At 69.0% G+C, this 111,582-nt stretch carries 114 protein-coding genes (2 of these 114 running past the window's edge); 69 read left to right on the top strand and 45 right to left on the bottom strand.

Annotated elements, in window-relative coordinates; translation table 11 throughout:
* From ACYVJH_RS01615 to prmB, 11 genes are all read right to left on the bottom strand, one after another.
* Positions 1-643: the 5' portion of an isopenicillin N synthase family dioxygenase gene (locus ACYVJH_RS01615; protein ID WP_460452918.1), read on the bottom strand. Its footprint begins 296 nt before the window's first position; only the first 643 of its 939 coding nucleotides appear in the window; the start codon lies at positions 641-643; its stop codon lies beyond the left edge, outside the window.
* An 82-nt stretch (positions 644-725) separates the two neighbouring features.
* Positions 726-2,069 carry a phosphoglucosamine mutase gene (glmM, locus tag ACYVJH_RS01610; RefSeq protein ID WP_460452917.1) on the bottom strand — a complete coding sequence of 448 codons (1,344 nt, stop codon included), beginning with the start codon at positions 2,067-2,069 and terminating at the stop codon, positions 726-728.
* Between the two features lie 7 nt (positions 2,070-2,076).
* On the bottom strand, positions 2,077-2,970 hold the full coding sequence (gene accD / locus ACYVJH_RS01605) for an acetyl-CoA carboxylase, carboxyltransferase subunit beta (RefSeq protein ID WP_460452916.1): 894 nt from the start codon (positions 2,968-2,970) through the stop codon (positions 2,077-2,079).
* 77 nt (positions 2,971-3,047) lie between these two features.
* Positions 3,048-3,854 (bottom strand): tryptophan synthase subunit alpha, encoded by an 807-nt coding sequence (trpA, locus tag ACYVJH_RS01600; protein ID WP_460452915.1) that lies wholly within the window; start codon positions 3,852-3,854, stop codon positions 3,048-3,050.
* Entirely contained in the window at positions 3,851-5,071 is a 1,221-nt protein-coding gene (trpB, locus tag ACYVJH_RS01595; RefSeq protein ID WP_460454248.1) for a tryptophan synthase subunit beta, read from the bottom strand. Before trpB ends, trpA begins: the two co-directional genes overlap by 4 nt.
* A gap of 1 nt (position 5,072) precedes the next feature.
* Entirely contained in the window at positions 5,073-5,708 is a 636-nt protein-coding gene (locus tag ACYVJH_RS01590) for a phosphoribosylanthranilate isomerase (RefSeq protein ID WP_460452914.1), read from the bottom strand.
* 44 nt (positions 5,709-5,752) lie between these two features.
* Positions 5,753-6,529: a tRNA pseudouridine(38-40) synthase TruA gene (gene truA / locus ACYVJH_RS01585; protein ID WP_460452913.1), complete on the bottom strand. Its 777-nt coding sequence runs from the start codon at positions 6,527-6,529 to the stop codon at positions 5,753-5,755.
* 5 nt (positions 6,530-6,534) lie between these two features.
* Positions 6,535-9,033, bottom strand: a complete 2,499-nt coding sequence (locus ACYVJH_RS01580; protein WP_460452912.1) for a FimV/HubP family polar landmark protein — start codon at positions 9,031-9,033, stop codon at positions 6,535-6,537.
* 79 nt (positions 9,034-9,112) lie between these two features.
* Positions 9,113-10,135: an aspartate-semialdehyde dehydrogenase gene (locus tag ACYVJH_RS01575; protein WP_460452911.1), complete on the bottom strand. Its 1,023-nt coding sequence runs from the start codon at positions 10,133-10,135 to the stop codon at positions 9,113-9,115.
* A gap of 29 nt (positions 10,136-10,164) precedes the next feature.
* Positions 10,165-11,259 carry a chorismate synthase gene (gene aroC / locus ACYVJH_RS01570; RefSeq protein WP_460452910.1) on the bottom strand — a complete coding sequence of 365 codons (1,095 nt, stop codon included), beginning with the start codon at positions 11,257-11,259 and terminating at the stop codon, positions 10,165-10,167.
* 6 nt (positions 11,260-11,265) lie between these two features.
* A complete protein-coding gene (gene prmB, locus ACYVJH_RS01565; RefSeq protein WP_460452909.1) occupies positions 11,266-12,186 on the bottom strand; it encodes a 50S ribosomal protein L3 N(5)-glutamine methyltransferase in 921 nt (306 codons plus the stop codon).
* Positions 12,187-12,267: 81 nt separating this feature from the next.
* On the opposite strand from prmB, the gene ACYVJH_RS01560 reads away from it, so the two are divergent.
* From ACYVJH_RS01560 to ACYVJH_RS01545, 4 genes are read left to right on the top strand one after another with little or no spacing between them, the layout of a single operon-like run.
* Positions 12,268-12,933 (top strand): SCO family protein, encoded by a 666-nt coding sequence (locus tag ACYVJH_RS01560; RefSeq protein WP_460452908.1) that lies wholly within the window; start codon positions 12,268-12,270, stop codon positions 12,931-12,933.
* Positions 12,930-13,772 carry an archaetidylserine decarboxylase gene (asd, locus tag ACYVJH_RS01555; RefSeq protein ID WP_460452907.1) on the top strand — a complete coding sequence of 281 codons (843 nt, stop codon included), beginning with the start codon at positions 12,930-12,932 and terminating at the stop codon, positions 13,770-13,772. The genes ACYVJH_RS01560 and asd overlap by 4 nt, the downstream gene beginning before the upstream one ends.
* Before the next feature lie 22 nt (positions 13,773-13,794).
* The gene (locus tag ACYVJH_RS01550) at positions 13,795-14,517 is read left to right on the top strand and encodes an arginyltransferase (protein ID WP_460452906.1); all 723 of its coding nucleotides are present in this window, start codon (positions 13,795-13,797) and stop codon (positions 14,515-14,517) included.
* Between the two features lie 37 nt (positions 14,518-14,554).
* Entirely contained in the window at positions 14,555-15,781 is a 1,227-nt protein-coding gene (locus tag ACYVJH_RS01545) for an endonuclease/exonuclease/phosphatase family protein (RefSeq protein ID WP_460452905.1), read from the top strand.
* On the opposite strand, the gene purT is transcribed toward ACYVJH_RS01545, so the two are convergent.
* The gene (gene purT / locus ACYVJH_RS01540) at positions 15,765-16,973 is read right to left on the bottom strand and encodes a formate-dependent phosphoribosylglycinamide formyltransferase (protein WP_460452904.1); all 1,209 of its coding nucleotides are present in this window, start codon (positions 16,971-16,973) and stop codon (positions 15,765-15,767) included. The two genes, ACYVJH_RS01545 and purT, sit on opposite strands and share 17 nt — an antisense overlap.
* A 105-nt stretch (positions 16,974-17,078) precedes the next feature.
* On the opposite strand from purT, the gene ACYVJH_RS01535 reads away from it, so the two are divergent.
* The 6 genes from ACYVJH_RS01535 (at position 17,079) to ACYVJH_RS01510 (ending at position 20,686) form a co-directional block, all read left to right on the top strand.
* On the top strand, positions 17,079-18,008 hold the full coding sequence (locus ACYVJH_RS01535; protein WP_460452903.1) for a hypothetical protein: 930 nt from the start codon (positions 17,079-17,081) through the stop codon (positions 18,006-18,008).
* Between the two features lie 98 nt (positions 18,009-18,106).
* Entirely contained in the window at positions 18,107-18,979 is an 873-nt protein-coding gene (locus ACYVJH_RS01530) for an SPFH domain-containing protein (RefSeq protein WP_460452902.1), read from the top strand.
* Between the two features lie 10 nt (positions 18,980-18,989).
* Complete coding sequence (locus ACYVJH_RS01525; RefSeq protein WP_460452901.1) at positions 18,990-19,172, top strand: type II toxin-antitoxin system antitoxin; 183 nt, start codon at positions 18,990-18,992, stop codon at positions 19,170-19,172.
* A 14-nt stretch (positions 19,173-19,186) separates the two neighbouring features.
* The gene (locus tag ACYVJH_RS01520; RefSeq protein WP_460452900.1) at positions 19,187-19,312 is read left to right on the top strand and encodes a hypothetical protein; all 126 of its coding nucleotides are present in this window, start codon (positions 19,187-19,189) and stop codon (positions 19,310-19,312) included.
* Between the two features lies 1 nt (position 19,313).
* A complete protein-coding gene (locus ACYVJH_RS01515; RefSeq protein WP_460452899.1) occupies positions 19,314-19,844 on the top strand; it encodes a PH domain-containing protein in 531 nt (176 codons plus the stop codon).
* A gap of 17 nt (positions 19,845-19,861) precedes the next feature.
* Entirely contained in the window at positions 19,862-20,686 is an 825-nt protein-coding gene (locus ACYVJH_RS01510; protein ID WP_460452898.1) for a M15 family metallopeptidase, read from the top strand.
* On the opposite strand, the gene ACYVJH_RS01505 is transcribed toward ACYVJH_RS01510, so the two are convergent.
* From ACYVJH_RS01505 to ACYVJH_RS01465, 9 genes are all read right to left on the bottom strand, one after another.
* Complete coding sequence (locus ACYVJH_RS01505; protein ID WP_460452897.1) at positions 20,667-21,341, bottom strand: DNA-3-methyladenine glycosylase family protein; 675 nt, start codon at positions 21,339-21,341, stop codon at positions 20,667-20,669. The genes ACYVJH_RS01510 and ACYVJH_RS01505 overlap by 20 nt on opposite strands.
* An 11-nt stretch (positions 21,342-21,352) precedes the next feature.
* Positions 21,353-21,712: a DUF423 domain-containing protein gene (locus ACYVJH_RS01500; protein ID WP_460452896.1), complete on the bottom strand. Its 360-nt coding sequence runs from the start codon at positions 21,710-21,712 to the stop codon at positions 21,353-21,355.
* Positions 21,712-22,752 (bottom strand): DUF4340 domain-containing protein, encoded by a 1,041-nt coding sequence (locus ACYVJH_RS01495; protein WP_460452895.1) that lies wholly within the window; start codon positions 22,750-22,752, stop codon positions 21,712-21,714. The genes ACYVJH_RS01500 and ACYVJH_RS01495 overlap by 1 nt, the downstream gene beginning before the upstream one ends.
* Before the next feature lie 3 nt (positions 22,753-22,755).
* Positions 22,756-24,621 (bottom strand): GldG family protein, encoded by a 1,866-nt coding sequence (locus ACYVJH_RS01490; RefSeq protein WP_460452894.1) that lies wholly within the window; start codon positions 24,619-24,621, stop codon positions 22,756-22,758.
* A gap of 5 nt (positions 24,622-24,626) precedes the next feature.
* Positions 24,627-25,361: an ABC transporter permease gene (locus tag ACYVJH_RS01485; RefSeq protein ID WP_460452893.1), complete on the bottom strand. Its 735-nt coding sequence runs from the start codon at positions 25,359-25,361 to the stop codon at positions 24,627-24,629.
* On the bottom strand, positions 25,358-26,287 hold the full coding sequence (locus ACYVJH_RS01480; protein ID WP_460452892.1) for an ABC transporter ATP-binding protein: 930 nt from the start codon (positions 26,285-26,287) through the stop codon (positions 25,358-25,360). The genes ACYVJH_RS01485 and ACYVJH_RS01480 overlap by 4 nt, the downstream gene beginning before the upstream one ends.
* A 67-nt stretch (positions 26,288-26,354) precedes the next feature.
* Positions 26,355-27,749 (bottom strand): polyketide cyclase, encoded by a 1,395-nt coding sequence (locus ACYVJH_RS01475; protein WP_460452891.1) that lies wholly within the window; start codon positions 27,747-27,749, stop codon positions 26,355-26,357.
* Between the two features lie 140 nt (positions 27,750-27,889).
* Positions 27,890-28,531, bottom strand: a complete 642-nt coding sequence (locus ACYVJH_RS01470; RefSeq protein ID WP_460452890.1) for a response regulator — start codon at positions 28,529-28,531, stop codon at positions 27,890-27,892.
* Positions 28,528-29,697 carry a sensor histidine kinase gene (locus ACYVJH_RS01465; protein WP_460452889.1) on the bottom strand — a complete coding sequence of 390 codons (1,170 nt, stop codon included), beginning with the start codon at positions 29,695-29,697 and terminating at the stop codon, positions 28,528-28,530. Before ACYVJH_RS01465 ends, ACYVJH_RS01470 begins: the two co-directional genes overlap by 4 nt.
* A gap of 148 nt (positions 29,698-29,845) precedes the next feature.
* Between ACYVJH_RS01465 and ACYVJH_RS01460 the strand changes: the two genes are divergently transcribed.
* The 6 genes from ACYVJH_RS01460 to ACYVJH_RS01435 all read left to right on the top strand — a co-directional run bounded on the left by ACYVJH_RS01460 (position 29,846) and on the right by ACYVJH_RS01435 (position 34,952).
* Positions 29,846-30,442: a GNAT family N-acetyltransferase gene (locus ACYVJH_RS01460; RefSeq protein ID WP_460452888.1), complete on the top strand. Its 597-nt coding sequence runs from the start codon at positions 29,846-29,848 to the stop codon at positions 30,440-30,442.
* 1 nt (position 30,443) lies between these two features.
* Entirely contained in the window at positions 30,444-31,220 is a 777-nt protein-coding gene (gene minC / locus ACYVJH_RS01455) for a septum site-determining protein MinC (RefSeq protein WP_460452887.1), read from the top strand.
* A 51-nt stretch (positions 31,221-31,271) separates the two neighbouring features.
* A complete protein-coding gene (minD, locus tag ACYVJH_RS01450; RefSeq protein WP_339826991.1) occupies positions 31,272-32,081 on the top strand; it encodes a septum site-determining protein MinD in 810 nt (269 codons plus the stop codon).
* Positions 32,082-32,084: 3 nt separating this feature from the next.
* Positions 32,085-32,354 carry a cell division topological specificity factor MinE gene (minE, locus tag ACYVJH_RS01445; RefSeq protein WP_188662658.1) on the top strand — a complete coding sequence of 90 codons (270 nt, stop codon included), beginning with the start codon at positions 32,085-32,087 and terminating at the stop codon, positions 32,352-32,354.
* 85 nt (positions 32,355-32,439) lie between these two features.
* On the top strand, positions 32,440-32,886 hold the full coding sequence (locus ACYVJH_RS01440) for a hypothetical protein (protein WP_460454247.1): 447 nt from the start codon (positions 32,440-32,442) through the stop codon (positions 32,884-32,886).
* Positions 32,887-32,990: 104 nt separating this feature from the next.
* Positions 32,991-34,952, top strand: coding sequence for a M2 family metallopeptidase (locus tag ACYVJH_RS01435; protein ID WP_460452886.1), 1,962 nt, complete (start codon positions 32,991-32,993; stop codon positions 34,950-34,952).
* Positions 34,953-35,024: 72 nt separating this feature from the next.
* Here ACYVJH_RS01435 and ACYVJH_RS01430 read toward each other — a convergent pair whose 3' ends face one another.
* Positions 35,025-36,272 carry a multidrug effflux MFS transporter gene (locus ACYVJH_RS01430; protein WP_460452885.1) on the bottom strand — a complete coding sequence of 416 codons (1,248 nt, stop codon included), beginning with the start codon at positions 36,270-36,272 and terminating at the stop codon, positions 35,025-35,027.
* Positions 36,273-36,383: 111 nt separating this feature from the next.
* On the opposite strand from ACYVJH_RS01430, the gene ACYVJH_RS01425 reads away from it, so the two are divergent.
* Positions 36,384-37,535, top strand: coding sequence for a GGDEF domain-containing protein (locus ACYVJH_RS01425; protein WP_460452884.1), 1,152 nt, complete (start codon positions 36,384-36,386; stop codon positions 37,533-37,535).
* Here the strand turns inward: ACYVJH_RS01425 and ACYVJH_RS01420 are convergent.
* Positions 37,532-37,675 (bottom strand): hypothetical protein, encoded by a 144-nt coding sequence (locus ACYVJH_RS01420; RefSeq protein ID WP_460452883.1) that lies wholly within the window; start codon positions 37,673-37,675, stop codon positions 37,532-37,534. The two genes, ACYVJH_RS01425 and ACYVJH_RS01420, sit on opposite strands and share 4 nt — an antisense overlap.
* A gap of 90 nt (positions 37,676-37,765) precedes the next feature.
* Here ACYVJH_RS01420 and parC point away from each other — a divergent pair, with 90 nt between their 5' ends.
* The 14 genes from parC to ACYVJH_RS01350 all read left to right on the top strand — a co-directional run bounded on the left by parC (position 37,766) and on the right by ACYVJH_RS01350 (position 46,657).
* On the top strand, positions 37,766-40,015 hold the full coding sequence (gene parC / locus ACYVJH_RS01415; protein WP_460452882.1) for a DNA topoisomerase IV subunit A: 2,250 nt from the start codon (positions 37,766-37,768) through the stop codon (positions 40,013-40,015).
* Positions 40,012-40,359, top strand: coding sequence for a zinc ribbon domain-containing protein YjdM (locus ACYVJH_RS01410; RefSeq protein ID WP_460452881.1), 348 nt, complete (start codon positions 40,012-40,014; stop codon positions 40,357-40,359). Before parC ends, ACYVJH_RS01410 begins: the two co-directional genes overlap by 4 nt.
* Positions 40,360-40,405: 46 nt before the next feature.
* Positions 40,406-40,798 carry a hypothetical protein gene (locus ACYVJH_RS01405; protein ID WP_460452880.1) on the top strand — a complete coding sequence of 131 codons (393 nt, stop codon included), beginning with the start codon at positions 40,406-40,408 and terminating at the stop codon, positions 40,796-40,798.
* 776 nt (positions 40,799-41,574) lie between these two features.
* Positions 41,575-41,886, top strand: a complete 312-nt coding sequence (locus tag ACYVJH_RS01400; protein ID WP_460452879.1) for a hypothetical protein — start codon at positions 41,575-41,577, stop codon at positions 41,884-41,886.
* A 149-nt stretch (positions 41,887-42,035) separates the two neighbouring features.
* Entirely contained in the window at positions 42,036-42,842 is an 807-nt protein-coding gene (locus ACYVJH_RS01395; protein WP_460452878.1) for an NMCC_0638 family (lipo)protein, read from the top strand.
* Between the two features lie 60 nt (positions 42,843-42,902).
* Positions 42,903-43,373: a hypothetical protein gene (locus ACYVJH_RS01390; RefSeq protein WP_460452877.1), complete on the top strand. Its 471-nt coding sequence runs from the start codon at positions 42,903-42,905 to the stop codon at positions 43,371-43,373.
* 54 nt (positions 43,374-43,427) lie between these two features.
* On the top strand, positions 43,428-43,715 hold the full coding sequence (locus ACYVJH_RS01385) for a hypothetical protein (protein WP_460452876.1): 288 nt from the start codon (positions 43,428-43,430) through the stop codon (positions 43,713-43,715).
* Positions 43,716-43,780: 65 nt separating this feature from the next.
* A complete protein-coding gene (locus ACYVJH_RS01380; RefSeq protein WP_460452875.1) occupies positions 43,781-44,059 on the top strand; it encodes a hypothetical protein in 279 nt (92 codons plus the stop codon).
* 80 nt (positions 44,060-44,139) lie between these two features.
* Positions 44,140-44,433 (top strand): hypothetical protein, encoded by a 294-nt coding sequence (locus ACYVJH_RS01375; protein ID WP_460452874.1) that lies wholly within the window; start codon positions 44,140-44,142, stop codon positions 44,431-44,433.
* A gap of 76 nt (positions 44,434-44,509) precedes the next feature.
* Entirely contained in the window at positions 44,510-44,860 is a 351-nt protein-coding gene (locus ACYVJH_RS01370; RefSeq protein ID WP_460452873.1) for a hypothetical protein, read from the top strand.
* Between the two features lie 356 nt (positions 44,861-45,216).
* Positions 45,217-45,435, top strand: a complete 219-nt coding sequence (locus tag ACYVJH_RS01365) for a hypothetical protein (protein WP_460452872.1) — start codon at positions 45,217-45,219, stop codon at positions 45,433-45,435.
* Between the two features lie 55 nt (positions 45,436-45,490).
* Positions 45,491-45,895, top strand: a complete 405-nt coding sequence (locus tag ACYVJH_RS01360; protein WP_460452871.1) for a hypothetical protein — start codon at positions 45,491-45,493, stop codon at positions 45,893-45,895.
* A gap of 35 nt (positions 45,896-45,930) precedes the next feature.
* Positions 45,931-46,239 (top strand): DUF3817 domain-containing protein, encoded by a 309-nt coding sequence (locus tag ACYVJH_RS01355; RefSeq protein ID WP_460452870.1) that lies wholly within the window; start codon positions 45,931-45,933, stop codon positions 46,237-46,239.
* Positions 46,229-46,657, top strand: coding sequence for a GNAT family N-acetyltransferase (locus ACYVJH_RS01350; protein ID WP_460452869.1), 429 nt, complete (start codon positions 46,229-46,231; stop codon positions 46,655-46,657). Before ACYVJH_RS01355 ends, ACYVJH_RS01350 begins: the two co-directional genes overlap by 11 nt.
* A gap of 9 nt (positions 46,658-46,666) precedes the next feature.
* Here ACYVJH_RS01350 and ACYVJH_RS01345 read toward each other — a convergent pair whose 3' ends face one another.
* Complete coding sequence (locus ACYVJH_RS01345; protein ID WP_460452868.1) at positions 46,667-47,224, bottom strand: hypothetical protein; 558 nt, start codon at positions 47,222-47,224, stop codon at positions 46,667-46,669.
* Positions 47,225-47,353: 129 nt separating this feature from the next.
* On the opposite strand from ACYVJH_RS01345, the gene creB reads away from it, so the two are divergent.
* Genes creB through ACYVJH_RS01305 form a run of 8 tightly spaced genes read left to right on the top strand, consistent with a single transcriptional unit; the run spans position 47,354 to position 53,714 of the window.
* Positions 47,354-48,016, top strand: a complete 663-nt coding sequence (gene creB, locus ACYVJH_RS01340; RefSeq protein ID WP_460452867.1) for a two-component system response regulator CreB — start codon at positions 47,354-47,356, stop codon at positions 48,014-48,016.
* 3 nt (positions 48,017-48,019) lie between these two features.
* Positions 48,020-49,477, top strand: coding sequence for a two-component system sensor histidine kinase CreC (gene creC / locus ACYVJH_RS01335; protein WP_460452866.1), 1,458 nt, complete (start codon positions 48,020-48,022; stop codon positions 49,475-49,477).
* 34 nt (positions 49,478-49,511) lie between these two features.
* Complete coding sequence (locus ACYVJH_RS01330) at positions 49,512-50,069, top strand: nuclear transport factor 2 family protein (RefSeq protein WP_460452865.1); 558 nt, start codon at positions 49,512-49,514, stop codon at positions 50,067-50,069.
* Positions 50,066-50,491 (top strand): hypothetical protein, encoded by a 426-nt coding sequence (locus ACYVJH_RS01325; protein ID WP_460452864.1) that lies wholly within the window; start codon positions 50,066-50,068, stop codon positions 50,489-50,491. The genes ACYVJH_RS01330 and ACYVJH_RS01325 overlap by 4 nt, the downstream gene beginning before the upstream one ends.
* 3 nt (positions 50,492-50,494) lie before the next feature.
* Complete coding sequence (locus tag ACYVJH_RS01320; protein WP_460454246.1) at positions 50,495-51,034, top strand: DUF924 family protein; 540 nt, start codon at positions 50,495-50,497, stop codon at positions 51,032-51,034.
* 16 nt (positions 51,035-51,050) lie between these two features.
* Positions 51,051-51,212, top strand: coding sequence for a hypothetical protein (locus ACYVJH_RS01315; RefSeq protein WP_460452863.1), 162 nt, complete (start codon positions 51,051-51,053; stop codon positions 51,210-51,212).
* The gene (locus tag ACYVJH_RS01310; RefSeq protein ID WP_460452862.1) at positions 51,194-53,290 is read left to right on the top strand and encodes a TIR domain-containing protein; all 2,097 of its coding nucleotides are present in this window, start codon (positions 51,194-51,196) and stop codon (positions 53,288-53,290) included. The genes ACYVJH_RS01315 and ACYVJH_RS01310 overlap by 19 nt, the downstream gene beginning before the upstream one ends.
* 22 nt (positions 53,291-53,312) lie before the next feature.
* Positions 53,313-53,714 carry a hypothetical protein gene (locus tag ACYVJH_RS01305; protein WP_460452861.1) on the top strand — a complete coding sequence of 134 codons (402 nt, stop codon included), beginning with the start codon at positions 53,313-53,315 and terminating at the stop codon, positions 53,712-53,714.
* Here the strand turns inward: ACYVJH_RS01305 and asnB are convergent.
* The gene (asnB, locus tag ACYVJH_RS01300; RefSeq protein WP_460452860.1) at positions 53,704-55,401 is read right to left on the bottom strand and encodes an asparagine synthase B; all 1,698 of its coding nucleotides are present in this window, start codon (positions 55,399-55,401) and stop codon (positions 53,704-53,706) included. The two genes, ACYVJH_RS01305 and asnB, sit on opposite strands and share 11 nt — an antisense overlap.
* Positions 55,402-55,672: 271 nt before the next feature.
* Between asnB and ACYVJH_RS01295 the strand changes: the two genes are divergently transcribed.
* Together ACYVJH_RS01295 and ACYVJH_RS01290 are read left to right on the top strand one after the other, a co-directional pair.
* Positions 55,673-58,051, top strand: a complete 2,379-nt coding sequence (locus tag ACYVJH_RS01295; protein WP_460452859.1) for a penicillin acylase family protein — start codon at positions 55,673-55,675, stop codon at positions 58,049-58,051.
* A gap of 177 nt (positions 58,052-58,228) precedes the next feature.
* Positions 58,229-58,651: a hypothetical protein gene (locus ACYVJH_RS01290; protein WP_460452858.1), complete on the top strand. Its 423-nt coding sequence runs from the start codon at positions 58,229-58,231 to the stop codon at positions 58,649-58,651.
* A gap of 46 nt (positions 58,652-58,697) precedes the next feature.
* Here the strand turns inward: ACYVJH_RS01290 and dapE are convergent, their stop codons facing one another.
* Genes dapE through map form a run of 6 tightly spaced genes read right to left on the bottom strand, consistent with a single transcriptional unit; the run spans position 58,698 to position 66,460 of the window.
* Positions 58,698-59,828, bottom strand: coding sequence for a succinyl-diaminopimelate desuccinylase (gene dapE / locus ACYVJH_RS01285; protein WP_460452857.1), 1,131 nt, complete (start codon positions 59,826-59,828; stop codon positions 58,698-58,700).
* The gene (locus ACYVJH_RS01280) at positions 59,825-60,184 is read right to left on the bottom strand and encodes a Spx/MgsR family RNA polymerase-binding regulatory protein (RefSeq protein ID WP_460452856.1); all 360 of its coding nucleotides are present in this window, start codon (positions 60,182-60,184) and stop codon (positions 59,825-59,827) included. The genes dapE and ACYVJH_RS01280 overlap by 4 nt, the downstream gene beginning before the upstream one ends.
* 18 nt (positions 60,185-60,202) lie before the next feature.
* Positions 60,203-62,167: an alpha/beta hydrolase family protein gene (locus ACYVJH_RS01275; protein ID WP_460452855.1), complete on the bottom strand. Its 1,965-nt coding sequence runs from the start codon at positions 62,165-62,167 to the stop codon at positions 60,203-60,205.
* 25 nt (positions 62,168-62,192) lie between these two features.
* Positions 62,193-63,089: a 2,3,4,5-tetrahydropyridine-2,6-dicarboxylate N-succinyltransferase gene (dapD, locus tag ACYVJH_RS01270; protein WP_460454245.1), complete on the bottom strand. Its 897-nt coding sequence runs from the start codon at positions 63,087-63,089 to the stop codon at positions 62,193-62,195.
* Positions 63,016-65,637: a [protein-PII] uridylyltransferase gene (glnD, locus tag ACYVJH_RS01265; RefSeq protein WP_460454244.1), complete on the bottom strand. Its 2,622-nt coding sequence runs from the start codon at positions 65,635-65,637 to the stop codon at positions 63,016-63,018. The genes dapD and glnD overlap by 74 nt, the downstream gene beginning before the upstream one ends.
* 46 nt (positions 65,638-65,683) lie before the next feature.
* The gene (map, locus tag ACYVJH_RS01260; RefSeq protein WP_460452854.1) at positions 65,684-66,460 is read right to left on the bottom strand and encodes a type I methionyl aminopeptidase; all 777 of its coding nucleotides are present in this window, start codon (positions 66,458-66,460) and stop codon (positions 65,684-65,686) included.
* A 254-nt stretch (positions 66,461-66,714) separates the two neighbouring features.
* Between map and rpsB the strand changes: the two genes are divergently transcribed.
* From rpsB to ACYVJH_RS01150, 22 genes are all read left to right on the top strand, one after another.
* Positions 66,715-67,527 (top strand): 30S ribosomal protein S2, encoded by an 813-nt coding sequence (gene rpsB / locus ACYVJH_RS01255; protein ID WP_460452853.1) that lies wholly within the window; start codon positions 66,715-66,717, stop codon positions 67,525-67,527.
* 99 nt (positions 67,528-67,626) lie between these two features.
* On the top strand, positions 67,627-68,505 hold the full coding sequence (gene tsf, locus ACYVJH_RS01250) for a translation elongation factor Ts (RefSeq protein ID WP_460452852.1): 879 nt from the start codon (positions 67,627-67,629) through the stop codon (positions 68,503-68,505).
* A gap of 147 nt (positions 68,506-68,652) precedes the next feature.
* Entirely contained in the window at positions 68,653-68,964 is a 312-nt protein-coding gene (locus ACYVJH_RS01245) for an EF-hand domain-containing protein (protein WP_460452851.1), read from the top strand.
* Positions 68,965-69,038: 74 nt separating this feature from the next.
* Entirely contained in the window at positions 69,039-69,764 is a 726-nt protein-coding gene (gene pyrH / locus ACYVJH_RS01240; protein ID WP_460452850.1) for a UMP kinase, read from the top strand.
* Positions 69,765-69,833: 69 nt separating this feature from the next.
* Positions 69,834-70,391 (top strand): ribosome recycling factor, encoded by a 558-nt coding sequence (frr, locus tag ACYVJH_RS01235; protein ID WP_460452849.1) that lies wholly within the window; start codon positions 69,834-69,836, stop codon positions 70,389-70,391.
* A gap of 14 nt (positions 70,392-70,405) precedes the next feature.
* A complete protein-coding gene (gene uppS / locus ACYVJH_RS01230; RefSeq protein WP_460452848.1) occupies positions 70,406-71,149 on the top strand; it encodes a polyprenyl diphosphate synthase in 744 nt (247 codons plus the stop codon).
* Positions 71,146-71,973, top strand: a complete 828-nt coding sequence (locus ACYVJH_RS01225; RefSeq protein WP_460452847.1) for a phosphatidate cytidylyltransferase — start codon at positions 71,146-71,148, stop codon at positions 71,971-71,973. Before uppS ends, ACYVJH_RS01225 begins: the two co-directional genes overlap by 4 nt.
* On the top strand, positions 71,958-73,142 hold the full coding sequence (locus tag ACYVJH_RS01220) for a 1-deoxy-D-xylulose-5-phosphate reductoisomerase (protein ID WP_460452846.1): 1,185 nt from the start codon (positions 71,958-71,960) through the stop codon (positions 73,140-73,142). Before ACYVJH_RS01225 ends, ACYVJH_RS01220 begins: the two co-directional genes overlap by 16 nt.
* Positions 73,139-74,476, top strand: a complete 1,338-nt coding sequence (rseP, locus tag ACYVJH_RS01215) for an RIP metalloprotease RseP (RefSeq protein ID WP_460452845.1) — start codon at positions 73,139-73,141, stop codon at positions 74,474-74,476. Before ACYVJH_RS01220 ends, rseP begins: the two co-directional genes overlap by 4 nt.
* A 47-nt stretch (positions 74,477-74,523) precedes the next feature.
* Positions 74,524-77,025, top strand: a complete 2,502-nt coding sequence (gene bamA, locus ACYVJH_RS01210; protein ID WP_460452844.1) for an outer membrane protein assembly factor BamA — start codon at positions 74,524-74,526, stop codon at positions 77,023-77,025.
* Between the two features lie 10 nt (positions 77,026-77,035).
* Positions 77,036-78,052: a UDP-3-O-(3-hydroxymyristoyl)glucosamine N-acyltransferase gene (gene lpxD / locus ACYVJH_RS01205; RefSeq protein ID WP_460452843.1), complete on the top strand. Its 1,017-nt coding sequence runs from the start codon at positions 77,036-77,038 to the stop codon at positions 78,050-78,052.
* Between the two features lie 20 nt (positions 78,053-78,072).
* Positions 78,073-78,537 (top strand): 3-hydroxyacyl-ACP dehydratase FabZ, encoded by a 465-nt coding sequence (gene fabZ / locus ACYVJH_RS01200; protein WP_460452842.1) that lies wholly within the window; start codon positions 78,073-78,075, stop codon positions 78,535-78,537.
* A gap of 1 nt (position 78,538) precedes the next feature.
* On the top strand, positions 78,539-79,309 hold the full coding sequence (gene lpxA / locus ACYVJH_RS01195) for an acyl-ACP--UDP-N-acetylglucosamine O-acyltransferase (RefSeq protein ID WP_460452841.1): 771 nt from the start codon (positions 78,539-78,541) through the stop codon (positions 79,307-79,309).
* Positions 79,272-80,480: a lipid-A-disaccharide synthase gene (gene lpxB / locus ACYVJH_RS01190; protein WP_460454243.1), complete on the top strand. Its 1,209-nt coding sequence runs from the start codon at positions 79,272-79,274 to the stop codon at positions 80,478-80,480. Before lpxA ends, lpxB begins: the two co-directional genes overlap by 38 nt.
* Complete coding sequence (gene rnhB, locus ACYVJH_RS01185) at positions 80,477-81,064, top strand: ribonuclease HII (protein ID WP_460452840.1); 588 nt, start codon at positions 80,477-80,479, stop codon at positions 81,062-81,064. The genes lpxB and rnhB overlap by 4 nt, the downstream gene beginning before the upstream one ends.
* 131 nt (positions 81,065-81,195) lie before the next feature.
* A complete protein-coding gene (locus ACYVJH_RS01180) occupies positions 81,196-81,825 on the top strand; it encodes a YkvA family protein (RefSeq protein ID WP_460452839.1) in 630 nt (209 codons plus the stop codon).
* 157 nt (positions 81,826-81,982) lie between these two features.
* Positions 81,983-82,606, top strand: coding sequence for a hypothetical protein (locus tag ACYVJH_RS01175; protein ID WP_460452838.1), 624 nt, complete (start codon positions 81,983-81,985; stop codon positions 82,604-82,606).
* Between the two features lie 70 nt (positions 82,607-82,676).
* Complete coding sequence (dnaE, locus tag ACYVJH_RS01170) at positions 82,677-86,192, top strand: DNA polymerase III subunit alpha (protein WP_460452837.1); 3,516 nt, start codon at positions 82,677-82,679, stop codon at positions 86,190-86,192.
* A gap of 64 nt (positions 86,193-86,256) precedes the next feature.
* Positions 86,257-87,216 carry an acetyl-CoA carboxylase carboxyltransferase subunit alpha gene (locus ACYVJH_RS01165; RefSeq protein WP_460452836.1) on the top strand — a complete coding sequence of 320 codons (960 nt, stop codon included), beginning with the start codon at positions 86,257-86,259 and terminating at the stop codon, positions 87,214-87,216.
* Positions 87,217-87,244: 28 nt separating this feature from the next.
* Entirely contained in the window at positions 87,245-88,558 is a 1,314-nt protein-coding gene (tilS, locus tag ACYVJH_RS01160; protein WP_460452835.1) for a tRNA lysidine(34) synthetase TilS, read from the top strand.
* A gap of 32 nt (positions 88,559-88,590) precedes the next feature.
* Positions 88,591-88,848 carry an exodeoxyribonuclease VII small subunit gene (locus ACYVJH_RS01155; protein ID WP_460452834.1) on the top strand — a complete coding sequence of 86 codons (258 nt, stop codon included), beginning with the start codon at positions 88,591-88,593 and terminating at the stop codon, positions 88,846-88,848.
* Positions 88,838-89,719: a polyprenyl synthetase family protein gene (locus tag ACYVJH_RS01150; protein WP_460452833.1), complete on the top strand. Its 882-nt coding sequence runs from the start codon at positions 88,838-88,840 to the stop codon at positions 89,717-89,719. Before ACYVJH_RS01155 ends, ACYVJH_RS01150 begins: the two co-directional genes overlap by 11 nt.
* A 63-nt stretch (positions 89,720-89,782) precedes the next feature.
* Here ACYVJH_RS01150 and ACYVJH_RS01145 read toward each other — a convergent pair whose 3' ends face one another.
* Positions 89,783-90,133 (bottom strand): DUF4870 domain-containing protein, encoded by a 351-nt coding sequence (locus ACYVJH_RS01145; RefSeq protein ID WP_460452832.1) that lies wholly within the window; start codon positions 90,131-90,133, stop codon positions 89,783-89,785.
* 76 nt (positions 90,134-90,209) lie between these two features.
* Entirely contained in the window at positions 90,210-91,580 is a 1,371-nt protein-coding gene (pmbA, locus tag ACYVJH_RS01140) for a metalloprotease PmbA (protein WP_460452831.1), read from the bottom strand.
* Between the two features lie 35 nt (positions 91,581-91,615).
* On the opposite strand from pmbA, the gene yjgA reads away from it, so the two are divergent.
* A complete protein-coding gene (gene yjgA / locus ACYVJH_RS01135; protein ID WP_460452830.1) occupies positions 91,616-92,155 on the top strand; it encodes a ribosome biogenesis factor YjgA in 540 nt (179 codons plus the stop codon).
* A 5-nt stretch (positions 92,156-92,160) separates the two neighbouring features.
* Here the strand turns inward: yjgA and tldD are convergent, their stop codons facing one another.
* Genes tldD through leuS form a run of 10 tightly spaced genes read right to left on the bottom strand, consistent with a single transcriptional unit; the run spans position 92,161 to position 105,380 of the window.
* Positions 92,161-93,603, bottom strand: a complete 1,443-nt coding sequence (tldD, locus tag ACYVJH_RS01130; protein ID WP_460452829.1) for a metalloprotease TldD — start codon at positions 93,601-93,603, stop codon at positions 92,161-92,163.
* Between the two features lie 58 nt (positions 93,604-93,661).
* Positions 93,662-97,576: a YhdP family protein gene (locus ACYVJH_RS01125; RefSeq protein ID WP_460452828.1), complete on the bottom strand. Its 3,915-nt coding sequence runs from the start codon at positions 97,574-97,576 to the stop codon at positions 93,662-93,664.
* A 6-nt stretch (positions 97,577-97,582) separates the two neighbouring features.
* Entirely contained in the window at positions 97,583-99,067 is a 1,485-nt protein-coding gene (gene rng, locus ACYVJH_RS01120; protein ID WP_460452827.1) for a ribonuclease G, read from the bottom strand.
* A gap of 10 nt (positions 99,068-99,077) precedes the next feature.
* A complete protein-coding gene (locus ACYVJH_RS01115; protein ID WP_460452826.1) occupies positions 99,078-99,647 on the bottom strand; it encodes a Maf family protein in 570 nt (189 codons plus the stop codon).
* 17 nt (positions 99,648-99,664) lie between these two features.
* Entirely contained in the window at positions 99,665-100,135 is a 471-nt protein-coding gene (gene rlmH / locus ACYVJH_RS01110) for a 23S rRNA (pseudouridine(1915)-N(3))-methyltransferase RlmH (protein WP_460452825.1), read from the bottom strand.
* Positions 100,135-100,548 (bottom strand): ribosome silencing factor, encoded by a 414-nt coding sequence (rsfS, locus tag ACYVJH_RS01105; protein WP_460452824.1) that lies wholly within the window; start codon positions 100,546-100,548, stop codon positions 100,135-100,137. Before rsfS ends, rlmH begins: the two co-directional genes overlap by 1 nt.
* 48 nt (positions 100,549-100,596) lie before the next feature.
* Positions 100,597-101,238, bottom strand: coding sequence for a nicotinate-nucleotide adenylyltransferase (nadD, locus tag ACYVJH_RS01100; protein ID WP_460452823.1), 642 nt, complete (start codon positions 101,236-101,238; stop codon positions 100,597-100,599).
* Positions 101,235-102,266 (bottom strand): DNA polymerase III subunit delta, encoded by a 1,032-nt coding sequence (gene holA / locus ACYVJH_RS01095; RefSeq protein WP_460452822.1) that lies wholly within the window; start codon positions 102,264-102,266, stop codon positions 101,235-101,237. Before holA ends, nadD begins: the two co-directional genes overlap by 4 nt.
* On the bottom strand, positions 102,266-102,757 hold the full coding sequence (locus ACYVJH_RS01090; RefSeq protein ID WP_460452821.1) for an LPS-assembly lipoprotein LptE: 492 nt from the start codon (positions 102,755-102,757) through the stop codon (positions 102,266-102,268). Before ACYVJH_RS01090 ends, holA begins: the two co-directional genes overlap by 1 nt.
* Positions 102,758-102,761: 4 nt before the next feature.
* Entirely contained in the window at positions 102,762-105,380 is a 2,619-nt protein-coding gene (gene leuS, locus ACYVJH_RS01085; protein ID WP_460452820.1) for a leucine--tRNA ligase, read from the bottom strand.
* Between the two features lie 106 nt (positions 105,381-105,486).
* On the opposite strand from leuS, the gene ACYVJH_RS01080 reads away from it, so the two are divergent.
* Positions 105,487-106,776 carry a metal-dependent hydrolase family protein gene (locus ACYVJH_RS01080; protein ID WP_460452819.1) on the top strand — a complete coding sequence of 430 codons (1,290 nt, stop codon included), beginning with the start codon at positions 105,487-105,489 and terminating at the stop codon, positions 106,774-106,776.
* A 43-nt stretch (positions 106,777-106,819) separates the two neighbouring features.
* On the opposite strand, the gene ACYVJH_RS01075 is transcribed toward ACYVJH_RS01080, so the two are convergent.
* Complete coding sequence (locus ACYVJH_RS01075) at positions 106,820-107,029, bottom strand: helix-turn-helix transcriptional regulator (protein ID WP_460452818.1); 210 nt, start codon at positions 107,027-107,029, stop codon at positions 106,820-106,822.
* Complete coding sequence (locus ACYVJH_RS01070) at positions 107,026-107,652, bottom strand: hypothetical protein (RefSeq protein WP_460452817.1); 627 nt, start codon at positions 107,650-107,652, stop codon at positions 107,026-107,028. The genes ACYVJH_RS01075 and ACYVJH_RS01070 overlap by 4 nt, the downstream gene beginning before the upstream one ends.
* Before the next feature lie 134 nt (positions 107,653-107,786).
* Between ACYVJH_RS01070 and trxA the strand changes: the two genes are divergently transcribed.
* From trxA to ACYVJH_RS01050, 4 genes are all read left to right on the top strand, one after another.
* Entirely contained in the window at positions 107,787-108,650 is an 864-nt protein-coding gene (gene trxA, locus ACYVJH_RS01065) for a thioredoxin (protein WP_460452816.1), read from the top strand.
* A 1-nt stretch (position 108,651) separates the two neighbouring features.
* Positions 108,652-109,128, top strand: a complete 477-nt coding sequence (locus tag ACYVJH_RS01060; protein WP_460452815.1) for a DUF4442 domain-containing protein — start codon at positions 108,652-108,654, stop codon at positions 109,126-109,128.
* An 87-nt stretch (positions 109,129-109,215) separates the two neighbouring features.
* On the top strand, positions 109,216-111,525 hold the full coding sequence (locus ACYVJH_RS01055) for a bifunctional serine/threonine-protein kinase/formylglycine-generating enzyme family protein (protein WP_460452814.1): 2,310 nt from the start codon (positions 109,216-109,218) through the stop codon (positions 111,523-111,525).
* A 33-nt stretch (positions 111,526-111,558) separates the two neighbouring features.
* Positions 111,559-111,582: the 5' end (the start) of a DUF502 domain-containing protein gene (locus ACYVJH_RS01050; protein WP_460452813.1), read on the top strand. The gene runs 633 nt beyond the window's last position; only the first 24 of its 657 coding nucleotides appear in the window; it begins with the start codon at positions 111,559-111,561; its stop codon lies off the right edge, out of view.

Raw genomic sequence — 111,582 nt, 5'->3', positions numbered from 1 at the left:
CCTTGCGCGAAAGCACTTCCAGGCCCGCGGCGCTGGCGCCCACCAGCAGGGTGATGAAGTTGATGTCCTCGTGCGCACCGGCGCGCACGTTGGGCACGTCGGGCGCGGTGATCGGCGGGTAGTGGATCGGGCGCAGGATCGAGTTGCCGAAGTTGGTCTTGTCGGCGAACCAGTCCTGCGGCAGGCCGATGTGCAGCGCCAACGCGCTGAGCACGCGCGATCCGAGCTGGTCGAGCGAGGTGAACAGGCCGTAGGCCACTTCCCTGAACTCCGGGATCTCGTCCGGCCACAGGTTCGGCGGCATCACGTCGGCGTACTTCGAGTCACGCGGGATCTCGCGGCCGACGTGCCAGAACTCCTTGAGGTCGAAGTGCTGCGCGCCCTTGGCGGTTTCGATGCCGAACGGCGTGTAGCCACGCGCGCCGCCGCCTCCGGGCACGTGGTACTTGCGCTTGGTTTCTTCTGGCAGCGCGAAAAAACGCTGGAAGACGTCGTAGGCCCGGTCGATCTGCGCCTGCGAAATGCCGTGGTTGCGAATGCCGGCGAACCCCCATTCGCGGTAGGCGGCGCCAAGTTCGGCCACGAAGGCTTCGCGGTCGGTGTCAAAACGCTGGATGTCGAGGGTCGGGATACGGGCGGTCACGTCGGGGTCCAGTGGCGAATCGTGGGGAAAGTCTAGGCCAGGCGGGGGGCAAGCTTCCTTGACGCCGCTCAAGGCCGGCGGATCACGTGGCGGCGCGCACCACCTCGGCCAGGCGGTCGAGCACCTGGCGCATCAGTCCGGCATCGTCGGCTTCGACCGTGACGCGCACCACCGGTTCGGTGCCCGAGGCACGCAGCACCAGTCGGCCGCGGCCCGACAGCGCCTGCTCCGCCTCGTCGCGCGCCGCCTGCACGGCCGGCTGGTCCAGCGGCCTGGCGCCGGCGGCGATGCGCACGTTGACCGTCTGCTGGGGCAGCGGCGTGTAGTCGGAAAGGGCCTGCTCCAGCGAAAGCCCCTGCCGGCGCAGGGATTCGAGCACCTGCAGGGCACTGACGAGGGCGTCGCCGGTGCTGGCCCGGTCCAGGCACAGCAGGTGGCCCGAGGCCTCACCGCCGAGAACGCCGCCGTTCTCGACCAGGCCCCGGTGCACGAAGCGGTCGCCGACCCGGGCCCGGATGAAACCAATGCCGTGGCCGGCCAGGCCACGCTCCATGGCGTAGTTGGTCATCAGCGTGCCAACCACGGGGCCCGCCAGGCGGCCACTGGCCCGCCAGTCGCGCGCCAGCAGATAGATGAGGCCATCGCCGTCGACCAGTTGGCCGCGCCCGTCCACCATCAGCACCCGGTCGCCGTCGCCGTCGAAGGCGATGCCCAGGTCGGCGCCGGTTTCGCGCACGCGCGCCATCAGCGCCTCCGGGTGGGTGGAGCCGACTCCGTTGTTGATGTTCAGGCCGTCGGGCTCGACGCCCAGGGCGTCCACCACCGCGCCCAGTTCCTCGAGCACGCGCGGCGCCACCTGGTAGGTCGCCCCGTGGGCACAGTCGACCACCAGGCGCATGCCGCCGAGACTGAAGTCCTCGGGCACGGTGGTCTTGCAGAACTCGGCGTAACGCGCCAGGGCGTCGTCCACGCGCTGGGCCTTGCCCAGGCGTTCGGAGGGCACGGTCCGGAAGGGCTTGTCGATCTCGGCCTCGATCGCCGCCTCGACCGCATCGGGCAGCTTCTCGCCCTGGGCAGAGAAGAACTTGATGCCGTTGTCGTGGTGCGGGTTGTGCGAGGCGCTGATGACGATGCCGGCATCGGCGCGCAGCGAGCGTGTCAGGTAGGCCACCGCCGGGGTCGGCATCGGGCCGACCATCCGCACGTCGGCACCCGCGGCGACCAGGCCGGCCTCGAGCGCCGATTCGAACATGTAGCCGGAGATGCGGGTGTCCTTGCCGATGACCACCACCGCGTGCTCCCGGCCTTCGCCGGCCAGCACGCGGCCGGCGGCGGCGCCCAGGCGCAGCATGAAGTCGGCGGAAATCGGGAATTCGCCCACCCGCCCGCGGATGCCGTCGGTGCCGAAATACTTGCGCTCGCCCATGCCGACCTCAGGCCGTCTCGGCGGTGGACGCCGGGTCCGGGGTCGGCGCCGGCTGGCGCATCATCAATGCCAGCAACGCCGAGAGCTTTTCGCGCATCTGCCGGCGGTCGACGATCAGGTCGATGGCGCCGTGCTCGACCAGGAACTCCGAACGCTGGAAGCCCTCGGGCAGGGTTTCGCGCACGGTCTGCTCGATGACGCGCGGGCCGGCGAAGCCGATCAGCGCGTGCGGCTCGGCGGCGTTGATGTCACCCAGCATGCCCAGCGAAGCCGACACGCCGCCGGTGGTCGGGTGCGTGAGCACCGACACGAAGGGCAGGCCCCGGGCGCGCAGGCGGCCCAGCGCCGCCGAGGTCTTGGCCATCTGCATCAGCGAGAACAGGCCTTCCTGCATGCGGGCGCCGCCGGTGGCGGAAAAACACACCAGCGGGCAGCCAATGTCCGCCGCACGTTCGGCCGCCAGGGCGAAACGTTCACCAACCACCGAGCCCATCGAGCCGCCCATGAAGCGGAACTCGAAGGCCGCCACGCACACCGGCCGGCCCTTGAGCTTGCCCTGGACGGCAACCAGGGCGTCGCGTTCGCCGACGTTCTTCTGCGCCGCCTTGATGCGGTCCGCGTATTTCTTCTGGTCCTTGAAGTGCAACGCGTCCACCGGGCCAAGGGCGGCTCCGATTTCCTCACCGCTGTCGTCGTCGAGCAGGGCGACCAGGCGCTCACGGGCGCCGATCGCCATGTGGTGCGAGCACTTCGGGCAGACGCGCAGGTTCTTCTCGAGCTCGGGGCCGTACAGGGCGGCGCCGCACTTGTCGCATTTTTCCCACAAGCCCTCGGGCACGCCGCGCTTGCCGTTGCCCTGGGTGCGGATGCGCGAGGGCATGAGTTTGGTCAGCCAGCTCATTGGTCCACCGGTGTGTTTCTGGGCCGGGCAGTTTATCGCGAAAGGCCGGAGGAGGGCCCCTGCCCCGCCCCGGGGGCTCAGGCGGCGTCCAGCGCCTGGCGCAGCGGGGCGAGAAAGGCCTCGGCGCGGGCCGCGGCATCTTCCGGCCCGCCCGCGTCCGCCAGCGCGTCGACCAGTGCACTGCCGACCACGACGCCGTCCGCGGCGGGGGCCAGCGCGGCGGCCGAGGCCGCGTCGCGGATGCCAAAACCAACCAGCACCGGCACCTTGGCGCGTGCGCGCAGGTCGCCGGCCCGCCGCTGCACGTCGGCGACGTCGAGCTGGCTGCCGCCGGTGACCCCGGCGAAGGATACGTAGTACAGGTAACCCTGCGATTCCGACGCCAGGCGCGCCAGGCGCGCTTCGGTGGTGGTCGGTGCGGCCAGGGAAATCAGGTCCAGCCCGGCGACGTTGAAGGCGGCGCGGTTGGGGCCGGCCTCTTCGGGCGGCAGGTCCACCAGCAGCACGCCGTCCACGCCGGCGGCGGCGGCGTCACGGGCGAACGCTTCGGCGCCCAGGATTTCGATGGGATTGAGGTAGCCCATCAGCACCACGGGCGTGTTGGCGTCGCTTTCCCGGAAACCAGCCACGCAGCGCAGCACGTAACGCAGGCCGGCGCCGCGCTCGATCGCACGTTCGGAGCTGCGCTGGATCGACGGGCCATCGGCCATGGGGTCGGAAAACGGCACGCCCAGCTCGATCACGTCCGCCCCGGCCCGCACCAGCGCGTGCATCACTGGCACCGTGGCATCGAGCGAAGGGTCGCCGGCGGTGATGAAGGGAACCAGGGCCTTGCGCCCGGACGTCGCGAGCTCGTCGAACCTGGCCCGGATGCGCCCGCTCACAGTTCGATGCCCTCGCGCTTGGCGATCGTGAAGATGTCCTTGTCACCCCGTCCGGACAGGTTGCACAGGACCAGGGAATCCCGGGGCAACTCGCGGGCGAGCTTCATGGCCTGGGCGATGGCATGGCTGGATTCGAGCGCCGCCAGGATGCCTTCCTTGCGCGCCAGCAGGTGGAAGGCCTCCATCGCCTCGTCGTCGGTGACGCCCACGTAGTCGGCGCGGCCGCTGTCCTTGAGGAAGGCGTGTTCGGGCCCGACGCCCGGGTAGTCCAGGCCGGCGGAAATGGAATGGGTTTCGATGATCTGGCCGTCGTCGTCGCAGATGACGTAGGTCCGGTTGCCGTGCAGCACGCCCGGCCGGCCGGCCACCAGCGACGCCGCGTGGCGGCCGGAGGCGACGCCGTCGCCTGCGGCCTCCGCACCGACCAGGCGTACGCCCCGGTCGTTGAGGAAGGCATGGAAGATGCCGATGGCGTTGCTGCCGCCGCCCACGCAGGCGGTGACGGCGTCGGGCAGGCGACCATAGTCGGCCAGCATCTGTCCCCTCGCCTCGTGGCCGACCACGGCGTTGAAGTCGCGCACGAGTTTCGGATAAGGGTGCGGGCCGGCGACGGTGCCGATGATGTAGAAGGTGTCACGCACGTTGGTGACCCAGTCGCGCATGGCTTCGTTGAGCGCGTCCTTGAGCGTCTTGCTGCCCGAATGCACCGGCACCACGGTCGCGCCCAGGAGCTTCATGCGGAAGACGTTGGGCGCCTGGCGCTCGACGTCGGTGGCGCCCATGTAGACCACGCATTCCAGGCCGAGGCGTGCGGCCACCGTCGCGCTGGCGACGCCATGCTGACCTGCCCCGGTCTCGGCGATGATCCGGGTCTTGCCCATCCGGCGGGCCAGCATGGCCTGGCCGATGGTGTTGTTGATCTTGTGCGCGCCCGTGTGGTTCAGGTCCTCGCGCTTGAGCAGGATGCGCGCGCCGCCCACGAAGTCGGACAGCCGGCGGGCTTCGTAGATCGGGCTGGGCCGGCCCACGTAGTGCTTGTACTCATGCTCGAGTTCGGCCTTGAAGGCCGCGTCGGCCCGGGCGGCGTCGTAGGCGGCTTCCAGTTCGCGCAGCGGCTCGACCAGGGTTTCGGACACGAACACGCCACCGTAGCGACCGAAGTGGCCGGCGGCATCGGGGAACACATTGAAATCGGCGATCTCCGACGCCTGCGGGATGTCATCCTTGGACACTGCGGTCTGCACGTTTCACCTCTTCCACGAATTGCTGCATGCGCCCGCCATCCTTGACGCCGGGCGCGCTTTCGATGCCACTGGATACATCCACCGCGAACGGCCGGGCCGTGCGCACCGCTTCGCCGACGTTGGCCGGCCGAAGCCCGCCGGCCAGGAAGACCGGCTTGCCAAGCGGGGGCACGCGCGACCAGTCGAAGCGCTCGCCGCTGCCACCGGGCTGGCCCGGGGCGTGGCCGTCGAGCAGGAAGGCACTGGCCGAAGGGTAGCGTTTCCGCAGGACCGCCGCATCGCCCTGTTGCCCGCCCATGGCCAGCACCTTGACGAAAGGCAGGCCGAAGGCGCGGCAGAAGGCGTCACTTTCGCTGCCGTGGAACTGCAGCAGGTCGGGTTTGAGCTGGCGTACCAGGGCCTCGACTTCACTGCCCGGGTTGTCCATGAACAGGGCCACGGCGTGCACCAGCGGCGGGATCGCCTCACGCAGCGGCTCTGCGCGCGCCGCGTCCAGGCAGCGCGGGCTGCCCGGCGCGAACACCAGGCCGATGGCGTCCACGCCCAGCTCGACGGCCAGGCGGACGTCACCGGGGCGGGTCATGCCGCAGAACTTGATCCGGGTGTGCATCCCCACATTGTAGGCGGTACGCGTGTGCATACCGTGCAGGTGGCTCAGTCGCCGTCGAAGGCCACTTCCTCGGGCAAGGCCCAGCGCCGCGGATAACGTGGCCCCAGGAACACCAGCCCGTTGGACGGGGCCGTCGGGCCGGCGACCGTCCGGTCGCGGCCGGCCAGCAGCTGCGCGACCCAGGCCTCGGGCTGTTCGCCCCGCCCCACCAGCAGCAGGCTGCCGACGAAGTTGCGCACCATGTGGTGCAGGAAGGCATTGGCCTGCACGTCGATGACGACGTGTTCCCCATCGCGCTGAACGGTGATCTCGTGCACGCTCCGGCGCGCGTGTTTGGCCTGGCAGTGCACGGTGCGGAAGGCGCTGAAGTCATGCTCGCCGACCAGCGCCTGGGCGGCGCGGTGCATGGCAGCTGCGTCCAGCGGATGCCGCTCCCAGGTGAGGTAGTGGCGAAGCATGGCCGGTCGCACGCGGCGGTTGAGCACGGTGTAGCGGTAGCGCCGCGCACGCGCGGCGTAGCGGGCGTGGAAGTCGGGATCCACCGGCTGGCACCACAGGATGCTCACGCCCGGCGGCAGCCGGCTGTTGCCGCCCTGGCGCAGCGCGTAGGGCGTGCGTTCGGCGTCCGTGTCGAAATGCACCACCTGGCAGCGGGCGTGCACGCCGCTGTCGGTGCGGCCGGCGCAGACCACGTCCAGGGGATGGTCGACGACGAACGCCAGGGCCTTCTCGACGGCCGCTTGCACGGTCTCGCCCTCGGCCAGACGCTGCCAGCCGAGAAATCCCGAGCCGTCGTACTCAATGCCCGCGGCGTAGCGCACCAGCGTCAGCCGATCTCCCGCAGCAGGCGCTCGGCCTCGGCGCGCGCGGCCGCACTGCCCTCGGCCGCCACTTCCTCGAGCATGCCGCGGGCCCCGTCCACGTCGCCTATGTCGAGGTAGGCCTTGGCCAGCTCGATCTTGGTGGCGCTGGCATCTTCGTCGGCGCTGGCGGCGGCTTCGTCCATCAACACGTCGGCGCCGGCGTCGTCGGCTTGGGCATCGGCATCAACGAGGTCGAGCCCCTCCCCGTCGTCGGTTCCGCCATCGGACTCGAGCCCGGACCCGGCTTCGAACGCCAGCTCCTGCGAGTCGTCGGCAGGCGCGGGTGCCGGGGAATCGACGTCCGGCAGGTCCCCGTGCGGCAGGCTTTCCCAATCCGCCTCGGCGGTGTCCGGCGCGGGCGCCGCCGCCAGCGCGGCCAGGTCGGCCAGGTCCTCGTCGGAGGACGGCGCCGGCGGCGAAGGCTGGGCGGCCGCTGCCGGGCTCGACGCCATGACGCCGGTATCGCCGAAACGCGGCGTGTTCCAGCCGGCCTGGCTGAACAGCGCATTGCCCGGGGCAATGGCGACGCCCATCACCACCGCCTCGCGCCAGCGCGGGTCCAGGGTGCTGCGCACATGCAGGCGCATGGCCTGGGCGGCGACTTCGAAGGCCATCCGGTCACCCTGCTTGTGCAGGTGGCGAAGCAGGCTGACGTGGGCCTCCAGGTCGCCCGGCTGGTCGTCGATGGCGGCCTGCAGGCGGTCGCGCTCGGCATCGGCCGGCGTCGCGTCGGCGCTCGCCTCGGCGTCTTGCTCGCTGCTCGCTGCCGCGGAACGCGCGCCCGGCAGGCTGGCCTTGAGGGCGTCGTCGTCGGAGATCCGACGCGGCGGCACGGGCAGCGGCGAGGGCTTGCGCTTGCCGCGCAAGGCCAGCACCAGGCCACCGAGCAGCACCAGGCCGGCGCCGATCAGGACCATCGGGTTGAGGTACCAGGGCGCGGGCGCGGCGGGTTCGCTGGCGGCGGGTTCCGCAACCGCTTCGCTTTCCACGGATGCCGCCGGGTCGGCGGCCGCCGGCGCGGGCGTCGTCGCCACGGCTGGTGCCGGGCTTTCACCCTGGGCCGCGGCCAGGCGTTCCTGCAGGGCCTTGAGCTGGCTGGACTGCATCTCGATCAGGCGCTGGCTGTCGCCCTGCTGGGCTTCGAGCTCCGCGATGTGCGAACGCAGCTCCTGGATCTCCACTTCGCGCGCGGCGAGGTCTTCCTTGGCCTGGGTGAGTTCGGCGCGCAACTCGGCGCCGCTTTCACCAGCGGCGGCGCCGGACTGCACGCCTCGCGCGGCCTGGGCATCGCCGGCGGGCGGAACGATCTCAAGGCGCCCTTCCGTCGCCGGGGCGCGTGACGGCCGCTCGGCGGGCGTGGTCGCGCGGCTGTCGGCCACGGACTCGGCCGGCTGCGGCACGGGACGGCGCCGGCCCTGCCAGGCCTCGGCCTGCGCACGCACCAGCTGCGCGGCCTCGGCGGCCCCGAGCTGGCGAACCTCCTCGGTGGTCGGGATGCGCAGCACGGCGCCCCGCTTGAGCTGGTTGATGTTGTCGTCGATGAAGGCTTCGGGATTGGCCCGCTGAAGCGCCAGCATCATCTGGTTCACGGTGACCGCCGGGTCGGGCCGCGTGCTGCTGGCGATAGACCACAGGGTCTGGCCACTGGCGACCGGGCCGTATTCGCCCGGGGCCGGGGTCGGGGCCGGAGCGGGCGGCGGCGGCGCAGGCGGCGGCGCAGGCGCCGGCTCGGGCTCAGGCTCAGGCTGGGCGGCAATCTCGGGTTCCGGCTCTGGCTCGGGCACCGGCTCGGGCTCGGGCTCGGGCTCGGGCACCGGGGCCGGCAGCGGCTCGGGTTCGGGTGCAGCGGCCACGGGTTCCGACTCCGGCTCCGGCTCCGGCATCGGCAAGGGCTCGGGCTCAGGCAATGGCCTGGGTTCTTCCGGGATCTGGGCGACGTCGGTGGCGGGTTCTTCCGGCAGGGCGACCGGCTCGGCCGAGGCGGCAGGCGCAGGCGAGGCACTGACCACCGGCGGCGCGGCAACCACCGGGGTTTCCAGCGGGCGGATGACGGCCGGCGCGATGTGCGGCGGATCAACGAGGGCGCTGTACTCGCGCACCACGCTGCCGCGGCCCCAGTTGGCCTCGATCAGGAAAGTCAGGAACGGTTCGTTGAATCGGTTGGAGGTCGTGACGCGGATGACGGGCTGGCCCTGGGCATTGCGACCGACCTCCATCTGCAGGTTGGCGGTCAGGCCAACCGGGCGCTCCAGGCCAACCCGGGCAAACGCCTCGGGCGAAGCCAGGCGGACCTCAAGCTCCTCGAGTTCACCCGGGGCCGCCGACAGGATGGGGATTTCAGCGACCAGTGGCTGGTTCAGGCCGGATTTGACCTCGAGCGCGCCCAGGCCCAGGGCATGGGCCGGCGCGGCTCCCAGCGCCAGTGCCAGGGCCAACGGAAGCTGCAGATGCCTGATTTTCACGCGCGGTTTCTCCCCGACTGTGGATGGCGCGACCACTCCCCTGCGGCGGCCCCGACGTCATGTCTGGCGAATATACCGGTCAGGAACGGCTTTTGACCACGAGTTCAGCCAGCTGCACGGCATTGAGGGCAGCACCCTTGCGGATATTGTCGGCGACGATCCACAGGTTCAGGCCGCGCGGATGCGAGATGTCCTCGCGAATGCGGCCGACGTAAACAGGATCGGTACCGGCGGCATGGGTCACCGGCGTCGGGTAGCCACCGGCCTCGCGATCGTCCACCACTTCCACGCCCGGCGCGGCTTCAAGCAGCTCGCGGGCCTCGGCGGCGCTCAGCTTGCGCCGGGTTTCGAGATGAACCGCTTCGGCGTGGCCGAAGAACACCGGCACGCGCACGGCCGTCGGGTTCACCTGGATCGTTTCGTCGCCCAGGATCTTGCGGGTTTCCCAGACCATCTTCATTTCTTCCTTGGTGAAACCGTTGTCCAGGAAGTCGTCGATGTGCGGTATCAGGTTGAAGGCGATCTGGACCGGGAACTTCGCCGGCTCATGCGGCTGGAAGTTGAGCATGGCCGCGGTCTGCCGCCCGAGTTCTTCCATGGCGCTGCGACCGGCGCCCGAGACCGACTGGTAGGTGGCGACGTTGATGCGCTCGATGCCGGCGGCGCGGTGGATCGGCGCCAGGGCCACCAGCATCTGCATGGTTGAACAATTGGGGTTGGCGATGATGCCGCGCGGGCGGTTCTCCACCTGTTCGGGATTCACCTCGGACACGACCAGGGGCACGTCGTCGTCGTAGCGGAAGGCCGAACTGTTGTCGATGACCACGGCGCCGGCGGCGGCGAACCTGGGCGCGAATTCCCTGGACACGGACCCGCCGGCCGAAAACAGCGCGACGTCGATGCCGCTGGGATCGAAGCTGGCCAGGTCCTCGACCACCAGCTTCTGCGCGCCGAAGCCGATCTTTTCGCCGGCCGAGCGCGCGCTGGCCAGCAGGTGCAGCTTGCCGACCGGGAACTTCCGCTCGGCCAGGATCGCCAGCATCGCTTCGCCGACCGCGCCGGTGGCGCCAACTACCGCAACGTTATAGGTCTTGTCGCTCATGGATCATCCGTAACAAACAATCGGGGGTGTCAGCCGCCGGGCACCCTGGGCGAGACCGGCGGGACATCGGCGTTCTGGGCGCGCTGGCGCAGGGCCTGGTCCATCAGCACCAGGGCCAGCATGGCTTCGCAGATCGGCGGCGCGCGCAGGCCGACGCAGGGGTCGTGGCGGCCGGTGGTGACCACCTCCACCGCGGCGCCGCTGCGGTCGACCGTGGCGCCGGGCAGACGCAGGCTGGACGTGGGCTTGAAGGCCACCGACACCTCGATCGGCTGGCCGCTGGAAATGCCGCCCAGGATGCCGCCGGCGTGGTTGCTGGCGAATCCTTCCGGCGACATCAGGTCGCGGTGCTCGCTGCCCTTCTGGGTCACGCTGGCGAAGCCGGCGCCGATCTCCACGCCCTTGACGGCGTTGATGGACATCATGGCGGCGGCGATTTCGGCGTCGAGCTTGCCGTAGACCGGCTCGCCCCAACCCGGCGGCACGCCCAGGGCCTGCACGTGCACGCGGGCGCCGGCGGAGTCGCCCGACTTTCGCAGCGCGTCCATGAAGGCTTCGAGCTCGCCCACCTGGCCGGCATCGGGCCAGAAGAAGGGATTGCCTTCCACCGCGTCCCAGTCGAAGCGGCCCGGCACCAGGCCGGCCACCTGCGACACGCAGGCGCGAACCTGCACGCCGTGGCGTTCGGCCAGCCACTTGCGGGCGATCACGCCCGCGGCCACCCGCATCGTGGTTTCCCGGGCCGAACTGCGGCCGCCACCGCGCGGGTCGCGGATGCCGTACTTGTGCAGGTAGGTGTAGTCGGCGTGGCCCGGACGGAACTGGTTGGCGATGTTGGCGTAGTCCTTGCTGCGCGCATCGGTGTTGCGCACCAGCAGGGCGATCGGCGTGCCGGTGGTCTGGCCTTCGAAAACGCCGCTGAGGATCTCGACCTCGTCGTCTTCGTGGCGCTGCGAGGTGTGGCGGGTCTTGCCGGTGGCGCGACGCGCCAGGTCGTGGCTGAAGTCTTCCGGCGCCAGCCTTATGCCAGGCGGACAGCCGTCCACGACGCAGCCGATCGCCGGACCGTGGCTTTCGCCAAACGTGGTGACCCGTAGCAGGCGGCCGAAGCTGTTGTCGCTCACGTGCGGTCAGGCCCTGCGCGCATCGGCCAGCGCCTTGATGCTGGCGTGGTGCGCCAGCAGGTCCTCGCGCTCGACCACGAAGATGCCCATCTGGCCGACCTTGAACTCGACCCAGTTGAAGGGCACCTCGGGCAGCAGGTTGACCAACGCGCGTTCGCTTTCGCCGACCTCGCAGATCAGCAGGCCGTGTTCGGAAAGATGGCGGGGCGCGTCGCGCAGGATTTCCAGCGCCAGGTCCAGGCCATCGTCGCCGGCGCGCAGGCCCAGCTCGGGCTCGTGCTTGTATTCCGGCGGCAGCGCGTCGGTTTCGGCGTGGGTGACGTAGGGCGGGTTGGTGACGATCAGGTCGTACACCTCGCCGTCGAGGTTGTGGAACAGGTCCGAATGCACCAGGCGCACGTTGTCCGCGTGCAGGCGCTCGACGTTCTCGCGCGCCAGCGACAGCGCGTCCTCGCTCAGGTCGACGCCATCCACCTGCCAGTGCGGGTGGTAGTGCGCGGTGGCGATGGCGATACAGCCCGAGCCGGTGCACATGTCCAGCGCGCGCGTGACCTCGCGGCCGCCGAGCCAGGGCTCGAAGCCGGCTTCGATCAGTTCGGCGATGGGCGAACGCGGCACCAGCGCGCGCGTGTCGGACTTGAAGCTCAGGCCCGCGAACCAGGCCTCGCCGGTGAGGTAACACGCCGGGATGCGCTCATTGATGCGGCGGGTGAACAGGGACAGCACGTCCTGCCGCTCTTCGGTGGTCAGCCGCGCCTGGCCGTAGGCCGGACCCAGGTCGTGCGGCAGGTGCAGGGCGTGCAGCACCAGCTGGGTCGCCTCGTCCAGGGCGTTGTCCATGCTGTGGCCAAAGCTGAGGCCGGCGGCATTAAAACGGCTGGCGCCGTAGCGGATGAAATCGATGATGGTGGCAAGTTCCGCCGGCATGTTCTTGAAATCCCTTGCAATGGCGGGAGTATAGCCGCGCCCGGCCTATAATTGCCGGCATCCACAGTCCCGGGGTTCCACGTGTTCAATCGCCAGACGCTGCTCATCCTTGTCGCCGCCATCGCCGCCGGGCTTGGCCTCTGGGCCGCCCAGGTCCTGATGTCGCCGGGAACGGCCACGCCGTCGGCAAACACCGCCTCCCTGCCGGCGGTGGACCCGGACCGGCTCAAGGCGGTGCGCCTGTTCCCGGCGCCGCGCGAGGTGCCGACCTTCGCGCTGCAACAGTCGGACGACACGCCGCTGGAACCGGCCGAACTGCGGGGTCGCTGGACGGTCGTCTTCCTGGGCTTCACCCACTGCCCCGACGTCTGCCCGACCACCCTGACCGACCTGTCCCGCGCGCAGGCGCAGTGGGACCACCTGCCGGAGGGTCGCCGGCCACGGGTGCTGTTCGTCTCGGTCGACCCGGACCGTGACACGCCGGCCAAGACCGGCGAATACGCCCGCTACTTCCACGCCGACACCCTGGCCGCCACGGCGCCCGAGCCGGCGCTGGAAAAATTCGCCACCAGCCTGGGCCTGGTCTATATGAAAGTGCCGCTCGAAGACGGCGACTACAGCATGGACCACTCCAGCGCCCTGGTGGTGCTGGACGCCCAGGGCCGCCAGGTGGGCCTGATCCGCCCGCCCTTCGTGCCCGATGACATCGCCGCCGACCTGGCCCTGCTGGCCGAGGTGGCGCCGTGAGCCCGAAGGTCGCGCTGCAGTACCTGCTGCCGCACCGGCTTCTCTCGCGGCTGGCCTACGGCGTGGCCCGGTCCACCAACGGACGATTCAAGGACTGGCTGATCGCACTGGTGATCCGCAAGTTCGGCGTCGACATGTCCGAAGCCGCCGACCCGGAGCCGCGCAATTACCCGCACTTCAACGCCTTCTTCACCCGAGAACTGCGCCCGGGCGCGCGGGTGGCCGATGCCGACCCCGGCACCCTGCTGATGCCCGCCGACGGCAAGGTCAGCCAGGCCGGACGCATCGAGGCCGGCCGCATCTTCCAGGCCAAGGGCCAGTCCTTCACCGCCGCCGAACTGCTCGGCGACGAGGCCATGGCGGCGCATTACGCCGACGGCTGGTTCGCCAACGTCTACCTGTCGCCGCGCGACTACCACCGCGTGCACATGCCCTGGGCGGGCACCCTGGTCGAAACCCTGCACGTGCCGGGCCGCCTGTTCACGGTCGCACCCTGGGGCGTGCAGGCCATCCCGCGGCTGTTCGCGCGCAACGAACGCCTGGTTTGCCACTTCGAAACCGACTTCGGGCCGATGTGTTCGGTGATGGTTGGCGCGATGCTGGTCTCGGGCGTGGAAACGGTGTGGAACGGCGTCGAGATCCCCGCCTATGCCAACACGCCGATCCGCCGCGATTGGCGCGGCAAGGGCGTGACCCTGGCCCGCTTCGCGGAAATGGCGCGCTTCAACTACGGCTCGACGGTGATCCTGCTGTTCCCGCGCGACGCCGTCGAGCTCGACAGCTTCGCCACCGAAACCCAAACCCGCGTCGGCCAGCGCCTGGGCCGCGTGCTGGGCTGAAAAAGGGGGATAAACTTCGGGCATGCGCAGCAGTGGCCAGCACGCGATCCGACTTTTCCAGAGCCTGGAGCATCCCTGCGGCTACTGGCAGGACCGGCTTGCGCGCGACCTGATCATCGACCCGACCGACCCGCACCTGCCGTCGGTTTACGGCCAGGCGCTGGCGATGGGCTTCCGGCGCAGCGGCGGCCACGTCTACCGACCCCACTGCGCCGGCTGCCGGGCCTGCATCTCGGTGCGCATCCCGGCCGAGCGCTTCGAACCCAACCGCGCCCAGAAACGATGCCTGGCGCGGAACGCCGACCTGGCGGTGAGCACCGCGCCGCCCGAGCGCACCGAGGAGAACTTCGCGCTCTACCGGCTCTACCTCGATACCCGCCACGCCGGCGGCGGCATGGACGACCCGGCGCCGGAAAACTTCGATGCCTTCCTGGCCTGCCGCTGGAGCCCGACCGACTTCATGGAGTTCCGGCTCGACGGACGGCTGGTTGCCCTGGCGGTCACCGACGTACTGCCCGACGGGCTGTCGGCGGTCTACACCTTCTTCGACCCCGCGCTGGCGGCGCGCAGCCTGGGCACCTACGCGATCCTGGCCCAGGTCGAACGCGCACGGCGCGAAGCCCGTGGTTATGTCTACCTGGGTTTCTGGATAGACGGCCACCGCAAGATGGCCTACAAGCGCGCGTACCGGCCGCTGGAATACCTCGACGGTCCCCGCTGGCGGACCCTGCCGGATCCGGAATGAGCGACGGCGTCACGTCCATCGGGCACAATCGCGCCCCATGCGCCCTACCTTCCGTTCTGCCCTGCTGGTCCTGTTCGTGCTCGTCCTCGCGGCCTGCCGGGCAAACGCCCCCGTCGCCACGCCCCCTGGCCCGGTGAGCCTGCGGATCGCCACCTTCAATACCTCGCTCTACACCGAAGAAGCCGGCGGCCTGCTGGCGCGCCTGCAGGCCGGCGACGCCGACGCACGCAAGATCGCCGCGGTGATCCAGCACAAGCGCCCCGACGTCCTGCTGATTAACGAATTCGACTTCGACCCCGATGGCGCGGCCGCCGGCGTCTTCATGCGCGACTACCTGGGCGTCGGGCAGCATGGCCAGGACGCCATTGCCTATCCCTACCACTACCTGGCCCCGGTCAATACCGGCGAGCCCAGCGGCCTGGACCTGGACCGCAATGGCCGCGTCGCCACCCGCGGCCGCGAGCGCGGCGACGACGCCTGGGGTTATGGCCTGCACGCGGGCCAGTACGGCATGCTGGTGCTGTCCCGCTACCCGATCGACATCGACGCGGCGCGCAGCTTCCGCCTGCTGCGCTGGGCACAAATGCCGGGCGCGCTGGCGCCGAAGGACCCGGCCACGGGCGAGGCCTGGTATCCGGAAGACATCTGGCGGCAGCTGCGACTGAGCTCCAAGTCTCACTGGGACCTGCCCATTCAAACCCCGCTGGGCAAAGTGCACCTGCTGGCCGCGCATCCGACGCCGCCGGTGTTCGACGGCCCGGAGCGGCGCAACGTCGCCCGCAACCACGACGAGATCCGGCTGTGGGCGGAATATGTTGCCCCGGGCGAAAAACCCTGGCTGTGCGACGACCAGCAGCGCTGCGGAGGCCTGCCGGAGGGCGAACGCTTCGTGATCGTGGGCGACTACAACGCCGACCCGGCCGACGGCAGCAGCCTGCCCGGCACCATCCAGCAGCTGCTTGAGCACCCGCGCGTGCTTCATTACGCCGCGCCGCGCAGCGAAGGCGCGGTGCATGCGGCCGGCAACAGCGCCGCCAACGACGGGCACCGCGCTTCACCCGCGCACGACACCGCCAATTTCGGCCCGCGCAACGGCAATTTCCGGGTGGACTACGTGCTGCCGTCGGTCGGCTTCGAGGTCAGGGACAGCGGCGTCTTCTGGCCGCTACCCGGCCAGCCTGGCTCCGAGTGGCTGGACGCCACGGACCACCGGATGGTCTGGTTGGACCTGGCCAATCCCGACGCGCCTACGCGCCGGGATTGAGCGAGACCCTGAGCGCCCCGGCGGCACGCCGCGCCTTGGCGCGCGCGGCATCCACGCTGCTGTCGCGAGCCAGGGTGACGGCAACGCGCCGGTGGCCTTCCACGCGGGGTTTTCCGAACAGCCGCAGCTGGGTATCGGGCTCGGCCAGCGCGGCGTCGACGTTGCCGAATTCCGGAACACCGTGGCCAGTGGCCAGCACCGCGCAGGACGCCGATGGTCCCAGGCCGCGGATGACGGGAATGGGCAGGCCCAGGATGGCGCGGGCGTGCAGCGCGAATTCGCTCAGCTCCTGCGAGACCAGGGTCACCAGGCCGGTGTCGTGCGGGCGCGGCGAGACTTCGCTGAACCAGACTTCGTCGCCCTTCACGAACAACTCGACGCCGAACAGCCCCCAGCCGCCCAGGTCGTCCGTGATCGCCCTGGCGATGTCGCGCGAGCGCGCCAGCGCCGCGTCCGACATCGGTTGCGGCATCCAGCTTTCGCGGTAGTCGCCGTCCACCTGCAGGTGGCCGATGGGATCGCAGTAGGAAGTGCCGTCGCGATGGCGCACCGTCAGCAGCGTGATTTCATAGTCGAAATCCACGAAACCCTCGACGATGCAGCGCCCCTGCCCGGCCCGCCCTCCGGATTGGGCGTAAGCCCAGGCCCCGGCGACGTCGGCCTCGCTGCGCACCGTGCTCTGGCCCTTGCCCGAGGACGACATCACCGGCTTGACCACGCAGGGCAGCCCGATCGCGCGCACGGCATCGAGGTACTCGGCCTCGGTATCGACGAACCGGTAAGGCGAAGTCGGCAAGCCCAGGGTTTCGGCAGCGAGCCGGCGGATGCCTTCGCGATCCATGGTCAGGCGGGCGGCACGCGCGGTCGGCACCACGCGCTGGCCCCGGTCGGCTTCCAGTTCGACCAGGGTCGGCGTGTGGATGGCTTCGATCTCGGGCACCACCAGGTCGGGCCGTTCGTGTGCGATCAGGTCGCGCAGCGCCGCCGGATCGAGCATGTTCAGCGTGTGCGACCGATGCGCGACCTGCATGGCCGGCGCGTCCGCATAGCGGTCGGCGGCGATCACCTCGCAGCCAAACCGCTGCAGTTCGATGGCGACCTCCTTGCCCAACTCGCCTGAACCGAGCAGCAGCACGCGGCGGGCGGATGCGGACAGCGGCGTGCCCAGGGTGACGGACGACTGGTCGGACATGGCGGCGATTCAAGGTGCGGGGAAGGCGCCATTGTAGCGGCGCCGGGCGCGTCGCCGGCCCACGGGGCTTTCTGTCATGCTCGGGCCCTAGCCTGACGAGCCGATATGACCCGTTTTTTCCTCCGCCACCCGCTTGCGACCGCGCTGCTGTCCGCCCTGCTGCTCGCCTCCCCGGCCCAGGCCGCGCGCTGGAGCGAGCCCGAGATTCGTGGCCTGGTGACACATCCTGCCATCGGCGAGATCAGCGGCCTGGCCGCGGCAACCCATTTCCCCGGCCACTACTGGGCCATCAACGACAGCGGCAGCCCGGCACAGCTGCACCTGGTCGATGGCGAGGGCGGGTTTCGCGGCAGCGTGGAAACCCCTGGCGTGCCCAACCGCGACTGGGAAGACCTGGCCAGCTTCCGCTTCGAGGGCGGCGACTACCTGCTGATCGCCGACGTCGGCGACAACGGCGGCCTGCGCCGGGAACTGCAGCTGTACGTTCTCGAACAGCCACGCGAACTGGGCAAGCCTGCGCTTCTGGCCTGGACGATCCGCTTTACCTGGCCCGATGGTGCCAGGGACTGCGAGGCCGCCGCGGTGGACCCGGTAGCCGGCGACGTGCTGCTGGTATCGAAAAAGCGGGTGCCGGCGGAGCTGTTCCGCGTGCCCCTGCGCCCGGGCCGCGAGCCCGTGGTGGCCGAACGCCTGGGCACCCTGCCCGGCATTGAACAGCCCGACGCCCGCACCCTGGCCGACAACCCGGTTTTCGGCCGCTACCGCTCGCAGGTGACCGCTGCCGACCTGAGCCCGAACGGACGGGTGCTGGCGGTGCTGAACTACCAGTCTGTGCACTTCCTGGTCCGTCCACGCGGCGGCGACTGGAGCGAGCTGCTCGGCCAGAACGGCAAGATGCCGCACCTGCAGCTGCCCTGGCTGCCCCAGGCCGAGGCCCTGGCCTTCGACCCGGCGAGCACGGAAATGGTCATCGGCAGCGAACAACTGCCCTCGCCGTTCCTGCGCTACCGACTGATTGATGAGCCAAATCATTGATTTTAATGGGCTTTTATTAAATACCCGGGTCATGACTTCCGGGGGATGACTTTTGATATCACTTTGATATCATTCCTGCATTCTCCAGGAGACCCGTCATGAAAGAACAGACCATCCGCTCCTTCCCCGGCATCCCGGCGCTTCTCGTGCTGCTGCTCGCCGCCGGCCTCGCCTTGTTCCTGTTCATCCAGAACCTCCCGGGCAGCGCCGACGCGAGCGGCATGGCCCTGCTCTCGAGTTTCCTGATCGCACTGGCCACCTGCGTTTCGCTGGCCGGCTTCTACATGGTCGAACCCAACCAGGCGGCCGTGCTGAGCCTGTTCGGCAAATACGTTGGCACCGCAAAGGACCAGGGCCTGCGCTGGAACAACCCCTTCTTCTCGGCCAAGAAGGTGAGCCTGCGCGTGCGCAACTTCGAGTCGGGCAAGCTCAAGGTCAACGAACTCGACGGCAGCCCGATCGAGATCGCTTCGGTGATCGTCTGGCAGGTGGTGGATTCGGCTGAAGCCGTCTACAACGTCGACGATTACGAAAGTTTCGTGCACATCCAGTCCGAAGCCGCGCTGCGCGCCATGGCGACCGTCTACCCATACGACCAGCACGAGGACGGCACCATCGCCCTGCGCAGCCACGCCGCCGAGATTTCCAAGCACCTTACCGACGAGATCCAGGACCGCCTGGCCCAGGCCGGCGTGAACGTCATCGAAGCCCGCATCAGCCACCTGGCCTACGCGCCGGAAATCGCCCAGGCGATGCTGCAGCGCCAGCAGGCCAGCGCGATCATCGCCGCCCGCACCCGCATCGTCGAAGGCGCGGTGAGCATGGTCGAGATGGCGCTTGAACAGCTCTCGGCCCGCAACGTGGTCGAGCTCGACCCCGAGCGCCGCGCGCAGATGGTGTCCAACCTGCTGGTGGTGCTGTGCGCCGAACGCGGCACGCAGCCGGTGGTGAACGCCGGCAGCGTGTACTGAGGCCGGGCTCTTGGCGGAAAAAAAAGCCTACCCGCTGCGCATCAACGCCAAGGTGCTGGACGCCGTCCAGCGCTGGGCCGACGACGAGCTGCGGTCGGTCAACGCCCAGATCGAATACGTCCTGCGGGAAGCCCTGCGCAAGCAGGGCCGCCTGAAGAAGCCCGACGACGCCGACGAAACCGGCGAGTCCTGAGCAAGGAGAACACCATGCTGCACATCATCCACATGATCCCGCGTCGTCGCGATGGCCGCCCGCTGCCCTATGCCATGCCTGTCGCGATCGCCCTCGCCGCCGCGCTGATGGTTGGCGTCGGTCTGCTGATGGTTCGCTGACATGTTCCGCAACTTCGCGCTGCCGCCCATCGGCAAGGCGGCAATCTGGTTCGCCGTGGTGCTGGGCACCCTGGTGCCGGCGACCACGGCGGTCATCGCCATCGCCTTCGCCCGCGCCGAAGGGGAAAAGGCCGTGTTGATCCTGGCGATGCAGGCCCTGATCGCGCTGGTGATCCTGGCGGTGCTGCTGCCGATGTGGCGGCGCGAGGTCGCCTTCGACGGCAAACAGCTTCGGGTCAAGGCCACCTACTACAGCCGGCAGGCGCCACTGTCGGATTTCCGGCTCGACCAGGCCCGGGTCGTGGATACGCGGGAACACACCGAATTCAAACCTTTGCTCAAGACCAACGGTTTCGGCCTGCCGGGTTTCTGGGCCGGCCACTTCATGCTGCGCGACAAGCGCAAGGCCTTCTGCCTGGTCACCGACGTTTCGAAGGTGCTGGCCCTGCCGCACGCCGACGGCCGGGTCTGGCTGCTGAGCTTCGAACACCCGCAGGCGGTGCTGGACATCCTGCGCCGCGCGGCCGCCTGACGCGCTAAGCTCCACGCATGCACGCCCTGGACTGGCACCTGGTCAACAGCCCCCACGTCGAGGCCCTGCCCGCCCGGCTGCTGCGGCCGCGTGCGCGCGCCAACGCCGATGCCCGGGCCCTGGCCCAGGCGCCGTGGGGCCTGCGCCGCAAATCCGACGGGCGCTTCCTGGCCACCTATGACGGCTGCCGCCTGCACGCGCTCTGGCACGGGCTGGCGCGCGAACCCGGCCTCGCCGAGGCCATTGCTGCCATCGATGCCTCCTGCACCCACGGTGGCCCGCCCTGGCCGCTGCCGCTTGCCGGCCTGCAAGAACGCCTGGATACGCTGGGCCTGGATGCGAGCTACGGCGAAACAAGCGGCCTGGCCCTGGTGCCGGAGCCGTCTCGGCTGGAATTCGCCGGCTACGACCGCTACCGGCGTCCACTGTGGCTGCTTGAGCCCGCCGCGCGCGCCTGGCGCCGGATGCAGCGTGCGGCCCGGGCCGACGACATCGTGCTCGACGCCATTTCCGGCTACCGCAGCCACGACTACCAGCTGGGTATCTTCGAGAGGAAGCTCGCGCGCGGGCAAAGCGTGCAGGAGATCCTGGCCGTGAACGCCGCCCCCGGCTACAGCGAACACCACGGCGGCCTGGCGATGGACATCGGGACGCCGGGCGAGGCGCCAGCCGAGGAAAGTTTCGAGGCGACGCCGGCCTTCCACTGGCTGCGTGACCAGGCCGGGCGGTTCGGCTTCCGCATGAGTTACCCGCGCGACAACCCGCACGGCATCACCTACGAGCCCTGGCACTGGTGCTGGCATCCGGCCGCGCCGGCTGCCGCTAGTCCTGCGAGCGTTTGACCGGCGCCTTGTCGGGCGCGGCGAAGTCGGCGATGCGCCAAAGGTACAGCGCCGCAAGCGTGCGGTAAGGCCCCCAGGCTTCGCCCCGCCCGGCCAGGACCTTGGGCCGGGGCATTTCCTCGAGTTTGTCGAGCAGCTGCGCACCCTTGCGCACGCCCAGGTCGTCGACCGGCAGTACGTCCGGCCGGCCCAGCTGGAACATCAGCATCATCTCCACCGTCCAGCGGCCGATGCCACGCACCGCGGTCAGGCGCTCGATGATCTGGTCCTCGGTCAGGCGGGCCATTTCAGCGGTCGTCGGCACTTCCCCGGTGGCCGAGCGCGCGGCCAGGTCGCGCAGGGCCAGGGTCTTGTTGCCCGAAACCCCGCAGGCGCGCAGGCCGGCGTCGTCGATGCGCGCCAGCGTGTCTGCGTGCAGTTTGCTGGCGCCGATCGCCGCCTCGACGCGGCCGACGATGGTCGCCGCCGCCTTGCCCGAGAGCTGCTGGTAGAGGATGGCGCGGGCCAGCGCGTCGGTCGGGTCGAAGCGCCGGCGCCAGCGTTCGCCGACGTCCAGCGGTCCGATGCGGTCAATCCAGCGCGCCAGCTTGCGGTCACGCCGGCGCAGGTGCATCGCGGCCAGCTCAAGGTCGAATCCACGGCGGTAACGCGGCATGGCGACGGGGCTCAGCGGCGGAAGGTGTCGACGGCGATCATCAGCCAGCCGGCGATGAGCAGCAAACCACCAGCGGGCGCCAGCGGCGTCGGCCAGTCCAGGAAGACCGCGCCACACAGGCTGCCGGCGAACAGCAGCAGCCCCGCCAGCAGGGTGGCGCCGGCCGTCGTGCGCAGGCGACCGCCGGCGTCGCGCATCAGCAGCTGCAGCGCCAGGCCATGGCCGAAGGTGAACAGGGCCGCCAGGCCGGCCCGGCGGGCGGCCTCGCCGTCCAGGCCATGGCTGGCATACGCGCCCAGCGCGACGGCCAGGCCGCAGGCCAGGGCACCGCAGCCGGCAAAGAGCCGCGACAGGCGCGGGGAGCCCGGCATCAGCCCGGAGCCAGGTAGTCGGCGCGCGACTTGAGCAGGTTGGCCGCCTTGTGCGAGGGCAGCAGGAACTTCCGCCCCTGGAAGCGGCCCTGCCATTCGCGCACCTGCTCGCGTAGCCGGGCCAGGCGCTCGGCCGCGGGCTCGGCGTCTTCGCCGGCCTGGCCGTACCAGGCGGCGGCCACGTCTTCATCCAGGTCCAGCGACAGGCGCGCCCAGGTGCCGGCCTCGTCCTGCCAGCTGGCGATTTCCAGGCGCAGGCCATCCACGGTTTCGTAGACGTGGCGCCGGCTGGCTGGCTCGCCCTCGTCCTTCGCCAGGCCGTCCAGGGCCAGTTGTTCGGGTACGGCCGCGGTGGCCGTGGCTTCCGCGTCGAGCGTGCCGCCCTCGCGCGCCCCCCTTACGACGAAGGCTTCACCGTCGCGCTCCAGGCTGAAAGCGCGGCCCGATGCCGGCTCGATTCGCACGCGTTCGGTGCGCGCCAGCGGCAGGTCCAGCAGGCGCCGGTCGAGCCAGGCCACCGGGTCACGCGCCGGGCTGAGGTCGGCGTCGATCAGCCAGGAGGCGTTTTCGCCGATGACGCGAACGTAGCTGCCGCCAAGGCCGGGATGGTTTCGGCCCACGACCAGGCCCAGGGTGTCGCCGCCGCCTTCGAAACGCAGCTCGGCGCCCTTGGCGTCGGCCTGGCCGATGTCTTCGACGCCCAGGCGGGCGTGCAGCGCGGGATTATCGGTCTTGGCCTCGACGCGGCGGGCTTCGCCCAAACGGAACAGCGCCCGGCTGATTTCACGCTGGTTGGCCGGCCAGCCTGGATGCTGTTCGACTTCCCAGGCCTGGCCCCGCCGCACCAGCGACACCAGCAGGCTGTCGCCGGCGCCGCGCACTTCGACCCGCTCGAGCGTCTGTATGCGATCGGCAAAACCCGGCAGCGCCTCGCCGCTGGTGGCGGGCGCCTCGCCGGCGCGCTGCAGCAACCCCCAGCCGGCCAGCGCCGCCAGCCCGAGGGCCACCACCGCCAATACCGCCAGGGAGCGCGTGCGCATGGCTCAGGACTCCGCCGCCCGCCGGCGCGACCAGCGTCGCCAGGCGATCAGGAGGGCCACCAGCACCACCAGCGCCGGCATGCCAAGGATGTTGATCAGCTTGAGCCGGTCGCCCAGGGCGTCGATGTCGGCGTTGAGCCGGTGCTGCACTTCGCGCAGTTCCTTGCGCATGCGCAGGCGTTCTTCCTGGTAGCGCAGGATCTCGGCTTGCTGGGCGGGGCTGATCGCCTGCGCCTGCCCTTCCGCACCCGGCTGCTGCAGGGCGCCGAGCCGCAGCTCAAGCTCATCGATCTGCTGCTGCAGGCGCTGTTCGGTGGCCCGGTAACGCTCCTCGGCGCCACGGCGGATGCGCTCGACCCGGGTGAAGGGCCGCGCCGACGGGGCACGCGTGCGTACGGCGATCAGATCGGCGTTGCCGACCAGGTTGTCGACGGCGTTGAAGACGAAGTCACCGTTGTTGGCGAAGGCGTTGTACACCGGCTGGCCGAGGAAGTCGCTTGCCTGCACCCAGAGCCGGTCGGTCAGCACGTCGGTGTCGGCGACCACGATCATGTTGACCGGGCCGTCGCTTGCCGCGAGGTGGCCTTCTTCGCCGGCACGGTCAGGGAAGGCCGTCTTGAGCTCGCCAGTGAATCGCGCCGCCAGCACCAGGGGTTCGGCGCCGGGCTTGAATCCCTCGCGCAGTGAATCGGGATCGGACACGGCGTCGCGCACGGCCACCACGTCGGCAAGGGCGGCCCGCCGCGAGGACTGGGCCAGCGGCTCCATCCGCAGGTCCGAATCACGCGCCAGGCCCAGGGCACCGACGGTGGAGAAGTGCAGGGTCTCGAGCTCGGCGGAAACGACGTCGTCCTGGTTCAGCACCTCGGCACCCAGGCCCAGGACGGCCAGGTGGCGCACCGGCGGGCCGTTCGGGTCGGGCTGCACCTGCAGCGCGTGGCGTTCGTCGAGCACCACGCGTTCGGGATCGAAGTTGATGCCCCAGGCCTGGAACAGGGGCCCCAGGTGCGAGGCCTGCGGAACCGCCCGGGACAGCGGGTCGAGCGGGTTGACGCCGCTCTGGTCGGCTTCGGCATCCGGGTCGAGGAAGGCCAGCAGGCGGCCACCGCGCAATACGAACTGGTCGATCGCGACCAGGGTGTGTTCGGGCACGTCCTTGGGATGCACCAGCAGCAGCAGGTCGACGTCGTCGGCGATCTGCGTGGGCATGCCCTGCAGGCGGCGCAGCTCGAACAGTTCGCGCAGCTGGCGGTCGATCACCCAGCCCGGCTCACTGCGCCCGCTGGGATCCATGCGCGGGCCGGTCGGCAGGCCGCTGATCATCGCGACCACCGGGCGATCGGCGCTGCCCAGCGAGCTGACCAGCTTGGCCACGTCGTATTCGAGGAAGGCTTCCTTGTCCGGCTGGATGAAGGGCATCAGCGACTCGCCGTCGGTGCTGTTGCTGCCGACCAGTCCGAAATAGAGCTTTTCGCCGGTGCTGCCCAAGGGGATGGCCTGCAGCCCGTAGGCGGCAGCCTGGTCCTCGGCTTCGGAAAAGGGTTCGGGGTCGATCACCTCCAGGGTGACCCGGCCGTCCGAGCGCGCGGCGATTTCCTCGAGCAGTTCGCGCACGCGGGTGGCATAGCTGCGGAACTGCTGCAGTTCGCCGGTGGCGTGCTCGGAGTAATACAGCTTCAGGGTGACCGGATCCTGCACGCCTTCGAGGATGCGCAGGGTGCCCTCGGACAGGGTGTACAGGCCCTGTTCGGTCAGGTCGACGCGGGCACCGCGCAGGACCAGCGTCGACAGCGACGCCAGCGCGACGAAGGCCAGCGCCAGAAGCGCCAGGGCAAGAATGGGGGCGGAACGTCGGTTGAACATCTTCATGGCGTTCAGTCGGCCTTCTTCATGTCGATCACCAGCACCGTCGCCCACAGCCACGCGGCGATGCACAGCACGAAGAACACCACGTCGCGCAGGTCGAGCACGCCGCGGGTAATGGCCTGGAAATGGGTGAGGAAACTCAGGCCTGCAAACGTGTCCACCAGCGGCTGCGGCGCCCAGCCGCGAACCATGTCGAGCGCCATCGGAAAGCCCGCGAGCAGGAACAGCAGGCACACCACCACGGTGAGGATGAAAGCCACCACCTGGCTGCGCGTGGCCGCCGACAGCGCCCCGCCCACGGCCAGGAAGGCGCCGGCCATGAGCCAGCTGCCCAGGTAGCTGGCGATGATCACGCCATGGTCGGGTTCACCCAGCCAGGCCACGGTGACCCACATCGGGAACGTCAGCGCCAGCGCCAGGCCCAGGAAAGCCCAGGCCGCCAGGAACTTGCCCAGCACCGCCTGCCAGGCGGTCAGCGGCAGGGTGAGCAACAGCTCCAGGGTGCCAGCCTTGCGTTCCTCCGCCCACAGGCGCATGGCCACCGACGGTGCAAGCAGCAGGTACAGCCAGGGATGGAAGCTGAAGAAAGCCTGCAGGTCGGCCTGCCCGGCCTGGTAGAAGTTGCCCAGGTAAAAGCTGAAGGCACCCGACAGCACCAGGAAGATCACCAGGAAAACCGCCGCCAGCGGCGTGGCGAAGTAGGCGCCGAACTCGCGTCGCAGCACCGCCCAGATCCCGCTCATGCCTGCTCCTCCGGGGTGGTGATGCGGCGGAAGACTTCGTCCAGGCGGCCACGTTCGGGCTGCAGGCCGCTGTGGTCGACGCCGCGCTGGCGCAGTCGTTCGGCCACCGCCTCGGTGGACACCGGCCGCCCCTGCGGGAAGACGTAGAGCCGGCCGTCGCTGCTTTCCTGGTGGAATCCGCTGACGCCCGGCATGCCGTCGAGCGCCGCGCGCGCGGCGATGCTGTCGGCCGCCAGCAGCGACACCGCGCCCTGGTAGCGGGACCGCGCGAGCAGTTCGGCCGGCGTGGCATCGGCCAACACCTTGCCGCGGGCAACGATCATGGCGCGACTGCACACGGCCTCGACTTCCTCGAGGATGTGGGTGGACAGCAGCACCGTGCGGTCGCGGGCGAGTTCGCGGATGAGGCTGCGCACCTCGTGCTTCTGGTTGGGATCCAGGCCATCGGTGGGTTCGTCCAGCACGAGGGCCGGCGGGTCATGCAGGATCGCGGCGGCCAGGCCGACGCGGCGCTTGAAGCCTTTGGACAGCGTATCGATGGGCTGGTGCAGCACGCCATGCAGCGACAGCCGGCCGATGACGGCATCCAGGCGGCTCCGGCGGACGTCACCGCGAAGGCCACGCACGTCCGCGATGAAACCCAGGAAGGCCAGCGGGCTCATCTCGCCGTAGCCGGGAGCGCCTTCGGGCAGGTAACCCAGTGCCCGACGCGCGGCCATCGGGTCCGACTGCACGTCGTGGCCACACACGCGGGCGGTGCCGGCGCTGGGCGCCAGGAAACCCGCGATCATCTTCATGGTGGTGGACTTGCCGGCCCCGTTGGGGCCCAGGAATCCCAGCACTTCGCCGGGTTCGACCTTGAAACTGATGCCGTCCACGGCCAAGAGGCGGCCGTAGCGTTTGTGCAGGGCATTGGCTTCGATCATCGGGTCTGGATTCTCGCTGTCTCCATAAACGACAGGGCGGGCTCACTGGCCCGCCCTGCGTGTTTCATTACTCGGCGGACTCGGTTTCTTCCGCGTCGGCCGGGGCGTCTTCGTCCCCGGCTTCGCCTTCTTCGCCCGGCGGCGGGCTGCCTTGGCCTTCCGCGACCGGCTCGGGCACCAGCTGCACCGCGGCACCCGGCATCTCACCGGCGACCTTCACCGGCCAGTAGGCCTGGAACTCGGCGGTGTCGGACAGCATGTCCTTGATCTCGATGCGGTAGTCCTCGTAAGGACGGTCGGCGGTTTCGGCGCCGCGCACCATGGCCCAGGCGCGGATCAGGTCGCGCACGCGCGGCAGCGCCGGCGCCGGACCCACGTAGGTGGTGGTGACCGCACGGTGGGCCGGGACCTGCAGGTAGACCACCGGGTTGGCGGTGTTGTTGCGGCCGGGCTTGATCTCGATGTCCAGCACTTCGGGCATGACCGACGCGTCCAGCGGCGCATCAAGCTGCACGCGCTCCTGGGCGATTTCGGCAATCAGTTCCTCGGTGGCTTCGCCTTCCGCGGCGTCTTCGCCCTCGGTGGCGGCTTCATCGTCCGCGGCAGCCACGTCTTCGCCCTCGGCGGCGTCGGTGGCTTCTTCCTCGCCCTCGGGACCCGTGCCTTCCGGGCGGACCGGCATCACCACGTCGAAGCCATAGGCTTCGGCACCAAACTCGTTGGTGACGATGCGCAGCGGACCGGCGGGCTCGAGCTCGTTCTCTTCCATGACCTGCTCGATCCACTTGAGCTGGTTGGTCATGGCCAGGGCGATGTCGTCGTTGGCGCGCTTGGCCGTGGCGGTGGCCGACAGCACGTTGGCGGCCGGCAGGTCGACGAAGGCGAACTCGGCGTCGTGCTGGCTGTAGTCAAAGCGCGGAATGGTGGCGATCAGGTTGCTGAACTTGCCCAGGCCGAGCTTCATGTCCTCGCCGATGTTGTCGGTGACGTACAGGCCGGCGTAACGACCCAGCAGGTCGAAACCGTAGTCCACGGTGTAGGTCTGGGTGACCTTGACGTTCTGCTTGCGCTGGCCGGTTCGCTCGAAGTCGAAGGTCATGCGCTTGTTCTTGCCGCGGCCCGGGGTGTCGAGCGCGTAGACGATCTTGTCGCCCGGCACGAATTCGACCAGTTCCCAGGTGCCTTCGCCGACGGTGGCGTCATCGGAGTAGAAGGACAGCTTGGCGCCGACGCCGGATTCAGGCCCGGAAATGTCGATCTTCATGCGCGGGTCGTGGTTGACCAGCGCGTTCCAGTCACCAAAACGGGTGTAGCTGGACAGGATGTCGTTCACGGTCGACATCGGACGGTTGGTCTCCACGGAGTGGGACACCGTGCGCGTAGCCGGCAGGAACAATGCGATCACGACGAACAGCGCGGCGACGATCAGCAGGGAAATAAGCCACTCGATAACTCGGGTCATTCGGGAATTCTCCAGGAACGGCCCCCAGCCGGAAGACGTGCCCGGCCGCAGGAACGGGAGAGGATATCAGGTCAGGACGGCCCCCGGCAGGGGGTTTTCGTTACGGCCGCGGCAAGGCCGCCGCGGCGGCCCGTGCCGGCCTAGACCAGCTTGAGTTCAAAGGCCTTGAGCACCGCGCGGGTACGGTCGCGCACGCCCAGTTTGGACAGGATGTTCGAGACGTGGTTTTTCACGGTGCCTTCGGCCACGCCCAGCGAATTGGCGATTTCCTTGTTGGAAAAGCCGCCGGCCATCAGCCGGAGGATTTCGGTCTCCCGATCGGTCAGCGGGTCGGGCTGGTCGAGGCTGACGAATTCATTCTGCAGGCCTTCGAGGCCCGACAACAGGCGCTGGGTGACCGCCGGCTGAACCAGCGAGCCGCCATCCGCCACCGTCTGGATGGCCGACACCAGCTGGTCGAGCGACACGTCCTTGAGCAGATAGCCGCGGGCGCCGGCGCGGATGCCGGCCAGCACCAGCTGGTCGTCGTCGAAGGTCGTCAGGATGATCGTCGGCGGCAGTTCGCCCTTGGCACCCAGGGCCTGCAGGGCCTCGAGCCCCGACATCACCGGCATGCGCATGTCCATGAGCACGACGTCGGGCTTTATCTGGGGAATCAGCTCGACCGCCTGGCGGCCGTCGCCGGCCTCGGCGATGACTTCGATGTCGTCGGCGAGCTCAAGCAGGGACTTCACGCCCTGGCGCACCAGGGTCTGGTCGTCGACTAGGCACACGCGGATCATGCGGGTTTCTCCAGGGGAAGTCGTATGTCGAGCGCGAAGCCCTTGCCGCGCCCGGTGATGATATCCAACTGGCCGCCACAGCTGGCCAGGCGCTCGCGCATGCCCTGCAGGCCGTTGCCCGGGGCCAGGGTCTCGGCGCCGGCCCCGTCGTCCCGGGCCCGGATGCGCAGCTCTTTGGCGTCGCGGCTCAGGCTGAGCCAGAGCGTGGAGGCGCCGGCGTGGCGAACGGCGTTGGTGATGATCTCCTGGGCGCAGCGCAGCATCACGTGCGCGTATTCAGGATCCTCGACCAGCAGCGGGTCGGGCATGTCCAGCCGGATATCCAGCGCCGGCACGCCTTCGGCCAGGGTGCGCACGGCGCCACTGAGGTCGACGGCGCCGTCGTGGCGCATCTCGCTCACCGCCTCGCGCACGTCGGTCAGCAGCAGCTTGGCCAGGGTGTGGCTCTGGCGCACGTGCTCCTGGGCCTTGCCCTCGGTCAGGTGGCCGGCGACCTCCAGGTTCAGGCTCAGGGCCGTCAGGTGGTGCCCCAGCAGGTCGTGCAGTTCACGGGAGATGCGCACGCGTTCGCTCATCCGCGAGCTCTCGGCCAGCAGGGCCCGGGTCGCGCGCAGCTCGGCGTTCAGCCGGCGCTGCTCCTCCCGGGCCTGCGCCTGCTGCATGGCGATCAGGCCGATCACCATGGCGAAGCTGGAGTAACCGATATAAGTAAGCGCCTGCATCACTGCCAGCCCGGGCGTATAGCCCTCCATGCGGCTGAACACGGGGATCAGCGCCGCGTGCTGGAGCATCAGCCAGACCACGCCCACCTTGATGTTCACCAGCCAGGGAATGACCCCGGCGATGATCATCATCAGGATCGCGCCCATGCCGGTGCCGGTTTCGGCGCTGACCAGGATCGCCGAGAGCGTCAGCGCCGCCAGCAGCAGCAGGTCGCCCAGGCGCTGCTGGCGGAACCCCAGGGAATGGGTGACTCTCCAGTAGATAAGGCCGAAGGCGAGGTAGGCCGAGACCGCCACCGCGGCCCGGGGGGCCGGCCCATAGGCGCTGTCGCCGTCGTCGGCGCCCAGGTACCAGGTGAACACCACCAGCGGGATGCCCAGCACGAACCAGGTGAACAGGCCGGCGTAGCGAAGAAGCTGGGTATGGGTGAGTCGGTTCAGCATCGCCGCATCTTACGGCGGTATCGGCCCCGTGCACGCCCCCGGAAGTCATGTCGCCGGCGGCGCCCCGCCGGCGGGGCACCCGTGCGATAATCCCGTCCCGATCGTCCGCCCCCCTGGCGGCCCCAACGCCATCGGAGTTCGTAGTCCAATGCCGATCACCATCCGCGACGTGCGCGAGCACGAGCTGGATTCCGTCGTAGCCGTGAACAACGCCGCCGGCCCGTCCATCCTGCCGATGGACCTGGCCAAGGCTCGCTTCTTCTGGGAACACGCCGAATATTTCCGCGTCGTCGAGCAGGACGGCCTGGTGTCGGGCTTCCTGGTCGCCCTGGGCCCGGATGCGCCGTACGACAGTCCCAACTTCCTTTGGTTCCGGGAGCGCAACCCGGACTTCCTGTACATCGACCGGATCGTCATCGCCCGCCCCCGCCGCGGCGGCGGCCGCGGCCGCGCCTTTTATGCCGACGTGCAGAGTTTTGCCGAAGTGCGCCGGCCGCTGCTGGCCTGCGAGGTCTTCCTGCAGTCGGGCAACGACCCGGCGCTGCTCTTCCACGGCCATTTCGGCTTCCGCGAGGTCGGCCAGAACGTCATGCCCGGCCAGGGCATCCGCGCCTCGATGCTGCTCAAGGAAATGTGCAGCTATCCCTTCGTCGCCGAAACCTACGGCGGGCGCCTGCCCGACCTGGACTGGCTGCGCGCCCGCCCCCTGCCCGGCCGCCGGCCGGTCCTGGCGACGGGAACCTGAGATGGCGGCCAGTCCCGATTACGAACAGGCCGGTGAACTGAAGTTCGGCCAGGTGGGCATCGCGAACCTGCGCGTGCGCACCCTCGACCCGCAGCGCCTGGCCGAAGAAATGGCCGACCGGGTCCGCCGCGCGCCCAAGCTTTTCGCACGCGCCGCCGTGGTGGTCGACTTCGGTGGACTCAGCCAGTGCCCCGATGCCGGCCAGACCCGCGCCCTGCTCGACGCCCTGCGCGGCGCCGGCGTGCTGCCGGTGGCCCTGGCCTACGGCACCAGCGCCGTGGAGGCGCTGAGCCAGGACGTGGGCCTGCCCCTGCTGGCCAAGTTCCGCGCCGCCTACGAGCGCGACGGCGAACTGCCGGCGGCGCCTTCGCCGGCCCCGGCACCGGCCGCCCCTGCCCCGGAGGCCGCGGCGACGCCGGCCGCCGCACAGGCCCCGGCGGCCCGGGCCGAACCTGGCCTGGTGCACCTGCACCCGGTGCGTTCAGGCCAGCAGGTTTATGCCCAGGACCGCGACCTCACCCTGTGCGCCACGGTCGGTGCCGGCGCCGAGGTGATCGCCGATGGCTCGATCCACGTTTATGGCGCACTGCGCGGGCGCGCCCTCGCGGGCGCCTCGGGCGTGACCTCCGCGCGCATCTTCTGCCGTGAATTCCATGCCGAACTGGTGGCCATCGCCGGCCACTACAAGGTGCTCGAGGAAATACCCAAGGAACTGCTCGGCAAGCCCGTGCAGATATGGCTCGAGCATGACAAGCTTCGGATCGAGCAGCTCGGCTGACCCCCCAACAACAGACGCCCCCAGGGCGCAAACGCGTTACGGAGAACATTAGTGGCTGAAATCATCGTGGTGACCTCGGGCAAGGGCGGCGTCGGCAAGACGACCTCCAGCGCCAGCCTGGCCTGTGGCCTGGCCCGGGCCGGCAAGAAGACCGCCGTCATCGACTTCGACGTCGGTCTGCGCAACCTCGACCTGATCATGGGCTGCGAGCGGCGCGTGGTTTACGACTTCGTCAACGTGGTCAACGGCGAGGCCAGCCTCCGCCAGGCCCTGATCAAGGACAAGCGCTTCGAGAACCTGTTCGTGCTGGCTGCCTCGCAGACCCGCGACAAGGACGCGCTGACCAAGGAAGGCGTCGAAAAGGTCCTCAAGGACCTGGGCGACGAGGGCTTCGACTTCATCGTCTGCGACAGCCCGGCCGGCATCGAGAAGGGCGCGTTCCTGGCCATGTACTTCGCCGACCGCGCGGTGGTGGTGGTCAATCCGGAAGTGAGTTCCGTGCGCGACTCCGACCGCATCCTGGGCCTGCTTTCGAGCAAGACCAAGAAGGCCGAGGACGGTGGCCGCGTGCAGGAGCACCTGCTGCTCACCCGCTACAGCCCGCGCCGCGTCGAGGCCGGCGACATGCTTTCGATCAAGGACGTGCAGGAAATCCTGGGTCTGGAAGTGGTCGGCGTCATCCCCGAGTCGCCCGAGGTGCTGCAAAGCTCCAACGCCGGCGTGCCGGTGATCCTGGACGAGGCCTCCCCGGCCGGCCAGGCCTACACCGACGCCGTCGCCCGCATCCTGGGCGAAGAGCGCCCGATGCGATTCACCACCGTCGAGAAGAAGGGCTTCTTCTCCAAGATGTTCGGAGCTTGAGCCATGGGCCTTTTTGACTTCCTCACCCAGCGCAACAAGAACACCGCCAGCACGGCCAAGAACAGGCTGCAGATCCTGATCCAGCAGGAACGCAGCCTGCGCAATGCCCCTGACTACCTGCCGGTGCTGCAGCGTGAATTGCTCGAAGTGATCCGCAAGTACATCAACGTCGACGCCGACGCGGTGAAGGTGGACCTGCACAAGGACGGCGACAGCGAGCTGCTGGACATCTCCGTGGCCCTGCCGGAAAAACCGGCCGCCGCGAACGGCTGACCTTGCCATGACGGGCGAGTCCATGACGGCACCGGCACCCGCCGGTGCCGTTGTCGCTTCCGGGGGCGACGTGCTGCGGCTGGACGTGCTGCGGCTGGACGACATCGGCCTGCAGGCCCCCGCCCGCCTGCTGGGGGAATTCGGACTGGTGCTTGCGCCGGTGCCGGACGGCGAGCCCATCCCCGGCAGTTACTGGGGCGAATGCGAGGCCGGCCTGATCGGCACCACTGTCTATGCCCGCGGCGATACCCCCGTGCATTCCCTGCTGCACGAAGCCTGCCACCTGATCGTGATGCCGCCCGGGCGGCGCGCCCTGGTCCACACCGACGCCACCGATTCGGTCGCCGAGGAAGACGCCACCTGCTGCCTGCAGATCCTGCTGGCCGACCGCCTGCCCGGCGTCGGCCGCGACCGCCTGATGGCCGACATGGACGCCTGGGGTTACACCTTCCGCCTGGGTTCGGCCCGGGCCTGGTTCGAGAACGACGCCGAGGACGCCCGGGCCTTCCTCGCCGCCCGCGACCTCCTGTAGGTCCGACCGGGGGCGCTGCTGCGCGTTCCCGGCCGCTTGCGAAGGACTTTCGGGGGGGCTAGCCTGATCGGTGAACACCCCATCTGCTTCCTGGAGCCACCCCCGTGAAATCCCACCGCGCCCTGCTGGCGCTTGCCGTTTCCGCCGGCCTGCTCGCCCTTGCCGCCTGCAGCAAGTCCGATGACAAGTCCGCCGACACCGCCGCCGCGCCGGCCGACGCCGCCCAGTCCGAGTCGCCCGACGCTTTCGTCGGCCGCGTCAACACCACGATCGAAGACATGACGCCCGAGCTCACCTCGGCGGCGTGGCTTGGCGCCACCTTCATCAACCCCGACAGCCAGCGGGTCGAGTCGGCCGCCAACGAGCGCTGGCTGACCAAGAACAATGAATTCATCGCCCAGGCCAAGGCCTACGACACCGAAGGTCTGGACGGCGCCACCGCGCGCGCCCTGCACCTGCTCAAGACCAGCTCGTCCATGCCGGCGCCGCGCGACCCGACCAAGCTCAGGGAACTGACCGAAATCGCCAGCCGCATGGGCGCGACCTACGGGTCGGGCAAATGGTGCGTCGGCGAAGACTGCAAGGACATCGGCCAGGTCAGCGAAATCCTCGCCGACACCGACGGCAGCAGCTACGACCAGATGCGCGCCGCCTGGGAAGGCTGGCACTCGATCGCCGTGCCGATGCGCAAGGACTACCAGCGCTTCGTCGAGCTGACCAACGAAGGCGCCGTCGAGATGGGCTTCGAGAACACCGGTGACGTCTGGCGCGCCGGCTACGACATGCCTGCCGCCGACTTCCAGGCCGAGGCCGACCGCCTCTGGGGCCAGGTGCAGCCGCTGTACGAGCAGCTGCAGTGTTACGCCCGCGGCAAGCTCGAGGAAAAGTACGGCGAAAAGGGTTCGATCAACGGCATGATCCCGGCCCACCTCACCGGCAACCTGTGGCAGCAGGACTGGAGCAACCTCTGGCCCCTGCTGCAGCCCTATGACGGCGTCGGCAGCCTGGACATCAACGGTGCGCTCGAACAGCAGCGCCAGGACATCCTGTCCGGCCTCGTGGCCAAGGCCGGCGGCATGCGCAACCTGACCGCCTCCCAGCAGGTGGAGATCGAGCGCCAGGCCGACCTGGAAATCGCCACCCGCATGACCCGCCTGGCCGAGGGTTTCTACACCGGCCTGGGCATGCCGGCGCTGCCGGAATCGTTCTATGAACATTCGATGCTCATCCAGCCGCGTGACCGCGACGTGGTCTGCCACGCCAGCGCGTGGCCGATGAACACCGAAGGCACCGACGTGCGCATCAAGATGTGCATCAAGCCCACCGAGGAAGAGCTGACCACGATCTACCACGAGCTCGGCCACATCTACTATTACCTGGCCTACAAGGACCAGGCGCCGATCTTCCAGGGCGGCGCGCACGACGGCTTCCACGAGGCCATCGGCGACACCATCGTGCTGTCGATGACCCCGGAGTACATGGCCTCGATCGGCCTGGTCGACAAGCCGTCGGTCAGCGAAGAGGCGGTGATCAACAACCAGATGCGCATGGCCCTGTCCAAGGTCGCCTTCATGCCCTTCGGCCTGTTGATCGACCGCTGGCGCTGGGGAGTGTTCGACGGTTCGATCGCGCCGGACAACTACAACCAGGCGTGGTGGGAGCTCAAGGCCAAGTACCAGGGCGTCGCCCCGGCCGGCGACCCGCGCGGCGAAGACTTCTTCGATCCGGGCGCCAAGTACCACGTGCCCGGCAATACGCCGTACACGCGCTACTTCCTCTCGCACGTGCTGCAGTTCCAGTTCTACAAGTCGCTGTGCGATGCGTCGGGCCACGAAGGCCCGCTGTACACCTGCAACTTCGCCGACAACCCGGAAGCGGGCCAGCGTTACTGGGCGATGATGCAGCGCGGTTCCAGCCAGCCGTGGCAGCAGACGCTGAAGGAACTCACCGGCGGCGAGCAGATGGACGCGTCGGCGGTGCTGGAATACTTCCAGCCCCTGCAGACCTGGCTGACCGAACGCAACCAGGGCAAGACCTGCGGCTGGGAGCCGGCCTCGGAAGGCTGAGCCAGCGAAGGAAGCAACCCCCGGCGGCCGGCGAAGAAATTCGCCGGCCGTTTTTCTTGCCGGCCCGTGGGCTTACATCCTGTCGGTCGGTTCGTGGCGGGCGATGGCCGGATCGGGGTTCGGGCAACGGGCGCTGTGCGCCAGGTACCAGCGCCACAGGCCGAAGGCCGCCAGCGTGAACATCGCCGCCGTGATCGCCAGGGCCAGGCCGCTGTGGCTGACCATCGGGGACAAAACGCCGGCGATCAGCGCATTCGAGAGCAGGCCGATGAAAGCCTGCATGGACGAGGCGCCGCCGCGCTGGCGCGGGTACATGTCCAGCAACCCCAGCGTCACGATCGGGAATACCAGGGCGATGCCGAACGCCCCCATGGCCGTCGGCAGGATGGCCCAGGGCAGGCTGGGCGAATCGGTGAGCGCGTTGTAGCCGATGTTGTAGGCGGCGGCGATGCCGCAGAAGAAAAAGCCCCAGCCCACCAGCCGCCGTCCGGTCATGCGGCCCGCGGCCCGGCCACTGCACCAGGCGCCCAGCATCATTCCGCCGATGGTGGGCGCGAAGAACCAGACGAAGTCCTGCTCACCCAGGCCCAGCAGGTCCATGACGAAGGCCGGGGCCGACGCGATGTACAGGAACAGCGCACCAAAATTGAAGATGCCGGCCAGCGCCAGCAGCCGGAACGAGCGATTGCCCAGCATCGCGCCGTAGTCCCGGGCCAGCGACACCGGGTGAAGCGGCGTGCGGTCCTGCGGCGGGTGCGTTTCCGGCAACCCCCAGACCGTGGCCACGAGCAGCAGCGCGCCGAAGGCGGCCAGGAACCAGAAGATGCCGTGCCAGTCGGTGAGGCCCAGGATCCAGCCGCCGATCACCGGGGCGATGGCCGGGGCGATGCCGAAGATCATCGAGATGTGGCTCATCAGCCGCTGGGCGTCGTCGCCCTGCAGGCAGTCCCGAATGACCGCGCGTCCCACGATCATGCCGACACCCGCCGACAGGCCCTGGACGAAGCGATATGCCAGCATGGTGGGCATGTCGTCCGCCAGCGCAGCGCCCACCGAGGCGAGGGTGAAAACGAAGATGCCGGCCAGCATCACCTTCTTGCGCCCCACGGCATCGGAAACGGGCCCGTGGAACAGCGACATCGCCGCGTAACCGATCAGGTAGACGCTGATCGTCTGCTGCATCGCCACCTTGCCCACGCCCAGGTCCTCGGCCATCACCAGGAAAGCCGGGAACACGGTGTCGATGGAGAACGGGCCAAACATGGCCAGCCCGCCAAGGATCAGGGCCAGCCGGGCGCGGGAAACGGTGGAAGCGGTCATCAGGAAACCGGCCAGGGGATACGGGAAGCATAACAACTCCGCCATCGCGCCCTGCAGCCACCCAGGTGCCCCGTGCTACCCTGCGGCGTGTCCCGATCCTGCGGTTTTGGCATGCGTCCAGGCTGGTTTTCATGGCGATCCATCCTGGCGCTGGCGCTGGTCTCGCTGGCCACGGCGGGCCTCGCCCAGGAACCTGCCCCCCGCCCGCCGCCCGGGACGTCCCCGCCGCCGCATCACCGGCCGCCGCCGCCGCATCACCCGCCGCCGCCACCGCGCGAAGGACGGCCGCCGCCGCATCGCCCGCCGCCGCCTCCGCCGCCTCCGCCGCAGCTGCAGCCGCCGCCCGCCACCGCGCAATTGCAGGACATCCAGGCGGCCCCCGCGCTGGCCGAACCGGAAGCCGCTCCCGTGCCGCCGATGACTCCCGAACCGGCCAGGGCCGAACCGGACGTCGCGCCTGCCGCCGGCGATGACGCCCTTGCCGTGGCGCAAGGCTCCGCCGGCAGCGCGGACCCGCCCCCGGCGGAAGGTTCGCGGTGGCTGCTCTTCCTGCTGCCGGCGCTTGCGCTGATCGCCTGGGCCTGGTGGCGCAGCCATCGCCGGGCCGAGACGCTTGAGGCCCGCGCCGAACGCCTGGACCGGCACCAGCGCCACCTGCGCACGGCCCACCAGGCGCTGCAGGTGCAGGCCGAACACCTGCGCCAGGCCGTCGTCACCGACAGCCTGACCGGGTGCCTGACCCGATCGGCCTTCGCCAACCAGCTACAGGGTGAACTGGACCACGCCAGCCACTACGGCACGCCCTTTGCCCTGATCGTCTTCGACCTGGACCATTTCAAGCAGATCAACGACAAACACGGCCACCTCAACGGCGACGCCGCGCTGAAGTTCGTCGCCGGCGTGGTCCGGGAGCAACTGCGCAGCGAGGACCTGTTCGGCCGCTTCGGCGGCGACGAATTCCTGATCGGCAGTTCGGGCCTGGACCGCGAGGGCGCCTTCGCCCTGGCCGAGAACATCCGCAAGGCCGTGCGCGAACGCGCGGCGCGCCAGGACCCGGCCCTGTCCGCGCTCAGCCTCAGCCTGGGCATCGCCCACGCCGACGCGGAACGCGGCTTCGACCGCAACCGGCTGTTCGCCCGCGCGGACGCGGCGCTCTACGAAGCCAAGCGGCGCGGCCGCAACACCACGGAGCTGGAAGCCGAGGGAATGCCCTCGTCACCGCGGCACGTACACCCCTTCCGCAGCCTCACGCCGCAGGACTAGCCGAGGCCCAGCATGGGGCCGAGCAGCAGGTAAAGCCCGAACAGGATGATGCCGACGAATACGAGCCTAAGCACGAAGCCCGTGATCTTTATCGCCAGCACCACGCCCAACACCACCAGCAGGATTCCGAACCAGCTCATGCACTTGCTCCTTGCGACCGGGGAAGCCACCGGGGCCCGCGGCGACCGGTAGAATGGGGCCATCGTTAGCAATCCCCGCCTGAGTACAGCATGACCGAGCCCGCCCGCCCCACCTTCCATGGCTTCGAACAGATCCCGCTGCGCGAGTACGCCGAACGCGCCTACCTGGATTATTCGATGTACGTGGTGCTGGACCGCGCCCTGCCCTTCCTGGGCGACGGCCTCAAGCCGGTGCAGCGCCGCATCATCTACGCGATGAGCGAACTGGGCCTGGGCGCGACCGCCAAACCCAAGAAGAGCGCGCGCACCGTCGGCGACGTCATCGGCAAGTTCCACCCCCACGGCGACAGCGCCTGTTACGAAGCGCTGGTGCTGATGGCCCAGCCGTTTTCGTACCGCTACCCGCTGATCGAAGGCCAGGGCAACTTCGGCTCCACCGACGACCCCAAGTCCTTCGCGGCCATGCGCTACACCGAGTCCAAGCTCACGCCGATCGCCGAAGTGCTGCTGGGCGAGCTGGGCCAGGGCACGGCCGACTGGGTGCCCAATTTCGACGGCACCCTGCAGGAGCCCAGCTGGCTGCCGGCGCGCCTGCCGCACCTGCTGCTCAACGGCACCACCGGCATCGCCGTGGGCATGGCCACCGACATCCCGCCGCACAACCTCAATGAAGTGGTCAGCGCGGCGGTGCGCCTGCTCGATGATCCCGACGCCAGCGTGCGCGACCTGTGCGAGCACGTGCGCGGCCCCGACTACCCCACCGGCGCCGAAATCATCACCCCGGCCGCCGACCTGCGCGCCATCTACGAAACCGGCCACGGCAGCGTGCGCGCCCGCGCGAAGTGGCTGCGCGAAGGCAGCAACCTGGTCATCACCCACCTGCCCTTCCAGGTTTCGCCGTCGAAGATCATGGAACAGGTGGCGATGCAGATGCGCGCCAAGAAGCTGCCCTGGCTCGAGGACCTGCGCGACGAGTCCGACCACGAGAACCCGGTGCGCCTGGTGCTGGTGCCACGCAGCAACCGCGTCGACTTCGAAGGCCTGATGGGCCACCTGTTCGCCACCACGGACCTCGAGAAGAGCTTCCGGGTGAACTTCAACATCATCGGCCTCGACGGCCGGCCGCAGGTGAAGAACCTGCGTGACTTCCTGGCCGAGTGGCTGCTGTTCCGCACCGACACCGTGGCGCGCCGCCTGAAGCACCGCCTGGACAAGGTCGAACGCCGCCTGCACCTGCTCGAGGGCCTGCTGGTCGCGTTCCTCAACCTTGACGAAGTGATCCGCATCATCCGCAGCGAGGACGAGCCAAAGCCGGTGCTGATGGCGCGTTTCGGGCTCAGCGAAGACCAGGCCGACTACATCCTCGACACCAAGCTCAAGCAGCTGGCCCGCCTGGAAGAAATGAAGATCCGCGGCGAGCAGGACGAACTGGCCAAGGAGCGCGAAAAGATCACCGCCATCCTGGGCAGCAAGGCCAAGCTCAAGAAGCAGGTCAAGGACGAATTGCTGGCCGATGCGAAGAAGTTCGGCGACGAGCGCCGCTCGCCGCTGGTCGAGCGCGAGGCCGCGCAGGCCATCAGCGAAACCGACCTGGTGCCCAGCGAGCCGGTCACGATCGTGCTGTCCAAAAAGGGCTGGATCCGCGCCGCCAAGGGCCACGACGTCGACGCCGCCAGCCTGAGCTACCGCGAAGGCGACGGGCTGCTGCAGGCCGCGCGCGGGCGCAGCAACCAGCAGGTGGCCTTCCTCGATTCCACCGGCCGCAGCTATTCCACCCTGGCCCATTCCCTGCCCAGCGCCCGTGGCAATGGCGAGCCGCTGAGCGGGCGGTTCAGCCCACCGGCGGGCGCCGGCTTCGTGGCCCTGGCCGCGGGCGAAAACGACGCCCGCTACGTGCTGGCGTCATCGCACGGCTACGGCTTCGTCACCCGCTTCGAGAACTTCACCGGACGCAACAAGGCCGGCAAGGCGCTGCTCAACCCCGGCGACGGCGAGGTGCTGGCGCCCGCCCTTGTGTCCGACATCAAGACCGACTGGGTGGTGTCGATCACCAGTGCCGGGCACCTGCTGGCCTTCCCGCTGGCCGAGCTGCCGGAACTGGACAAGGGCAAGGGCAACAAGCTGGTGCAGATCCCGCCGGCCAAGCTCAAGTCCGGCCAGGAGAAGGTGGTCGCCATCGCCAGCGTGCGCCAGGGCGGCGAGCTCACGGTCTACAGCGGCAAGCAGAAGCTGGTGCTGAGCTGGCGCGACCTGCAGGCCTACGAAGGCAGCCGCGCCAGCCGCGGCAACCTGCTGCCGCGTGGCTTCACCAAGGTCGACCGGGTGGAAACAGGCGCGTGAGCGCGCCGCCCCCCTGCCCGGCCTGCGCCTCGGAATACGCCTACCGGGACGGCCTGATGCTGGTCTGCCCGGAATGCGGCCACGAATGGGCCCCCGGCGAAACCGCCGAGACCGGCGAGGAAACCAAGGTCGTTCGCGACGCCAACGGAAACGCGCTGGCCGACGGCGACACCGTGATCGTGGTCAAGGACCTCAAGATCAAGGGCTCGTCGTCGGTGGTGAAGATCGGCACCAAGGTGCGCAACATCCGCCTGGTGGACGGCGACCACGACATCGACTGCCGCATCGAGGGCATCGGCCCGATGAAGCTCAAGTCGGGTTTCGTGAAGAAAGATGCCGGCTGAGGCCCCGCTTCGGTCCAGGCCCAACCCCTTCCTGCTGGCGGGCGCCATGTCCAGCGCGCTTGCCGCGGTCGCCCACCTCGGCTGCATCGTATTCGGCGCGCCCTGGTACCGGTTCCTGGGGGCCGGCGAGCAAATGACGCAGATGCACCTGGCAGGCCACTGGTATCCCACGGCCGCCACCTTGGTGATTGCCGGCATGTTGTTCACCTGGTCGGCCTACGCACTTTCCGGCGCGGTTCTCATCCGCAGGCTGCCCTTGCTTCGGTTCGTGCTTTGCATCATCACCGGCATCTACCTGGCGCGGGGCCTCGGTTTCTATTTCCTGCTGCCCTATTTCCCGGGCAACAGTCCGGTTTTCTGGGCGGTCAGTTCGGGCATCTGCCTCATCATCGGCCTGGTCCACCTGGTCGGGCTAAGGCAAACCTGGTCGCGCTACTGACGAGAGGGGACGAACATCGCCGGCATGGTGCTGTTCAAGGAACGGGTGTCGACGCTGCGAATCGCCAGCATCGTGCTGGTGGTGGCCGGGATCGCCGGACGCAAGCTGTCCCCAGCCAGCTGAGTCCGTACCGCGCCCAAACCGGCGCCCGACACTAGCAAGCCGAGAAAAAGTCTCAGGGTTTATGCCCCGAACACGCTCCAGTTCCGTCTTATAGATCGTTCCACAGGCATAAACCCGGATGGCCAGTTACTCCCCAGGACTTGGGCCCAGGCGATCGCCCAGCCAAGCCTCGTTCCCGACGCTTGACGGCCGCCCACGCCTCCGGGAGCATCAGTGCATCGCCTCATTATTGAGGTCTAATTGGCGTTAGGCCCCACAGCAGAATGGCTTCGAAGCAGACGAAGTTTGGTTACTCCCTCATGGTTGCCGCAGCGCTGCTGTGTGCGTTCACTTACTTCGCTAGCTGGCAAGCCGGTTGTTACTTCGACTCCAAGCAAGGTATTGGCGATATGGCCAGCTCAACGCCTTGGTCCATTGCCGGCCTGATAGCCGTTCCTCTTTATTGGATGGCTGCGTCGCTCGGAGCAACTATTTTCGCCGGCCCAACCGTTCCACGCGCAATAGGTTCATTGCTATTCTTCGGAGTGCTGCTTCTGCCATTAGGCGTGCTTCTTCTTTTGGCCGGAGAGACCTCCGGGGTCCAAGCGTGTGGGCCCTAACTAATCATTCAAGCCGACGCCTTCGGCGCGGCTTAACTCAGGCGTTAGGCCGGCATGACACTTCGTATCGTTGCGCGTGGTACTTGGCTCTATGGCGGACTAGTCGAGACCCCCGTGGACATCGTTGCGCTTGATTACGATTGGGGCTACGAGTTCGATCGGGCCGACGGACGGCTCGAGCCGGGTCAGGAGCCGGAGCCATTGGGCGACGAAGGCGTTCTCTACTACGGCAGGTTTAGGGAGGCACTCAATCCCGCCGAGCCAACTTCGCCCGACACACCAGGCTACAGAACGGTTGAGGAAGCAATGCGGCATGCTGAGGGTAAAGTCGTGGGCGGCATCAAGTGGTCGGAACTGCCGGCCTAACTAATCATTCAAGCCGACGTCGCTCCGCGACGCGGCTTAACTCAAGGCGTTAGGCCCCTCATGAGCACCACGACCGAGCCCACTGCCAGGTACACAACAACCATCGGGTCCGACTTGGATCGGGACGGCTTCTTTGCTGAGCTTTGTTCATGCTCCGATGGGGCTCCAACGCTGGTTGCGGAAGCCTTCTGGTCGGACTCAACCGGAGAGTTCACGGTTTGCTTCGGGCAAAGCCCTGTTCCATTCTCCGTGCTGGAGGAGTTCGTGGCGGAGGCTCGGCTACGTGTCCCACCGACTGCTCACTCGCGAGAGTCAAACGTATTCGTCAATGGGCTCCCGAGCAACGGGGCCTAACTAATCATTCAAGCCGACGCCTTCGGCGCGGCTTACCTCAAGGCGTTAGCCCTCCGAGACACATCATGCGCAACTTTGTAGCAGCCGCTGCACTTCTCCCGGTTCTCGCGGTGGCTTCGCCGCCGCCACCCGATAGCATCGGCGACCTTTTTGCTGGGACTTGCATGAAGCACTTCCATTCGCAGGACCACCTGCGGGCATTTATGGGTGAAGTTGGTGCCCCGGAGGCTCCGCCTGAGAAGGCAGAGTTCTTTCTTGGCGGCAAACCTGGCAAGGCTTGGTTCGTGATCGCTCGATCCACGGCATATGTGGTCGCGCTCCGGGATGACACTGTTTGTACCGTGTTCGCGCAGCGCGCCGACCCCGATGACGTCCGGACTGCGTTCTCGGCCTTGGTAGGCACGACACCGGAACCACTCGTGGCGACTGCACAGGACGCAGCTGAGTTGGGACCCAACGACGCCCATACCCGAACCATGGCGTACTCTTGGTCACGGCCGGAGGACAAAGACGAGCTGCTATTTGTCCTTACCACTTCCGACAGTAGCGAAGCGACTGCCCAAGCCATGATTTCGATGTCACTGGTCGGCAAGGCTAACTAATCTTTCAAGCCGACGCCTTCGGCGCGGCTTAACTCAAGGCGTTAGGCCCCTCGGAGCAACATGCGAAAGGTTTTTGACTTCCTGAAAGAACTCGTATCCGCGCCAACAGACGCGGCAGTTATCGCTCGCCGCCAGGATTCTGGATCGCCGCCGCCAAACCCCGGCAAGACCGCAAGTCCTGTAAGAGGTGTCTTGCTCGCATACCTGCACGAGCGGCGCGATTTGATCGAGAACTCAACTCGGCCACCATCAAAGGCATCGGATGAGTTCAGGAGCTTGCTACTGGCCGAGAGGTCGCTATTGGATGAGCTGGAGATGCAGGGCAACGAGAAGTTGCTTGCACTCTACGTCACCCATTCGAAATGGAAATCGGTGCACACGGTTAGACAGACAATAACGGAGATGCCGTCGAGTGACGATGAGCTCGACCAACAAATGATCCTAAGTTATGAATCGCGCATTTCTCTTCTGAAGAGAGAGATAGGCACCATTGAGTTAGGCGATCGAGCAGTCAGATCGTCAGGGGCCTAACTCATCATTCAAGCCGACGCCTTCGGCGCGGCTTAACTTAGGCGTTAGACCTCAATGGCGGCTCCTCGCAAGGTTGTTCTCCACTCAGTCGGCGGCTCCCGGTCTAAGCTTGCGGCTCTCGTCCGCGCCTGGATCGCGGACGGTGTTGGTTACGTCGGCGTAGTGGGCAAGGACGCGGCGGCGATCGAAGACGACATTGATTCGATTTGTATCGGCGATGGCTCAGACCCCTACTACATGCTCACCGCAGCACATGGCAGCGACGAGGCCCTGGAAGATGCAATATTCTTGGCTGAGCAGATCTCAACGGTCTCGGGTTCAGTCGCCGTCGTTGAGGTCTAACTAATCATTCAAGCCGACGCCTTCGGCGCGGCTTAACTAAGGTGTTAGACCCAGAAGGAGGCACCGTGAAGAACTGGAAACGCCCTTTGATTGAGTCGTTGATTATCGGTTCTCTGATCGGACTGGCGGTGATCTTTATCGCTAGGCTGCAGATGGAGGCAGTCCTCGAGTGGATCCTGCCAGTGTTCTACATTCCAGCCCACGTATCCACGCTTCTTTCCGGCGACTCCTATGAGCTTTCGAATTGGCTCTATCACATCATTCTCATCCTGCAGTTTTGCTTGGCAGCTTTCGTCGTCGGGTGGCTTGTAGGTCGCTATCGCACTCCGCCCACAGCGGCCTAACCAATCATTCAAGCCGACGCCTTCGGCGCGGCTTAACTCAAGGTGTTTGGCCGCACCCAATGCAACTTCTTGCGAAGAACATGCTGCTGGGCCTGGTCTTTCTCTGCGTTCCGCTAGGAGCGGAGGCAGTGGCGGCGCTTTACGCTGAATCACCCGGTGCGGGTATTCACTTGCTGCTGTACTGGCCCTTCCACTTCGCCCTGATCGGCTTGGCGGTATGTGCATTCCTGGCGCTCAATGTCCAGGGTCTGCGGCCGCGGGAGGCCGGAACACTCTTTGGAGTATTTGCGGGAATCGTCGCTAGCGCGGTCTGGCTAGGGGCTGCAGTGCTGGTCGTATTCCAGGTTCACTTGTGGCGCGGCGGTCAAATGTAGTTTCATCGCGCCAAATCAATCATTCAAGCCGGCGCCTCCGGCGCGGCTTAACTCAGGCGTTAGGCCCTGGAGACGTATGTCCGGATCATTCAGTCTCAGTTGGTGGCGCTTTGCGGGCACCGCGCTTCTGATAGTTGCAATGGCAGCCGTCTCGGTGCTCCTAAGCGCCTGGGATGGAAAGCTCAATGCCATGGCCGCGAGCGTCCCTCTTATGTGCGCCTCGCTCCTCATTTTTTTCACCTACCGCTGGTCACGAATGCGAAGTGATTTCGCTGCTGGCAGGTTCACTGAAAACGATTTTCGAAGGAATCCGGTAGGCATCGTTGTGGGTCGGCGTCGCGTCGCAGTCCTGTGGCTCTTCTTCACGATGGTGCTGGTGTTCCTGCCCGTCATGTGGTGGCTGTACCACAACTGGCCGACGGCCTAACCAGTCATTCAAGCCGACGCCGTCGGCTCGGCTCAACTCAAGGCGTTAGGCGACAATGGAAAATCAGCCGGTGCTGCAAGAAGACTTGATTCGCGATCTCAGGAGCCAGAGCACCTGGCGCCTGCTCGGACTTGCCTTGATCACCTACGGCGGCCAAAGTCAGCGTGTTGCCGCCTAGCCGTTCATTCGAGCCGACGCACTCGGCGCGGTTTGGCTCAGTCATCAGGCGCGACGGATAGCTCCCAGGCTGAATCCCACTGGCACAAGATCACGACAGGGGTAGACTTTCGGCACAGGTCCCTGCCCCGCCCATGGGGGAGAGTTCCGGAGTCAGCCGCCGCTTTCGGGAGATCGACATGAAGACTTTGCTCATAGCGGTACTGTGGTGCCTGCTGTTCGTCCTGGCCTGGCCGCTGGCCCTCCTGGTGCTGGTCCTTTGGCCAGTGCTGTGGCTGCTCAGCCTGCCCTTCCGCGCGCTGGGCATCGCCGTGGATGCCGTCTTCGCGCTGCTCAAGGCGGTGCTGTTCCTGCCGGCGCGCCTGCTGGGCTATCGCTCGGCCGTGCCGGCGGCCTGACCGGGCGGGGTGGCCGCCGTGCCTTGTCGCAGGTTTGACCGGTAAAGCCGACGCCATGAAATTACCGGCCCTTGTCGTATCGGCCTCGCTGCTGATCGCCGGCGCAATCCACCTGGTTCCGGTCCTGGGCGTGCTGGGCGCCAGCAAGTTGGCGATGCTTTATGGCCTGGACTTCTCGGACCCCAGCCTGGCCATACTCATGCGGCACCGGGCGGTGCTGTTTGGCTTGCTGGGCGGCTTCCTGGTCGTGGCCGCGTTCCGTCCGGCGCTTCAGCCGATGGGATTTTTAGCCGGCCTGGCCAGCGTAATCGCCTTCCTGCTGATCGCCGGCTCCAGCGGCCAGTACAATGACGCCATCGCGGGCATCGTTGCCGGCGACGTCGTGGCCCTGCTGGCCCTTGCTGTCGGCCTGGCGACGCTGGCGTTCAATAGGCACCGGAACACCACGCGCGGCCCCTGACCCCTCTGACCACTCCTCCCGGGGACTATCCCAGCATGCTCAACAGTTTCCGTTTGCTCAGCCTCATCGAGGGCCTGTCCCTGATCACCCTGCTCTTCGTCGCGATGCCGGCGCGTTACCAGTTCGGCGTCGATTTCGTCTGGCCGGTCGGCATGGCGCACGGGGTGCTCTGGCTGGCATTCGTGATCATGTCGCTGCTGGTCAGTCATCTGCAGCGTTGGTCGGTTGGCGCCTGGCTCCTGGCCCTGCTGTGTTCGGTGCTGCCGTTCGGCTTCCTGTTGCTCGATGCCAGGATCCGCCGCGAACAGGCAGGCGGGGCGGCGCAGGCCGTTGATGCAAGCTAGCCTTCGCGCCGCCACCGAAGCCGACCTGCCCTTCCTGCTGGCGCTTCGCCAGGAAAGCATGGGCCCGCACCTCGCGACCGCCGGGCTGCATGGGACGGCAGACGACTTCATGGCCCGCGTCATGCATTGTTTTGAATGCGCCCAGATCGTCCAGGTCGGCGGCAAGCCCGTGGGATTGCTTAAGTTGCAGCGTGGGTCCGCCGAGTGGCGCCTGCTGCAACTCCAGCTCTCGGCCGACGTGCGCGGCCAGGGCCTGGGGCGGTCATTGCTCGAAGCAATCCTCGACGAGGCCGCCCGCGCCGGAACACCGGTCACGCTGTCGGTCCTGAAGGCCAACCCGGCAAGGAGGCTTTATGAAAGCCTTGGTTTCGCCGTGGTCAGCGAAGATGCCGACGAATGGCACATGGCCAGGCCGTAACAACAGGACTCAGGCCCCCGTGCCCTCGTCCTCTCCGGCCCGAAGGAACAGGTGCGCGGCGCACAGCCAGACGGCGATGAAAAATCCCGCCAGCACGAAGGTGTAGCCGTAACCGGCGATGGCGATATAGGCCGTCACCAGTCCCTGGGCAATCGCCGTGGCGTACATGGCCCGCGCCATGCCGCGCGCACGAAACCGCCCCAGGGGCGCGGCGATGGCACCGACCAGCAGGATCGCGAAGAACAGCAGGTTCACCGGATTTTTTTCGTTGCCGACGATGCCCACGGCCAGGTTGATCCAGGTCATCAGGAAGCCCCCCAGGATCGCGACGGCGAAACCACCCCGGTAGGCCCAGTGGCCCGAAAGCCGCGTGCCCAGTTCGTAGGCACCGCAAGCGCCACCGAGCAGGATGCCCATGACGATGAAATCGAACAGGTCCCAGTTCACTTCGTCGGTGAACTGCATGGCGATGAGCGGGACACACAGCAGCAGTGCCGCGCCTCCCCAGAGGTAGGGTCGGAAGGCGTTGCCCCGACGGGTGGATGTGCCGGGATGGATATGGGTCATCGTCTGTCTCCGGAAGCCTGGGTCAGGGACGCCATGCTGCTACACCCCGGTGAAGGCAGCACGGCCACTTTGTGAAGCCAGTAAGAAGTCGCGGGCCTGGGCTATGCTTCGGGCCACGAAGGGGGCGACATGGCTCGGGTATTGCTGGTCGAGGACGAAGTGGCGATCGCGCAGACGGTGGAATACGCCCTGCGTGCCGACGGCTTTGAAACCGCCCATGCCCTCAGCGGCCACGAGGCGCTGGGGCTGGCGCGGCTGCAGGTCTTCGACCTGGCCATCCTCGACGTTGGCTTGCCCGACATCGGCGGCTTCGCGCTGTGCCGGGAACTGCGCCGCGACCGCGCGCTGCCGGTGATCTTCCTCACCGCCCGCGACGCCGAAGCCGACCGCGTGCTGGGCCTGGAGATTGGCGCCGACGACTACCTAGGCAAACCGTTCTCCCCGCGCGAACTGGTGGCGCGCGTGCGCGCCGTGCTCCGGCGCAGCGCACCCGTCGAAGCCAGCACCGGCTTCACGCACGATGCCGACGCCAAACGCATCGACTTCCGCGGCAAGCGCCTGGACCTCACCCGCTACGAGTACGGCCTGCTGGCCGCGCTGCTGCGGCGGCCGGGCGCCATCCTCGGCCGCGAACAACTGCTGGAGCGGGTCTGGGACGACCACAGCGAAAGCACCGAGCGCACGGTGGACACCCACATCAAGACCTTGCGCGCCAAGCTGCGCGAGGTGGACGCCACGGCCGACCCCATCCGCACCCATCGCGGCCTGGGCTACTCACTGGATCCCGGCTGAGGCATGCGCATCGGTGCGCGCATCCTGATGGGGTATCTGGCCATCGTGGCGCTGGGTGCGCTGCTGGTCACCCAGGTGTTCGTCGCCCAGGTCAAACCCGGCGTGCGCCAGACCACCGAAGACACCCTGGTGGACGTGGCCAATGTCCTGGCGGAGCTGGCGACCGACGACTTCCTGGCCGGGCGACTGGGCGATGGCGACTTCGCCCGCCGCCTGCAGCGCGCGCAGGGGCGCGAGCCCGCGGCCGCCATCTCGGGTGTTCCCAAGCGAGGCACCGACCTGCGCGTCTATGTCACCGACGCCCGGGGCATCGTGGTCTTCGACAGCCGGGGCGAAGCGCTGGGCCAGGACTATTCGCAGTGGAACGATGTCTACCTCACGCTGCGCGGCCGCTACGGCGCACGGTCTTCGGCGCCCGATCCGAACGACCCCGATGCCACGGTGATGTACGTGGCCGCGCCGATCCGCGACGAAGCGGGCGCCATCGCCGGCGCGCTCACGGTCGCCAAGCCCAACCGCGCATTGGCGCCCTTCATCGAACGCAGCCAGGGCACCGTGCTGGCCTGGGGCATCGGCCTGCTGGGCGTGGCGCTGCTGGTTGGCGCCGCCACGGCGACCTGGATCACGCGCCAGCTTGATGCCCTGCGGCGCTATGCGCAGTCGGTCACCGCCGGCGAGCGCGCGCGCCTGCCGCCGGCGGCGGGCGAGTTCGCCGCGCTTGGCCAGGCCCTGGAAACCATGCGCACCCGGCTCGAAGGCAAGCAGTACGTCGAACGTTACGTGCAGGACCTCACCCACGAATTGAAGAGCCCGCTGGCCGCCATCCGCGCCAGCGCCGAACTGCTTGAGTCGCCGCTGCCCGCGGCCGACCAGGCCCGCTTCGCCCAGGCTGTCGGCGCCCAGGCCGGGCGGCTGACGCAAATGGTGCAACGCCTGCTTTCACTGGCGGCGCTGGAACACCAGCAGGGACTGGAGAACCGGGCGGCCATCCGCGTGCCCGAGCTTCTGGACCAGGTGGCCACGGACGTCGAACCAGGGCTTCGCAGCCGGGGACTTTCGATCCGCCGGCAGGCCGACGCCGGACTGGCGCTGGACGGCGACGGTTTCCTGCTTCGCCAGGCCCTGGACAGCTTGCTCGAAAACGCCGCCAGCTTCGCCCCGGCCGGCAGCACGCTGGAACTGCTGGCACGGCGCGACGGCGACCAGGTCGTGCTGGAGGTCGCCGACCGCGGCCCGGGTCTGCCCGACCACGCCCTGGAACGGGCCTTCGAGCGCTTCTATTCCCTGCCCCGTCCCGACGGCGGCCAGCGCGGCAGCGGCCTGGGTCTTTGTTTCGTCGCCGAAGTCGCCGCGCTGCACAGCGGCAGCGCGCGGCTGGTGAACCGGGAAGGCGGCGGCGCGCTCGCCAGCCTGCGCCTGCCGGCCGCCAGTGGCACGCCGGCAGGCAAGCCGCTACGGTAGCAGGCACCCTGGACGCGCTGGCGAGCCAAAGCCCATGCCGAACTCCGTTCTTAATCGCCTTTTCCCGCTTTCCCTGCTCGTGTTTTCCGGCCTCGTCGCCGCACACGAAACGCCGGCCGCGGCCATGGAATCGGGCGGCCTGGCCGAGGGTCCGCTGTTCGACGAACTGGCTGAAATGGATCGCCGGATCTTCGAGGCATCCTTCGTCACCTGCGACGCGGAAGTGGTCAACGCGATCTTCTCCGACGACGTCGAGTTCTACCACGACAAGGCCGGTTTCTCGGGCGGCGAACAGGTGCGCGAAAACACCCGCAACCTCGCGAAATCGTGCCCGGCGAAACAGGGCATCACCCGCACCGTGGTGCCAGGCAGCCTGCGTATCTATCCGATCGAAGGTTACGGCGCGACCCAGGTCGGCGTGCACCGGTTCGACGAAAAGGGCGCCCCGACCAGTACCCTCGCCCGCTTCGTGCATGTCTGGCAGCGGCAGGAAGATGGCAGTTGGCGCCTGCCGCGCGTCCTGAGCCTCGACCACGTCACCGTGCCCGCCGATGCGCAGCAGATGCCGGCGACGGAAGGAGACACGCCATGAGGATCCTTCGCTACGTCCTGGCTTTCCTCGCCGGCGCCATCGTCGCCGGTTTCGTCGTGGCCGGTCTTGAAGCCCTGGGGCATGCGGTGTATCCGCCGCCGGTCGGCATCGACCCGGGCGATATCGAACAGATCAAGGCCGCCGTCGCGGCGATGCCGGTTGGTGCGCTGCTGTTCGTGCTCTTTGCCTGGGTCGCCGGGGCCTATGCCGGCGGCCTGGTGGCGGCGCGGCTCGCCCCGGGCCGGCGCGGCCTGCTGGCGGCGGTGGTGGGGGCCCTGGTCCTGGCCGCAGTAGTCGCCAACCTGGCGATGATCCCGCATCCGCTGTGGTTCGCGGCGCTGGGCATCCTTGCCGTCCTGGCCAGCACCAGCCTGGCCGTGATGGCCGGGCGGCGCCGGGACCGCGTCGAGACGGAGGGCTGAGCCATTTCTCCCCAGGACATCCTCGCCTTCTGGTTCGAACAGACCCCACCGGAACGCTGGTGGAAGGTTGATGCCGACTTCGACGCACTCATCCGCGACCGGTTCCTGGGCGTGCTGCGGCAGGCCGGTGCCGGCGAGCTGCACGCCTGGCGCGGCAACGCCCGCGGCAGGCTGGCCGAGGTCATCGTGCTCGACCAGTTCCCCCGCAACATCCACCGCGGCACGCCCGGCGCGTTCGCCTGCGATCCGCTGGCGCTGGTGCTGGCCCAGGAAGCCGTGGCGACAGGTGCGCTGGCCGCACTGACGCCCACCGAACGAAGTTTCCTGCTGCTTCCGTACATGCACAGCGAATCGGCGCGCATCCATGAAGTCGCGGAAGCGCTGTACCGCGAACACGCGCCGGCCAGCAACCTGGACTTCGAGCTGCGCCACAAGGCCATCATCGACCGCTTCGGGCGTTATCCGCACCGCAACAAAATCCTTGGCCGCGAATCGACGGCCGAAGAACTGGAATTCCTCACGCAGCCTGGTTCAAGCTTCTGACACCAAGGGGACACCGGTGGACGAACCGATGCACGACGGCCGCACGCCTGCCCTGGAACCCCGCAAGGCGCGACGGATGTGCGGCAAACGCCGGCTGATCGAAGCCTGCCCTGCCGCCGTCCCGGCCAAACGCATGGCGACCGTCGAAAGCTTGCGTGCGTGGGCGCGCAACGCGTGACGCCGGAACGACGCTACCGCGCGTTCATCAGCTACAGCCACGCCGACGCGGAGGCCGCCCGCTGGCTCCAGCGCGCGCTCGAGCGCTATCGCCCGCCCGCGGCCCTGCGGGCCAGCCGGCCGGATCTGCCGGCACGCCTGTATCCCGTGTTCCGCGACCAGGACGAACTGGCCTCGGCCCACGACCTGTCGGACTCGATCCGCCAGGCCATGGACGATTCAGAAGCCCTGGTGGTGGTCTGCTCGCCGGCGGCGGCGGCCTCGCGCTGGGTCAACGACGAAATCCGCCACTTCCGCGCGTCGGGCCGCGGCCACCGGATCTTCTGTTACCTGGTCGCCGGACAGCCCGACAGGGACTCGGCCACGTGCGCATTCCCGGCGGCGCTCTTGCGCGACGAACACGGCAAGCTCCTGCACGACCCCCTGGCCGCCGATGCCACGCCCGCCGGCGACGGGCGACGCAATGCCATGCTCAAGATCGCCGCCGGCCTGCTCGAAGTTGGCGTCGACGAACTCAAGCGCCGCGATGCCCAGCGACAGGCGCGCACCTGGGCCGGCGTCGCCGTGGCGTCGCTGGCGATCGCGGCGATGACGGTGGGCCTTGCACTGTATGCCTTCAAGTCCAGGCAGGAGTCGGAAATGCGGCGGCAACAGGCCGAAGCGCTGATCGGCTTCATGCTCGGCGACCTGCGCAGCAAGCTCGAGCCGATCGGCAAGCTCGAGCTTCTCGATTCGGTTGGCGACGAGGTCATGGGCTATTTCGCGACGCTGGGCGAACGCGGCACAGCCGGCGAACTGCTGGCCCGCGCCGTCGCGCTGAAACAGATCGGGGACGTGCGCTTCAACCAGGGCAAGCTCGAAGCCGCACTGGCCTCGTTCGAGCAGGCGCTGGCGCAGGCCCGGCAACTGCACGACGCCGAGCCCGCCAACAACGACTACCTGTTCGAACTCGGGCAGGCCGAATTCTGGGTCGGCTACGTGGCCTGGGAGCGTGGCCAGCTCGACAAGGCCGATCTCGCGATGCACAACTACCTGCGCCACAGCCTGGCCCTGCAGCTGCGCGAACCCGACAATTCCGACTACCTCCTGGAAGTGTCCTACGCCTACTCCAACCTGGGCAGCCTCGCGCGCGCGCGCGGCGATGCCAAGACCGCCCTGGCCTACTTCGGGCTGTGTCGGGATATCACCGAACAGCAGCTGGCGCGCCAGCCCGGGGATCCGGACCTCACCATCGCGCTGGCGGAAACCTGGTCCTGGATCGGCTCCACGCGCTTCGACGACGGCGACCTTGCCGGCGGGGAGCGGGGCTTCGCCGAGGTGACGCGCCTGCTGCAGCCGCTGTACGAACGTGGGGACAACGTGCGCGCCACCTACTTGCTAGGCCGCAACCTCATCTTCCAGGCCAATGCCCAGCTTGATCTCGGCCACATCGAGGACGCCTCGGCCCTGGTCGACCGCGGCGCGGACATCTTCAGCCGCCTCACGGCCCGCGACCGGCAGAATGCCGCCTGGTTGCGAAGTGCCCACTGGGCCCGGCTGACCCGGCTCGGCCTTACCGCTCCGGCGCACTGGACGGCCGCGCAGGTGCGGGAGCTCGACGACGTGGTCACGGGCATGGAAAGCCTGACGGCCCATGACCCCAGCAACGCCGCCGCCGTGGTGGAGCTATCCCACGCGCTGCGCCTGAAGGCGCTACGGGCGCTGGCGACCGGCGACGTGGCAAGCGCCCGACAGGTAGCCGCCGACGCCCACCGGCGGATGGCCGACCTGGTCGCCGGCACCGACTATTCGGCCCAGCGCCTGGCGGAGCTGGCCCGGACCGCCGAGGTCCTGGGCACCACCCAGGCAGCCGGCGGCGACCACCGGGCCGCGATGGCGACCTGGACCGAGGCGGCCCGGCTGCTGGACGGACAGACGCAGCAGACCTTCGAGTTCCACCCCGTGCGTCGGCTGCTGGCCATCAATCTTGGCCAGTCCCGACGCCTTGTGACGTTGCAGCAGGTGCTGGACCAGGCCGGTTACCGCGACCCCCGAATGGACCCGGCCTACACCCTCACCGGCGCTTTCCGGCCGGAATAAGACACAACAAGAGGATCCGCCCATGCGCCGCTGTGAACTCGTGCCCTTGTTCCCGCTGCTCGCGATGCTTGCCCTGCCCGTCCTTGCCCAGGACCCGGCCGGGCCCGACTTCCAGGTCGAACTCGACCCCGCCACCTGCACCTTCAGCGGCGGCACCGACGGTGCCGGCAATGTCGACGTCGCGTCGAACACCGGCAACAAGAAGATCCAGGTCCGCCTGACCAACCATGATTACGGCATCGCCGACGTCACCTTCTCCGGCGACGGCCAGGACCAGATGTCCTACTCGGGCGGCGGACAGGCCCACGTGGTCAACATCGCCAACCGCAACACCGGGCCCGCCGACGTCAAGTACTCGGTCATCGTCGAGAACCGGGCCACCGGCGAAAGCCGCGACTGCGACCCGCGCATCATCAACCGCTGACCGACCGAACGCGCTCGCGCGGTTGGTCGCCGTGCACGTCGGCCACCGCCCGCCCGGAAGGGTCGGCGGCGGCCGCAAAGGCTGCGTCCCAGGCAATCGCCGCCGGCGAGGAACAGGCGATCGACTTGCCACCCGGCACCGTGCGCGCGCAGGCGTCGCCGGGGAAGGCGCGTTCGAACAGGTCGCGATACCAGTACGCCTCCTTGCTGGCCGGCGGGTTCACCGGGAAACGCAGCGGCGCCTCGGCCAGCATCGCGTCGCTGACGCGGGTTTGTGCCAGGGCCTTGAGGCCATCGATCCAGCCGTAGCCGACGCCGTCGCTGAACTGTTCCTTCTGGCGCCACAGGATGTCGTCGGGCAAGGCACCGTCGAAGGCTTCGCGCAGCAGCGCCTTCTCCATGCGCTGCGGCCCGCAGCGTTTGGCCTCGGCATCGAGCGACATCGCCAGGGCCAGGAACTCCAGGTCCAGGAACGGCACCCGCGCCTCCACGCCCCAGGCCATCATCGCCTTGTTCGCGGGCAGGCAGTCGAACTGGTGCAGGGCGTCGAGCTTGCGTACGCACTCGGCGTGGAACTCGCGCGCGTCCGGGGCCTTGTGGAAGTACAGGTAGCCGCCGAAGATTTCGTCGCTGCCCTCGCCGCTGAGCACCATCTTCACGCCCATGGCCTTGATGCGCCGCGCCAGCAGGTACATTGGCGTCGACGCCCGCACGGTGGTGACGTCGTAACTTTCGATGTGGCGGATCACGTCCGGCACCGCGTCCACGCCTTCCTCGAAGCGGTAGGTGAACCCATGGTGCACCGTGCCCAGCGCCGCCGCGGCGCGTTCGGCCGCGGCCAGGTCGGGTGAACCCGGCAGGCCGATGGCGAAACTGTGCAGGCGTGGGTACCAGGCTTCGCTGCGGTCGTCGTCCTCCACCCGCTGGCGCGCGAACTTCGCCGCGCAGGCCGCCACCAGCGAAGAATCCAGGCCGCCGCTCAAGAGCACGCCATAGGGCACGTCGGTCATCATCTGCCGGTGCACGGCCTGTTCGAAGGCCTCGCGCAGAGCGGCCGGCGTGGTGGTGACACCGCGGGTGGCGTCGTAATCACGCCAGGGCTGCGGATGGAAGCAGCGCAGTTCGCCGCTGCCGCTGTCGTAGACATGGCCCGGGGGAAACGCCGCGACATCCGCGCACAAGCGTGCCAGCGCCTTCATTTCCGAGGCCAGCCACAGGCGGCCGTCGCCGTCGTGGCCCCAGTACAGCGGGCAGACGCCCAGCGGATCGCGCGCCACCACCAGCCGCTCCGCCGCCGCGTCCCACAGCGCGAACGCGAAGATGCCGTTGAGCCGGGCCACCGCGTCGGGGCCTTCCTGCCGGTACAGCGCATTGATGACCTCGCAGTCCGAGCCGCTGGTGAACGCGTACGGCGCCACCAGGGCATCGGCCAGCTCGCGGTGGTTGTAGACCTCGCCGTTGACCGCGAGCGCCAGCTGGCCGTCGGCCGAGCGCAGCGGCTGGGCGCCGCCGGCGGGATCGACGATGGCCAGGCGCTCATGCACCAGCAGGCAGGCCGGCGATTCGAACACGCCCGACCAGTCGGGGCCGCGGTGCCGCTGCAGCGCCGACAGCGACAGGGCCAGCGGCCGCAGGCCGCGCAGGTCGGCACCGGTGCGGGCGTCGTGCACGCCGAGGATGGAACACATGGGCAGGTCTCCTGGATTTTCTTGCGCACAAAAGGAAACGGCCCGCACTGGGGTCAGTGCGGGCCGTCGGGACTGGGGCAGTTTTCTTGTGTAGCGCGCCTAGTCGTCGACCCGCGAACGGGGACGATTATTGTTATTGGCGTTGTTCACGACGATTGCGCGCATGGCCCGAGCATAGGCATGGGCCACGCGCCCGCGCAAGCACCCCGTGGCGGCCCGGGCGCGCTTCGGCCATCCTTGGCGCTTCGCCCCCCCTCCCGGAGCCGTAAGCATGCGCAAGACCCCCCGAGTGTTCGTCCGCCTGCTCGCGGTCGTGGTCATCCTGGCCGTGGTCGCGATCCTGGCCGGGCTCTGGGCCATGCGCGGCAGCCTGCCGAAGCTCGAGGGCGACCTGGCCCTGGCCGGCCTGTCGGCGCCGGTCACGGTCAGCCGCGACAGCCTGGGCGTCGTCACCATCGACGCCGCCAACGAGACGGATGCAGCCCGTGCGCTGGGCTTCGTCCATGCGCAGGAGCGTTTTTTCGAGATGGACCTGCTGCGGCGCTCGGCCGCCGGCGAACTGTCGGCGCTGTTCGGCGACGTCGCCATTGATCGCGACAAGCAGGTGCGCGTGCACCGCCTGCGGGCGCGCCTGCGCGAACACCTGGGCACAACCGCCGGCGACCGCCTGCCCGTGCTTGAAGCCTACCGCGACGGCGTCAATGCCGGCGTGCTGGCCCTGGACGGCACGCCCTGGGCCTACCTGTTGCTGCGGGCCGACCCACAGCCGTGGACGGTCGAGGACACGGCGCTTGCGGGCTACGCCATGTTCTTCGACCTGCAGGACGAATCGAACTCGCGCGAACTGGCACTTTGGCGGATTCGCGAAGTGCTTCCCGCTGCGCTCTACGACCTGGTCGCCACCGACGGCAGTGAGTGGGACGCGCCGCTGCTGGGCGAGCCGCGCGGCAACCCCGTCCTGCCGGGCGCCGATGAAGTGGACCTGCGCACGCTGCCCATGCCCGAGCAGGACGGCGAATACGCCGTTTCCGAACCGGCGGCCCCCGGCAGCAACAACTTCGCCGTGGCCGCCAGCCGCACCGCCGACGGACGCGCCATCGTGGCCAACGACATGCACCTGGGCCTGGGCGCGCCGAACATCTGGTTCCGCGCCCGCCTGCGTTACCCCGATGCCCGGGCTCCCGGCGGCCAGGTCGACATCAGCGGTTTCACCCTGCCCGGCATCCCGGCGGTGATCGTGGGCAGCAATGGCCACGTTGCCTGGGGTTTCACCAACAGCTATGGCGACTGGCTGGATTTCTACCGCGTCGAGTTCACCGACGCCGACAAACTTCGCTATCGCGTGCCGGGCGGCGAGGCGGTGGTGCGCACCGACAGCGAGTGGATCGAGGTAAAGGGTGGCAAGCCGGTCGAGCTGAAGGTCCGAGAGACCCGCTGGGGCCCGATCACGGTGGACCTGGACAACGGCGACGCGCTGGCCCTGCGCTGGACCGCGCAGTTGCCCGGTGCGCTGAACTTCGGCCTGGCCGACATGGCCTTCGCCGCCAACCTCGACCAGGGCCTGGCCGTCGCCGACGTCGCCGGCATCCCGGCCCAGAACCTGCTGATGGCCGATCGCGCCGGCCGCATCGCCTGGCGCCTGACCGCCCAGCTGCCCGAACGCGCCGGCGACTGCGCACCGAAACGGCCGCTGCAGGTCGAGCAGGCCTGCCGTTGGGCCGGCTGGCTGGCACCGACCGAAAATCCCAGCCTGGTGGATCCGGCGGACGGCATCCTGTGGACGGCGAACGCACGCGTGGTCGATGGCGAGGCGCTGGCCCTGGTCGGCGACGCCGGTTATGCCAACGGCGCCCGTGCCAGGCAGATCCGCGACACGCTGCGTGGATCGCCAAGGTTCACCGAGGCCGACCTGCTGGCCCTGCAGCTCGATGACCGCGCCCTGTTCCTCCAGCGCTGGCACGTATTGCTGCAGGCCGAAGCGAGCCGCGTCGGCGACGCCGACCTGCTGGCCCTGGCCGAAGCCAGCGCCGACTGGACCGGCCATGCCAGCGTGGATGCGGTGGACTACCGCATCGTGCGCGCCTGGCGCCTGGCGGTAATCGAACGCATCCAGAACGGCCTGCTGGCGCCGGCCCAGGCCGCGCTCGGCGAGGACTTCGTGATGCCCGACCTGCCCCAGGCCGAAGCCTTCGCCTGGCCGCTGGTCCGGCAGCGGCCGGCGCACCTGCTGCCGCGCAGGTTCGCCAGCTGGGATGCACTGCTGGCCGACGCCGCGCGCGACATCCGCGGCCAGCTCGAAGAGGCCGGCCCGCTGGCGCAGCGGCGCTGGGGCGAACGCAACACCGCGCGCATCTGCCATCCCCTGGCCGCTGGCCTGCCGGGCCCGCTGCGCGGCCTGCTGTGCATGCCGTCGGAGCCACTGCGCGGCGACGGCAACATGCCCCTGGTGCAGGCGCCGGGCTTCGGCGCCAGCGAACGCATGGTGGTGTCGCCTGGCCGCGAGCCCGAAGGTTTCGCGCACATGCCCGGTGGCCAGTCAGGACACCCGATGTCGCCGTTCTGGGGCGCGGGCCACGGCGCCTGGGTCCGCGGCGAGCCCACGCCCTTCCTGCCCGGCGAGGCCGCGCACGTGCTCAGGCTCACGCCATAAAATGTGAACCAGTTCACATTTCCGTCGCGAGAACCTGACAGCCGTCACTAAATGGTCCATAAACGGGGGCAATGGCCCGGCTCGCTCCGCCGGGACAGGGACGGAGAGATCGCCGTCAGGGGGAGCGATCTACCGCACCGATGGTTTTTCGGCGAGGTAGGTTAGATGGACATTTTGGTGAACGTTCTGGCGCATTGCCGCCAGCTCATGCTGCGGCGACAGGCCGCGGCCGTGCTCAAGGCCGTTCGCGCCTTCGACGCGACGCAGCGCAAGACCACGGCGGACCAGACCCTGGCGGAAATCCAGGCGGCTTCGGTCCTGCCCCACCCGCATTGGCACGGTGCCAGCGAATCGATGCTCTACCGACCCTGGAGCCCCGTAGCTTCGGTGACGGCCGGGCGGGTGCGCGACCGGTCCGTGCAGCTGCGCCAGCGTTCGGTGGCCCTGTGGCTTGCGGTGGTCTACCACGAGACCCGGCAGGCGCCGCATCCGGGACTGCAGGCCGTGCACCGGCAGGTGCTGGGCATCCTGCGCGAACTGCGCGAAGCGGCGCACGCGACGCCAGCGGCGGAACAGGCCTGGTTCAAGGCCGCGGCCTGAACCAACCTGATTGCCAGGGGAATACCGGGGAGGAAGTGCGGGGGGATCAGGCGAGCAGCAGGCGTTCGACGATGGCTCGGTACAGCGCGGGGAGGCGCTGGAGTTCTTCGATGACGACGTGTTCGTTGACCTTGTGGATGCTGGCGTTGATGGGCCCCAGCTCCACCACCTCGGCGCCGAGAGGCGCGATGAAGCGGGCGTCCGAGGTGCCGCCGCCGGTATTTTCTTCCGGAACCCGACCCAGCTGGTCCTTGATGACCGCGCGCGCGGCCGCGCGCAGCCGGCCTTCGCCGGTGAGGAAGGGTTCGCCGCTGCGATGCCAGTGCAGGTCGTAGTCCAGGCCATGGCGGTCGAGCACGGCGTGCACTTCCGTTTCCAGCCGTTCCGCCGTCCAGCCCGGGTTGAAGCGGAAGTTGAACTGCAGCTCGCAGTCGCCCGGGATGACGTTGTTGGCGCCCGTGCCTGACTGGATGTTCGAGATCTGGAAACTGGTGGGCGGGAACTCCGGGTAACCGGCATCCCAGGCCCGCGCGCTGAGTTCGGCCAGCGCCGGCAAGGCCTGGTGGATCGGGTTGCGGGCTTTTTCCGGATAGGCCACGTGGCCCTGGATGCCCTTCACCCGCAGCCGCCCCGACAGCGAGCCGCGGCGGCCGACGCGCAGCAGGTCGCCCAGCGCGGCTTTCGACGAGGGCTCGCCGGTGATGCAGAAATGGATCGGCCGGCCTTCTTGCTGGAAGCGCCGGGCGACCTGGCGCACGCCGTCGATGGCGTCGCCCTCCTCGTCCGAGGTCAGCAGGATGGCCAGCGTGCCCGGGTGGTCGGGATGCGCCGCGACGAACTGCTCGGCGGCGACCACGAACGCGGCGACGCTGCCCTTCATGTCGGCGGCGCCGCGGCCATAAAGCACGCCGTCGCGTTCGGTGGGCTCGAAGGGATCGCTGTCCCAGGCCTCGCGCGGGCCCGGCGGCACCACGTCGGTGTGGCCCAGCAGGCAGAACACGTCGCCGCCCTGGCCGTGCGTGGCCCAGAGGTTGCGCACGTCGCCGGCGTCGAGCCATTCAAGGGTGAAGCCAGCGCGCGCCAGGCGCTGCGCCACCAGGTCCTGGCAACCTGCGTCGTCCGGGGTCACCGAGCGCCGGGCGATCAGCTCGCGGGCCAGGGCCAGGACCTCGCTCACTTGCCCACTCCGAAGCGCTGCTTGAAGCCGTTGTCGCTGAAGCCGACACCGACCTGGCCGTCGTCGGTCACCACCACCGGGCGCTTCACCAGGGCCGGGTGCTCGCGCAGCAGCAGGGCCCACTCCGGGTCGGACGCCGGCGACTTGCGGCCTTCGGGCAGTTGCCGCCAGGTGGTCGAGGCCTTGTTCACGAGCTTCTCCCAACCGCCCAGCGACGCCGCCCAGGCCTTGAGCGTGGCCGGCGGCACGGGATTGGCGCGGTAATCGACGAATTCATGCGGCACCTCGAAACGCTTGAGCCAGTTGCGCGCCTTGCGGCAGGTGTCGCATTTTTCCAGTCCGTAGATCACCGTCATGCCGGCAGCTCCTCGTGCTTATTTCGCCTGCTGGCCACCGATATGGCGGGAAAGGAAACCCAGCAGCCGCCGGTAATACTCGGCCCGATGCTCCTCCTTGTAAAACCCATGGCCTTCGTTCTTGTAGACCAGGGTTTCCACCGGCACGCCGGCCTTGCGAAGCGCGCGTTCCATCAGCTCGGTGTGTTCGACCGGCGCCACGCGGTCTTCCCCACCCGCGGCCAGGAACACCGGCGCCTTGATGCCGGCGGCCAGCCGCGTCGGCGACACGGCGGACAGGCTGCCGGCCTCGCCGATCCACTGGCTGGTGAAGTTGGACATGAAACGGCTGTCGCGCTTGTCCTGGCGCACCATCAGGTCCAGGTCGTACACGCCGACATAACCGGCCGCGCAGGCGTACAGGCCAGGCTCGCGGGCAACGCCCATCATCGCGGCGTAGGCGCCGTAACTGCCGCCATAGATGCAGATGCGTTTCGGATCGGCGATGCCCTGGTCGATGGCCCACCGGGTGGCGTCGGTCACGTCGTCCTGCATGGCCTTGCCCCACTGCAGGGCACCTGCTTCCTGGAAGCCCCGGCCGTAGTTGCCCGAGCCCCGGAAGTTGACCTGCAGCACCGCATAACCGGCACGGGCGAGGACCTGCGCTTCGGTGTCGAAGCCAAGCTGGTCGAAGGCACCGTAGGGGCCACCGTGGACGTAGACGACGGTGGGCAGCTTCTTGCCCTCGGAACCCGGCGGAAGCGTGAGGAAACCATGCAGGTCGAGGCCGTCGCGCGCCTTCAGGGCGAAGGGCGTCACCCTGCCCATGGCCTCCGGGTCGATCCACTGGCGGCGGCTGAGCAGGTAGCCGGCCTTCCGGTTGGTGACATCGAACAGGTAGAAGTCGCCGGGATTGTTGCCGGCGGTGACCTGCACCAGGGCGAGCTTGCCGTCTCGGGTGGTGGACGTGACGTAGACCGCCTGGTCCGGGAACGCGGCCTGCAGCATCGTGTAGAGCTTTGCTTCCGGAGACGCCGGGTCGAAGAAACGCTGCTCGACCTTGTCGCCCAGGTACTGGGCACCGACCGGGATGCCGCGGTCGCCCAGGCTGTAGAGCACCACGTAGGGGTCCACCACCTCGTGCTGCAGCAGGGGCCGCCGTTCGCCGGTGCGGGTGTCGTAGGCCACGATCGCATCAGGCGCCTTCCGGCTGTCCGCGCGCAGGTAGGCGACCTGGTTGTCCGCCGAGAAGCCCACCGGGATATCCACCCGGCCGGTCTCCTTTTCGTTGTTGACCAGCGCCCACTCGTCGCCTTCGCCCTTGCGGTGGTAGAGCATGCTGGCGTTGCCCTCGCCGTAGCCGCGCACGAAGCGCACCTGGCGGGCGTGGTCGACCGTGAACCTGCCGCGCTGCACCGGCGAACGGGCCACCGGGCGACGCTTGCCGTTGCGCACGTCCATCACCTCGACCCGGGTATACGGGTCATCGTGGAACGGCCAGACCTCGATCAGCACGTCGTGCTCTTCGTCGGGCAGGGAATCGAGCAGGTAGGCCGCCACCGACTCCTGGGTACGGGTCTGGATGCGCGAGCCGGGGCCGGTACCCACTGCGCGGTAGCCCACCAGGAGTTCGATGTTCTTGCCGTCGGCATCGACGCCGAAGATCTCGCCGGTGGCGCTGGGCGTGTCGTCCATGCCGAAGTTCTCGGCCATCGACAGCACCAGGCGGGTGTCGTTGACCCACTCGAAGTCGTCGATGTGGGTGTCCTTGCCCAGGGCGAACTGCGCCGTCACCACCTTGTCGCCGCGACGGATCACCACCAGGCCGGTCCGGTCGCCCAGCGGCACCGTGGCGGCATAGTACTCACCGGTGGGCGAGAGCTTGATGCCGCTGAAACTGTCGAGTTTGGTGAAGCTGGCCAGGTCGACCTGGGCCAGGGCCGGGCCGGCCAGGAGCAGGCAGGCGGCCAGCAGCCAGGGGGCCAATCGGGAGTTCGGGCGCATCGCGAGGTTCCTGTGGGGGACGACCCTACTCTAGCGCCCCGCGCAGGAGTTCATTGACAGAAGTTTTCGCACGGGTTTTGGCGTCCACCTGCTTGACGATGACCGCGCAATACAGTGAGTACTTGCCGTCGGCCGACGGCAGCGAACCCGACACCACCACGCTGCCGGCGGGGATGCGGCCCTGGGTGATCTCGCCGGTGGCGCGGTTGTAGATGCGGGTGGACTGGCCCAGGAACACGCCCATGCCGATCACGCTGCCCTTCTCGACGATCACGCCCTCCACCACTTCGGCGCGGGCACCGATGAAGCAGCCGTCCTCGATGATGGTGGGGCTGGCCTGCAGCGGCTCGAGCACGCCGCCGATGCCGGCACCGCCGCTGATGTGGCAGTTCTTGCCGACCTGGGCGCAGCTGCCGACGGTGGCCCAGGTATCGACCATGGTCCCGGCGCCGACATGGGCGCCGATGTTGACGAAGCTGGGCATCAGCACCACGTCCTTGCCGATGTGCGCGCCCGACCGCACGATCGCGCCCGGCACCACGCGCGCGCCCAGCTTCTGGAAGTCGCCATCGTCGAAGTTGTCGAAGCGCAGCCGCACCTTGTCCCAGAAAGGCGCCGGGAAACCTTCCATCATCTGCATGTCGTTTATGCGGAAGTACAGCAGCACGGCTTTCTTGAGCCACTCGTTGACTTCCCAGTGCTTGCCGTTCGGCGCGGCCACGCGCGCCTTGCCCGACTCAAGCAGCTCGATCGCCTCTTCCACGGCCGGCCGCGTGGAGCCATCGATCTCCATCGCGGTCAGGGTGGCGCGGCGCTCGAAGGCGTCCTCGATGATCGCCTGCAGCTGTTCAGTGCTGGGCTTCTTTCTTGCCATGGTGCATGTCTCCGTCGACGCCGGCCACGATGGCCTCGCGCAGTTGATCCAAGAGGGCCTGGTCACCGATGGGCTGGTTGGCCTCGTCGGTCAGCAGGAAAAAGTCTTCCACCTTCTCGCCGAAGGTGGCGATGCGGGCGTCGTGCACGCGCAGGCGGAACTTGCGCAGCACCTGGGCGACGGATGCCAGCAGCCCGGGCTGGTCGGTGCAGACCAGGCTCATGCGGGTGCGGCGGCCGTCGGCCGATTCGTCGAAACCCACCTTCACCGGCACCCGGAAATGGCGCAGCTGGCGGGGCGCGGCGCGGCGCGGCGGCTTCACCTTCGCCGGATCCTTCAGGGCCAGCTTCAGCGCCGCCTCCACCGCGGGTGGTTCGGGCGCGCGGCCGTGCGGCGCGAACAGCTGGAAGTTGTCGAGCGCGAACCCGTCGATCGAGTTCAGCACGCGCGCCTCGAGCACGTTCAGGCCCAGGCGGTCGAAGGTGGCCACCAGGGCCGCGAACAGGCCGTCGCGGTCGGGCGTGCGCACGAACACCTCCAGGCCGCCGTCTTCCAGGTGCGGGCGCACCATCACCAGGGTGTCGGCGCCGGCCGAGGCGGCGATGCCGTGGGTCTGCCAGGCGATCTGTTCGGGGCGATAGCGCAGGAAACCCACGTCCGGGTAGGCCGCCCAGATGCGCTCGACTTCTTCGCGCGTCAGGCCTTCTCCCAGCAGGCGCACCAGCGCCGCGGCGCGGGTTTCGGCCATGATCTCGGTGGCGTGCACCGGGTTTTCCAGGCCGCGGCGCAGCGCGAAGCGGGTGGCCGCGTAGAGGTCGGCCAGCAGCCGGTCCTTCCACGCGTTCCAGAGCTTGGGGCTGGTGCCGGCGATGTCGGCGCAGGTCAGCAGGTAGAGGTAATCGAGGTGTTCGCGGTCGGCCACCTTGTTGGCGAAACGCGCCACCACCACCGGGTCGGAGATGTCCTGGCGCTGGGCGGTGGTGGACATCAGCAAATGCTGTTCGACCAGCCAGGCCAGCAGGTCGGCGTCGGACTGCGGCATCGCGTGGGCGGCGGCGAACTCGCGCGCGTCGGTGGCGCCGAGTTCGGAATGGTCGCCGCCGCGGCCCTTGGCGATGTCGTGGAACAGGCCGGCCAGCAGCAGCACGTGCGGCTTGCGCAGGCGCGGCCAGACTTCATGGGCGATGCCGAAACGTTCGTCGGCCTTGCGCGCGAACCCGTCCAGGTAGGCCAGCACCGTCAGCGTGTGCTGGTCGACGGTGTAGACATGGAACAGGTCGTACTGCATGCGCCCCGACACCTTGCCGAAGGCCGGCAGGTAACGCGCCAGCACGCCAAGGCGGGCCATGCGGGTCAGCGTGGACACCGCCTGCGGTGACTGCATCAGGTCCATGAACTGCCGGCGCAGCGCTTCGGGCTGGTCGGCGTAGGGGCCGATCGCGCCCAGCGACTCGCCCAGGGCGCGCGCGGTTTCCGAATGCAGGCCGCGGGCATCGGGCTGCTTGTCCCAGGCGACGAACAGCGCCAGCACCGGCGCGAAACCTTCGCCCAGGCTCCCCGGTTCGGTCATGGCCAGGTAACCATTGCGCAGCTGGTAGCCCTCGCCCAGCGGCACCGATTCTTCCTGCCCCGAAAGCTGCTCCTCGTAGCGCTGCAACACGCGGTCGTTGATGCGCATCACGGTGGCGGCGCTGCGGAAGAAGCCCTGCATCATCTGTTCGACCGCCAGGTTGTCGCGGCGCTCGTCCTTGAGGCCCAGCATCGCGGCCAGGTTCTTCTGGTAGTCGAAGCCCAGGCGTTCCTCGCGTCGGCCGGCCAGCAGGTGCAGGCCAAACCGCAGTCGCGCCAGCACCCGCCATTCGCGCTCGAGGCTGGCGCATTCGTCTTCGCCCAGCAGGCCCAGCGGCACCAGGGCACGCAGGCCGGGCACGCCGTAAAGACGCATGCCCATCCAGGTGATGGTCTGCAGGTCGCGCAGCCCGCCCGGGCCTTCCTTGATGCTGGGCTCGAGGTTGTGCGCGGTGTCGTTGAAGCGGGCGTGCCGGGCCCGCTGTTCTTCGCGCTTGGCGTAAAAATAATCGGAGGGAGGCCACAGCACCGCCGGCGACAGGGCCGCCGCCAGCGCCTTGGGGGCCGCCGGGTCGCCGGCCAGCGCACGGCACTCCATCAGGGCGGTCAGCACCGTGATGTCCTCGCGCGCGGCCTCCAGGCACTGCCCGACCGAACGCACCGCCTGGCTGGTGGCCAGGCCGGCGTCCCAGAGCAGGGAGAAGAAGCGGCCGATCGCCACCTGGTGGCGCTGCTGCAGGCCGGGCTCGGCCAGCACCAGCAGGTCGATGTCGGACTGCGGGTAGAGTTCGCCCCGGCCGTAACCGCCGGTGGCAAGCAGGTCCAGGCCGGGCATGTCGCCCAGGCAGCGCTGCCAGGCGGCCCGCACCACGGCATCGGCGGCATCGGCGCAGCGCGAGACCAGGCGGTCGATGGCCTCGCCGGCGTCGAAACGCTGGCGCAGCAGTTCGCGGCGGGCGGCCAGGGCGGCCTTGGCGGCGTCGCGCCAGGCGCCGTCGTCGCCGGCGGCGGCAAGGCTCGTCGCCAGGTCGGGGGCGGTGGTGTTCGGGGCGGCGCTCACTGGCCGGCCCGGGTCACAGGTCGTTGTCGTCGCCGGGCAGGCGGGTGAGGATCTCGACGCCGTCGTCGGTCACGACCACCGTGTGCTCCCACTGGGCCGACAGCGACTTGTCGCGGGTGACCACGGTCCAGCCATCACCCAGCAGCTTGGTGTGGCGGGAGCCTTCGTTGATCATCGGTTCGATGGTGAAGGTCATGCCCTTCTGGAGCACCACGCCGGCCCCCGGCTGGCCGTAGTGAAGCACCTGCGGGTCCTCGTGGTAGATGCGGCCGATGCCGTGGCCGCAGTACTCGCGCACCACCGAAAAACGCTCGCCCTCGGCGTACTTCTGGATGGCGTGGCCGATGTCGCCCAGGGTGGCGCCGGGCTTGACGGTGCGGATGCCGCGGAACATGGCCTCGCGGGTCACGTCGACCAGGCGCCGGGCCTTGACGCTGGGTTCGCCGACGAAATACATGCGGCTGGTGTCGCCGTGCCAGCCATCCTTGATGACCGTGACGTCGATATTGATGATGTCGCCGTCCTTGAGCACCTTGGCGTCACTGGGGATGCCGTGGCAGATGACGTTGTTGACCGAGGTGCAGACCGTGGCCGGGAAGCCCTTGTAGCCGACGTTGGCGGGCACGGCCCCCTGCACGTTGACGATGTGGTCGTGGCAGATGCGGTCAAGCTCGGCGGTGCTGACGCCCGGCTTGACGTGCGGGGCGACCACCTGCAGCACTTCGGCGGCCAGGCGGCCGGCTACGCGCATGCGCTCGATGTCTTCGGGGCTCTTCAGGCTGATATGCATGGCCGGGATTATCGCCCAGTTGCGGCCTCTTGGGCCAGCCGGCTATACTCCCGGGGCTCGGAAAACCCCTGTAGGGGCCTACGATCCGCCCACGCCGGGCGTCACCGGTGAATTCACACGCCAGGCAATCCCCCGCCCCGGGGTGCCCGCGGACCACGGTCCGGGGGTTCGAGGCGGCGGCCTGGCGGAGGCCCAACCCCGGAGCTTCGACGTCGCCACTGTGCGGCCGGCTCCCTGTCTGCAAAGGAAACACCATGTCCCAGGTCACCATGCGCCAGATGCTGGAAGCCGGCGTTCACTTCGGCCACCAGACCCGCTACTGGAACCCCAAGATGGGCCCGTACATCTTCGGCGCCCGCGGCAAGATCCACATCATCAACCTCGAAAAGACCCTGCCGCTGTTCCAGGACGCGATGAACTTCGTCTCGGGCATCGCCCAGAAGCGCGGCTCGATCCTGTTCGTCGGCACCAAGCGTTCGGCCCGCGAGTCCGTCAAGGAAGAAGCCGAGCGTTGCGGCATGCCCTACATGAGCATGCGCTGGCTGGGCGGCACCCTGACCAACTTCGCCACCGTCAAGAAGTCGGTTGCGCGCCTGAAGGAACTCGAGGCCGCCGAAACCGACGGCACCTTCGAGAAGCTGGTCAAGCACGAAGTGCTGGGCCTGCGCCGCGAGCGCGACAAGCTTGAAGCCTCCCTGGGCGGCATCAAGGACATGGGCCGCCTGCCCGACGCGCTGTTCGTGATCGACATCGGCCACGAGAACATCGCCGTGCAGGAAGCCAAGAAGCTGGGCATCCCGGTGGTCGCCGTTGTCGACACCAACTACGACCCCAACCTGGTGGACTACGCCATCCCGGGCAACGACGACGCCATCCGCGCCGTGCAGCTGTACGTGCGCGCCGCCGCCGACGCCGTGCTCGAGGGCAAGGCCGCCTCGCCGCAGGCCCACGTCGCCGCCGCCGACGACTTCGTCGAGCTCGATGGCGAAGGCAACCCGGTCGCCAAGGAAGACAAGAAGCCGGCCCCGCGTGCCCGCGCCCCGCGCGCGCCCCGCGCCGCCAAGTAAGAACGGCGTCATGCCGCGGCGCCATGCTGCGCCGCGGCCCCCCTTTTCGCGCACGCCGGCTTCCCGCCGGCGCGCCACACACTGAATCTGGAGAAACCCATGGAAATCACTGCTTCCCTGGTCAAGGAACTGCGCGAGCGCACCGGCGCCGGCATGATGGAATGCAAGAAGGCCCTGTCCGAAACCAGCGGTGACATCGACGCCGCGGCCGAGGCCCTGCGCAAGTCCGGCCTGGCCAAGGCCGACAAGAAGGCCGGCCGCGTGGCCGCCGAAGGCCGCATCGTCGCGGCCCAGGACGGCGGCAAGGCCGTGCTGGTCGAGATCAACTCCGAGACCGACTTCGTGGCCAAGGACGACAACTTCCTGGCCTTCGCCGACGCCGTCGCCCAGGCCGCCCTGGCCTCCGGCGCCGCCGACGTGGACGCCCTGAAGGCGGCCAAGGTCGCCTCCGGCGACACCGTCGAGGAAGCCCGTGCCGCCGTCATCGCCAAGGTCGGCGAGAACGTGCAGGTGCGTCGCCTGGCCAAGGTCGACAGCGCCAACCACGTCGCCGCCTATATCCACGGCGGCCGCATCGGCGTGCTGGTCGAGCTCAAGGGCGGCGACGCCGAGCTGGCCCGCGGCATCGCCATGCACGTGGCGGCGATGAACCCGCCGCACAACAAGGCTGCGGACGTACCGGCCGACTTCATTGCGAAGGAAAAGGAAATCGAGATGGCGAAGATGTCCGACAAGGACAAGTCCAAGCCCGCCGAAATCCTCGAGAAGATCATGGCCGGCAAGGTCGCCAAGATCGTCAACGAAGTCACCCTGTACGGCCAGGCCTACGTCCTGAACACCGACCAGACCGTCGAGCAGGCCGTCAAGGCCGCCGGCGCCGACGTGGTGCAGTTCCAGCGCCTGGCCGTCGGCGAAGGCATCGAGAAGGTGGTCGAGGACTACGCCGCCGAAGTGATGAAGCAGGCCGGCCTGGCCTGAGCCATCGCGCCATGATCCAAGGCGAGGGCCGCGGGCTTACCCGCGGCCCTTTCTTTTTGCTGAATGGCGGGCCGGGGCGGTTCATGCCGGGTTGGGCCGGGGCTTGCAAGCCTTCCGTGCACCCATCGTTCCATCAGGGAGCCCGCCATGAAAACCCACGCCCCCCTGCTGTGCCTCGCCCTGCTCGCCACTGGCCCCGCCCTGGCGCAGAACGTCGAATCCGGCCCGCAGACCCGCTTTGAAGCCCGGACCGGCCCGGTGACCGTGGTTTCGGTGCAGCCACCGCTGCCAAACGCCAGCGAATACGCGGTCAAGGTCGCTGACCTGGACGCCAATGGCGACCGGCGCCTGAGCCGCGCCGAAGTGCCGGATGACCACGCCCTGCACTACGAATGGAAGCTGGTGGACCGCAACCGCGACGGCTTCGTGACCGACGAAGAGCTGGCGAACTGGAAATAAGCGCCGGGCCCACGTCCGGGACTGGCCCGTGATCGGCTAGAATTCCGCTGTTTGCCCAGCCACCGGAGAGCCCCATGAGCACCCAGCCCCTGAAGTACCGCCGCATCCTGCTCAAGCTCTCCGGCGAGGCCCTCATGGGCAACGAGGACTACGGCATCGACCCGAAGGTGATCCAGGCCATGGCCAAGGACATCGTCGAGGCCCAGCGCGCGGGCGCCCAGATCGGGCTGGTGATCGGCGGCGGCAACATCTTCCGCGGCGCCGGCCTGGCCGAAGCCGGCATGGACCGCGTCACCGGCGACCACATGGGCATGCTGGCCACGGTCATCAATGCCCTGGCCATGGCCGACGCGCTGGAAAAGGAAGGCGGCTTCGCCCGGGTGATGAGCGCGATCAAGATCAACGAAGTCTGCGAGGACTACATCCGCCGTCGCGCCATCCGGCACATGGAAAAGGGCCGCATCGCGCTGTTCGCCGCCGGCACCGGCAATCCCTTCTTCACCACCGATTCGGCCGCCGGCCTGCGCGCCAGCGAGATCGGCGCCGACCTGCTGCTCAAGGCCACCAAGGTGGACGGCATCTACGATTCGGACCCGAAGAAGAACCCCAGCGCCAAGCGCTTCGAGCACCTCAGCTACGACGAGGTGATCGCCCGCAACCTGCAGGTGATGGACACGGCCGCCTTCGCCCTGTGCCGGGACAACAAGGTGCCGGTGCGTATCTACGACATGATGCAGCCGGGTGCCCTGATGCGCATCCTGCGCGGCGAGCCGCTGGGCACCCTGGTCGACGCGGGCTGAGCGCCGCCGGGCGCCAGCGCCTATAATCCCGGGCTTGCCCCCGTCACCGACCCGTCCGCGGAGCCAGCGATGCTCGAAGAAATCAAGAAAGACGCCCTCACCCGCATGAACAAGTCCGTCGAGGCCTTCCGCCACGACCTGACCAAACTGCGCACGGGCCGGGCCACCACCGCCCTGGTCGACCACCTGAAGGTGAACTACTACGGCTCCGACATGCCGCTGACCCAGGTCGCGAGCGTGTCGGTGTCCGATGCCCGGTCGCTGACCATCACGCCCTGGGAAAAGGGCATGGTGTCCGCGGTCGAGAAGGCCATCCTGGCCTCCGACCTGGGCCTGACGCCCAATACGGCCGGCACCGTCATCCGCATCAACCTGCCGCCGCTCACCGAGGAGCGCCGCAAGGAGCTCTCCAAGCACGTGCACGCCGAAGGCGAAAACGCCAAGGTCGCCATCCGCAACGTGCGCCGCGACGCGATCCAGGGCGTCAAGGAACTGCTCAAGGAAAAGCAGGTCACCGAGGACGAGTCGCATCGCGCCGAGGACGAGATCCAGAAGCTCACCGACAAGGCCGTCAAGGACGTGGACGAAGTCGTCAAGGCCAAGGAACAGGAGTTGATGGCGGTTTGAGCCAGGCCGCCACGATGCCCGCCCCGCCTTCGGCGCGGCTACCCCGCCACCTGGCCGTCATCATGGACGGCAACGGCCGCTGGGCGCAGCGCCGCAACCGCCCGCGTACGCTGGGCCACCGCGCCGGCGCCAAGGCGGTGCAGGTGTGCGTGGACTACTGCCTGGCGCGGGGCATCGAGGCGCTTACGCTGTTCGCCTTCTCCTCGGAAAACTGGAACCGGCCCGAAGAAGAAGTCGGCGCCCTGATGAAACTCTTCCTGCGCATGCTCGACAGCGAAGTCGACGAGCTGCACCGCCGCGGCGTGCGCCTGTCCTTCATCGGCGACCGCAGTGGTTTCCCGGAAACGATCCGCAGCCGCATGGCCCAGGCCGAGCTGCAGGTTCCCGCGCAGCTCAGCCTGGCCCTGAACATCGCCGTGGGCTACGGCGGCCGCTGGGACATCGCCCAGGCCTGCCGCAGCCTGGCCGAAGACGTCGCGGCCGGTCGCCTGGCCCCCGCGGACATCAACGAAACCCTGCTCGGCGAACGCATCAGCCTGGCCGGCCTGCCCTCGCCCGACCTGTTCATCCGCACCGGCGGCGACCTGCGCATCAGCAATTTCCTGCTCTGGCAGCTCGCCTATACCGAACTGTGGTTCACCGAAACCCTGTGGCCCGACCTCGACGACAGCGTGCTGGACGCCGCCATGGCCGCGTTCGCCGACCGCGAGCGCCGCTTCGGCCTGACCAGCGCCCAGGTCGCCGGAGGCGCGACGTGAGCCGCCGCCAGCGCATCACCACGGCCGTGGTGCTGGCGCCGCTGCCGATCCTGGCGGTGCTCTTCCTGCCCACGCCCTGGCTGGCGGCCATCGTCGCCCTGGTGCTGCTGGCCGGCCTGTGGGAATGGACCCACTTCGCCGGCGTGCACGACCGCCTGCCGCGTGCGGCTTTCCTCACCGCCAACGCTCTGATGATGGCCGCCCTGGTCTGGGGCGCCGGCCCCGGCCTGTTCACGCTCAAGCTGATGAGCATGGTGGGCGTGCTGTGGTGGGCGGTGGTCTGCCTTTGGCTGGCCCGACCCGCTTTCGGCGGCGCCGACACAGCCGCCAACCGCAGCCTGAAGCTGCTGGCCGGCACCCTGGGCATCATCCCGGCCTGGTGTGCACTGGGCTGGCTGCACTCGGAAGACCCCTTCGGTGCCCGCTGGACCCTGTTCGCCCTGCTGATCGTCTGGGCCGCCGACAGCGGCGCGTATTTCGCCGGCTCCCGCTGGGGCCGGCGCAAGCTGGCACCCACCATCAGCCCGGGCAAGAGCTGGGAAGGCGTCTACGGTGGCCTGGCCACCTGCGCGCTGCTGGCTATCCCGGCCGTGCCGCTGCTGGGCCTGGCCTGGTCGCAGCTGCCGGCGCTTTGGCTGGTCACCCTGGGGGTGGCCGCCATTTCGGTGGTTGGCGACCTGTTCGAAAGCCTCATGAAGCGCCAGTCGGGGGTCAAGGACTCGGGCGACCTGTTCCCGGGCCATGGCGGCCTGATGGACCGGCTCGACAGCATCCTGGCCGCCCTGCCGGTGTTCGTGGTGGGCAAGGCATGGCTCGGCCTCTGAACACGATCGCCCTGCTCGGGGCCACCGGGTCGATCGGAAGCTCGACCCTGGACGTCGTGGCCCGCCATCCGGACCGCTTCCGGATCGGCGCGCTCACCGCCAATGGCCGCGTGGACGCCCTGCTGGCGCTGTGCGCCCGTTTCCGCCCCGATACCGCCGTGGTGGCCGACCCGGCCGCCTACCCCGCCCTGCGCGACGGCCTGGCCGACCTGGGCCTGTCCACGCGGGCCCTGGCCGGTCCCGCGGCACTGGACGAGGTCGCCACCGATCCCGTCAACGGCACCGTGGTCGCCGCCATCGTCGGCGCCGCCGGCATGGCCTCGACCCTGGCCGCGGCCCGCGCCGGCAAGCGCCTGCTGCTGGCCAACAAGGAATCGGTGGTCCTGGCCGGCGACCTGCTGGTGCGCGCGGCCCGCGAAGGTGGGGCCACCCTGCTGCCGGTCGACAGCGAACACAACGCCATCTTCCAGTGCCTGCCCGCCGATGGAAGCCGCCAGGGGGTTCGCCGCCTGCTGCTGACCGCTTCGGGGGGTCCATTCCGCGGCCGCGACCGCGCGGCGCTGGCGGCGGTGACGCCGGACCAGGCCTGCGCCCACCCGAACTGGTCCATGGGCCGCAAGATTTCCGTGGATTCCGCCACCCTGATGAACAAGGGCCTGGAAGTCATCGAGGCCCGGCACCTGTTCGGCCTGCCGCCGGAACGCATCGAAGTAGTGGTGCACCCGCAAAGCGTCATCCACTCGCTGGTCGACTACATCGACGGCTCGGTGCTGGCGCAGCTGGGCAACCCCGACATGCGCACGGCCCTGGCCCATGGCCTGGCCTGGCCCGAACGCATCGATTCGGGCGTGGCACCGCTGGACCTGGCCGCCCTGGCCCGTTTCGACTTCGAGCCGCCGGACCTGGAAACCTTCCCCTGCCTGAGCCTGGCCTACCGCGCCCTCGAGGCCGGCGGCGGCGCTCCCGCCGTGCTCAACGCCGCCAACGAAGTGGCCGTTTCAGCCTTCCTTCAGGGCAAACTGGGCTTCCTAGACATTCCTGACCTGGTCCAGGCCTGCCTGGATGCCCATCCGGGCGGCCCGGCCGACTCCCTGGAAGACCTGCTTGAAACCGATGCCGCGGCCCGGCGCCTGGCCGGGGAAATGATCGCGAGGATGCGACGGCAATGACGGAATTCTTCGGCTCGGTGTGGTGGCTCATCGTGAGCCTCGGCATCCTGGTCACCTTCCACGAGTTCGGCCACTACTGGGTCGCGCGGCGCTGCGGCGTGCGCGTGCTGCGGTTCTCGGTGGGCTTTGGCAAGCCGATCTGGAAGCGCATCGGCCGCGACGGCACCGAATACGCCGTGGCCTGGATTCCGCTGGGCGGCTACGTGAAGATGCTCGACGAGCGCGAGGTCGAGGTCGCCCCTTCCGAGCGCCACGAGAGCTTCAACGCCAAGTCGGTCTACCAGCGCATCGCCATCGTCGCGGCCGGGCCGATCGCCAACCTGCTGCTGTGCATCGCCCTGCTTTGGCTGATGTTCGTGGTCGGCAAACCCGACTTCCAGCCCGACATCGGCCGCGCCGAGGGCATCGCCGCCGAAGCCGGCTTCCAGGCCGGCGACCGGCTGCTGGACGTCGGCGGGCGCCAGACCCGCACCTGGAGCGAGGCCGGCATCGCCCTGGCCACCGCCGTCATGGACCGCGAGCCCACCGCCGTGCGGGTGCGCACCGCCGACGGCGACGAGCGCGTGCGGATGCTGCCGCTCGACCGCCCCGGCCTGGTGCTGAGCGAAGAACGCCCCTTTTCGGACCTCGGCCTGAGCCTGGCCTGGCCGGCCGTGATCGGGGAGGTCTCGCCGGGCTCGGCGGCCAATGCCGCCGGCCTGAGGGCCGGCGACCGCATCCTGTCCCTGGGCGGCCGCCCGGTGCAAACCTACGACCAGGTCTCGCCCCTGCTGCAGGAACTGGCCGGCCAGGACCGCCCGCTGGCCCTGCAGGTCGAGCGCGACGGCCGCCGTCAAATGCTTGAGGTCCGCCCGCAGCGGGTCGAGCGCGAAGGCGCGATGGTCTGGCAACTTGGCGTTTTGCCTGCGGCCCTGGAACAGGACGCCCTGCTGCGTTTCGGGCCGCTGGCCGCGGTCCCGGCCGCCCTGGCCGAGACCCGGCAGATGACCTCGGACGTGCTGGGCATGCTCTGGCGCATGGTCTCGGGGCAGGCATCGCTGAAGAACATTTCCGGCCCGATCACCATCGCCCGGGTCGCCAACGGCAGCGCCGGACTGGGCCCCGCATGGTTTCTTAACTTCCTCGCGATACTCTCGCTGAGCCTGTGCATCATGAACCTGCTGCCCATCCCCGTCTTGGATGGTGGGCACCTGCTGTATTACCTTATCGAGCTGGTCAAGGGCAGTCCGGTCGGCGAACGCGGCCTCATGGCGGGCCAATACATCGGCCTGGCCCTGCTGGCCGGCCTGATGGGATTAGCCTTTTACAACGATATTCTTCGGCTCGGCTCCTGAGCTTCCACCCATTGCGGGCGATTCCGCCCGGTTTCCACGGATTGACGATGACGCGACCCACTGTCCGACGCTGCCTCCTGAGCATCGCGCTCGCCGCCGCCCTTGCCGGCCCCGCCCACGCCCAGAACTACGAGCCATTCCAGGTCGCCGACATCCGCGTCGAAGGCCTGCAGCGCATCTCCCCGGGCACGGTATTCACCTACCTGCCGGTCGAACGTGGCGACACCCTCGACCGCGGCCGCTCCGGCGACGCCATCCGTGCCCTGTTCCGCACGGGATTCTTCAGTGACGTCAAACTCGAGCGCCAGGGCGACATCCTGGTCGTGGTGGTGACCGAGCGACCGGCCATCAACAGCATCACGCTGACCGGCAACAAGGACATCAAGACCGAGGACCTGATGGTCGGCCTGCGCAGCATCGGCCTGGCCGAGGGCGAGACCTACAACCCGCTCAACCTCGACCGCATCACCCAGGAACTGATCCGCCAGTACAACAACCGCGGCAAGTACAACGTCTCGATCCTGCCGAGCGTCTCCAACCTCGACCGCAACCGCGTCGACGTCACCATCATCATCGAGGAAGGCAAGGCCGCACGCATCCGCGACATCAACATCGTCGGCAACGAAACCTTCATCGAGGAAGACCTGCGCGAGACCTGGGAATCGGACACCAGCAACTGGCTGTCCTGGTACCGCCGCGACGACCAGTACTCGCGCGAAAAGCTCTCCGGCGACCTCGAAAAGCTGAGCAACTACTACCTCGACCGCGGTTACGTCGACTTCAACGTCGAATCCACCCAGGTCGCGATCAGCCCCGACAAGCGCGACATCTTCGTCACCGCCAACGTCGCCGAAGGCGAGGTCTACACCATCGGCGAGGTCAAGGTCTCGGGCGACACCATCCTGCCGGTCGAGGAGATGGAGAAGATGCTGTTCGTGCGCGAGGGCGGCACCTTCTCGCGCGCCCGCGTCGAGCTGAGCACCGACGCGATGGTCGCGTTGCTGGGCAACATCGGCTACGCGTTCGCCCAGGTGAACCCGGTTCCGGACATCGACCGCGAAAACCGCGTCGTCGGCCTGAACTTCTTCGTCGAGCCGGGCCCGCGCGTACAGGTCCGCCGCATCGTCTTCAAGGGCAACACCGGCACCGCCGACGAGGTCCTGCGTCGCGAGATGCGCCAGTTCGAGGGCGCCTGGTTCTCGCAGGCCGCGGTCGACCGCTCCAAGGTCCGCCTGCAGCGCCTTGGCTTCTTCGAGACGGTCGACATCGAGACGCCCGAGGTCGCCGGCGCGCCGGACCAGGTGGACGTTGTCGTCAACGTCAAGGAACGCAACTCCGGCCAGTTCACCTTCGGCCTGGGCTACCAGCAGACCTTCGGCCTGATCACCAGCCTGCAGCTGGTGCAGAACAACTTCCTGGGCACGGGCAACCGCGTTTCCATCGCGGTGCAGAACAACAGCTTCTCCAAGCAGTACTCGATCGGCTACACCGACCCCTACTTCACCGATTCGGGGATAAGCGTCGGCTACAACCTCAGCCACAGCGACTACAGCTACTCGCGCCAGGACGCCAACCTGGCCCAGTACAACAACGCCGTGTCCGCCGCCGAGGTCCTGGTGGGCCTGCCGCTGACGGAAACCGATTCCATCCAGTTCTCGCTGGGCATCGACCGCAACTCGCTGACTACCCAGGACGGCTTCACGCCCGAACCGCTTATCCAGTACCTGGTCAGCACCCTGGGCGACCGCCAGCGCTTCCCGCAGTTCCACGTCGACGACGACCGTGATCCCACGACGCCGCCGGACAACGACGACGACGACCCGACCACCACCGATCCGCTGCAGTTTGGCGGCTCGCGCAAGTGGAACGTCAACGCCTGGCGCCTGCAGACCGGCTGGGTGCGCGATTCGCGCAACGACTTCCTGCTGCCCACCCGCGGCACCTACCACCGCATCAGCGCCGAAGTCGTGCTGCCCGGCAGCGACCTGGAGTACTACAAGCTCGGCTACAACTTCGAACACTACATCCCGCTGGCCAACTGGCTGGTCGCGAAGTTCGGCGTTGAACTCGGTTACGGCGACAGCTACGGCGACACCGGCGATGCGCTGTGCACGAGCTTCGACACCGAAGGCGACATCATCACCACCACCACCAAGTGCGGCCTGCCCTTCTTCCGCAACTATTACGCCGGTGGCCCGAACTCGATCCGCGGCTTCGAAGTGAACACGGTCGGCCCGACCTACCAGTTCAGCAGCGATGGTTTCCGCCAGCCGATCGGCGGCTCGCTCAAGACCGCTGGCACGATCGAGTTCTATTTCCCGACGCTGTTCGACAGCAAGGGCACCCGCCTGTCGGCGTTCATCGACTACGGCAACGTCTACAACGGCTTCGAGGACTGGGAAGCCAAGACGCTGCGCATCTCGACCGGCGTGTCGCTGCAGTGGGAATCGCCGATGGGCCCGATCCAGATCAGCTACGCCCTGCCGATCCAGCGCGAGCGTTCCGACCAGATCGAGCGCCTGCAGTTCACCTTCGGCGGCAGTTTCTAGGGCCGGGGCGATGCCCGCCCCGTCGCCGACGCTGGCCGAACTCGCCGCGCGCTTCAAGCTTGGCTTGCGCGGCGACGGTGATATCCGCATACGCGGGGTAGCCACGCTGGCGGCTGCCGGGGAGGGCCAGCTGGCCTTCCTGGCCAACCCACGCTACCGCCAGGAGCTGGCCGGCACCGGCGCTTCGGCGGTGGTGCTGGCCGAAGCAGATGCCGCTGGTTGCCCGGTGCCCTGCCTGGTCGCCGCGTCCCCGTACGCGGCTTTTGCCCGCATCGCGGCCCTGTTCGACAGTTCCCCGGCCTCGCCGCCGGGCGTGCATGCCTCGGCCGTGGTCGCCGCCGACGCACAGGTCGACCCCGGCGCGCATGTCGGGCCCTTCACCAGCATCGGCGCACGTTGCCGCATCGGCGCCGGCGCCGTCATCGGCCCGGGCTGCATCATCGGCGACGACTGCGAGATCGGGCCGGGCTGCGAGCTGCTCGCGCGGGTCACGCTGGTTGCCCGGGTGCGGCTGGGCGCCCGCGTGCGGGTGCATCCCGGGGCGGTGATCGGCGCCGAGGGTTTCGGCCTGGCGATGGATGCCGGACGGTGGCTGAAAGTACCCCAGCTGGGCGGCGTGCAGATCGGCGACGACTGCGAGATCGGCGCCAACACCTGCATCGACCGCGGCGCCCTGGAGGACACCGTGCTCGAGGAGGACGTGCGCCTGGACAACCTGGTGCAGGTCGGCCACAACGTGCGCATCGGCGCCCACACTGCCATGGCCGGCTGCGTGGCCATCGCCGGCTCGGCCCGGATCGGCCGCTATTGCCTGGTCGGTGGCGGCGCCGGCATCGCCGGGCACCTCTCGGTCTGCGACAAGGTGACCATCACGGCCATGAGCCTGGTCACCGCCTCGATCACCGAGCCGGGCGAGTACGCCTCGGCCATGGCCGCGCAGGAGGCCCGGCGGTTTCGCCGGAATGCCGCCCGTTTCCGGCAATTGGACGCGCTCGCGCGTAGAATGGGCGCCCCGCCCAAGGATTGAATCCGCCAAGGAACCCCAGGATGAGCGAAGACGCCATCAAGCTGCCCGTGGATGTCGCCTGCATCCTGCACCTTTTGCCCCACCGTTACCCTTTCCTGCTGGTCGACCGGGTGGTCGAGCTGGATGCTCACAAGCGCATCCGCGCCATCAAGAACGTCACCTTCAACGAACCCTATTTCCAGGGGCACTTCCCGGGTCGTCCGGTGATGCCCGGGGTGCTCGTGATCGAGGCCATGGCCCAGGCCGGCGGCCTGCTCACCCAGTTGTCGCTGCCACGCGACGCCATCGGCGACGGCAAGCTGTTCTACCTGGTGAAGGTGGACAACGCGCGCTTCAACCGCATGGTGGTGCCGGGCGACCAGCTCGACATCGAGGTGGTGCTCAAGCGCAATATCCGCAACATGGCGCTTTACGAAGGATCCGCCCGCGTCGATGGCAAGGTGGTGGCCAGCGCGGAAATCCTCTGTGCCGAGGGCAAGGAATAGGATGATCCACCCGACTGCCCTGATCGACGCCACGGCGCGGATCGGCGAGCGGGTCGAGGTTGGCCCCTACGCGATCATCGGCGCCGACGTGGAAATCGGCGACGGCTGCCGGATCGGCCCGCACGCGGTGATCAGCGGGCCCACCCGCATCGGCCGCGACAACGTCATCCATGCCCATGCCACGGTCGGCAACGACCCGCAGGACAAGAAGTTCGCCGGCGAGCGAACCGAGCTGGTGATCGGTGACGGCAACACCATCTTCGAGTTCACCACCCTCAGCCGCGGCACCGCCGACGGCGGTGGCATCACCCGCATCGGCAGCCATAACTGGATCATGGCCTATGTGCACATCGCCCACGACTGCGTCGTCGGCGACCATTGCATCCTGGCCAACAACGCCACCCTGGCCGGGCACGCCGAACTGGGCGACTGGGCGATCCTGGGCGGCTTCGCGGGCATCCACCAGTTCTGCAAGATCGGCGCCCACGCCTTCATCGGCATGGGCAGCCTGGTCAACGCCGACGTGCCTCCCTTCGTGATGGTCGCCGACAAATACGCCGCGCCCCGCGGCATCAATGCCGAGGGTCTCAAGCGCCGCGGTTTCGACGCCGAGCGCATCTCGTCGATCAAGCGCGCCTACCGCGCGCTCTATCTTTCCGGCAAACCGCTGGCCGAAGTGCGCGGGCAGCTGGCCGCCGGCGCCGCCGACTCGCAGGACGTGCAGCTGATGCTCGATTTCATCGAACACAGCGGGCGCGGCCTGCTGCGCTGAAACCGGCATGGGCGGCGACCAGCCGCGTCCGCTGCGATTCGCCCTGGTCGCCGGGGAAGCCTCCGGTGACCTGCTCGGCGCCGGCCTGGTGCGCGAACTGAAGAAACGTTTCCCGGACGCGCAGTTCGCCGGCATCGGTGGGCCGCGCATGCTGGCCGAGGGATTCGAGGCCTGGCATGAAAGCGGCGAACTGGCGGTGATGGGCCTGGCCGAAGTGCTGCGCCACCTGCCGCGCCTGCTGCGCCTGCGCGCCGGCCTTCGTCGCCGCCTGATGGACTGGCGGCCCGACGTCTTCATCGGCATCGACGCCCCGGACTTCAACCTGGGCCTGGAAAAAAAGCTCAAGCAGGCCGGCATCCGCACCGTGCACTACGTCAGCCCTTCGGTCTGGGCCTGGCGCGAAGGCCGGGCGGCGAAGATCGGACGCAGCGCCGACCGCGTGCTGTGCCTGTTCCCGATGGAGCCGCCGATCTACCAGCGCCACGGCATAGACGCCCGCTTCGTCGGGCATCCCCTGGCCGAAGCCTTCGAGGCCGTGCCCGATCGACAGGACGCGCGCGAGCGACTGGGCCTGCCGCAGGACATTCCCGTACTGGCCGTGCTGCCCGGCAGTCGCCAGGGCGAGATTGGTCGCCTGTGGCCCACCTTCATCGACGCCGCCCGCCTGGTGACGCTGCAGATGCCGGGCCTCGCCGTGGCCGTGCCGGCCGCCGACCCGGCCTGCCGCGCCGCCATCGAGCAGGGCCTGGCGAAGTCGCAGCTGGCCAACGTGGCGCTCTACGACGGCCAGGCCCACGACGTGATGGTGGCCGCCGACGTGGTGCTCCTGGCCTCGGGCACTGCGGCGCTCGAAGCCATGCTCGCCAAGCGGCCCATGGTCGTGGGCTACCGCATCTCGGCGCTGACCTACCGCCTGGTGATGGCCCTGGGCCTGATGCGCGTCAGCCTGTACAGCCTGCCCAACGTACTGGCCAACGAACCAATCGTGCCCGAACTGATGCAGCACGACTGCACCCCCGAGAACCTCGCCGAAGCAGTGATGCTCTGGTTCCGCGATCCCGAGGCCAGGGCGGCGCTGCTGCCGCGCTACGAACACATCCACGCCAAGCTTCGCGGCCACGCCGACGCCGACGCCGCGGACGCCGTCGCCGACCTGCTGGCGGGCCGATGAACCGGCGGCTGGTCGCCGGCGTCGACGAAGCCGGTCGCGGCCCGCTGGCCGGACCCGTGGCGGTGGCGGCGGTCATCCTCGACCCGGCGCGGCCGCTGGCCGGCCTGGGTGATTCCAAGGCGCTTTCGCCGTCACGCCGCGAAACCCTGGCCCCCCTGATCAGGACCCAGGCACTGGCCTGGCACCTCGAGTGGGTGTGGCCCGCGGAAATCGACCGCCTGAACATCCTGCACGCCACGATGGCCGGCATGTCGCGGGCCCTGCACGCGCTCGAACCCGCCCCCGTGCACGCGCTGGTCGACGGCAACCGGCTGCCGAAGGACCTGCCCTGTCCCGCCGAGGCCCTGGTGAAGGGCGACGCCCGCGAACCAGCGATCATGGCTGCTTCCATCCTGGCCAAGGTCGCCCGCGACCAGTACATGCGCGAACTCGAACACCGGCACCCGGGTTACGGCTTCGCATTGCACAAGGGTTATCCCACGCCCGAACACCTCGACGCGCTGCGTCGACTGGGCCCCTGCGAACAGCACCGCCGCAGTTTTGCACCCGTGCGCGCGCTGCTGGCGCCGTCGCTGCTCGGCTGAACGAACCGGCACTGGACACCCGCGCCACACAGGCGTAAATCAACAATTGCATCCCGGCGGATGCGGCGGCCCGCGGCCACCGCCGACCAGCCGCGCACCGCGCCCACCACCGGCCGGCAGCGAGGACTGCCATGCGCCACGAACCTCCCCTCCCGGCAGGCACCGCCCTGCCCTTGCCCCGCCTTGCCCGCCACGACGGCCCCGCCTTTGCCGGGCCGGTGCCGCTTGCTCCCCGGGCCATCGCGGACTTCAACGACCTGCTGCACGAACTGCACCCCGACGCGCCGCACGTGGACGCCGACGCCGTGGCCAGCGTCGCCCGCTGGCTGATGGAGCTGCCGCCCGAGCAGGGCGAAGCCCTGCTGCAGGCGCGCCTGGGACGGCTGGCCGAACTGCAGGCCCTGGTGGCCGATGCCGACTGGGCGGTCGAACCGGCCCTGGCCCGGCGCATTGGCCGCATGCTCGCCTACGTTGACCGCGTGCGCGACCTGATCCCCGATGACACGCCGCGGGTCGGGCGCCTCGACGATGCGCTGCTGGTCGAGCTGGCCTGGCCGATGGTCGCCGAGGAACTGGAGGACTATCGCGACTTCCAGCGCTTCCGCGAAGAATCGGGCGACGCCTTCGGTGGACATCCCAGCCGCGAGAACTGGCTGCAGTCGCGGCTCGAGGAAGGCGCGCTTTGGGAACAGCTGCATCGCGTCCGCCACCAGCACTACGTCGACTACGGGCCGCTGGTTGGTGGCCTGCGCGTGGTCTGAATCCCGGCGAAGCTGTCGGCATGCTGAATTGGGCCGAAGGTAACGGCCACTTCCGGAACGCGACGATGACGATGCAACGGAGCAAGCTGGCGCGGCATCTGTGAAAGGCAGGTGCGCGGGGAATCGTCCCCGCGCCCACTGCCCTCTGGAGTCCGCCATGTTGTCCACCCTCCACGATCCGCTCGCCCTTCGACTGCCGCCCGAGTCCGCCGACTCCCGCCGCCGCCACGTCGGTGACCTGGCCCTCGAGGAAACCGCCGTCGCGCGCTTCAACGCCCTGCTAGCAAGGCTCGACCCCAATGCGCCGCACGTCAGCGCCGACCAGCTGGTCACGCTGGCGCGCTGGCTGCAGGAACAACCGCGCGAGCGCGCCGTCGCCATCCTGGCCGAACGCCTTCGCCGCGCCGAACACCTGCGGCGCATGCTCAACGACGGCGACTGGGAGCTCGACGCCGAGCTGCGCGAACGTTCGCGCATGCTCATCAGCTACCTGCACGAGGTCGACGACCTGATCCCCGACGACCTGCCCCTGGTCGGCCATCTCGACGACGCCCTGCTGGTCGAACTGGCCTGGCCGGCCTTCCGCGACCAGACGCTCGATTACGGCGACTTCTGCGACTTCCGCAAGGATGAACAGCCCCGAGGCACTGGCGCCGAACGGCGCATGGCCTGGGAAAACACCCGCCTGGCCGAACTGGCGCTGCTGCAGCAGCGCCGGGACGTGCGCTCGCGCCCCTACGCCGGTGGCCAGCCCTTGCAGGCGCTGTTCCGGGTCTCCTGAGCGGGTGAGGGTGCGGGGGCGGGCGCCCCCGTCGTCGGGGTAAACTGCCGGCTGGTCTTTGGCAGCCGGCATGTCCCCGCAATTCGTCCACCTCCACCTGCACAGCGAATATTCGCTCACCGATTCGAGCATCCGCATCCCGGAGCTGGTGTCGCGCTGCGCCGCGCTCGGGCTGCCGGCGGTGGCGGTCACCGACACCAGCAACCTGTTCGCGCTGGTGAAGTTCTACAAGGCCGCCGAAGGCGCGGGCCTGAAACCCCTGGCCGGCGCCGACCTGTGGATCGAAACGGGCGCCGCACCTGCGCGCCTCACCCTGCTTTGCCTGGACCAGGAAGGTTACCTGGCGCTGTCGCGCCTGATCAGCCGCGCCTACCTCGATGGCCACGCCGGTGACTACGTCGCGGTGCAGCCGGAATGGCTGTATGCCGACAATGCCGGCCTGGTGGCCATCGCCGGGCGTGAAAGCCCGCTGGGTCGCTGCCTGATGGGCGGGCGCGAGGAAGCCGCGCGCCAGCAGCTCGACGAACTGGCCCGTGCCTTTCCCGACCGCCTCTACCTTGAACTCACACGCACCGGCCGCGAAGGCGAGGACGCCTTCAATGCGGCCGCGGTGGCGCTGGCCGGCGAACAGGGGCTGCCGCTGCTGGCGAGCAACGACGTGCGCTTCCTGTCGCGCGACGACTTCGAGGCGCACGAGGCGCGCGTGTGCATCGCCACTGGCCGCGTGCTCGACGACCCCAAGCGCCCGCGCGAATACACCCGCGAGCAATACCTCAAGTCGCCCGAGGAAATGGCCGAGCTGTTCGCCGACCTGCCCGAGGCGCTGGAGAATACCGTCGAACTGGCCAAACGCTGCAACCTGGCGCTGAGCCTGGGCAAGTACTTCCTGCCCGATTTCCCGGTTCCCGAGGGCCACACGCTCGACAGCTGGATCCGCGAGGAAGCCCACCGTGGCCTGGCCGGCCGCCTGGCCCGCATCGACCTGGCGCCGGGCAAGTCCGCGTCCGACTACGCCGCGCGCCTGGACACCGAACTCGACGTCATCGTGTCCATGGGTTTCCCGGGTTACTTCCTGATCGTCGCGGACTTCATCAACTGGTCCAAGTCCAACGACATCCCGGTCGGCCCGGGCCGCGGCTCGGGCGCCGGCTCACTGGTGGCCTACGCCCTGGGCATCACCGACCTCGACCCGCTGCGCTACGACCTGCTGTTCGAACGTTTCCTCAACCCCGAACGCGTGTCCATGCCCGACTTCGACGTCGATTTCTGCATGGACCGGCGCGACGAGGTGATCGACTACGTCGGCCAGAAGTACGGCCGCGACAAGGTCAGCCAGATCATCACCTACGGCACCATGGCCGCCAAGGCCGCGGTGCGCGACTGTGGCCGCGTGCTGGGCCATCCCTACGGCTTCGTGGACAGCATCGCCAAGCTGATCCCGAACACCCTGGGCATCACCCTCGACGACGCCCTGGGCCTGAGCGAAAAAGCCCGCAAGGACGCCGACCTGGCCTCGGCCGAACTGATCACGCGCTACCAGTCCGAGGACGACGTGCGCGACCTGGTCGACCTGGCGCGCAGCCTCGAGGACCTGACCCGCAACGCCGGCAAGCACGCCGGCGGCGTGGTGATCGCGCCGACGCCGCTGACCGACTTCAGCCCGCTGTTCGCCGAGCACCTGGCCAAGGGCGAATCGTCGCGCTCGATCGTCACCCAGTTCGACAAGGACGACGTCGAGGCCGTGGGCCTGGTGAAGTTCGACTTCCTGGGCCTGCGCACGCTGACGATCATCGACTGGGCGGTGAAGGCGATCAACGTTCGCCGCGAACGCGCCGGCATCGAACCCGTCGACATCATCGCGCTGCCGCTGGATGACCCCGACACCTACGCCCTGCTGTCGAAGGGCCAGACCACGGCGGTGTTCCAGTTCGAATCGCGCGGCATGAAGGAATACATCCGCAAGCTGCAGCCCTCGACCTTCGAGGACCTGATCGCGCTTGCCGCCCTGTACCGCCCCGGCCCGCTTGGCGCGGGCATGGTCGACGACTTCATCGACCGCCGCCATGGCCGCGCCGAGGTCAGCTACCCGCACCCGCTGCTCGAGCCGATCCTCAAACCCACCTACGGCGTGATCGTCTACCAGGAACAGGTGATGCAGATCGCCCAGGTCCTGGCCGGCTATTCGCTGGGCGGCGCCGACCTGCTGCGCCGCGCGATGGGCAAGAAGAAGCCCGAGGAAATGGCCAAGGAGCGCGTCAAGTTCGAGGCCGGCGCGGCCGAGCGCGACATCGACCCGGGCAATGCCACCGCCATCTTCGACCTGATGGAGAAGTTCGCCGACTACGGCTTCAACAAGTCGCATTCGGCGGCCTATGCGCTGGTGGCCTACCAGACGGCCTGGCTCAAGGCGCACTACCCGGCCGAGTTCATGGCCGCCACGATGTCCTCGGATATGGACAACACCGACAAGGTGGTCACGTTCCTGGACGAGGCGCGCGAAATCGGCCTGGCGGTGCTGCCGCCGGACGTGAATTCGTCGCAGTACATGTTCGTCGCACTCGACGCAAAAACCGTGCGATATGGCCTGGGCGCGGTGAAGGGCGTGGGCCGCGGCGCCTGCGAGGCCATCGTCGAGGCGCGGCAGTCCGGCGGCGAATTCCGCGACCTGCTCGATTTCTGCCAGCGTGTGGACAGCGGCAAGCTCAACCGGCGCGTGCTCGAAGCCCTCGTGCACGCCGGCGCGCTCGACGGCATCGGCGCCAACCGGCCCTCGCTGCTGCTGCAGGTTCCCGAGGCGATGAAGGCCACCGAACAGCTTGCGCGCGAACGCGAGGCCGGCCAGGTGTCCCTGTTCGGCGGTGGCGGCGATGCGCCGGCCATCCACATCGAACTGCCCGAAGCGCCCGACTGGCCGCTGGAAACCAAGCTGCTGGGCGAGCGCGAAACCCTGGGCCACTACCTCAGCGGCCACCCGCTCGATCCCTGGCGCGAAGAACTGCAGTCCCTGGTCGGCGCCAGCCTGGCCGACCTCGACGCGATCTGGTCCAGCAAGAAGGACCGCCGCGGCGAAGCCGCCGTGGTGCTGGCCGGCCTGGTCGGCGCGGTGCGAAAGCGCGGCGAGACCATGGCCTTCGCCCGCCTCGAGGACGGCCGCGGCCAGCTCGAGGTCGCCTTTTTCCGGGAAGCCTTCGCCGAGTCGGGCCACCTGCTCTCCCGCGATCGCATCCTGCTGGTCGAGGGCAACCTGGCCGAGGACCAGTTCAGCGGCGGCTTCGTGCTGCGCGCCCGGCAATGCTGGGACTTCCACGCCCTGTGCGCCGAACACGCCCGTCGCCTGTCGATAACCGTGGACCTGCGCGCCAAGGGCACCTGGGAGCGCCTGGAAACGGCCCTGGCCGGCTTCCGCCCCGGCGCCACGCCGCTGCGCCTGGACCTGCTCAGCCCGCGCAAGGCGCGCGGCAGCCTGGACGTGAACGGCGCCCTGGGCGTGCGCACCGAACCGGGCCTGCTGAGCCAGCTGCGCGCCCTGCCCGGCGTCAGCCAGGTCAGCCTGGCCCTGCATCGTCCCTGGCAGCAGGGCGGCTGACGGTTCTACCGCGGGCCTTTGCCCGGTAGAATCACGCTTCTGAGTATTTGCTCCAGGCAGCCGAATGAACCCCAACTTCCTCGATTTCGAACAACCCATCGCCGAACTGGAAGCCAAGATCCAGGAACTGCGCAAGGCCAGCACCGGCCCGGCGGTGAACATCGAGACCGAGGTCAACGGCCTGCAGGAAAAACTGCGCGCGCGTACGGCCGAGATCTTCAAGGCGCTCACGCCCTGGCAGATTTCCCAGCTGGCCCGGCATCCGCAGCGGCCCTACACCAACGACTACATCGGCCTGATGTTCGAGGAATTCCACGAACTCGCCGGTGACCGCGCCTTCGCCGACGACGCCGCCATCGTCGGCGGCCTGGCCCGCATGGACGGCCGCGCGGTCATGGTCATCGGCCACCAGAAGGGCCGCGACACCAAGGCCAAGATCCGCCGCAACTTCGGCATGCCGCGCCCCGAGGGTTATCGCAAGGCACTGCGCCTGATGAAGATGGCCGAGCGCTTCCGCCTGCCGCTGCTGACCTTCATCGACACGCCCGGCGCCTATCCCGGCGTCGGCGCCGAGGAACGCGGCCAGTCCGAAGCCATCGCCCGCAACCTGCTGGAAATGGCCGAGCTCAAGATCCCGGTCATCTGCACCGTCATCGGCGAAGGCGGCTCCGGCGGCGCCCTGGCCATCGGCGTCGGCGACCGCACCCTGATGCTTGAATACAGCACGTATTCGGTCATTTCGCCCGAAGGCTGCGCCTCCATCCTGTGGAAGTCGGCCGACAAGGCGCGCGATGCCGCCGAAGCGCTGGGCCTGACCGCCAAACGCCTGTTCGAACACGGCCTGGTGGACGTGATCGTGCCCGAACCCCTGGGTGGCGCCCACCGCGACCCGGCCGTGATGGCGGCGACGCTCAAGCAGCAGATCCAGCTGGAGCTGGCCGCGCTGGACAAGCTCGAGAGCCCTGTCCTGCTCGAAGAGCGCTACCAGCGCCTGCGCCGCTACGGCGCCTACGAGGCGGCCTGAGCCCGGGGCCCCAGCGCCCCGCCCCGCCATGGCCTTCGCCCTGCCCCCGGTTCCCCGCGATGGCCCGCTGCTGCTGGCCTGCAGCGGCGGCATGGATTCAACCGTGCTGCTGCACCGGCTGGCCCGGGAACCGGCGCTGCGCGCACGTGGACTGCGCGCCGTACACGTGGACCACGGCCTGCACCCCCAATCAGCCGCCTGGGCCGAGGCCTGCGCAGCGAATTGCCTGCAACTGGGCGTCGACCTGCAGATCCTTCGCGTGAGCGTGGTCGAAACGGGCCAGGGCCTGGAAGCCGCCGCGCGCGAGGCGCGCCACGCCGCCTTCGCGCAATCGCTTGCCCCCGGGGAAGGGCTGGTCACCGCCCACCATCGCGACGACCAGGCCGAAACCGTGCTGCTGCGCCTGCTGCGCGGCGCCGGCGACGGCCTGGCCGCGATGCGCCCGCTGCGCCCCTTCGCGGACGGCTGGCTGTGGCGGCCGCTGCTGGACGTGCCACGCGACACCCTGCAGGCATATGCCCGCGACCATGCCCTGCACTGGCTGGAAGATCCCTCGAACCAGTCGGACCGGCACGACCGCAACTTCCTGCGCCACCACGTGCTGCCGCGCCTGGCCCAACGCTGGCCGCAGGCGGGCCAGTCACTGGCCCGCAGCGCCCGCCTGCTGGCCACCCAGGCCGACCTGCTGGCCGGAGAAGACCAGCGACGCCTGGCCAGGGTGCAGGGCATCGACCCGGCCACGCTGAGCCTGCCGGCCCTGATGGCCGAAGCCGCCCCCTGGCGCGCCCGCCTGCTGCGGGCCTGGGTCGCCAGCCTCGACCTGCCGCCGCTGCCGGGCGACGCCCCGGAGAGCATCGAGTCGGACCTGCTGGCGGCCCGGCCCGATGCCGGGGCCTGTTTCGCCTGGTCGGGCGCCGTGGTCCGGCGCTGGCGCGACCTGCTGCACGCGGGCCCCGACCTGCCGCCGCTGGACGCCAACTTCAGCGTGGCGTGGTCGGGCCGGGAGCCGCTGGTGCTGCCGACGGGCGACCTGCTCCGGCTCGAGCCCGCCAGGGCCTTCGACGCCCCGCTGCGCGTGCACGCGCGCCAGGGCGGCGAACGCCTGGTGCTGCCGGGTCGCGAACACCACACCACGCTCAAGCATGCGCTCCAGGACCTGGGCGTGCCGCCCTGGGAACGCGCCCGCCTGCCCCTGCTGAGCCAGCCCGACGGCGACCTGCTCGCCGCCGGCGACCTGGTGGTGGCCGCGCGATTGCAGGACTGGCTGGATACGCAGGGAGCGCGGCTTCATTGGGAACCCGGCGTTGATCCGCGTGCCGGACTAGGTCCCCTCCCCCGTTGACCCTCAACCGGCGAGCCTCCAAACTTCAGCCCATGGCCGCCAAGACCCCCGCACCGCCGCCGTCGCACGTCGCGCAGTTCGAGACCTCGCTCGACGAGCTTGAACAGCTGGTCCAGAAAATGGAAAAAGGCGAGATGTCGCTCGACGAATCGCTGGCCGCCTACGAACGTGGCGTCAGCCTCTACCGCCAGTGCCAGGGCGCGCTCGAGCAGGCTGAACTGCGCGTTCGCCTGCTGACCGACCCGGCCGAACCCGACAGCGCCCAGCCCTTCCTGCCCGATGCCGGCTGACCCGCGCCTGGCGCGCTGGCTGCAGCGCGTCGAGGCCCGGCTCGAAGCCAGCCTGCCCCGGGCCGAGCACTCCCCGCAGGCGCTGCACGGGGCCATGCGCCATGCCGTGCTCGGCGGCGGCAAGCGCCTGCGGCCGATGCTGGTCTACGCCGCCGGCGCCGCCGTACAGGCCGACCAGGACCTGCTGGACGCGCCCGCCGCCGCGGTCGAACTGGTGCACGCGTTCTCGCTGGTACACGACGACCTGCCGGCCATGGACGATGACGCCCTGCGTCGTGGCCGCCCCACCGTGCACGTGGCGTATGACGAGGCCACCGCCATCCTTGCCGGCGATGCGCTGCAGGCGCAGGCCATGACCGTGCTGGCCGAAGAAGCCCGCGCCCCGCACGCCCTGCGCGTGGCCTGGCTGGCGACGCTGGCGAATGCCACCGGTGCCGCCGGCATGTGTGGTGGCCAGTCCCTGGACATGGCCGGCACCGGCGCGATGCTGGCGATGGACGAGCTCGAACGCCTGCACGCCCTCAAGACCGGCGCCCTCATCCGTGCCGCCGTGCGCCTGGGCGCCCTGGCCGGTACCAACGACAGCACGCTGCTGCGGCCGCTGGATGAATTTGCCGCCGCGCTCGGACTGGCTTTCCAGATCCGCGACGACCTGCTCGACATCGAAGCCAGCAGCGAACAGCTGGGGAAAACCGCCGGCAAGGACCAGGCTCAGGCCAAGTCCACCTATCCCGCGCTGCTGGGGGCCGACGGCGCCCGGCAACACCTGGATGCGGTCGCGGACCGCGGCCGGCAGGCCCTGGCCGGCTTCGGCGACGAAGCCGGCGTGCTGCGCGGCCTGATGGATTTCGCCGTCTCGCGCGAACACTGATACCGGAACGCGGGCAAAAAAAAGCGGCCCGAAGGCCGCTTTTTCTTCAGCGGGACGGCGCGATCAGGAGATCAGACGCAGGGTCACCGGGTAGCGGTAATTTTCGCCCTTGTTGGCGGCGACGCCGGCGATGATCATGAAGACCAGGGACGCGATCCACACCAGCGGCATCAGCAGCGCGCCGATCAGCACGAAGCTGAGCACCATGCACACGACGTAGGCCAGCAGCAGGGTGATCTGGAAGTTCAGCGCTTCCTTCGACTGGTCGGTCAGCCAGGCCTTCTCCGGTTTGTCCTTGTTGATGAGCCAGATGATCAGCGGGACGATGAAGCCCGCGATGATGCCCGACAGGTGCGTGATCAGGGCGATGGTCCGGTCTTCTTGCGGCGCAGCGGTCTGGATGGTGTCGTTCACGAGGCTCCCCTTCTGTCGAAAACGCAGCGCCTGCGGCGCCGCAACTTGGCTACTGTCAAGGCAAGTGAAGACAGTGTCAAGCCGAGGCGCCCGCCTCGCCGGCGACCATCATCCGGCCCACCAGCAGCGAACCCATGGCGACGTGTGAGCGCTTGTCGACGTCGGCACCGACCGCTTCGATGGCCTGGTACATGGCCGGGAGGTGCCCGGCGATGGTCAGGCCGTCGACCGGGTGCACGATGTGGCCCTTTTCGACCCAGAAGCCGGCGGCACCGCGGGAATAGTCGCCGGTCAGCAGGTTGGCGCCCTGGCCCATCATCTCGGTGACCACCAGGCCCGTCCCCATGCCCCGCACCATTTCGTGCAGGCCGGCGGCATTCGCGGACACCTGTAGGTTGTGGGCGCCGCCGGCGTTGCCGGTGCTTTCAAGCCCAAGGCGGCGCGCCGAATAGCTCGACAACAGGTAACGCACCAGTACACCGTCGCGCACGAGGTCCGAGTCCACGGTGGCCACGCCTTCGTGATCGAAGTCCGAGGAACGATGGCCGCGCGGCAGGTGCGGCAACTCGCGGATGTTGAACCAGTCGGGCAGGATCTTCCTGCCGGCGTGGTCGACCAGGAAACTGGCCTTGCGGTAGAGCACGCCGCCGGACGCGGCCTGCAGCAGGTGCCCGACCAGGCTGCGCGCGACTTCCGGCGCGAACAGCACCGGGTATTCGCCGGTGCGGATCGGCTTGGGGTCCAGCCTGGCGACCGTGCGTTCGGCGGCCTTGCGACCAACATGCGTCGGCGACTCCAGGTCGTCCGGGGAAACCGCGCTGGTGTACCAGTAGTCGCGCTGCATGCCGTCGCCGCGGCCGGCGATCATGGAAACGCTGATCGACTGGCTGGTGCCGCGCTCAGCGCCCAGGAAACCGTGGCTGTTGGCGTACACCGACACGCTGTCGCCGCTGTGCACCGAGGCGCCGTCGGAATTACTGATGCGCGGGTCGGCCGCGCGACCTGCGGCTTCGGCCTCGATCGCCAGCGCGATCGCCGTGTCGGCATTGATCGGCCAGGGGTGCCAGGAGTCGAAATCGCGGGCCTGGGTGGCCATTCGCGCGGCGTCGGCCAGGCCATTGCAGGGGTCGGGTTCGGTGTGCCGGGCGATGGCGCAGGCCTGTTCGACCGTGGCCGCCAGGCTGCCCGGCTGCAGGTCGGCGGTGCTGGCATTGCCCTTGCGCTGGCCGAAGTACACGGTGACGGCGACGCCGCGGTCGCGGTTGCGTTCCACCGTTTCGACTTCGCCCAGGCGTACGTTCACCGACAGCCCGCTGTCGTCGTTGAGGATGACGTCGGCCTGGCTGGCGCCGCGGGCCGCGGCCAGGCGCAGGACCTCCCGGGCGGCCTCGGAAAGGCGCGCCTGGCGGAGGGCGGAATCATCGGAAACTGCGGCCGGGTGGCTCATGGGCGTATCCTTTCGCCTTGGACGGATGGTGGACGATGCACGAAGAAGACCAATTCAACGAAGACGAAGGCGAGTTCGGCCCAAGCCGCAGCGAAGAACGCCGCGAGGCGCTGGCCGTGCTTGAGCTGGCCAAGCGCCTGGTCGAACAGCCCGACGCGCGCCTGGTGCAGATCCCGATGGACGAGGACCTGCGCGACCTGGCGCGGGCGGCGCAGCGCATCACCGCGCAGATCGCCCACAAGCGGCAGGTGCAGTTCCTGGCCAAACACCTGCGCCGGGAAGAGCCCGAGGCGCTGGACGCTATCCGCGCCGCGCTCGACCACGACAAGTCCGACCACCGGCGCGAGGCGCAGGCCCTGCACCAGGTCGAATACTGGCGCGACCGCCTGGTGGCCGAGGGCGACGCGGCGCTGACCGAGTTGCTCGACAAGCACCCCGCGGCCGACCGCCAGCACCTGCGCCAGCTGGCCCGCAATGCGGCGCTGGAAAAAACCCGCAACAAACCGCCGCACGCCTTCCGGGAACTCTTCCGCGAGCTGCGCGAGCTGCTGGCCGACGCGCCCGATACCGACTGAAGCCGTCACGCCCGGGTACCACCGACGGTCAGGGCGTCGATGCGCAGGGTTGGCTGGCCGACGCCGACGGGAACGGACTGGCCGTCCTTGCCGCAGATGCCGACGCCTTCGTCGAGCTTGAGGTCGTTGCCGACCATCGAGACGCGGTTCATCACTTCCGGGCCGTTGCCGATCAGCGTGGCGCCCTTCACCGGCCGGGTGACCTTGCCGTCTTCGATCAGGTAGGCCTCGGAGGCCGAGAAAACGAACTTGCCGCTGGTGATGTCCACCTGGCCACCGCCGAAGTTGGGCGCGTACAGGCCCTTCTTCACCGAAGCGATGATCTCGCCGGGGTCGTGGTTGCCGGCCAGCATGTAGGTGTTGGTCATGCGCGGCATCGGCAGCTGGGCGAAACTCTCGCGGCGGCCGTTGCCCGTGGGTGCCATGCCCATCAGGCGCGCGTTGAGCGTGTCCTGCAGGTAACCACGAAGGATGCCGTCCTCGATCAGCGTGGTGCACTGGGTCGGCGTGCCTTCGTCGTCCACGTTCAGTGACCCACGGCGGCCCGCGAGCGTACCGTCGTCGACGATGGTGACGCCCGGCGAAGCCACGCGTTCGCCGATGCGGCCGGCGTAGACCGAGGTGCCCTTGCGGTTGAAGTCGCCTTCCAGGCCGTGGCCCACCGCTTCGTGCAGCAGCACGCCAGGCCAGCCCGGCCCCAGCACCACCGGCAGGGTGCCGGCGGGCGCGTCCTCGGCCTCCAGGCACACCAGGGCCTGGCGCAGGGCTTCGGCCGCGACCTCGCGCGGCCTGCCGTTGGCGAAGAGCTCTTCATAGGAATAACGTCCGCCGGCACCGGCGTAACCCTGCTCGCGGCGGCCGTTCTGTTCGACGATCACCTGCACGTTGAAGCGCACCAGCGGCCGCACGTCGGCGGCGACCACGCCGTCGCTGCGCGCCACCAGCACCGTATCCACGCCACCCGAGAGGCTGACGATGACCTGCTGCACGCGCGGGTCGGCGTCGCGTAGCCATTGGTCGACCTCGCGCAGGGCGGTGATCTTGGCGTCGGCGCCGAGGCCTTCGATCGGGTCGATGGCCGGGTACAGCGACCGGCCCGGCACCACCACGCGATGGCCGGCGGATTGGGCACGGCCGTCGCGGCTGATCGCACGCGCCGCCGCCGCCGATTCCAGCAGCGTCTCGGTGCGGATGTCGTCGGAATAGGCAAAGCCGGTTCTCTCGCCGCTGACCGCGCGCACGCCCACGCCCTGTTCGATGGCGTGCGAGCCATCCTTGACGATGCCGTCCTCGACCACCCAGCTTTCGCGGCGCGAATGCTGGAAGTACAGGTCGCCGAAGTCCACGCCCGGGCCCATCAGGCGGCCGAAGGCGGGCTCGAGCGATTCCAGGCCGAGGCCGGCAGGCGTGAGCAGGCGTGTTTGCGCCAGGGTAAGGGTCTGGGTCATCCGGGGATTCGCTGAGGTAAGGCCTTAGTGTCCCAGATGCGGCCTCCGGGCGCGGCCTTCAAGGCTGGCGCGGCGTCGGTGGCGCGGCGGGCGGGCCTTTCTCCACCACTTCGACCACCGGGTCCGCCCAGTCGCCGGTGACGCGGTAGACCGTGCGCGCGGCCTCCTTGAGCGACTTCTGCAGCACCGCCTGGGCCACGGCGCCGACGGCGGCACCAACCGGCCCGCCGGCGATGGCGCCGATCGCCGGCAGGACGCCGCCGGCCTTGGGCAGCACCTCGATGCGCTGGTCGTACTGCTGGCTGCGCAGGTTGGTCGAACCGCTGACGCGGATTTCAGCCGCGGGACCGTTGATTTGCAGCAGGTCGGTGCGGGCCACGCCGTCGGCGAACACGAACTCACCGGCCATGGAGTTGAAACCAAAGCCCTTGTTGAAAAAATCCTTGAAGTCCAGGGTCAGCCGCCGCGGGATTTCCGCCAGGGAAATCAGGCCCAGCACGCGACCGCCACCGCCGGGCTCGACTTCCAGCAGCGCGCCCTCGCCCACTTCGACCTTCAGCACGCCCTCGAAGGCCGCCAGCGAGAATTCGCCCGGCGAACCGATCCAGCCGCCGTCGAGCTGGCCGGTGGTGGGGCCATCCTCGACCATGCCTGCCAGACCGAACGCGCCCAGCAGGTCGCCCAGCGCGCGGGCCGAAAACCGCACGTCGAAATCCGAGCGGGTGCGGCCATCGGGCGCCCGCAGCCAATCGCCCTGTGCGTCGAGCTGGTAACCCTGGGACCGCGTGCTGAAGGTGTCGATGTGCAGGCCTCCGGGCACCGGGTGCGCAAGAAGTTCGGCCTGGCCCAGCACCAGCGTGCCCATGCGCAGGTCGCGTACCTGGAAATCCAGCGGCGGCAGCGTGGCCGGATCCTGGCCGTCGCGGGCCGGTGCAGTGTCGTCCGGCGCCGCGGTGGCGACGGCCTCCGCCTGCGCACCTGCGGCAACCGGGTCCGCCGCAGGCTCCTCTTCGCCCGCATCCACCAGTGTCTTCTCCGGCCAGTAAAGGCGCTCCAGGCGCCCTTCCACCGCGGCGCCTTCCGCGAACGGCACGACGATGCTGCCGGCAATCTCCGGCCCGTCCAGGGTCACCCGCGTGCGCTCCTGGCCGCGCGCCAGGCGCACATGGGTGTCGGCGAACTCCGAACCCATCAGGTCGAGCTGGTCCACGCGCAGGTCCACGCTGCGCAGCACGGTGCCGCCGCCTTCCCCGGCACCGGCGTCGCTGTCCTTGCCGCTGCCCGCGAAGCCGATCCACCCGGCCGCATCCAGGGTGGCGCTCTGGCCCACCACCACCAGGCCCGAATCGGGCAGGTCCAGCGGCCCGTCCTCGCCCAGGCGAAGCGCACCGGTCAGCCGGCCCTGTTCGTCGATGCGCCCGCGCAGGCGCGCCAGCGAGCCCAGGCGCAGCTGCACCTCGCCCTTGCTCACCGGCAGCGGCACGTCCAGGCGCATGGGCAGGCCCAGGTCGGCGGCCTTGGCCAACGGCGCCGGCAGGTCCAGGCGCACGCCGGCGAGGTCGCTTTCGACCCGCAGGCGCGAGGGCGGCGCCGGCTGCCCGTCCGGCGTCACCGGCACGTCCACCAGGATGTCCCAGAAGGCACGCCCGTCCATGTGCGGATCCAGCCAGGCAAGCGGCGGATGCCGCGCCAGCAGGTCCTTCACCGGGAACTCGCCCAGCAACCTGGCGCGCGCGGCCAGCGCCGGGTCGTCGGTGTCACTGCCGACCGCCAGGTTGAACACGCCCGGCTCGCCGTCGAAAAGCACCTGCAGGTCTTCGGTGTAGAAACCACCCGCCCCGAATCGGGTGCGGCCGCTGACCTCGGTGAAAACAATGTCCCAGCGTGGGTCGGCCAGGCGCGCCTGCGCCAGGTCGAGATGGCCTTCGATGCGGCGCCCGTCGAGGCGGGCGACCAGGGGCAGGTCGAGCAGCAGCGAAACCCGGGCCAGCCCGGACACGCTGGTTTCGCGCAGGTGGTCGCCGTAGCGCTCGGCCAGCGGGCTGGCCAGCATCAGCGATTGCAGGGTCTCGCCGCGCGTCGCCGATGAGATGTCCAGCAGCAGGCGCGGGTCGCGAAACTCGGGGATGCCGCCAACCAGGTGATCGACCGGATTGCCGGCGATCGCGGCCTCACCGTCGAGCGTCATGCCCAGCCCGTCGAAGGCGATGTCCAGTTCCATGTCCTCGGCGTCGGGCCACTCGTCGCTGAAGTGCACGCGCGCGCCGGCCAGGTGGGCCCGGGCGTCGAAGCGCCCTTCGCCGTCGCGGAAAGGCCAGTGGTCGAGATCCCCGGACAGGCTGATCCGGCCGTCGCGCACCTCGCCTTCGAGCAGGGCGCGATCGAGCCAGTCGATGGTCTTCTCGGGCATCTTGCCCTGCACCCAGAACCGGCCGGCCGCGCCGACCGGGGAGGTGTCGACGACGGCAGCCAGGTCGATGCGCGGTTTGCTGCCGTCCCCCTGGAAGGCGAGTTCGGCGCGCAGCCGGGTACCGTAATCCGGGCCGCGGACCGACAGCCGGCTGGCGCCAAGCGTCCAGCCCTCGCCGTCACGCCACCAGCCGAGCAGGCCTTCGAGCTCGAAATCCAGCGGCTCGCGGAACCGCTCGGGCCACAGGAAGGATGCGGAGCCGGGACTGAGCTGCAGCACGCCGCCGTCCTGGTCCATGGCGACATGGCCGGCCAGGGCCTGCAGCCCGGGGCCACCTTCGTTCGGGTGCCAACCGACGCCTTCGAGCGCCGCGGACGCCTGCCAGTCGCCTGCGCGCCCCTGCAGGCGCACCTGGCGCAGTTCGCCTTCGGGCGCCGCCCGGTGCAGCCACTCCCGCAAGCCGTCGGGTACCTGGGCGCTGAGGCTGGCCCACTGGCGCACCGGCACCAGGTCCAGGCGTGGAGCGCGCACTGCGAAGTGTTCACCGCCGGCCAGCCACAGGCCGTCCAGGCGCCTCGGCTCGGCGCGCCCCGGATCGCGCAGGACAAGGCGCGGGGCATGAAGTTGCCAGGCGCCGTCGTCACCGGCCTGCCAGCGCGCCAGCAGGCTGGCCGACTCGTAGGCCACCGGTGGCGACGCCAGCCGGCCGTCCTCGCCCGGCAACCAGGGCTGGCGGGCGCCGATCGCCAGCGGCGAAAATTCGGCGCGGCTGCGCACGTCCATCACCCGCTGGTTGTCGATGCGGGCCCACAGGTCGAGCTTGCCCTTGCCGGCCAGGACGATGCCGGTATCGGCCATCTGCGCCGACCAGGCCTGCAACACCAGCTGCTCGCCGCCTGCCCACAGCGCGCCCGACCAATCGTCCCGGCGCAGGTCGGCCACCGCCGACAGCGGGGGCGTGGCGGGGTCGGCCCAGGCGCGCAGTCCCGCCACCACGGTGTCGCCGTCCACGCGCAGGCGGAGGTCCACGCGAGCGATTTCCAGCGGCGCACGCAGCGCCGGCGAACGCACCTGCAGGTGGGCGCGTTCAACCTGCAGTTCGCCCAGCGCCTCGAGCGTGTCGAGCGGGTCGTTGCCAGGCTTGGGCTCGAACGGCAGGCCGGCCAGGCGCCAGCGGCGATCCGGGCCCTGCTCGAGCACCAGGGACAGGTCGCGAACCTTCAGGGCGGTCAGGGGCTCGCCCGGCAGCAGACCCGAATACACGGCGACCAGCAGTTCGGCCTGGCCGACCTGGAGCTGGCGATCACCGTCGCCGATGCGCAGGCCACCGAGGGTGAAACGCGGGCCCTGGCGGGTCCATTCGCCGCGCGCGGTTTCAAAGACCACCGGTTCGCCCAGGCGCTCCGACAGCCAGTCGGCCACCTTGTCCGGATGCCTCTCGACCAGGGGCAGCAGCTGGTTGAGCGCGCCGACGCCAGTCGCCAGCAGGATGAGCAGTACGAGGAATCCGTAGCCCAGCACGCGGCGGGCATGGCGGAGGCGTCGGCGCAGCGGGCTGCTCATGCGGTCTTAGAGCAGGACCACGTCGTATTGTTCCTGAGCATATTGCTCATCGGCCTGGAAACGGATGGTCTTGCCCAGGAACTCCTCGAGCTCGGCCACGGCCGCCGATTCCTCCTCGGTGATCTTGTTGACTACCTTGGGTGACGCGATGACCAGCAGCTGCTGCGCCTCGAACTGACGGACCGCGCGGGTGATCTCGCGGAAGATTTCGTAGGTGAGGGTCTCGCAGGTCTTGAGGGTGCCGCGGCCGTTGCACTCGGTGCAGGGCTCGCAGAGCTGGCGTTCGAGGCTGTCGGTGGTGCGCTTGCGGGTCATCTCGACCAGGCCCAGCGGCGAGAATTCATGGAAGGACGTGCGGGCATGGTCGTGGGCCAGGCCTTTCTCGAGCGTGCGCAGCACCTGGCGCTTGTGCTCGTCGTCGGTCATGTCGATGAAGTCGATGATGATGATGCCGCCCAGGTTGCGCAGGCGCAGCTGCCGGGCGACCGACTGGGCGGCCTCGAGGTTGGTGCGGTAGACGGTTTCCTCGAGGTTGCGCTGGCCCAGGAAAGAGCCGGTGTTGACGTCTATCGTGGCCATGGCCTCGGTCTGGTCGATCACCAGGTAGCCGCCCGACTTGAGCGGCACTTCCTTTTGCAGGGCGCGCTGGATTTCGTCCTCGACGCCATAAAGGTCGAAGATCGGGCGCTCGCCGGTGTAGTGCTCGATGCGCGCGGCCAGCTCGGGCATGAACTGGTGGGCGAAGTCGTTGAGCCGGTCGTAGGCCTCGCGCGAATCCACGCGCACGGTGTCGACGTTCTTGCGCATCAGGTCGCGCACGGCGCGCAGCGGTAGCGCCAGGTCTTCGTAGATGCGCTGGCCGACCTTGCTGCTGGCGCTGGCCTCGCGGATCACGTCCCAGGCCTTGCGCAGGTAGGCCACGTCTTCGGCCAGGGCCTCGTCGGGCTGGCCTTCGGCATTGGTACGCACGATGTAGCCCTGGCCGCTGCCGTTGGCCAGATCGCCGACCACGGCCTTGAGCCGGTTCCGTTCGGTTTCGTCCTCGATGCGGGCGGACACGCCCAGCACCCGCGAATGCGGAAGGAACACCAGGTAACGCGAGGGAATCGACACCTGGGTGGTCAGGCGGGCGCCCTTGCTGCCGATCGGGTCCTTGACCACCTGCACGACGATTTCCTGGCCTTCGTGCACCAGCGAAGTGATCGCCGGCGGCGGCGACGGTGCCAGGACCTCGCCATCGCCCTCGCCGCTGGGCGTGGCCGGCAGCCGCAGGATGTCGGAGGCATGCAGGAAGGCGGCGCGCTCGAGGCCTATTTCGACGAAGGCGGCCTGCATGCCCGGCATCACCCGCTGAACGCGGCCCTTGTAGATGTTGCCCACGACGCCGCGGCGCGAGGCACGTTCGATGTGCAGTTCCTGCAGCATGCCGTTTTCGACCACGGCCACGCGGGTTTCGCGCGGGGTGACGTTGACCAGGATTTCTTCCGACACGGGTCGCTCCTCAGTCCATGAGGCCGAACTCGCGCATCAGCTGCGCGGTTTCGTGCAAAGGCAGGCCCATCACGCCGGAGTGGCTACCGGAAAGATGGGCCACGAAGGCCGCGGCGCGGCCCTGGATGGCATAGGCACCCGCCTTGCCGAAACACTCGCCGGTGGCGATGTAGGCGTCGATGCGGGCGTCAGTCAGTTTTTCGAAGTGCACCTGGGTGACGCAGGCCGCGTGTCGTTCGCGACCGGCGCTGAGCACCCATACCGTCGACAGGCATTCGTGCACCCGGCCGGACAGTCGGCGCAACATGCGCGCGGCGTCGGCGGCATCGGCCGGCTTGCCGAAGACCTCGTCGTCGAGCACGACCTCGGTGTCGGCGCCCAGCACCACGGCGCCCTGGCTGGCGACCACCTGGAGCAGCCCGGCGCCGGCCTTTTCCCGGGCGACGCGGCTGACGTAGGCGGCCGGCGGCTCGCCGGGCTCGCGCTGCTCGGGCACGTCGACATCGAGCAGGCCGAACTCCAGGCCCAGCTGGGCGAGCAGGTCACGGCGGCGCGGGGATTGCGAGGCGAGGTAGAGCATCGCCCAAGGATAGCCGCTCAGGCCCGGTGGTAGGGATGGTTGGCGAGCAGGCTGCAGGCGCGGTACAGCTGTTCGGCCAGCACCAGCCGCACCAGCATGTGCGGCAGCGTCAGCGGGCCCAGCGACCAGTGCTCGTCGGCTGCGGCGATGACGTCGGGGGCATGGCCCTCGGGACCGCCGATCAGGAAAACCAGGTCGCGACCCTGCTGGCGCCAGTACTCGAGCCGCTGGGCGAGTGCTTCGGAAGAATGGGCCTTGCCACGGCCATCGAGCGCGACCACCCACGCATTGCGTGGCAGCGCCGCCTGCACGCGGCCACCTTCGTCGGCGATCGCGCGGGCGGCGTCACGGCCCTTGCCGCGCTGGCCGGGCGCCACTTCGACCAGCTCCAGGGGCAGCCAGTGCGAGAGCCGCTTCTGGTATTCGGCGAACCCCTCGGCGACCCAGCCGGGTGCCTTCTCCCCGACTGCAAGCAGCCGGGCCTTCATCAGGACTCCGGGGTTTCCCCGGGGGATGGCTCGGGCGGCTGGTCGCCCACGGTCCAGAGGCGCTCGAGGGCGTAGAACTCGCGCACGCGCGGCAGCATGACGTGCACGATGACGTCGCCCAGGTCCACCAGAACCCACTCGGCCTCGCGCTCGCCTTCCACGCCCAGCGGCATGACGCCGCACTTCTTGGAGAACTTCACCACCTCGTCGGCCACCGACTTCACGTGCCGGGTGGACGTGCCCGAGACGACCACCAGGTAGTCGGCGATGCTGGTCTTGCCGCGAACGTCGATTTCGACGGCGTCCTTGGCCTTCATTTCCTCCAGCGCGGCGTGGACCTGCTTGAGCAGGGCTTCCGGCGAGGGCGCCGGATCGGGCATCCGGGTCTTGATGACGTGGGCTTGGGTGGTCAAGGCGAGCTCGTTGGGTGAATTCGGGTGCGGATTATACGCTGCGCCACCTTAAGCCGCCCGGTACAGTCCGCGGCGGGCGATTTCGGCCGCCACCGACGGCGGCAGCCAGTCGCCCGGGTCCTCGCCCGCCGCCAGGCGACGGCGCAGCTCGCTGGCAGCGGCCGGATGCGGCGGCAGGTCCAGCCTGAACAGGCAGCCGGCGGCGGATTCCGACAGCGCCGCGGGCGCCGTGGTCCACCGGCCCTCGCAGGCCTCGGACAGCGTATCGGGCAATTCCTCCAGGCCGTGTCCGGGCCGCACCGCCACCACGAGGTGGGCCAGCTCGAACAGGGCCCGCCAGTCGTGCCAGCCGGGCAGGCCGCGGAAAGCGTCGGCGCCGACCAGCCAGGCCAGCGGCGCCCGCGGGCCGAACTCGGCGCGTGCTTCGCGCAGGGTGTCCGCGGTGTAGGAAGGCCCGTGGCGGCGAAGTTCGCGGGTATCGACGGCCAGGCCGGGTTCGCCCGCCACCGCCAGGTCCAGCAGCTCGGCGCGGTCCTGCGCGCGGGCCGCGGTCGGGCCCCGGTGCGGTGGCACGGCCGCGGGCACCATCTGCACGGTGGCGCCCAGGGTGTCGCGGGCGGCGCGGGCGACCGCCAGGTGGCCGGCGTGCACCGGATCGAAGGTGCCCCCGTAGAGGATCCGCAGGGTCACGAGGCCAGCAGGCCGCGGGCGCGGCCGTCGGCAATGGCGACCAGCAGGCGTTCGAACTGCAGCCAGGCATCGCCGTCGCCGCGGCCCTTGGCGCTGCGGTCGATGCGGCCGCACTCGGCGACGAACTGTTCCCAGCGCGAAGTCGGGTGGCGCTCGAGCGCACGCCGGTAAGCCGCCTGCTTGTTTTGCCAGACGTGGGCATCACGCATCGCCGCCGCCATGCGGCCGCCTTCGCTCGCCCGGGCCAGCGCACACAAACCCAGCACTTCCCTGGCCACCATCGGCATCAGCCCGGCCACCTGCTCGCCCTCGGCGCGCAGGGCGGCGAGCATACGCACGGCGCGGGCGGACTCGCCGGCCAGGGCGGCATCGACCAGGGTGAATACGTCGAAACGCGAGGAATCCGCGACCAGCGCCTCCATCTGCGCGAGGTCGATCGCTTCGCGGGTGCCGCCGGCCAGCAAGGCCAGCTTGTCCACTTCCTGGGCGGCGGCCAGCAGGTTGCCCTCGACCCGGTCGGCGAGGCGTTGCACCGCGTCGGGCGTGGCCACCAGGCCGCGGCTGCGCAGGCGCTGGAGCAGCCAGTCGCCCAGCTCATGCGATTTGAGCGGCCAGAACACCACCAGGTGCCCGGCGCGGGCGATCGCCTCGCTCCACTTGCCGGCGTGTTTTTTGCTCCATTCCTGCGAAGTCACCAGCAGCACGGTGTCGGGCGGCGGGTTTTCGCAGTATTCGCGCAGGGCTTCACCGCCTTCCTTGCCGGGCCGCCCGGTAGGCAGGCGCAGTTCGAACAGCCGGTGGCTGGCGAACAGGCTCATCGAGGCCAAACCCTGGCTGAGCCGGTTCCAGTCGAAGTCGGAATCGACGTCGTAAACCTCGCGTTCGCCGTAACCCTGGTCGCGGGCGCAGGCACGCACGGCATCGGCGGCTTCCTGCACGAGCAGGGGTTCGGCGCCAGCCACCAGGTAAACCGGACGCAGGGCCTCGGCGGCCAGCTGGCGCGCGAACTGGGCCGGGCGCAGCTCCATCAGTCGGCGCGCAGCGCGGCGTCCAGGCGGCGCAGGATGGTGGCCACCATGTCGCGGCGCAGTTCTTCCTGCAGCAGGCGCTCTTCCGCCGGCGAGCCGATCGAACCCACGGCGTCGTAGGTGTACTCGCGGGTGAGTTCAACCGTCTGGCGCGGCACCCGGAGCTTGCGATCGGCGCCCCGGAGTTGGAACTCGACGCGGTACCGGGTCTGGTATTCACGCACGCTGGCGCCGCTCTGGAAGGTCAGCGGACGGGTGCGCATGCTTTCGGCCATCACCTGCAGGGTGGCGGCCGGCTGGCCTTCCACCGCAGGCGTGGCGCCGGCGCGTTCGAGCGCGGTGGCCAGGTCCTGGCCCAGCGGGCTGTAGGGATCGGCGGTGCTGACCGCCACCGGCCCGAGGCTGGACGCCACGGCCAGGGAAGCGCGGGGCTTGAAGCCGCAGCCGGCGACCAGCAGGGACAGGCACAACACGATCAGCAGACGGGACATCCGGTTACCCCACGACGATATTGACGATCTTTCCGGGCACGACAATGACTTTGCGCACGGCCAGGCCTTCGATGAACTTTTGCACGTTTGGCTCGGCCAGGGCCAGCGCTTCGACCGTGTCCTTGCCGGCGTTGGCCGATACCTCCAGCGTGCCGCGCAGCTTGCCGTTGACCTGAACGGCCAGGGTGACGCTGTCGCGCACCAGGGCGGCGGGGTCGGCCTCCGGGAACGACTGGTCTTCCAGCGTCGCCTCCGGGTGGCCCAGCAACTGCCAGAGGGCATGCGATGTATGCGGCGTGATCGGGTTGAGCAGCAGCACCACCGCCTGGAAACATTCCTGGCGCAGCGCCCTGCCCTGCGCCGAGGCGTCGTCGAACCGGGCGATGGCGTTGAGCAGCTCCATCACCGCCGCGATGGCGGTATTGAAGGTGTGCCGGCGGCCGTAGTCGTCGCCCACCTTCTGGATGGTTTCGTGCAGCTGGCGGCGCAGCGTGCGCTGGGCCGAGTCCATGGACGCGACGTCGAGCGCCGGCGCCGGGCCGGCGGCCACGTGCTTGTGCACCTGGGTCCAGAGCCGGCGCAGGAAACGCGCCATGCCTTCGACGCCGGCCTCGTTCCACTCCAGGCTCTGTTCGGGCGGCGCGGCGAACATCGAGAACAGGCGCACGGTGTCGGCACCGTACTTGTCGACCATGGTCTGCGGGTCGACGCCGTTGTTCTTGGACTTGGACATCTTTTCGGTGCCGCCGATGTGCACCGGCTGGCCGTCGGCGCGATGCACGGCGCCGGTGGCATGGCCCCTGGCGTCACGCTTGACGTCGACGTCGGCCGGGTTGATCCAGTCCTTGGAGCCGTCGGCATTGTCGCGGTAGTAGGTGTCGGCGATCACCATGCCCTGGCACAGCAGGTTGGTGGCCGGCTCGTCGCTCTTCACCAGCCCGGCGTCGCGCATGAGCTTGTGGAAGAAGCGGAAATAAAGCAGGTGCATGATCGCGTGTTCGATGCCGCCGATGTACTGGTCGACCGGCAGCCAGTAGTTGGCGCGCTCGTCCACCAGGTCCCGGGCGCCGGGCGAGGTGTAGCGCGCGTAGTACCAGCTCGACTCCATGAAGGTGTCGAAGGTATCGGTTTCGCGTTCGGCCGGGCCGCCGCAGCCCGGGCAGGTGGTCTTGCGCCACTCGGGATCGGCCTTGATCGGCGAGGCGACGCCGGTGAATTCGACGTCCTCGGGCAGCTTCACCGGCAGCTGGTCTTCCGGGACCGGCAGCGCGCCGCACTTCCCGCAGTGGACGACCGGGATCGGGCAGCCCCAATAACGCTGGCGGCTGACGCCCCAGTCGCGCAGGCGAAAATTGATGCGCCGCTTGCCCAGGTCGCGCTTGTCCAGTTGCTGCGCCACGCGGTCGAAGGCGGCCTGGTAACCCAGGCCATCGAGGTCGCCGGAGTTGACCACCCGCAGGCGCGGGTCGGTCTTGTCGGCGTACCAGTCGTGCCAGGTGGCGGCGTCGTAGGATTCACCCTCGAGCGCGATCACCTGCCGGACGGGCAGGCCGTACTTGTGCGCGAACTCGAAGTCGCGCTGGTCGTGGCCGGGCACGGCCATCACCGCGCCGGTGCCGTAACCCATCAGCACGAAGTTGGCGACCCAGACCGGCACCGGCTCGCCCGAAAGCGGATGGGTGGCGTACAGGCCGGTGAAAACACCCTTCTTTTCCTGGGTCTCGAGCTCGGCCTCGGTGACCCCGCCCTTGCGGCACTCATCGACGAAGGCCTTTACCTCGGCATTGCCCGACGCCGCCCACAGCGCCACCGGGTGCTCGGCGGCGACCGCCAGGTAGGTCGCGCCCATCAGGGTGTCTGGACGGGTGGTGAAAACGCGCAGTGGCTCGGCCATCGCCTCCATGCCGAACACGATCTCCATGCCCTCGCTGCGGCCGATCCAGTTGCGCTGCATGGTCTTGACCGCATCGGGCCAGCCCGGCAGGTCGTCCAGGCCGTCGAGCAACTCCTGGGCGTAGTCGGTGATCTTGAGGAACCACTGCGGGATCTCGCGCTTCTCGACCAGGGCGCCCGAACGCCAGCCGCGACCGTCGATGACCTGTTCGTTGGCCAGTACGGTCTGGTCGACCGGGTCCCAGTTGACGACCGAATTCTTGCGGTACACCAGGCCCTTTTTCATCAGCCGGGTGAACATCAGCTGTTCCCAGCGGTAGTAGTCGGGCGTGCAGGTCGCGAACTCGCGGGTCCAGTCGTAGGCGAAGCCCAGGCGCTGGAGCTGGCCGCGCATGTGCTCGATGTTCCTGTAGGTCCACTTGGCGGGCGCGGTCTTGTTCTTGATCGCGGCGTTCTCGGCCGGCAGGCCGAAGGCGTCCCAGCCCATGGGCTGCAGGACGTTGAAACCCTTCATGCGCCGGTGCCGGCTGATGACGTCGCCGATGGTGTAGTTGCGCACGTGGCCCATGTGCAGCGCACCCGAGGGGTACGGCAGCATGGACAGGCAGAAGAACTTCGGGCGCGAGGCGTCCTCGGTGACCTGGAAGGCCCCGGTGGCCTGCCAATGGGACTGCGCGGCGGTTTCCACCGCCTTCGGGTCGTAGGCGCTGGGATCGTGGGTGTCGGACATGGGGGATGCAGGCTGAAAAAGCAGGCGCCCAGCGTAACAAATCCGGCTTCACTAGGCGCTCCCGGACTGCGGTTACCATCGGGTCATTCCCACCGGAGACCACCCGATGCGCCCGACCCCGCTGGAGCTGGCCCTAGCCATTGCCCTCGCCCTGCCCGCCGCCGCCCAGGCACAGAGCCAGGCCCTGCACTGCGGCAAGCTTTTCGACCCGGGCTCGGGAAGGAACCTGGACCAGCGCACCGTGCTGGTCGAGGCCGGCAAGGTCACCGCGGTCAGGGCGGGTTTCGAGTCGCCCGCCGGCGCGACGGTCGTGGACCTGCGCGGCCACACCTGCAGCCCCGGCTGGATCGACCTGCATGTGCACCTGGACCACGAATCGAGCCCGGAGCGGTATTCCGAAGGATTCCGGCTCAATCCCGAATTCACCGTGCTGCGTTCGGTCGAATACGCCCGCCGGACCCTGCGGGCCGGCTTCACCACCGTGCGCGACCTGGGCGGCGAAACCACCCTGGCCCTGCGCGACGGCGTCGACCAGGGCTGGGTGGAAGGCCCGCGCATCTTCGCGGCCGGCAAGTCCATCGCCACCACCGGCGGCCACGCCGACCCCACCAATGGCTACAGCCACCTGCTGGCCGACGCCCTGGGCGAGCCGGGCCCGGCCGAAGGCGTGGTCAACAGCCCGGACGAAGCCCGCCAGGCCGTGCGCCAGCGCTACAAGGACGGCTCGGACGTGATCAAGATCACCGCCACCGGCGGCGTGCTCAGCTACGCCCGCAGCGGCGACGCGCCGCAGTTCACGGTCGATGAGATCGAGGCGGTCGTGGATGCCGCGCGCGACTATGGCTACACCGTGGCGGCGCACGCGCACGGCAAGGAAGGCATGCGCCGGGCGATCGTCGGCGGCGTGGACACCATCGAACACGGCACCTACATGGACGACGAACTGTTTGCGCTGATGAAGAAGCACGGCACCTGGTACGTCCCGACCATCAGCGCGGGGCGCTTCGTGGCCGAAAAAGCGAAGATCGACGGGTATTACCCCGACGTGGTGCGGCCCAAGGCCGCGCGTATCGGGCCGCAGATCCAGGGCACCCTGGCGCGGGCCTGGAAGGCCGGCGTGAAGATCGCCTTCGGCACCGACAGCGGCGTCAGCCTGCACGGCGAGAACGCCGATGAGTTCATCTACATGGTCGAAGCGGGCATGCCGCCCGCCGAAGCCCTGCGCGCGGCCACCGTGCACGCGGCGTCGGTGCTGGGACGCGACGACCTGGGCACCCTGGCGCCCGGCAGCATCGCCGACATCATCGCCATGCCCGGCGATCCGCTGCAGGACATCGCGGTGGTGAAGAAGGTCGACTTCGTGATGAAGGGCGGCGAGGTGGTGCGCGCGCCCTGACGGCCTGGCCCGTTCGCGGCGAAGCGAACCGGCCCGGGCCCGTCTATTCCCAGCGAAAAACCTCCTCGACGCCGGCGCCGAAAGCACGGGCGATCCGGAACGCGAGCTCCAGCGAGGGCGCGTATTTCCCGGCTTCGAGCGCGATGATGGTCTGGCGCGTCACGCCGACCTCGCGCGCCAGCGCTTCCTGGGTCATCTCGCCGCGTTCGAAGCGCAGGCGACGGATGTGGTTGCTGATGGGCGTGCCGGTCATGCCCGACGGTCCCGCCAGTAGGCCGCCACCGTGACCGCGTACTCCACCAGGCTGTGCCAGACCAGGCCGAACAGCAGCAGGTGGGCGATGGTGATCGGCGTGGCCCAGGCGAGCCGCTCGGCGGGCGAGAAGCCGAACATGAAAGCCAGGCCAAGCACCACGGCGACCAGCGCGGCGCGGGCCCAGCCTGCCGCCTTGCGCTCGATGTCGCGGTCGCGCTCGTCTTCGAGCACCTTGCCCTGCCAGCGCCATTGCAGCGTTTGCGACACCACGGCCCAGGCGATCAGCAGCAGCACGATGTTCCGGCCGATCCGTCCGAGGTCGCGATGGTCGCTGGCGGCCGCGATGACGTCCGCCTTGGTCAGCAGGTAGGCGGCCACCAGGGCAGTGAAGCCCAGGCCTATCCATGCCCGCCACTCACCCGGCGACACCTCGTCGTCGAGTTCGCCGCGGGGAGCCGCCGTGACCCCATACAGCGCCAACCAGGCCACCAGGACCGACAGGCCGACGCTGAGCTTGCCCAGGTCCATGCCCAGGATTTCCTCCGGCCCGGCCAGGAGCATCCAGAACGAGGCACCCGCCAGCGCCACCAGAACCGCCAATCCCCACTTCGGCCACCGCATGGTCCGCTCCGCTTTACTAAATGTAATGTTGAGCTTACATCCTGACCCGGCAATGTCAAGTACACCGTACATTGGCTTGTGAGTGGCCGTGGCTGGCACCATCTCCCGATTCCCCAGGAATTTCCGGACCCGCCATGACTGCAGACAACCCCCACGTCTTCGACGCCAGCCTTCCCTCGTTCGAACAGGACGTGCTGCTGCGCTCGAAGGACGTCCCGGTACTGGTGGACTTCTGGGCGACCTGGTGCGGGCCCTGCAAGTCGCTTGGCCCGGTGCTGGAAAAGCTGGCGGCCGAGTTCAACGGCGGCTTCCTGCTGGCCAAGGTCGACGTCGACAAGGAACAGCAGCTGGCCGGCTATTTCCAGATCAAGTCGGTGCCGACGGTGATGCTGGTCAAGGACGGCCAGATCGTCGACGGCTTCCCCGGCGCCCTGCCCGAAGGCCAGCTGCGCCAGTTCCTGAGCCACCACGGCGTGACGCCGCGCGAGGCCGAGGAACCGGCCGAGCCCGAGGCCCCGGCGCCCCTGGACCCGCACGAGGACGTCGTGCGCCTGCGCGCCGCCACCCAGGCCGAACCGGACAACGAAGAAATCAAGCTCGACCTGGCCCTGGCCCTGCTGCGCACCGGCGCGGTGGCCGAGGCCGAAGGCCTGCTGGACAAGCTGCCGGCCAACCTGGCCCAGGACGACCGGGCCCTGCGCGGCCGCGCCCGCCTGGGTTTCGCTGCCCTGCTCAAGGACGCGCCACCGCCCGACGTGCTGCACAAGGCCATTGCCGCCAACCCCGCCGACCTGCGCGCACGGCATTTGCTGGGCGCGATGGATATCGTCGAAGGCCGCAGCCAGGACGGGCTGGAACAGTTCCTGGAAATGCTTCGCCTGGACCGCAACTTCGAAGACGGCCTGCCGCGAAAAGCCCTGATCGACGCCTTCCGCGTGGTCGAGGACGAGGACCTGGTCGGCACCTACCGCCGCAAGATGGCTTCGCTGCTGTTCTGAGATGAAAGCCTCGCGACTTCGCCTGATGTTCCGCGTCTGGCCGCCTTTCCTTTTCGCCGGCATCCGGGTCACCCACATCGCCGACGACTTCCGGCAGGCCCGGGTCGAACTGCGCCAGCGCTGGTACAACCGCAACTACGTCGGCACCCACTTCGGCGGCAGCCTGTTCGCGATGGTGGACCCGTTCTGGATGATCCTGCTGATGCGCCGGCTCGGGCCCGGTTACCTGGTCTGGGACCAGGCCGGCGAGATCCGTTTCGAAAAACCCGGCCGGGGCACCGTGGTCGCCCAGTTCCAGCTCGAGGACGCCGTGGTGGACCAGGTCCGGGCCGCCGCCGCGGGCGGCGACAAGGTTCTGCACTGGTTCGAGACCCCGGTGACGGACGCAACGGGCGATGTCGTCGCCAGGGTCCGCAAGCAGGTCTATGTCCGACTCAAGCGCGATCGCCGCGATTCGGGAGCAGCCGGAAAAACGTGACGCAATTCACATTTTTACGCCCGGCTTGCCTGAACGGCTGGCTCCCGTATGCTGGAGGGCCCGCCCCCCGCCCCTCCCGATCGCGCCATGCAGCAGGAAGAAGAGCTCTCCCCTGACGAACTGACCGCGCTGCTCTCCAGCTATATGCCGGAGATCCCGGGCTATCGCGTGCTGCGCCGCATCGGCAAGGGCGGCATGTCCCAGGTCTACCTGGGCGTCCAGGAGTCCCTCGACCGCCAGGTGGCGATCAAGGTGATGTCGCCCGCTGCCCTGACCGACGAAATCTCCAAGCAGCGCTTCGAGCACGAGGCGCGAACCATCGCCAAGCTCGAACATCCCTGCATCGTCGGCATCCACGAGGTCGGACGCACCCGCCAGGGCCTGCTTTATTACGTGCTGCCCTACCTGGCCAAGGGCCACCTGGGCCAGCGCGATTTCACCCAGGACGAAGACCGCGCCGTCGAAGTGCTTCGCTCGCTGCTGTCGGCACTCGAATACGCGCACGCCCGCGGCATCGTGCACCGGGACGTCAAGGCCGAGAACGTGCTGTTCGACAATGCCGACCGGCCGCTGCTCACCGATTTCGGCATCGCGCTCAGCAAGCGCGACTCCACCCGCATCACCACCGCCGGCCTGGCCGTGGGCAGCGGCGGCTACATGGCGCCCGAACAGGCCCGCGGCGAAGTGGTCGACGGCCGCGCCGACCTCTACAGCGTCGGCGTGCTCGCCTTCGAGCTGCTCACCGGCCACCTGCCGTTCCAGGCCGCCGACCCGCTCGCCCTGGCCCTGATGCATGCCCAGGACCCGGTGCCGCGACTGGCGACCGAGAAAAAACACTGGCAGCCGTTCATCGACCGGGCCATGGCCAAGTCCCCGGACAACCGCTACCGCAATGCCCAGCAAATGCTCGGCGCGCTCAACCAGATCGCCGCGGGCAAACGCGCCGAGCCGCTGATCAACCCGGATTTGGTCAGGGGTGTCGCCGAACGCTGGTGGAAGCCGGTACTGACCACGGCGTCGGCCGCGTTGCTGGCGGGCGTGGCGATCCTGTGGCTGCTGGACGGCCGGGAGGAAGCCGAGCCGCCGGCCGGTGACTTCTTCACGGTCGAACAGGCGCCGCCCCAGCCGGCTCCCGCGCCGGCGCCGGCCCAACCCGCCGCGCAGCCTGAGCCGGAAGCACCTGCCCAGGTCGCGACCGATCCCGAGCCGGCGCCCGTGGCACAGGACGTGGTCGTCCCGGCCACGGCTTTCGACCAGGTCCGCGCGGAAGTCAGCACCACCACGCTCGACTACGATCCCACCCGCCCGGCGGCCCGCGAATTGTCCGCCGCCCGCCGCCAGATCGAGCGCCAGCGCCTGAGCCTGCCGCCGGGCGACAACGCCATGGACACGCTGCGCGCCGCCCGCCAGCTGGCGCCGCGCGAGCCGGCCCTGTTCCGGATGGCCGATGAAGTGATCGCCTACTACAGCACCCGGGTGGTCGCCGCCGTCGAGGCCGGCGATGACGGCGCGGCGCGCCAGAACTACGAACGGGCGGGCCCTTTCGCCGCGGAAATGGACCGACTGGAAGGCAAACCCTGGCGCGAGATGCGCGAGGCCCTGCCGCCGCTGCTGCTGGCCCGGCTGGAAAAGGGGCTCGAGGCCATGGACGCCGATAACGTGGGCGCCACCAAGTTGCTGGCCGCCGCGCTGGACGTGCCGCCCGCCAGCCTGGAGCCGGCCTGGTCGAAGGCGGTCGAACTGCCCAAGGCCGGCGACACCCTGCCCGACAGCGCCGTCGCCATGATCCTGGTGCGGCCGCCCCGCGGCGCCCAGGCCGGGCTGGGCGCGATGCGCAACGAAGTCACCCGCGCCGAATACGCCGCCTTCGCCAGCGCCACCAAACGGCCGGCGGCGCGCTGCCGCAACCGCGTGGTGCCGATCAGCCTGAAGAAGCGCAGCTGGGACGACCCGGGCTACAGCCAGTCGGGCAACCATCCGGTGGCCTGCGTGAGTTACGACGATGCCCAGGCGTATGCCCAGTGGCTTGGCCGCCGTAGCGGCCTGTCCTACCGCCTGCCGACGCTGGGTGAGTGGGGCCCGCTGGCCGACTACCGCGGCAGCGGCAATGCCTGTCGGGACGGCCGCGTCGACTGTGGCGCCGAAGGCACCGTCAACGCCGCCCAGGGGCCGCTGAGCCCGCTGGGCCTGGCCGGCCTCCGGGGCAACCTGCGCGAATGGACCAGCAACTGCACCCGCGGCTGCCAGCGGCGCCTGGCCGCCGGCATGGGCTGGCGCGACGCGCCCGACCGCAGCAGCCCGGGCCAGAGCAACGATTTCGACGCCGACACCGGCTTCGACGACATCGGTTTCCGGCTGGTGCGTGAAGTCACGGCGGCGGAGTTGGCCGCGCGCTGATCGGCCACCCGGCGCGTGGCCTACAATCGCGCCATGCGACGACTTCGTGCCTACTTC

Source organism: Arenimonas aestuarii (assembly GCF_054781715.1).
The sequence above is the reverse complement of the archived record's forward strand: the minus strand, read 5'-3'. Positions and strand labels throughout refer to the sequence as shown.

Bases quoted from the DNA above. Each gene is read 5' to 3' on its own strand.
- ACYVJH_RS01375 (WP_460452874.1), top strand. From the start codon at position 44,140: ATGCTGCTGGGCCTGGTCTTTCTCTGCGTTCCGCTAGGAGCGGAGGCA.
- ACYVJH_RS01505 (WP_460452897.1), bottom strand. From the start codon at position 21,341: ATGCCGCGTTACCGCCGTGGATTCGACCTTGAGCTGGCCGCGATGCAC.
- ACYVJH_RS01480 (WP_460452892.1), bottom strand. From the start codon at position 26,287: ATGATCGAAGCCAATGCCCTGCACAAACGCTACGGCCGCCTCTTGGCC.
- parC (WP_460452882.1), top strand. From the start codon at position 37,766: ATGACCGAGCCCGCCCGCCCCACCTTCCATGGCTTCGAACAGATCCCG.
- ACYVJH_RS01535 (WP_460452903.1), top strand. From the start codon at position 17,079: ATGACCCGTTTTTTCCTCCGCCACCCGCTTGCGACCGCGCTGCTGTCC.
- tilS (WP_460452835.1), top strand. From the start codon at position 87,245: ATGGCCTTCGCCCTGCCCCCGGTTCCCCGCGATGGCCCGCTGCTGCTG.
- tldD (WP_460452829.1), bottom strand. From the start codon at position 93,603: ATGACCCAGACCCTTACCCTGGCGCAAACACGCCTGCTCACGCCTGCC.
- frr (WP_460452849.1), top strand. From the start codon at position 69,834: ATGCTCGAAGAAATCAAGAAAGACGCCCTCACCCGCATGAACAAGTCC.
- ACYVJH_RS01245 (WP_460452851.1), top strand. From the start codon at position 68,653: ATGAAAACCCACGCCCCCCTGCTGTGCCTCGCCCTGCTCGCCACTGGC.
- ACYVJH_RS01125 (WP_460452828.1), bottom strand. From the start codon at position 97,576: ATGAGCAGCCCGCTGCGCCGACGCCTCCGCCATGCCCGCCGCGTGCTG.
- ACYVJH_RS01495 (WP_460452895.1), bottom strand. From the start codon at position 22,752: ATGCGCACGCGCTCCCTGGCGGTATTGGCGGTGGTGGCCCTCGGGCTG.
- ACYVJH_RS01325 (WP_460452864.1), top strand. From the start codon at position 50,066: ATGAGGATCCTTCGCTACGTCCTGGCTTTCCTCGCCGGCGCCATCGTC.
- rnhB (WP_460452840.1), top strand. From the start codon at position 80,477: ATGAACCGGCGGCTGGTCGCCGGCGTCGACGAAGCCGGTCGCGGCCCG.
- ACYVJH_RS01400 (WP_460452879.1), top strand. From the start codon at position 41,575: ATGACACTTCGTATCGTTGCGCGTGGTACTTGGCTCTATGGCGGACTA.
- ACYVJH_RS01470 (WP_460452890.1), bottom strand. From the start codon at position 28,531: ATGATCCGCGTGTGCCTAGTCGACGACCAGACCCTGGTGCGCCAGGGC.
- ACYVJH_RS01055 (WP_460452814.1), top strand. From the start codon at position 109,216: ATGCAGCAGGAAGAAGAGCTCTCCCCTGACGAACTGACCGCGCTGCTC.
- accD (WP_460452916.1), bottom strand. From the start codon at position 2,970: ATGAGCTGGCTGACCAAACTCATGCCCTCGCGCATCCGCACCCAGGGC.
- ACYVJH_RS01075 (WP_460452818.1), bottom strand. From the start codon at position 107,029: ATGACCGGCACGCCCATCAGCAACCACATCCGTCGCCTGCGCTTCGAA.
- ACYVJH_RS01180 (WP_460452839.1), top strand. From the start codon at position 81,196: ATGCGCCACGAACCTCCCCTCCCGGCAGGCACCGCCCTGCCCTTGCCC.
- ACYVJH_RS01295 (WP_460452859.1), top strand. From the start codon at position 55,673: ATGCGCAAGACCCCCCGAGTGTTCGTCCGCCTGCTCGCGGTCGTGGTC.
- ACYVJH_RS01405 (WP_460452880.1), top strand. From the start codon at position 40,406: ATGTCCAGCGCGCTTGCCGCGGTCGCCCACCTCGGCTGCATCGTATTC.
- tsf (WP_460452852.1), top strand. From the start codon at position 67,627: ATGGAAATCACTGCTTCCCTGGTCAAGGAACTGCGCGAGCGCACCGGC.
- pyrH (WP_460452850.1), top strand. From the start codon at position 69,039: ATGAGCACCCAGCCCCTGAAGTACCGCCGCATCCTGCTCAAGCTCTCC.
- ACYVJH_RS01530 (WP_460452902.1), top strand. From the start codon at position 18,107: ATGAAAGAACAGACCATCCGCTCCTTCCCCGGCATCCCGGCGCTTCTC.
- ACYVJH_RS01350 (WP_460452869.1), top strand. From the start codon at position 46,229: ATGCAAGCTAGCCTTCGCGCCGCCACCGAAGCCGACCTGCCCTTCCTG.
- ACYVJH_RS01460 (WP_460452888.1), top strand. From the start codon at position 29,846: ATGCCGATCACCATCCGCGACGTGCGCGAGCACGAGCTGGATTCCGTC.
- ACYVJH_RS01370 (WP_460452873.1), top strand. From the start codon at position 44,510: ATGTCCGGATCATTCAGTCTCAGTTGGTGGCGCTTTGCGGGCACCGCG.
- ACYVJH_RS01490 (WP_460452894.1), bottom strand. From the start codon at position 24,621: ATGAAGATGTTCAACCGACGTTCCGCCCCCATTCTTGCCCTGGCGCTT.
- ACYVJH_RS01305 (WP_460452861.1), top strand. From the start codon at position 53,313: ATGCGCCGCTGTGAACTCGTGCCCTTGTTCCCGCTGCTCGCGATGCTT.
- leuS (WP_460452820.1), bottom strand. From the start codon at position 105,380: ATGTCCGACACCCACGATCCCAGCGCCTACGACCCGAAGGCGGTGGAA.
- rpsB (WP_460452853.1), top strand. From the start codon at position 66,715: ATGTCCCAGGTCACCATGCGCCAGATGCTGGAAGCCGGCGTTCACTTC.
- yjgA (WP_460452830.1), top strand. From the start codon at position 91,616: ATGCACGAAGAAGACCAATTCAACGAAGACGAAGGCGAGTTCGGCCCA.
- lpxA (WP_460452841.1), top strand. From the start codon at position 78,539: ATGATCCACCCGACTGCCCTGATCGACGCCACGGCGCGGATCGGCGAG.
- ACYVJH_RS01510 (WP_460452898.1), top strand. From the start codon at position 19,862: ATGCACGCCCTGGACTGGCACCTGGTCAACAGCCCCCACGTCGAGGCC.
- ACYVJH_RS01165 (WP_460452836.1), top strand. From the start codon at position 86,257: ATGAACCCCAACTTCCTCGATTTCGAACAACCCATCGCCGAACTGGAA.
- prmB (WP_460452909.1), bottom strand. From the start codon at position 12,186: ATGCCGGCGGAACTTGCCACCATCATCGATTTCATCCGCTACGGCGCC.
- ACYVJH_RS01430 (WP_460452885.1), bottom strand. From the start codon at position 36,272: ATGACCGCTTCCACCGTTTCCCGCGCCCGGCTGGCCCTGATCCTTGGC.
- ACYVJH_RS01425 (WP_460452884.1), top strand. From the start codon at position 36,384: ATGCGTCCAGGCTGGTTTTCATGGCGATCCATCCTGGCGCTGGCGCTG.
- dnaE (WP_460452837.1), top strand. From the start codon at position 82,677: ATGTCCCCGCAATTCGTCCACCTCCACCTGCACAGCGAATATTCGCTC.
- fabZ (WP_460452842.1), top strand. From the start codon at position 78,073: ATGAGCGAAGACGCCATCAAGCTGCCCGTGGATGTCGCCTGCATCCTG.
- ACYVJH_RS01060 (WP_460452815.1), top strand. From the start codon at position 108,652: ATGAAAGCCTCGCGACTTCGCCTGATGTTCCGCGTCTGGCCGCCTTTC.
- ACYVJH_RS01070 (WP_460452817.1), bottom strand. From the start codon at position 107,652: ATGCGGTGGCCGAAGTGGGGATTGGCGGTTCTGGTGGCGCTGGCGGGT.
- ACYVJH_RS01275 (WP_460452855.1), bottom strand. From the start codon at position 62,167: ATGCGCCCGAACTCCCGATTGGCCCCCTGGCTGCTGGCCGCCTGCCTG.
- bamA (WP_460452844.1), top strand. From the start codon at position 74,524: ATGACGCGACCCACTGTCCGACGCTGCCTCCTGAGCATCGCGCTCGCC.
- ACYVJH_RS01365 (WP_460452872.1), top strand. From the start codon at position 45,217: ATGAAGACTTTGCTCATAGCGGTACTGTGGTGCCTGCTGTTCGTCCTG.
- ACYVJH_RS01220 (WP_460452846.1), top strand. From the start codon at position 71,958: ATGGCTCGGCCTCTGAACACGATCGCCCTGCTCGGGGCCACCGGGTCG.
- ACYVJH_RS01385 (WP_460452876.1), top strand. From the start codon at position 43,428: ATGGCGGCTCCTCGCAAGGTTGTTCTCCACTCAGTCGGCGGCTCCCGG.
- ACYVJH_RS01550 (WP_460452906.1), top strand. From the start codon at position 13,795: ATGCGCAGCAGTGGCCAGCACGCGATCCGACTTTTCCAGAGCCTGGAG.
- ACYVJH_RS01080 (WP_460452819.1), top strand. From the start codon at position 105,487: ATGCGCCCGACCCCGCTGGAGCTGGCCCTAGCCATTGCCCTCGCCCTG.
- ACYVJH_RS01390 (WP_460452877.1), top strand. From the start codon at position 42,903: ATGCGAAAGGTTTTTGACTTCCTGAAAGAACTCGTATCCGCGCCAACA.
- ACYVJH_RS01280 (WP_460452856.1), bottom strand. From the start codon at position 60,184: ATGACGGTGATCTACGGACTGGAAAAATGCGACACCTGCCGCAAGGCG.
- ACYVJH_RS01520 (WP_460452900.1), top strand. From the start codon at position 19,187: ATGCTGCACATCATCCACATGATCCCGCGTCGTCGCGATGGCCGCCCG.
- minC (WP_460452887.1), top strand. From the start codon at position 30,444: ATGGCGGCCAGTCCCGATTACGAACAGGCCGGTGAACTGAAGTTCGGC.
- ACYVJH_RS01360 (WP_460452871.1), top strand. From the start codon at position 45,491: ATGAAATTACCGGCCCTTGTCGTATCGGCCTCGCTGCTGATCGCCGGC.
- minE (WP_188662658.1), top strand. From the start codon at position 32,085: ATGGGCCTTTTTGACTTCCTCACCCAGCGCAACAAGAACACCGCCAGC.
- ACYVJH_RS01115 (WP_460452826.1), bottom strand. From the start codon at position 99,647: ATGCTCTACCTCGCCTCGCAATCCCCGCGCCGCCGTGACCTGCTCGCC.
- rlmH (WP_460452825.1), bottom strand. From the start codon at position 100,135: ATGAAGGCCCGGCTGCTTGCAGTCGGGGAGAAGGCACCCGGCTGGGTC.
- ACYVJH_RS01150 (WP_460452833.1), top strand. From the start codon at position 88,838: ATGCCGGCTGACCCGCGCCTGGCGCGCTGGCTGCAGCGCGTCGAGGCC.
- ACYVJH_RS01330 (WP_460452865.1), top strand. From the start codon at position 49,512: ATGCCGAACTCCGTTCTTAATCGCCTTTTCCCGCTTTCCCTGCTCGTG.
- creB (WP_460452867.1), top strand. From the start codon at position 47,354: ATGGCTCGGGTATTGCTGGTCGAGGACGAAGTGGCGATCGCGCAGACG.
- creC (WP_460452866.1), top strand. From the start codon at position 48,020: ATGCGCATCGGTGCGCGCATCCTGATGGGGTATCTGGCCATCGTGGCG.
- holA (WP_460452822.1), bottom strand. From the start codon at position 102,266: ATGGAGCTGCGCCCGGCCCAGTTCGCGCGCCAGCTGGCCGCCGAGGCC.
- ACYVJH_RS01500 (WP_460452896.1), bottom strand. From the start codon at position 21,712: ATGCCGGGCTCCCCGCGCCTGTCGCGGCTCTTTGCCGGCTGCGGTGCC.
- ACYVJH_RS01345 (WP_460452868.1), bottom strand. From the start codon at position 47,224: ATGACCCATATCCATCCCGGCACATCCACCCGTCGGGGCAACGCCTTC.
- ACYVJH_RS01485 (WP_460452893.1), bottom strand. From the start codon at position 25,361: ATGAGCGGGATCTGGGCGGTGCTGCGACGCGAGTTCGGCGCCTACTTC.
- asnB (WP_460452860.1), bottom strand. From the start codon at position 55,401: ATGTGTTCCATCCTCGGCGTGCACGACGCCCGCACCGGTGCCGACCTG.
- uppS (WP_460452848.1), top strand. From the start codon at position 70,406: ATGCCCGCCCCGCCTTCGGCGCGGCTACCCCGCCACCTGGCCGTCATC.
- trxA (WP_460452816.1), top strand. From the start codon at position 107,787: ATGACTGCAGACAACCCCCACGTCTTCGACGCCAGCCTTCCCTCGTTC.
- ACYVJH_RS01090 (WP_460452821.1), bottom strand. From the start codon at position 102,757: ATGTCCCGTCTGCTGATCGTGTTGTGCCTGTCCCTGCTGGTCGCCGGC.
- ACYVJH_RS01175 (WP_460452838.1), top strand. From the start codon at position 81,983: ATGTTGTCCACCCTCCACGATCCGCTCGCCCTTCGACTGCCGCCCGAG.
- ACYVJH_RS01475 (WP_460452891.1), bottom strand. From the start codon at position 27,749: ATGACCCGAGTTATCGAGTGGCTTATTTCCCTGCTGATCGTCGCCGCG.
- ACYVJH_RS01545 (WP_460452905.1), top strand. From the start codon at position 14,555: ATGCGCCCTACCTTCCGTTCTGCCCTGCTGGTCCTGTTCGTGCTCGTC.
- ACYVJH_RS01420 (WP_460452883.1), bottom strand. From the start codon at position 37,675: ATGAGCTGGTTCGGAATCCTGCTGGTGGTGTTGGGCGTGGTGCTGGCG.
- ACYVJH_RS01355 (WP_460452870.1), top strand. From the start codon at position 45,931: ATGCTCAACAGTTTCCGTTTGCTCAGCCTCATCGAGGGCCTGTCCCTG.
- glmM (WP_460452917.1), bottom strand. From the start codon at position 2,069: ATGGGCGAGCGCAAGTATTTCGGCACCGACGGCATCCGCGGGCGGGTG.
- pmbA (WP_460452831.1), bottom strand. From the start codon at position 91,580: ATGAGCCACCCGGCCGCAGTTTCCGATGATTCCGCCCTCCGCCAGGCG.
- lpxD (WP_460452843.1), top strand. From the start codon at position 77,036: ATGCCCGCCCCGTCGCCGACGCTGGCCGAACTCGCCGCGCGCTTCAAG.
- ACYVJH_RS01395 (WP_460452878.1), top strand. From the start codon at position 42,036: ATGCTCCGATGGGGCTCCAACGCTGGTTGCGGAAGCCTTCTGGTCGGA.
- ACYVJH_RS01155 (WP_460452834.1), top strand. From the start codon at position 88,591: ATGGCCGCCAAGACCCCCGCACCGCCGCCGTCGCACGTCGCGCAGTTC.
- ACYVJH_RS01590 (WP_460452914.1), bottom strand. From the start codon at position 5,708: ATGCACACCCGGATCAAGTTCTGCGGCATGACCCGCCCCGGTGACGTC.
- ACYVJH_RS01465 (WP_460452889.1), bottom strand. From the start codon at position 29,697: ATGCTGAACCGACTCACCCATACCCAGCTTCTTCGCTACGCCGGCCTG.
- map (WP_460452854.1), bottom strand. From the start codon at position 66,460: ATGCATATCAGCCTGAAGAGCCCCGAAGACATCGAGCGCATGCGCGTA.
- ACYVJH_RS01575 (WP_460452911.1), bottom strand. From the start codon at position 10,135: ATGAGCGACAAGACCTATAACGTTGCGGTAGTTGGCGCCACCGGCGCG.
- ACYVJH_RS01515 (WP_460452899.1), top strand. From the start codon at position 19,314: ATGTTCCGCAACTTCGCGCTGCCGCCCATCGGCAAGGCGGCAATCTGG.
- rseP (WP_460452845.1), top strand. From the start codon at position 73,139: ATGACGGAATTCTTCGGCTCGGTGTGGTGGCTCATCGTGAGCCTCGGC.
- purT (WP_460452904.1), bottom strand. From the start codon at position 16,973: ATGTCCGACCAGTCGTCCGTCACCCTGGGCACGCCGCTGTCCGCATCC.